The following is a 115,343-nucleotide window of genomic DNA, read 5'->3' on the forward strand; positions in this document are numbered from 1 at the left end:
GGTCAGTGCGTTGATCGGTATCGCCGCCGGTGCGCTGCAAGGCTATTACGGCGGCTGGGTCGACCTGTTGGGTCAACGCTTGCTGGAAGTCTGGTCGGGGCTCCCGGTGCTGTACTTGCTGATCATTCTGTCGGGGTTCGTCGAACCGAATTTCTGGTGGTTGCTGGGGATCATGGCGCTGTTCTCCTGGCTGGCGCTGGTCGACGTGGTGCGCGCCGAGTTCCTGCGCGGGCGCAACCTGGAATACGTCAAGGCCGCCCGGGCACTGGGCCTTTCGGATCGAAAAGTCATCGTCCGGCATATCCTGCCCAACGCCATGAACGCGACATTGAGTTACCTGCCATTCATTCTCACCGGGGCCATCTCCACCCTCACGGCGCTGGACTTCCTCGGCTTCGGCATGCCGGCGGGCAGCGCATCGCTGGGTGAGCTGATCGGCCAGGGCAAGCAGAACCTGCAAGCGCCGTGGCTGGGGCTGACGGCGTTTTTCACCCTGGCGCTGATTCTTTCCTTATTGGTGTTTATTGGCGAGGCGTTACGCGATGCGTTTGATCCTCGATCTTGAAGCGGGACGGCTGACATGAGTACCAACCTGATCGAAATCCGTGACCTCTGCGTGGCCTTCAATGGCCAGACGGTGGTGCGCAACCTGTGCCTGGACATCCGCCCCGGTGAATGCCTGGCGTTGGTCGGTGAATCGGGCTCCGGCAAGTCGGTGACCGCCCACTCGATCCTGCAACTGCTGCCCGAGACCGGCACCCAAACCACTGGCAGCATTCGCTATCGCGGCAAGGAACTGCTCGGCGCTCCGACCAAGGTGTTGCGTGAGTTGCGCGGCAACCGGATCGCGATGATCTTCCAGGAACCGATGACCTCGCTCAATCCGTTGCACAGCATCGAAAAACAGATCGGCGAAACCCTGCTGGTGCATAAAGGCCTGACGGGCAAAGCGGCGCAAGCGCGGATTCTGGAATTGCTGCAACTGGTGGGTATCCAGAAGCCCAAGGAACGGCTCAAGGCCTACCCCCACCAGCTGTCCGGTGGCCAACGGCAACGGGTGATGATCGCCATGGCCCTGGCCTGCGAGCCGCAGTTGCTGATCGCCGACGAACCCACCACGGCGCTGGACGTGACGGTGCAGCGCAAGATTCTGATTCTGCTCAAGTCCCTGCAACAGCGGCTCGGCATGTCGCTGCTGTTGATCAGCCACGACCTCAATCTGGTGCGCAGCATCGCCCAGCGCGTGTGCGTGATGAAGGCCGGGGAAATCGTCGAAGAGGCCACGTGCGAAACGATCTTCACCGAGCCGAAGCACCCCTACAGCTGCGTGCTGTTGAACGCCGAACCGGAAGGCGAAGCCCTGCCCCGGGACGAGCGCGAGAACGTGCTGGAAGTGGACAATCTGCGCGTGCAATTCGCCCTCGGTGGCGGGCTGTTCCAGCGCAAGACGTACCTGAACGCGGTGGACGGCATCAGCCTTAACATTCAACGCGGCAAAACGTTGGGCATCGTCGGCGAGTCCGGCTCGGGCAAGTCGACGCTGGGTCAGGCGATCCTGCGCTTGCTCGATTCCGAAGGCAGCATTCGCTTTCAGGGCGAGGCGCTGGACGGCCTGACGCAAAAGCAGCTGCGGCCATGGCGCAAGAAAATGCAGGTGGTGTTCCAGGACCCCTTCGGCAGTCTCAGCCCGCGCATGTCAGTGGCTCAGATCATCAGCGAAGGGCTTGAAGTGCATAGTCAGCTGACCGCTGAAGAGTGCAAAGCCGAAGTGATTCGTGCGCTGGAAGAAGTCGGCCTCGACCCGCAAAGCCGCAATCGTTATCCCCACGAGTTCTCCGGCGGCCAGCGTCAGCGCATCGCCATTGCCCGGGCGCTGGTGCTGAAACCGGCACTGATCTTGCTCGATGAACCGACGTCGGCGCTGGATCGCACGGTGCAGAAACAAGTGGTCGCCCTGCTCCGCCAGCTTCAGGAAAAACACGGACTGACCTATCTGTTCATCAGCCATGACCTGGCGGTGGTGCGCGCCCTGGCCCACGACATGATCGTGATCAAGGACGGCAAAGTGGTGGAAAGCGGCGCCAGCCATGACGTGTTCGATTCACCGCAGCATCCGTACACCAAAGAGCTGTTGGCGGCGGCGCATCCCCGGTAGGCATAGGACCGCGTCGCCTCAATCGCTAGCAGGCTAGCTCCCACATTGAATCGCGGTCCACTGTGGGAGCTAGCCTGCTAGCGATAGGGCCCGCCAAGACAACACATATTCTGGATCTGACCTCTATGAACACCACCGAAAACCTCAAGGATTACCAGCGCGTTCGCCTGCTGGCGATCCGTTCGCTGTTCGAAATCATCGAGCAATCGAGCGAAGGCACGGTGATTGTCGACCGCGACGCGAACATCGTCTGGATGAACGAGCGTTATGCCCGGCGTTTCGGCCTTGAGTCCGCCGAAGTGGCCATCGGCAAGGCCTGCGAAAGCGTGATCCCCGGCAGCCTGTTGCGCGAAGTCGTGCGCACCGGCCGGCCGATCTTGCTGGACATGCAGGACACGCCGAAAGAACCCCTGGTGGTGATGCGCCTGCCAATCCATGACGACGCCGGTGCGGTGATCGGCGCCATCGGTTTTGCGCTGTTCGACGAGTTGCACAGCCTGTCGCCCATGCTCAAACGCTACCTGAGCATGCAGGAAGAACTGGCCTCCACCCGCTCGTTGCTGCGGTCGCGGCAGACCAAGTACAACTTCGCCCACTTCATCGGCACCAGTGCCGCCAGCCTCGAAGTCAAACGTCGCGCCCGGCGCAGTGCCAGTGCCGAGTCGCCGGTGCTGTTGCTCGGCGAAACCGGCACCGGCAAGGAGTTGCTGGCCCAGGCGATCCACGGCGCTTCGCCGCGCGCGCACAAAGCCTTCGTCAGCATCAACAGCGCGGCGATTCCCGAGTCGTTGCTGGAAGCCGAGTTCTTCGGTACCGCGCCCGGCGCCTTCACCGGCGCCGATCGCAAGGGCCGCGCCGGCAAGTTGCAGATCGCTCAGGGCGGCACGCTGTTTCTTGATGAAATCGGCGACATGCCGCTGCCGCTGCAAAGCAAGTTGCTGCGCGTGTTGCAGGAAAAGGAATTCGAGCCGGTCGGCTCCAATGAAGTGATCCAGAGTGATGTGCGGGTGATCGCGGCGACCTCCACCGATCTGGAAGCAGCGATCAAGCGTGGCGAATTTCGCGCCGATTTGTATTACCGACTCAACGTGCTGCCGATCAACGTGCCGCCCCTGCGCGATCGCCTCGATGACGTGCCGGCGCTCAGCGAAGCGATCCTTGAGGAACTGCGCAGCCAGCATGAACTGAACCGCGAAGCGTTGGATCTGCTGGGGCAGCATGCCTGGCCGGGGAATATTCGCGAACTGCGCAATGTGCTGGAACGCGCGGCGCTGCTCAGTGATGACCTGGTGCTGAATGCGGGGGATATTCGCGCAGCAATCGGGACGTTTACCCTGGTAGAGCGTGTGGCGCCGAGGGTGATGGAGGCAGTTGCGCATGAGACATTCAGTGAGGCGCGGGAGCGGTTTGACCGGCAATTGATTGAAACGGCCCTGGCGCAATGCGGGGGCAAAGTCATAGAAGCGGCTGCGCGGTTGGGGCTGGGGCGGTCTACTTTGTATAAGAAGATGGTGGCGTTGGGGATTGTTGAGTCTCTATAGAGAGACATTGATCTCTATTGGTAGATAGGGCCTCTTCGCGGGCAAGCCCGCTCCCACAGGGTTTGCGCCGAGCCATAAATTCAAAGGCAACCACAAAACCTGTGGGAGCGTGGCTTGCCCGCGAAGACGTCCGTACAGCCCCTACAAATCTCTAAACAGAGACAAACAATTCAAAACCGCCTCACAAATAAATAAATATCCTTATATTTCAATACCTTAAACAAATGGCACGAATCTCGCTATAGCCCTCTCCCACAAAAGATCCACCCACAAAAATAACAATCCAGGAGACACACCATGAGTGTGATCATTGCCTTGGCAGCCCTCACGCTGCTGATGCTCGCGGCCTACCGTGGCTACAGCGTTATTCTCTTCGCCCCGATTGCCGCCCTCGGCGCTGTCTTGCTCACCGACCCGTCCGCCGTCGCTCCTGCCTTCACCGGGGTGTTCATGGAGAAAATGGTCGGCTTCATCAAACTGTATTTCCCGGTGTTCCTGCTCGGCGCGGTGTTCGGCAAGCTGATCGAGCTGTCGGGTTTCTCGCGCTCGATCGTCGCGGCAGCGATTCGCCTGCTCGGCACCCGCCAGGCGATGCTGGTGATCGTGCTGGTCTGCGCACTTCTGACTTACGGCGGCGTGTCGCTGTTTGTGGTGGTGTTCGCGGTCTATCCGTTTGCCGCTGAAATGTTCCGCCAGAGCAACATTCCCAAGCGTCTGATCCCGGCGACCATCGCCCTCGGTGCGTTCTCGTTCACCATGGACGCCCTGCCCGGCACCCCGCAGATCCAGAACATCATCCCCAGCACCTTCTTCAACACCACCGCGTGGGCGGCGCCGTGGCTGGGTGTGATCGGCGCGATCTTCGTGTTCAGCGCCGGCATGCTGTTTCTCCAGCGCCAGCGCAACAAGGCTCAGGCCTCCGGTGAAGGCTATGGCACCGAACTGCGCAACGAGCCTGAAACCGCGCCCGACATCAAACTGCCGAACCCGTGGATCGCCCTCTCGCCGCTGCTGGCCGTGGGCATCATGAACCTGCTGTTTACCCAGTGGATTCCGCAGTGGTACGGCAAGACCCACAGCCTTGCGCTGCCGGGCATGGCCGCGCCGGTGACCACCGAAATCGCCAAGCTCACGGCGATCTGGGCGGTCCAGGCCGCCTTGCTCGTGGGCATCATCATGGTGCTGGTGTTCGGCTTCAAGGCGATTCGCGGCAAGCTGGCCGAAGGCAGTCGCAGCGCTGTCGGCGGTTCGCTGCTGGCGGCGATGAACACCGCATCGGAATACGGCTTTGGTGCGGTGATTGCTTCCTTGCCAGGGTTCCTGGTATTAGCCGATTGGCTCAAGAGCATTCCCAATCCGCTGGTCAACGAAGCGATCACCGTGACCCTTCTTGCCGGCATCACCGGTTCAGCGTCGGGCGGCATGAGCATTGCGCTGGCGGCCATGGCCAATGACTTCATCGCAGCGGCCCACGCGGCCAACATCCCGCTGGAAGTGCTGCACCGGGTGGCCTCGATGGCCAGCGGCGGCATGGACACCCTGCCGCACAACGGCGCGGTGATTACCCTGCTGGCGGTGACCGGCCTGACCCACCGCGAAGCCTACAAAGACATTTTCTGTATTACGCTGATCAAGACCCTGGCGGTCTTTGTGGTGATCGGTACTTTCTACGCCACTGGCATTGTGTGAGGTATTCATGACGACTCTTTCGGGCAAGACTGCACTGGTCACCGGCTCCACCAGCGGCATCGGCCTGGGCATCGCCCTGAGCCTGGCCAAGGCTGGCGCCAATCTGATCCTCAACGGTTTCGGCGATGCTTCCAAAGTGATTGCCGAGGTTGAGCAATTCGGTGGCAAGGTCGGCCATCACCCGGCCGACGTCAGCGATCCGGCGCAGATCGCCGACATGATCGCCTACGCCGAGCGTGAGTTCGGTGGCGTGGATATTCTGGTGAACAATGCCGGGATCCAGCATGTGTCGCCAGTGGAAGACTTTCCCGTGGAGCGCTGGGATTCGATCATTGCAATCAACCTGTCGTCGGTGTTCCACAGCACCCGCTTGAGCCTGCCGGGCATGCGCGCCAAGGGTTGGGGACGGATCATCAACATCGCTTCGGTGCACGGCCAGGTCGGATCGGTGGGTAAGGCTGCATACGTGGCCGCCAAGCATGGTGTGATCGGCTTGACCAAAGTGGTCGGGCTGGAAACGGCAACGACCAATGTGACCTGCAACGCCATTTGCCCGGGTTGGGTATTGACTCCGCTGGTGCAGAAGCAGATTGATGATCGCATTGCCAAAGGCACCGACCCGCAACAGGCGCAGCATGATTTGCTGGCCGAAAAGCAGCCGTCGCTGGAGTTCGTCACGCCGCCGCAACTGGGTGAACTGGTGTTGTTCTTGTGCAGTGAGGCCGGCAGCCAGGTGCGTGGCGCGGCGTGGAATATTGATGGTGGGTGGTTGGCGCAGTAATTAGTCACCCCCCTGTGGCGAGGGAGCTTGCTCCCGCTGGGTGGCGAAGCCGCCCCAAATGGGTTGCACCAGCCTATTTACGTCTGCTGCGCAGCCGAGCGGGAGCAAGCTCCCTCGCCACAGAAGCCTGCTCCACAGTAGCCTGTGTGTACGCATAAGAACAAAGAGGCAAGCCATGTCCGACATCCTCTGGCAACCCAGCGCCGAGCGCATCAACAAAACCCGCATGGACGCCTTCCGGCGCTTCGTCATAAAGCGGCACAACATCCACCTCGACGACTACCCCGCCCTGCACCAATGGTCGATCGATCAGCGGGTCGCATTCTGGCAGGCGATCGTCGACTTCTTCGACATCCGTTTCCACGATCAACCGGACACGGTGCTGCTGGAAGGCCTGCAAATGCCCAGCGCCCAGTGGTTCCCTGGCGCCACGCTTAATTTCGCCGAGCACCTGATGCGCCGTCGCGACGATGCCATCGCGGTGATTGCCATTGGCGAGAACGGCCAACGTGAACACCTGACCTGGGCTGAACTGGCCGAGCATGTCGCCGGTTTTCAAAACAGCCTGAAAGCCGCCGGCGTCGGCCTCGGCGACCGGGTCGCTGCGTGCATGCCCAACACCTGGCAAACCCTGGTGGCCATGCTCGGCACCACCAGCCTGGGGGCAATCTGGTCCTGCTCATCGCCGGACTTCGGCACTCAGGGCGTCATCGACCGCTTCGGTCAGATCGAACCGAAAGTGCTCATCACCTGCGCCGGTTACCGCTACGCGGGCAAGGACATCGACCAGACCACCAAGGCCAATGAAATCCTCGAACGCCTGCCCTCCTTGCAACAGTTGATCGTGGTGCCGTATGCCCGGCCACAGGCACACATCGAGCAGTTCCACACCCGGGCCAACGTAACGCTGTGGGATGATTTCTACGACATCGGCGGCGAGCCGGATTTCGTCCCCGTGCCTTTCGCCCGTCCGCTGTACATCCTTTATTCCAGCGGCACCACCGGCGTGCCGAAATGCATCGTCCACAGCACCGGCGGCGTGCTGCTGCAACACGTCAAGGAACACGGCCTGCATTGTGATCTCGGCCCCGGTGACCGACTGTTCTACTACACCACCTGCGGCTGGATGATGTGGAACTGGCTGGTCTCGGCCCTGGCCGTGGGCAGCGCAGTGGTGCTGTACGACGGCTCGCCGTTTCATCCAGAGCCTCAGCGTTTGATCGACCTGATCGACGATGAACGCATCAGCGTCTTCGGCACCAGCCCCAAGTTCCTCGCGACCCTCGAAACCAACGGCGTCAAACCGCGCGAGAGCCATGACCTGACCAGCCTGAAAACCTTGCTTTGCACCGGATCCGCCCTATCGCCGCAGAGCTACGATTACGTCTACCGCGATTTCAAGAGCGACCTGTGCCTGGCCTCAATGTCCGGCGGTACCGACATCGTTTCCTGCTTTGTGAACAGCAACCCTTTTGAACCGGTGCGCCGTGGCGAAATCCAGGGCAAGAGCCTGGGCATGGCGGTTGAAGTCTGGAACGACGACGGTAAACCTGTGATCGGCGAAAAAGGCGAGCTGGTCTGTACCCGGCACTTCCCTGCAATGCCCATCGGCTTCTGGAATGACCCACAGCAAGAAAAGCTGCACGCTTCATATTTCAGTCAGTTCCACGGCGTCTGGGCCCAAGGCGATTACGCCGAACAACTGCCCCACGGCGCGATGATGATCCACGGGCGCTCGGACGCGGTGCTGAACCCTGGCGGCGTGCGCATCGGCACGGCGGAAATCTACCGTCAGGTGGAAAAAGTTCCGCAGGTGCTGGACAGCGTGGCCATCGGTCAGCAGTGGCAGGATGACGTGCGGGTGGTGCTGTTCGTTAAGTTGCGCGACGGTGTCGAACTCGATGAAGCACTGCAGCAGCAGATTCGCCAGGTCATCCGCGCCAACACCACGCCCCGGCACGTACCGGCGAAGATTGTTGCGGTGACCGATATTCCGCGGACCATCAGCGGCAAAGTCGTCGAATTGGCGGTGAGGAACGTGGTGCATGGGCAGAAGGTGAAAAACACCGATGCGCTGGCCAATCCCGAAGCGCTGGAACAATTCCGCAACCGCCGCGAACTCCAAACCTGAAGAAGATCCACTGTGGGAGCGGGCTTGCTCGCGAAGGCGGAGTATCAGCCAGCATCAACGTAGGCTGACACACCGCTTTCGCGAGCAAGCCCGCTCCCACATTTGATGGATTTCAGTCCATTAATCCCCACTCTCCCGAGGGCGGTTGAGTCGGCGGTGACGCATCGCTATGCAACTTCAGCCGCAAGCGCAAGTTGTTCACCGAATCCGCATGCTTCAACGCTTCCTCCTCATTGATCGCCCCTTCGACAACCAACGCATACAGCGCACCGTCAAACGTCTGCATCCCCAATTCCAGCGATTTCTCCATGATCCCCTTCAGCTCGGCAAACTCATTGCGCCGGATCAGGTCACCGATGGTCTGTGTCCCCAGCATCACCTCCACCGCCGCCCGGCGCTGCCCGTCGCGGGTACGCACCAATCGTTGGGACACGAATGCTTTGAGGTTGTTGCCCAGATCATGCAGCAGCTGCGTATGTCGCTCCTCAGGGAAGAAATTGATGATGCGGTCCAGCGCCTGATTGGCGTTGTGCGCGTGCAAGGTGGAAATCACCAGATGACCGGTATCGGCAAATGCCAGCGCATGCTCCATGGTTTCGCGGTCGCGGATTTCGCCGATCAAGACGACGTCCGGCGCCTGACGCAGGGTGTTTTTCAGGGCAGCATGAAAACTGCGAGTATCGACGCCGACCTCACGCTGGTTAATGATCGACTTCTTGTGCCGGTGAATGTACTCGATCGGGTCTTCGATGGTGACGATATGGCCACTGCTGTGACGGTTGCGGTGATCGATCAGCGCCGCCAGGGAGGTCGACTTGCCGCAATCGGTGGCGCCGACAAACAGCATCAGGCCTTGTTTGAGCATCACGGTTTCGAGCAGCACCGCCGGCAACTTGAGGTCTTCGAAGCGCGGAATGTCGAGCTTGATGTTGCGTGCCACGATTGACACATCGTTGCGTTGCTTGAAGATGTTGACCCGAAAGCGCCCGACACCTGCCAGGGAGATCGCCAGGTTCATCTCCAGTTCGCGATCGAACTCCAGACGTTGTTCGGCGTCCATGATGGACTCGGCAATGGCTGCGACTTCCCCCGGTTTGAACGGTTGATCGGTCAGCGGTTTGAGCACGCCGTCGAACCGTGCACTGGGTGGCGCGCCGGGGGAGAGATAGAGATCGGATCCGTTCCGGTCAGCCAGTATCTGCAACAGTGCATCGATTTCCATGGCAAAAAGCACCCGCGAAGCATTCAATGAAAAAACAATGACCCCAAACAGGTCATCCAGCGTCTACCGCCCTCCAAGGATAGTAGACGCCGCCACACCGACTTAAGCGCAGGACAATTTGATGAACGCATCACCGACGGGCAGCGATGCCCAGGCCTTGATCGCCAGACTGGACTGGACACGCACCCCGCTGGGCGCTGCCAGTACCTGGCCACAGAGCCTGCGCACCGCGGTGGACATCGTGATTCACTCACCGATGCCCATGCTCTTGCTGTGGGGCCCGCAGCTCACGCAGATCTACAACGACGGCTTCGCCCTGCTTGCCGGCAGCAAGCATCCACACGCTTTCGGACAACCGACGCACCAGATCTGGCCTGAACTCCAAGACTTTACCGACCCCATTTACAGCGCCGTCCTACAAGGACAGGTGCGAACCTACAGCGAACAACGCTTTACCTTGCAGCGCGACGAAGGTGATTCCGACTTCTGGCTCGACCTGACCTACAGCCCGATTCGCGATGAAAACGCTCAGGTCGCCGGCATTCTGGTCACCGCCATCGAAACCAATGAACGCCGCCGCATCGCGCTGGAACTGGAACAGCGTTCAGCCGCGAGCCTCAAGGCCCAGCACGAAACCGAAGAGCGCCTCCAACTGGCACTGGCAGCCACCGACGCCGTCGGAACCTGGGACTGGGACATTGGCGAAGACCGCTTCATTGCCGACACCCACTTCGCCGAATTGCACAACATCGACCCGCTGCTCGCCAGTCAGTTGCCCATCAGTGCCTACCTACAGGCCGTGCACCCGGAAGACCGCGCGATGGTCGCCCGCAGCATCAAATATTCCATTACCCACGGCACGGAATACGCCGAGGAATATCGGCTGCTGCGACCCGACGGCCACCTGCGCTGGGTGTTTGCCCGCGGTCGATGCTACAAGGACCACCACGGCCGGCCGATTCGGTTCCTCGGCGCCGCGCTGGACCTGACCGAACGTAAACTCACCGAGCAAGCCCTGCGCCAGAGCCAGACCGAGCTGCAACTGATCATCAACGCCATGCCCATCCTGATCAGCTACGTGGACAGCGAAGAGCGCTTTCGCTTGAACAACGCCGCTTATCTCGACTGGTATGGCCTGACGCCCCAGGAACTCTACGGCCGGACCATTCGTGAAGTGTTGGGCGAAGAAGCCTATGCCTTGCGCGCCGAGCACATCGCCTTGGCACTGACGGGCAAGTCCTGCTGTTTCAGCATCAGCACCCCGCACCGGGACGGCAGCATCCGCCATGCCCTGATGAATTATTTGCCGCGCCACGGTGCCGACGGGGCGGTGAATGGTTTTTACATCTTCGTGATCGACGAAACCGAGCGCAAACAGACCGAAGAAGCCCTGCGCAATCTCAACGAAACCCTTGAGGAACGGGTCGCCGCCCGTACCCAGCAACTGGCCGAAGCCAACCAGCGGCTGCAAAACGAGATGTTCGAACGTGAGCGCGCCGAAGATGCCCTTCGCCATGCGCAGAAGATGGAAGCGGTCGGGCAGCTCACCGGCGGCATCGCCCACGACTTCAACAACATGCTGACCGGGATTATCGGCAGCCTCGACCTGATGCAGCGCTATATCGCTGACGGGCGCGCCGCCGAGATTGGCCGCTTCACCGAAGCCGCCGTGTCTTCTGCCAACCGAGCCGCAGCCCTGACGCATCGCTTGCTGGCGTTCTCCCGGCGCCAGTCGCTGGATCGCAAACCGCTGAATGCCAATGCGCTGGTGCACTCCCTGGAAGATTTGTTCAGCCGAACCAAGGGCGACCACATCGAGCTCAAACTGCTGCTGGCCGACGAGGTGTGGCCGGTGAGCACCGACGTCAGTCAACTGGAAAACGCTCTGCTCAACCTCGTCATCAACGCCCGGGACGCCATGCCCGATGGCGGCGAGTTGTTGATCGAAACCGCCAACGTGTACCTCGACGGCAGCGACATCACCACACTGGAACCGGTCAAGGCCGGGGATTACGTGACGATTGCCGTCAGCGATAACGGCACCGGGATGACACCGTCGGTGCTGGCCAAGGCTTTTGACCCGTTCTTCACCACCAAACCCATCGGCCAGGGTACCGGCCTGGGCTTGTCGATGATTTACGGGTTTGCCCAGCAATCGGGCGGGCATGTCAGCCTGTTCAGTTTGCCGGGCAAGGGCACCAGCGTTCGCCTGTACTTGCCGCGGTTTTATGCCATGGAACCGGAAAACGTGCTGATGCCGTTGACGGGCGAAGCGCCGCCAGCGATTGCCGGTGAGACCGTGGTGTTAGTGGAAGATGACCCGGCAGTGCGCATGCTGGTGCTCGACCTCCTCAACGAGCTGGGCTATCACGCCCACGAAGCCGAGGACGCGAAGACCGCCTTGCCCTTGCTGGAATCCAACCTGCGGGTCGATCTGCTGGTGACCGACGTCGGCTTGCCGGGAATGAACGGTCGACAGCTGGCAGAAATCGCGCGTCAGCACCGCCCCGAACTCAAAGTGTTGTTCATGACCGGTTACGCGGAGAAAGCCGCCGAGCGCCAGGGCTTCCTGGAAGAAGGCATGGACATGGTGGCCAAACCGTTTTCCATCGACCTGCTGGCCAACAAGATTCGCACGATGATCGGCCAACCGTAGTGAGTTGAGGCATAATCGCGCGCCCCCGCCGCCACCAATGTTGCAAGGTACGCCCCATGAAAGCTCAAGCCCGCCATATTCTGGTGAAAACCTCGGAAGAAGCCGAGCAGCTCAAACAACGCATCGCCAAGGGCGAAGCCTTTGATGTGCTGGCCAAGAAATACTCCACCTGTCCGTCCGGCAAACGCGGCGGCGATCTGGGTGAAGTGCGGCCTGGGCAGATGGTCGGGGTGATCGACGCGGTGATCTTCAAAAAACCGCTGCGCGTGGTGCATGGACCGATCAAGAGCAAGTTCGGGTATCACCTGGTGCAGGTGTTTTACCGGGATTGATGGGTTTGGCTTAAAGGCCTCATCGCGGGCAAGCCCGCTCCCACAGGGATTTTTGAGTCGCATGGGATAGCAGCCACACCACAAATCCTGTGGGAGCGGGCTTGCCCGCGATCCGATGGCGCAGCCAGCGGCCATCCACGGATTATCTCGGGATCAGCGCTCCGGGCACCTGAATCACCCGACTCGCCAACCGATGCCCCGCCTCCGCCGCCTCAACCGCACTCCCACCCTTGAGCCGACTGGCCAGATACGCAGCACTGAACGAATCTCCCGCCGCCGTGGTGTCCACCACCCGCTCGACCTTCTGCGCCGGCACCTCGAACGACTCGCCAGCACAGCGAATCAGACACGCCTCGGCACCGCGCTTGAGCACCACTTCCGGTGTGCCAATCTGTTCGTAAGCGGCGAACACCGCCTCGCAATCGGAAAAATGAAACAGCGCTTGCTCGTCATCGACGGTCAACAACGCCAGATCAACATAGGGCAGGACGCTGCGATAAGCTGCCCGCGCCTCTTCGACTGACGCCCACAGGCGCGGCCGGTAGTTGTTGTCGAAGACGATCCGCGCATCCCGCTGCCGGGCCTCGATCAGGGTTTCCAGCAACTTCTCCCGACCTTGCACGCCGAGCACCGCCAAGGTAATGCCGCTGAAATACAGCACGTCGTAATCCGGCAGCGCGGCCAGGATCGGCGCGGCGGCCGGGGTGGTGAAGCAGTCGCGCACGGCCGCTTCGTTGCGCCAATAGAGGAAACGTCGCTCGCCAGCCGCATCGGTCTGGATGCAGTACAAACCGGGCAGTCGCCCGGGCAGGCGCTGGACCATGCCGAGCCCGATGTTTTCATCGGCCCAGGTCTGGCACATGGCATCGCTGAAACTGTCGTCGCCCAGCGCGGTGACGTAATCGACGACGCCGCTCGCGCCCAGTTCCCGGGACAAATAGACCGCGGTGTTGAGGGTATCGCCGCCGAAGCTTTGTTGCAGCGTGCCGTCGGCGCGTTGTTGCAGCTCGATCATGCACTCGCCGATCAGGGCGATGCGCGGGATGTTGGGGCCGAGGGTGTTGATGGTGTTCATTGTTGTGGGGTCTCTGGTATTGCGGTGTTGTCTGGTCGGGCGACTTCGCGAGCAAGCCCGCTCCCACAGGGATCTTGTGAACACTGAAGATCTAATGTGGGAGTGAGCCTGCTCGCGATGGCCGCGCCTCGGTCCGAAGCCTTAGAAACAGGTTTCCATGGTTTCGATGACGTTCAACTGCTCATCCACCAAACACCCCGTGCGCCATTTGTCGAACGTCAGGCACGGGTGCGACGTGCCGAACGAAATGATGTCGCCCACCCGCAACTCAACCCCCGGCGCGACCGTCATGAATGCATGCTGATCCATCACCGCCGTCACTTTGCAGGTGCTGACATCGTCGCCATTCGCCGGCACCACGCCGGCCTTGTAACGCAGCAGCGGCACTGGCAAGCCCGCGTCGTAGGCCACATCGCGCTTACCCAGGGCAATCACCGCAAAACCCGGCTCCGGCAACGACTGCACATGCGCCCAGACTTCCAGCGCCGGGCGCAGGCCTTCGTGCAGATCGCTGCGGCGGTCGAGCACGCAGCATTGCGCTTCTTTATAGATGCCATGGTCGTGAGCCACGTAGCTGCCGGGGCGTAACACGCTGAGGAAACGTCCACCCGCGTTCTGCGCTTCGAAGGACTCCGCGATCAAGTCGTACCAGGCCGAACCCGAGGCGGTGATGATCGGCTTGGGAATCGCAAAGGCGCCGCTGTCTTGCAACTGCACAGCCAAACGCACCAAAGATCCCGCGAATGCGCGGATGCCAGTGACTGCATGATCACCATGGATCACGCCTTCATAGCCTTCGATACCGGTCAACGCCAACGCCGGTTGAGCATTGATGGCTTTGGCCAGAGCGATGACTTCATCTTCAGTGCGGCAACCGCAACGGCCGCCGACCACGCCGTACTCGATCATCACGTTCAGGCGCACACCGCGCGAGGCGAAATACGCGCCGAGGTCAGCGACGTTGTCCGGGTGATCGACCATGCAATGGAAATCGAAGGCCGGATCGGCCAGCAGATCGGCGATCAGTGCCATGTTCGGCGTACCGACCAATTGGTTGGCCATCAACACCCGACGCACGCCATGGGCGTAGGCCGCGCGGGTTTGCGTGGCGCTGGCCAGGGTGATACCCCAGGCGCCGGCGTCCAGTTGGCGGCGAAACAGCGCCGGCGTCATGCTGGTTTTGCCGTGGGGTGCGAGTTCGGCGCCGCTGTTGCTGACAAACGCCTGCATCCAGCGAATGTTGTGCTCCAGCGCTTCGCGGTGCAGCACCAGCGCAGGCAGGCTGACGTCGCATACCAGGTTGGCACCGGTCTGGGCAAAGCCCTTTTCCACGGCGGCAGTATGTTGGGCAGAAGACATGGTCGAACTCCTCACAGTCGCGGCTGCAGCCAGCCGCTGTTATTCGTTGATACGCCGGGCCAGGCTATTGGCGCTGTCGATCAGCACCCGGCGATAGTCCTTGTAATTGTTCTTGGCGTCGTCCCGTGGGGCGACGATGCACAGGGTCGCAATGGCCACGCCGCCGGGGTCTTTGACCGGGGCGGCGAAGCAATGGGTGAAGGTGTCGGCGACGCTATCGAAGGAGAAAAAGCCATCGATATCAGCCTGACGGATTTCCTTGAGAAATTGCTCCAGCGGCAAGCGTTCGCCGTCGGGCAGGATGAAGTCGTCGTGGTCGATCAGGTCGACGATCTCCTGATCGCTCAAGTGCGCCAGCAGCAGGCGCCCGGACGCGGTCCAGGGAATTGGCGCGTTCTCGCCGATGTCCGAGGAAATACGGAAATGCCGTTCGCCCTCTTTCATCAACGCCACGGTGTATTTGCGCCCGTTGAGCAAGCACATCTGCGCGGTTTCATGGGTCTGGCTGACGATTTCCTGCAAGGCGTGATCGGCCTCGCGGGTCAGGTCGAAATGGCGCAAATGCGCCTGCCCGAGGAAGTACAGCTGACGGCCAAGGTAGACGTGACCGTCCTTGCCCACGGGTTCGAGAATGCGCCGTTCCAGCAGGGAAGCAACCAGTTCGTAGATCGTGGATTTCGGGCTGTCGATGCCGCTGGCGATTTCATTCGGGCGCAACGGTTTGCCGACTTCCTTGAGGAAGTCGAGGATATCGAACGCCCGGTCCAGACCGCGAGCCCGGCGCTTGATGGTGTCTTCGGTCATGTCAGTGGTTCCCATTAAAGTGCCGGGAGTTTAACCAGAGTGTGGTGGTGACTGTTAGGGCGCCTTCGCGGGCAAGCCTCGCTCCTACAGGTGAATGCGGTCTCATGTAGGAGCGAGGCTTGCCCGCGAAGAAGTCACCGCAAATCTCAGGCCTTTTTCTTGTATGCGATGCAGTCGATCTCGACCTTGCAGTCGACCATCATGTTCGCCTGCACACAGGCCCGGGCCGGTGCGTGTTCACTTTTGAAGTACTCGGAAAACACCTTGTTGAAACTGGTGAAGTCCCGCGGATCCTCCAGCCACACGCCAGCACGCACCACGTCTTCCAGGCCATAACCGGCCTCTTCGAGAATCGCGATCAGGTTCTTCATGGTCTGGTGGGTCTGCTCGACGATGCCGCCAGTAATGATCTCGCCGTCCACCGCCGGCACCTGCCCGGAAACGTGCAGCCAGCCATCGGCTTCAACGGCTCGGGCGAAAGGACGAGGCTGACCGCCAGCGGCGGTGCTGCCGGTGCCGTAACGAGTAATGCTCATGAGTGTTTCTCCTGATTGAAAATGATGTTTAAAACCGCGTGTTCTTGAGAAATTCTGCCAGGCGCGGTGATTGCGGGCGTTCGAACAGTTCCTTGGGAGGCCCCTGCTCTTCGATCCGCCCCTGGTTCATGAAAACGATTTTGTCCGATACCTCGAAGGCAAAACGCATCTCGTGGGTGACCAGCAACATGGTCATGCCCTCATCGGCGAGGCCCTTGATGACGTTCAGCACTTCGCCGACCAGCTCCGGGTCGAGGGCCGAGGTCACTTCGTCGAACAGCATCAGGCTCGGGTTCATCGCAATCGCCCGGGCAATCGCCACGCGCTGTTGCTGGCCGCCGGACAACTGACCGGGATAGTGATCACGGCGTTCCAGCAAGCCGACCCGCTCCAGCCATTTTTCCGCCAGCGCCACGGCTTCGTCCTTGTGCAGCTTCTTGACCTTGAGCAAGCCGAGGGTGACGTTCTGCAACGCAGTCAGGTGCGGGAACAGGTTGAACTGCTGGAACGCCATGCCGGTCATGGCGCGATGCCGGGCGATGACTTTTTCTGCGTGACGCACGCGTTTGCCGTTGACCTCGTCATACCCGATGGACTCGCCATCGAGCATGATCTGCCCGCCCTGGAATTCTTCGAGCATGTTCACGCAACGCAGCAACGTGGTCTTGCCCGAGCCGCTGGAGCCGATCAGCGTGACCACGTTGCCGCGCTGCATGGTCAGGTCGACGCCCTTGAGCACTTCAAGCTTGCCGTACTGTTTATGCAGGCCGCGAATGTCCAGCAAGGCCTGGTTTTGTGTCGAAACTTGAGGTTGAGTCATGGCAAGGCCACCCGCTTTTCAATGTGCCGGCCGAGTAATTCGATGGCGTAGTTGATGACGAAAAACAGAAATCCGGCGAACAGGTAAAACTCCAGCGTCATGAAGGTACGGGCGATGATCTGCTGCGTGCTGAGCAGCAATTCCGCCACACCGATGACCGACAGCAAGGTCGAAGCCTTGACGATCTCCGTGGACGAGTTGACCCAGGTCGGCAGGATCTGCCGCAACGCCTGGGGCAACAACACGTAGCCGAGCGCTTGATAAAACGTCAGGCCAATCGCCTTGCTCGCTTCCATCTGACCGCTGGGCAACGCTTGCAACGCACCGCGCACAATCTCCGCGACGTGGGAGCCGCAAAACAGCGTCAACCCCAAGGCGCCGGCCTGAAACGCACTGATCTGCCAGCCCAGTGCGGGCGCCATGTAAAAGCAGGCCAGCACCAGCACAAACACCGGCGTACCGCGAATGATGTCCACGTAAAACCGGAACGGCGCGCGCATCCAGAACTTGCCGTAAGTCAGCACCAGGCCGGCGACAATGCCGACCAGCGTGCCCAGCAAAATCGCCAGGGCAGAGACCTGCACACTGGTCAGAAAGCCTTGCCACAACACTTCGCGGGCAACCCATAACTCATGCAACCAACTGGGTGATTCGTACATGGGGCCTCCTATCGGCGGATCGCCAGACGCTGCTCGAGGTAACGCAGCATCATGGCAATGAGGTAACAGGCCGCAACATAGAGCGCTGTGGTCACCATCCAGGTTTCAATCACCCGGTAGCTCTCGACATTGATCTTGCGCGCGTAATAGGTCAGCTCCGGCACCGCAATCGCAGCGGCCAGCGAGGTGTCCTTGAACAGCGAGATGAAGTTGTTCGACAAGGCTGGCAGCACGTTGCGCAGCATCACCGGAACGGTGACGTAGGCCTTGACCTGCCACTCGCCGAGACCGATGGCCAGCCCGGCTTCACGTTGTCCTTTCGGGATGCTCAACAAGCCGCCGCGGAACACTTCAGTCAGGTACGCCCCGGCATACAGCGACAGGGTGATGATGAACGACGGGATCTTGTCCAGACGGATCCCAAGGCTCGGCAAGGCAAAGTAGATCAACAGAATCAACACCAGAATCGGCGTATTACGGATCACCGTCACATACACCGACGCCAGTACCCGTAATGCACGGTGCTTTGACAGCAAAGCAAACGCCATCATCAGGCCGATCACGCAACCGATGGCGATCGACACCAGCGCCAGTTCGAGGCCCAGACCGAGCCCCGCCAGCAAGGTGTCGAAATCGCGCCACACGGCGGCAAAGTTCAACTGATAGTTCATGGTCAGCAGTACCTTTTGAACGGGGCGATGCATCACCGCCCCGCTCTCACGGGATCATTTGAATTCGACAGGGAAACCGATGGCTGGCGACGGCAGATCGACACCGAACCACTGCTTGAAGGACGCCGCGTAAGTCGGGAACTCAACGCCGGTCATGGCTTCATGCAAGGTGGTGTTGACGAAGTTCAGCCAATCCTGATCGCCGCGTTTGACCGCGCAGGCGTAGGTCTGAGGGCTCCAGGCGTAAGTCGGGCTGCGATAGCGGCCAGGGTTCTGCACCATCAGGTATTTCACCGACGACTGATCGGTGGCAGCGGCGTCGGCACGGCCTGAGTTCACGGCCTGATACATCAGGTCCACGCTGTCGTACTGATCGACCTTGGCTTTAGGCAGTGCTTGGTGCACCAGCTCTTCGGCGTACACGTTCTGCAGCACGGCCACGGTGACGCTGTCGTTCGCCGCTTTGAGATCTTCGATTTCCTTGTACTTGCTGTTGGCCGGCAACAGCAGGCCGACGCCTTCGCGGTAGTACGGCAAGGTGAACGCCACCTGCTGGGCGCGGCTGGCAGTCACGGTGATGAACTGGCAACTGATGTCGACCTTGTCGGTCAGCAGGTTGGGAATCCGCGCATCGGAGGACTGCACCACGAATTCAACTTTGGTCGGATCGTTGAACAACCCCTTGGCAATCATTTTCCCGATATCGATATCGAACCCCTGCAACTTGCCATCCGCTCCCTGGAAGTGCCACGGCGCATTGGTACTGCCCGTACCCACAATCAGTTTCCCACGGGACAGCACGCTATCGAGCTTGCTGTCCGCCGCCTGGGCCACGCCCATGGCAGCAGCCGAAGCGGCGACAAAAAAAATACACGCTTTGAACAAAGAAGGTCGGCGATGCATGGCAAGCACTCCAGGGTGATGTTTATTCCGCTATACCGGACTTTGGTATGTAACAACGGAATAGACAGCAGAAAGTGTGCCACAGGATCGGCGCGGAATCCTAGGGGTGAGGTAAAGCTAATGAATTCAACCGGATAGTTAATATTCAAGTTGAACGGCTGCATTGCGCCGTTCGTGGGAAAGCGCTACCCCAAGCAACAAGTTGGGTAACAAGGCCACATTTGGGTGCGTTGTCACCCACTCAGAAGCGAGCGCGAACGAGGAAGAAATACCGATTTTCACGGTGCCGTTCGTCTGGAAGTGCGCTTTACCTGTCAGATCTGACAGTTGTGGTGACGCTGATATCAGCGCTCAATCTCTTCACCGTCGCCCGGGCGTATGCCAAGTGATGGAACACCGAATTGATGTATTGCCACTGACAGGAGTTTTTAAATGTCCCAACAATCCGAAAAAGATAATTCCAATTTACTGCTCAACGGTAATTTCCTAAACGGCGGTACGCACTGGAATCCTAACTCGCAAGCCAAAGTCAGGTTTGAAGAGGGTCACTGTGCCTTGCAGGTCGGCGCCCTGATTACTCAACGCGTCAAAATCAACGCGGAAGGTGATTTCGAGTTTTCCGTGCGAATGAAAACGGACGGCGGTTCCGCGTGTCGAGCAACATTGGAGTTGCTGCCTTCAAATCAAACCGTTCATCTCAACATTGGCGGCGGCACTCCATGGACGAAGCAAGAACAGATTGTCAACGCGCCTGCTGGCACCACCGAGATGATTGTAACGTTGAGCGCAAACGATGGTACCCAAGGCGAGTTTGGGTCCTGTTTTGATTTTGCTTTGCTCATTCCTTTATCAAACTGAGCAGCTCTAACCGGGCTGGCCATCGATTGGTGATCAGCCGAGGTTCACTCCCCCGCTAAAATAGTCCTTGTGCGTTTGTTGAATAAAGAGATTTCAATGCGCTCGATAACTGCCCACAACGCAATGCCCCTGGTCTACCGCAAATCCCTGAAAACCTGGCGTCCAGTGATTTTGTACTTCGGCAGTCAGCACTGTCCGGCCTGCGATTGGGCCGGGCCGATCTTCCGCCAGATCGCCGAGTCTTATCGGCATCACGCGCACATCTACATGCTGGACACGGGTGAATCGCCTCGACACCCGTGCGTCACCGGGACACCGACCGTGCTATTTTACAAGGACGGGAAGCTGCTGAAAAAGCTCAAGGGCATCGGCACTGAACAAACCCTGCAGGAAGACTTCGCCAGGCACATCGGAAACGTGAGACCGGCAACGGTGGCCCGTAAACCGGCTCACGATCTGGCGTGGTTACGCCAGACCCTTCGCAGACTGTGCACTGTTCCTCGGGCGCGAACGTTGATGGGGGTTTGAGAGGATCGTTCCCACACGTGGGAACGATCTAAACAGCGCGCACCAGCAACACCCGCGTCACCCGCCGCTCCTCGACCGACGCCACCGTGAGCCGCCAGCCTTCCCACTCGTGGCTGTCACCGATCATCGGCAGGCGATCCAGCAGGCTGACCACCAGCCCGGCCAGGGTTTGATAGTCATCGGTAGGCTCTGCCGCAAAACCGGTCCGCTGTTGCACCCGCGCCAGGTTCAACGCGCCGCTGACCATGAAACCACCCTGCTCCTCGACCACATCCGGGCCCTCGATTTCGCTGGCGTCCGGCAACTCGCCGGCAATCGATTCGAGAATGTCAGTCATGGTCAAGACACCGACAAAGTCACCGAACTCATTGACCACGAACGCAATGTGAGTCGAGGCTTTGCGCATCTGTTCCAAGGCATTGAGGATCGAGTAACTGTCCAGCAAATTGATGGTCTTGCGAGCCAGATACTCAAGACCTGGCTGGTTACCAGCCAGGTACTCCTTGAGCAACTCCTTCTTGTGCACGAAGCCCAGCGGCTCATCCACCGCACCATCGCGAATCAGCGGCAGGCGTGAATAGGACGAATTCATCAGGCGCGTGCGAATGGCTTCGGCATCATCAGACAGGTCGATGTGATCCACATCAGCGCGCACGGTCATCAAGGTGCGGATCGGTCGCTCGGCGAGTTGCAGCACACCACTGATCATCACCCGCTCGCGACGGTCGAACAGACTTGTGCTCGGTGCTTCACCGTTGTCCAGCATGTCGGCAATCTCCTCGCCAACCTCTTCCACCGCGAGCGTGCGACCACCCAGCAAACGCATCACGGCGTGGGCCGTGCGCTCACGTATCGGTCGCAGGCCCTGCACCGATTTTTTACGGCGAGCCCGGGCAATCTGGTTGAAGATCTCGATCAGGATCGAGAAACCGATGGCCGCGTACAGGTAGCCCTTCGGAATGTGGAACCCCAAGCCTTCAGCAGTCAGCGCGAAGCCGATCATCATCAGAAAGCCCAGACAGAGCATGATCACTGTCGGGTGTTCATTGACGAAACGGGTCAGCGGCTTGCTGGCGACGATCATCAGGCCGATGGAAATAATCACCGCGATCATCATCACGGCCAGTTCATCGACCATGCCCACAGCGGTAATGACCGCATCGAGGGAGAACACCGCATCGAGCACCACGATCTGCGCCACGATCGGCCAGAACATCGCATAAACCGCATTGGAAGCGCGCTGGCCGACATGGCCTTCGAGTCGCTCGTGCAATTCCATGGTGGCCTTGAACAACAAGAACACACCACCGAACAGCATGATCAGGTCACGGCCGGAGAAGCTCTTGTCAAACACCTCAAACAACGGCTGAGTCAGGGTCACCAGCCACGAAATACTCGCCAGCAGGCCCAGGCGCATCAGCAACGCCAGGGACAAACCGATGAGTCGCGCACGGTCACGTTGCTCGGGCGGCAGCTTGTCGGCCAGGATGGCGATAAACACCAGGTTGTCGATGCCCAGCACCAGCTCCAGCACAATCAAGGTCAATAGCCCCAGCCATGCGGTGGGATCAGCTATCCATTCCATAAAAACGTCTCGATCTCTTCAGTAAATTCAGAAAGCCGGGCACGGCAAGGCGCGACGCAGAGGCCGTGGCGGTGAAGTGACAAGGGGATTCGGAAGTCGGAAAACCGGATGTTTCGCGTGCATCAAGACCGCGTGGAAGCGCGAGGAGAAAGGATAACCGGGAGGCTCCAAAAGGGTGTTCATGCAAGTCCTGAAAGGAATATGGCCTTGGATCGTACAGGCGAAAGCGACATTTCCTACAGTTGGAAATCATTACAAAAATTGTAATCAGCGCTTTTTGACTTGCTCGATGTACCTGACCACCGCTGCCGACTTCTCGAACCGCCGATGAATCAACGACAACCACGATGTCGCCTCGCAGCCCTTGATCGCCCGGTACAACACACCCGGCAATCCGACATGCCCGACCACCGACTCCGGCACCACCGCCACGCCCTGCCCCAACGACACCAGCGCAATCACCGCCACCAGCCCGCCCGGCTGCGCACCCAGTTTCGGTGCAAACCCGCCCTCGGCGGCGACTTGCAACGTCCCGCTGATTTGCTCCGGCAGGATGAACGTCTCGCTTTGTAGATGCTCGGGACTGATGTCCGGCAGATGACACAGCCAGGACTCGGTGGACAGCGCCAGCACGAAGCCTTCCGAATTCAGGCGAATGGCCTCCAGGCCGTCAGGCAGAGTCATGGGCGAGCGGACGTAACCAATGTCGAATCGTCCCTCGACCACCATGGTCGGCAATGACGCCATGGGGCTTTCCCGCACGTTCAGGCTGACGTCCGGGCACTCGCGACTGAAGGCCTGCACCTGCCTTTGCAGCACCCCCGAGTACACCGCCGACGCCACGTAACCCAGTTCGATATGACCGATATCGCCGCGTCCGGCGCGCTGGGCATTTTGCTGGGCGTACTCGAATTGCCGCACCGTCGCCTCGGCTTCGATCATTAGTGCGGCACCGGCCTCGGTCAGGCTGACTTCACGGGTCTGGCGCACGAACAGTCGCGTGCCGAGTTCGTTCTCCATGTCCTGGATCTGTCGAGTCAGCGTCGGAGGCGCGATACCGAGTTGTTCGGCGGCGCGAGTAAAGTTGCCTTGCCGGGCAACGGCCAGAAAGTAGCGGAAATGCCGTATGTCCATGGGTGCATTAGCTCAAAGGTAATGAAATCCCGATAACAGGCTAATAAAGCCTGTAATCGATCGCGATAAGCTCAGTGCCAATCACAGTAGAGAGCCAACCTCATGTACGTCAAACCTCTTTTCGCTGCCGCCGTCATCGATCTTGCCCAAAAGGCAATCACACCATGAGCCGGGTCAGTCCACGCCTGACACTGCTGACAGCCTCCGGCGTCTGCTCGCTGATCGTGCTCGACACCAACATCGTCGCCGTCACCCTGCCGACCATCGCACGAGACCTGGGCGCGAACTTTGCCGACATCGAATGGGTGGTCAGTGCCTACATGCTGGCGTTCGCAGCGTTGTTGTTGCCGGCAGGCAGCATCGCCGACCGCTTTGGCCGGCAGAAAACCCTGCTTTGGGGTCTGGGCATCTTCATCCTGGCCTCCATCGGTTGCGGCGCGGCGCCGACGGCGTTGTTCCTCGACATCGCGCGGGCGGTCAAGGGTGTCGGCGCAGCGTTGTTGCTGACGTCGGCCCTGGCCTCCATCGGCCACACCTTTCACGATGAAGTCGAACGGGCCAAGGCCTGGGCGTTCTGGGGTGCGTGCATGGGCGTGGCGATGACCGCTGCGCCGACGGTCGGCGGGCTGATCACCGAATATGTGGGATGGCGCTGGATCTTCTACCTCAACCTGCCGGTGGGCGCGTTCCTGATGTTCATGGTCTGGCGCGCCGTGCCGGAATCCCGGGACACCCAGTCGGCGCGCCTCGATCCTTGGGGCAGCCTGGCGTTCAGTGCAAGTTTGCTGTGCCTGATCTGGGGCTTGATCGAGGCCAACCGCATCGGCTGGAACAACCCGCTCACCTACGCCCGGCTCATCGGTGGCGCCCTGCTGTTGGGATTGTTCGTGCTGATTGAGCGGATGCAGCAGCGGCCGATGGTCGACCTGCAATTGTTCAGGCATCCGCGTTTCATCGGCGCCCTGCTCGGCATGTTTGCCTACGCCGGTTGTGCCCAGGTGATGATGACGTTGTTGCCGTTCTACCTGCAAAACGGCCTGGGCTTCTCGGCTATCGCGTCGGGGCTGGGGATGCTGCCGTTTGCCGTAACCATGTTGATTTGCCCGCGCATCGGCGCTCGCCTTGCCCATCGTTTTGCACCTGCGACGCTGATGGCGGCGGGTTTGACCCTGGTCGGCAGCGGCAACCTGCTGAGCGCCTGGGCCGTCAGTAGCGGCGGCTACCTGCCCTTCGCCCTGGCCATTGCCGTGACGGGCGCCGGTGCCGGCCTGCTCAACGGCGACACGCAAAAAAACATCATGGTCTGCGTGCCCCGCGAGCGCACCGGCATGGCCTCAGGCATGAGCACCACCATGCGTTTCAGCGCGATCGTGCTGGCCATCGGCGTCTTCGGTGCGTTGTTGTCCAGTCATACCGAATTGCTGTTGCGCACCAGCCTGTCTGCGCAAGACGCGCAATGGCTCGGACAGTCCAAGGGCATTGCCTCACGGGTGGTCGCCGGTGACATGACCGCGGCGATGAACCTGCTTCCGGAAACCGCGCGTGCGCTGGTCGAGCCGCTGGCACGCCAGGCGTTCGTCGGTGGCTTCAGCCTGCTGCTTCTGGTCGCCGGTTTGCTGGCCTTGCTGGGGGCGTTGGTGGTTGGCACCTTGATGCGCAATCCGATCCCGGCGCAGAAAAGTTTTTCCCTGGGCCTGGAATAAACCCCGACGGGGCTCGTCGTACTGCCACTGAAATCGTTCAGTAGCCACTACGAGAGCCCCATCATGAAACGCATCCTGTCCGCCCTGTTTCTCATCAGTCTGAGCGGTGTTGCAGCGGCCGCTTCCATCGACAATTCCAGCACGCCGAAAGTCGAGGACTATAAGTATTCGACCCCGCTTCATATCGCCAAAGTGCTCAAAATGACCAGCAGCGATGGGTGCGGTCCCCTGCCTCGGGAGATGACCTACATTGATACTGCAGGCACCACACACGTCCTGCGTTACCAGGCCTTTGGCGAAAACTGCCTCGGTCAGAACTAATGCTTCATCGACGCCAGCACCCGCTCGGCATTCTCACCGCAGGCCATTCCTTCGGGCCGTGCCTGGATGTTATCGATCAACTCCAGCAACTGCGCCTTGCTCTGAGCCAGGTGCAGTTGCATCGCTTCGATCTGTTCGACTTTGCGCCCTAGGCTCGCCACCAGTTCATCGTGCTTGAACTCACCCGTCACCGTGTCCGGCAACAATAACTTCAGCTCTTCAAGGCTGAACCCGGCCTGCTGTGCGCACTGGATGATCTTCAGGGTTTGCAGGACTTGCGGTGGGTAACGCCGGTAGCCGTTGGCCAGGCGTTCCACTTGCCGGATCAGGCCCTGAGCTTCGTAAAACCGAATGCGCGACGCGTTCAACCCGCTCAACTGCGCCAATTCACCAATCTTCATCTCGGCCTCATTTGCCTGCTTGACATTAAAGTTAACTTTAAGCTTAGCCTCTACTCATCACTGATGAGGAGTCAAGCATGTCGCCTTTCCAAACGCTTAATTTGCCCAACGGCCAGACCCTCGGCAATCGCATCGCCAAAGCCGCGATGGAAGAGAACCTCGCGGACACCGGGCAAGCACCGTCCAGCGCGCTGTTTCAGCTGTATCAAGCTTGGGCCGAGGGCGAAACCGGCCTGTTGCTGACCGGCAACGTGATGATCGATCGCCGCGCCATGACCGGCCCTGCGGGCGTGGTGCTGGAAGACGAGCTGCATCTTGAGCAGTTCCGGCAGTGGGCGACCATCGGCCGATCCGGCGGTGCGCACTTTTGGGTGCAGCTTAATCATCCTGGCCGGCAGACCATGGCCAACCTCGGCCAGCAAGCCTGGGCACCGTCGGCCGTGGCGCTGGACCTGGGTTCGTTCTCCAAGATGTTTGCCGAACCCAAACCGATGTCGGAAAGCGATATCGCCGAGGTCATCCAGCGCTTCGCCACCAGTGCTGCACTGGCGGAAAAAGCCGGCTTCACCGGCGTGCAGATTCATGCCGCGCACGGCTACCTGCTCAGCCAGTTTCTCTCGCCATTGACCAATCGCCGCACGGACCGTTGGGGCGGTTCCCTGGAGAATCGCGCCCGTCTGCTGCTGGACGTGGTCAGCGCCGTTCGCCAGGCCGTGTCGCCAGAGTTTTGTGTGGCGGTAAAACTCAACTCGGCGGACTTCCAGCGCGGCGGTTTCGACGCCGACGACGCCCGGCAAGTGATCCTGTGGCTCAACGATCAGAACATCGATTTGCTGGAACTTTCCGGGGGCAGCTACGAAGCGCCGGCCATGCAAGGCGAAGCCCGCGACGGCAGGACCTTGGCGCGGGAGGCGTACTTTCTGGAAATGGCCGGCGAACTGGCCAGCGTCGCGAGTATGCCGGTGATGGTGACCGGTGGGATTCGACGCCTGGCCATCGTCGAACAGGTGCTCGATAGCGGCATCGCCATGGCCGGTATCGGCACGGCGCTGGCCATCGAACCGCAGCTGGTCAGGCGCTGGCGCGAAGGCCAGGACAGCCATCCGCAATTGCCGCCGATCCGCTGGAAGCGCAAACCGCTGGCGGCCCTGGCGAGCATGGCCGTGGTGAAATTCCAGCTGCATCGCCTGAGCCGTGGGCGCAAGACCCGGCCACAGGTTTCGGCGATATGGGCGTTGATCCTCGATCAGTTGTACATCGCCCGGCGCACGCGTCAGTACCGGCAGGCGATGGGCAAGTAATCACACATCCGGGTGAGTCATGGTTGCCACCGTGTTGTCCTCTTTTAATCGCGAGGACAATTCATTCATCAGTGGAGCACCCCATGGCGAAAATCAACCTTGCCCAACAACTGGCAACCACCCTTGAACAGGCCGGCGTCAAACGCATCTGGGGCCTGACCGGCGACAGCCTTAACGGTCTGACCGAGGCCCTGCGCACTATGGACAGCATCGAGTGGATGCACGTGCGCCACGAGGAAGTCGCCGCGTTCGCCGCCGGTGCCGACGCGGCGGTGACCGGACAACTGGCGGTGTGCGCCGGCAGTTGCGGGCCGGGCAATCTGCACTTGATCAACGGGCTGTACGATTGCCACAAAAACCATGTGCCGGTGTTGGCCATCGCCGCGCAGATTCCATCCTCAGAAGTGGGCCTGAACTACTTTCAGGAAACCCACCCGCAGGAACTGTTCAAGGAATGCAGCCACTTCGTCGAACTGGTGAGCAATCCGGCGCAGATGCCTCAGGTGCTGCATCGGGCGATGCGCAGTGCCATCCTCAATCGCGGCGTCGCGGTGGTGGTGATTCCCGGTGACGTGGCGCTGCAGGAAGTCGAAGACAACCTCAAGCCCTGGCCGGCGCTCTCAAAACCGCGCACCCTGCCCGCGCCTCAGGACCTGGATCGGCTGGTCGAATTGCTGAGCCAAAGCAAAGCCGTGACCCTGATGTGTGGCGCTGGCTGCGCGGGCGCCCACGATCAGGTGGTGGCGTTGGCTGACGCCCTCGGCGCGCCGGTGGTGCATGCGCTGCGCGGCAAGGAGCACGTGGAGTGGGACAACCCGTTCGACGTCGGCATGACCGGGCTGATCGGCTTCAGCTCCGGATATCACGCCATGCTCAACTGCGACACGCTGGTGATGCTCGGCACTGACTTTCCCTATCGCCAGTTCTATCCTACCGACGCCACCATCATTCAGATCGACCACGACCCGCAAGCCCTCGGCCGCCGCACTACGCTGGATCTGGGCATCGCCGCCGACGTTAGCGAAACCCTCGCCGCGTTGCTGCCGCACCTGCCTTATCAGGGCGACCGCAGCTTTCTCGAGTCATCCCTCAAACACTACCAAAAGGCGCGTCAGGGCCTGGATGACCTGGCTCAACCGTCGGCGCCGGGTCGGCCGATTCATCCGCAATACCTCACTCGCCTGCTCAGCGAGCTGGCCGATGACGATGCAATCTTCACCGCCGACGTGGGCACGCCGACGGTCTGGGCCGCGCGCTATCTGAAAATGAATGGCCAGCGCCGACTGCTCGGCTCGTTCAACCACGGCTCCATGGCGAACGCGATGCCTCAGGCCATCGGCGCGCAAGCGGCGTTTCCCGGGCGACAGGTGATTTCGCTGTCCGGCGACGGTGGTTTCAGCATGCTGATGGGGGATTTCATCTCGCTGGCGCAACTGAAGCTGCCGGTGAAAATCATCGTCTACGACAATGCCTCGCTCGGCTTCGTGGCGATGGAAATGAAATCCAGCGGACTGCTGGACACCGGCACCGACCTGCACAACCCCGACTTCGCCGCGATGGCCAACGCCATGGGCATTCTGGGGATTCGCGTCGAGGAATCCGAGGCGCTGGAACCGGCCTTGCGCCGGGCGCTGGCCCATGACGGGCCGGTGCTGGTGGACGTAATAACGGCGACCCAGGAACTGGCGATGCCCCCGTCGATCAAGCTGGAACAAGCCAAAGGGTTCAGTTTGTACATGCTCAAAGCGGTGATGAGCGGGCGTGGGGATGAGGTGATTGAGTTGGCGCGCACTAATCTGTTTCGCTGACGCGCTGAAACCGTGTCGCCCCCATCGCTAGCAGGCTAGCTCCCACAAGGATCTTCGTCATAAGGAGATCCAATGTGGGAGCGAGCCTGCTCGCGATGGGGCCAGTGAGGACAACGATTACTGCCCGGAAAAACGCAGTCGCGACAACTGCCGCAAATTCCCCTCAACATAATAATCATCAGTCCAACGGTCATCCGCCGCCAACGGCTTGACCTGCTTGAGCGCCAGTTTTTTCGCGTAATAGCGAAACCGGTAATGCTCATAAAACCGCAGCAATTCCAGACCATAACGGTCCGCCAGGTCAGTATCGCCGCGGATGATCAGGTAGTTTTCGTCATTGCTGTGACTGGCTGCCGCACTGAGGTTATGGCTGCCGCTGATGATCGTCGGCGAATCGCTAGTGAAATCCGTGACGATGGCTTTGGTGTGCACCAGCAGGTTGCCCTTCTGGCCTTCCTTGCTTTCCAGGAGCCAACCTTCCAGGCCGGTATTGAGCAGCGCAACCGTGGTGAACTCGGCGGTGCGGTCGGCGTGAAATCCGGTGATCTTGCTCGCGGAGTTTTGCAGGCCGTAGCGCAAAATGTCGTCGTGGGGTTCGCCGAGTAACGCATTGAGGATGGCGTCGGGCAAGGTGAACGCGGTGACGAACAGCAGGTCTTTTTTCGCCGCATTGATGATGTCGACGAACTCGTGCAAGTCGCCCTGCCCCGAGCGCGGTGAGAATCCGGCGAACAACGGCTGGGTCGGGTCCATCGGGTTGTGTTGGGTGATCCATTGCCGCGTGGCGCCGACATCCGCCGGTGTGTTCCAGACCTGCTCGAACATTTGCAGGTAGCTGGCGCCGACCCGAGAATCGTCCAGCACATGCACCACGTTGGCCTGGCGGTAGATGCCGTTAGGGGTGAAGTTAGTGCTGCCGCAGAGCACCGCTTCAGGCTGACGCAGACCCGCGCCGTCGAGCCGGCTCAGGACCATAAACTTGTTGTGAAAAATACTGTGGGTGACGCGCCCGCGCTTGTTCGCCGCCGGGATCTTTTCCAGGCTCGCCTCGTTCATGGCGGTGGTGTCTTCGTCTGGTTGCGCGTGATAAAGGACGCGAAGGTCCACGCCCCGTTCCTGCGCCGCGTTCACCGCCTCGACAATCACCGGCAACTGGTACTCGTAGATGGCGATATCCAGTGCCCACTGGCCATCGACGGCCCGCTCGATAAACCCCAGCAAACGCCCGAGCAGCCCGTTCTCCAGCCACTGGCGCGGGGCATCGGGCCAGGCTTCGATGGGCAGTCTGTCTTGGCCGCTGAGGAGTGTGTCGAGCTCGGGAAACTTGCGCTGGAATGCCTGGCTGGCAGCCACGGCGCGGTTGAAATTGACGCTTTGGTTGCCGGGATGACCGTCATCGGAAACGACCGTCACCTCCAGGAACTCACCCAGTTGCGGCGCATCGACGCTGCCGTAGGCCAGATAGATTCGGTAATGGATGGTCAGCCCCGGATTGACCGCGTAATCGGCCCAGCGAAATTTCTGCAACGGCGCGATATCGCTCGGGGTGGCGCGATATTGGGGGAAGGTATGGGCCTTGCCCGGGAACGTCAGGCTATTGAACAAAAACAGCCAGGGCTTGCTCCCCTGCTGTTTTTCGATGGCGAAACCCAGCAGGCCTTTGCGACGGGGTTCGGCCACGTCCATGGCCAACAGCACACCATTGGTGCCGGCGTAGGCTTTGACGCGGAAGTCGTTCTGGGGGTTGACGGCCAGTACGCGCATGATTCATTCCTTTGATCGAATGCATTCAGAGCATAGGGGAGCGATGTGGATTCGCCATGAATATCGGAAATCGAGGTGATGCCATTGCGGGCAAGCCCGCTCCCACAGGATTTGTGAGCGCCGCAGATCCCTGTGGGAGCGGGCTTGCCCGCGAAGGGGCCCTTGCAGACAACACATCTTTCAGCCCGAAACCAGCTCATCAATGTGCCGATAATCCGCCTGCAACTCTGCCGCCATCTGTCTGGCCCGCCCTAATCGAATCGGCCCGCGCTCGATATCAATCAATAATCCCGGACAATCCAGAACCGGCAACCCCGGCCATTCCTTCAATCGCCCATCGGTCACCAGCAGCAGCCTTTGCTGTTCCGCCGGAAAGCGTTTTTGTCGCGCCGCAAGCCAGCGCCCCGCTTCGCCCAGCGCAGCCAACATCGGCGTACCGCCGCCCGCACCCAAGCCATCGAGCCAGGCACGCAACCCCGTCGACGCTTTCAAGCCTTGCACCTGCCACTTCGGCGCCTGGCCGCTGGCGGTCAGCAAAGCCAGGCGCGCGCGCTGGCGATACGCGTCGTCGAACACTTGCGCGAGCAACCCCTTGGCATCGCTCAGCGCCTGATGACGGCGAGTCGAGGCCGATGCGTCAACGATCACCAGCCACAGTTCATGAGGGCAACGGGTGCGCAGGTGGAACAGCACATCGCTGCGCTGACGCGGCCGGCCATTGAGCAAGGTGCCGGGCCAGTTGATCGAGCCGCTGCGCGCGGCGTGACGCTTGCCCTGTTTGCCGTTATCCAGCCGTCCTGCGCGGGGTCTGGCATTCGCCCCCGCGTCAGATCGAGGGCGAATGCCTAGGGCTTTTTTGGCCAGCTCGGCACTTCACGGCGGGCGCCGACCGGCAGCGCCTGAGCGGGCATTTCACCCCATTGGCCCTGGCCCTCGCTCGGGCTGGAAGGCTGCGCCGAGGGCGACTGATTGTGTTGCGGCGCCGGAGGCGATGGTTCGCGACGGCGATGACGCAGGGCGAACTCGGCAACGGCGTCGATATCTTCCTCGCTGATCGCACCCGCTCCTCGCCAGGCGGCGTGGGCCCGGGCCGCGCGCAACCAGACCAGATCGGCGCGCAGGCCATCGACACCGGCGGCAAAACAGCGCTCGGTGATCTGCGCCAGTGCTGCATCATCCAGAGGGATGCTTGCCAATGCGCTGCGCGCCTTCTGGCAACGTTCACGCAACGACTGTTGCTGGCTTTCCCACTCGACGCAGAAACCTTGGGGATCGCTGTCGAAATCCAGACGCCGACGGATGATCTGCCCGCGTTCGGCCGGTGCTGTATGACCACTGAGGGCGACGTTCAGGCCAAAACGGTCAAGCAGTTGCGGCCGCAGTTCGCCCTCTTCCGGGTTCATGGTGCCGATCAGGACGAACTTCGCCGAATGCCGATGGGAAATCCCGTCGCGCTCGATCAGGTTGGTGCCGCTGGCGGCCACGTCGAGCAACAGGTCGACGAGGTGGTCGGGCAACAGATTGACTTCATCGACGTACAGCACACCGCCGTCAGCCTTGGCCAATACGCCGGGGGAAAATTGTGCGCGGCCTTCGCTCAGGGCGGCGTCGAGGTCGAGGGTGCCGACCAGCCGTTCTTCAGTGGCGCCCAGAGGCAGCGTGACGAATTGACCGCTGGCGAGTAGATCCGCGAGACCTCGGGCCAGGGTGGATTTGGCCATGCCGCGCGGGCCTTCGATCAGCACGCCGCCGATTTTCGGGTCGATGGCGGTCAGATAGAGGGCGAGTTTCAGATCGTCGGCGCCGACCACGGCGGAGAGTGGGAAATGGGGGGTGTCGGTCATCTTCAATACTCAGTCATGGTCGGTAAAAGCGATCTCAAGAACATACTCCAAACCTGTGGCGAGGGAGCTTGCTCCCGTCTGGCTGCGAAGCAGCCGTAGATGCTGACACTAAGCAATGCCTGAAAAAATGTGCATTCAGGTTTTAGGGCTGCTGCGCAGCCCAGCGGGAGCAAGCTCCCTCGCCACAGATCCATTTCAGCTGTCTTCTTCTATGTCCAGCAACAGGTTTTCCAGTGCCTCGCGATACGCGCCCGGCTCCTGCCACATCCCCCGCTGTTGCGCCTCGAGCATGCGCTCGGTCATGTCGCGCAGCGCGTGGGGATTATGCTCGCGGACAAAATCCCGGGTCGCCGGATCGAGCAAATACGCATCCGCCAGCAACGCGTATTGATGATCGTCGATCAGTTGGGTCGTAGCGTCGAACGCGAACAGATTATCCACCGTCGCTGCCAATTCGAACGCGCCTTTATAGCCGTGACGTTTCACGCCGTCGATCCACTTCGGATTCGCCGCCCGGGAGCGGATCACCCGATTCAGCTCTTCCTTCAAAGTGCGAATCTTCGGCAAGTCTGGCTGACTGTGATCGCCATGGTAACTGGCCGCCGCTTCGCCGCTGAGGCTTTCCACGGCGGCGAGCATGCCACCCTGGAATTGGTAATAGTCGTTGGAATCGAGCAAATCATGCTCGCGGTTGTCCTGGTTTTGCAGCACAGCCTGAACCTGGCTCAGGCGCTGGGCGAATTGTTCGCGAGCGGCGGTGCCTTCATCGGACCCGCCGTAAGCGTAGCCGCCCCAATTCAGGTAAACCTCGGCCAGGTCCTCGCGGCTTTGCCACAAGCGACCGTCGATGGCGCCTTGCACACCTGCGCCATAAGCACCGGGCTTGGCGCCGAAGATGCGCCAGCCGGCCTGGCGCTTGGCCGCTTCTTCATCAAGGCCCGCCTGGATCAACGCTTCACGCTCGGCGCGTACTTTGGCGGCCAACGGGTTGAGGTCGTCCGGTTCGTCCAGCGCAGCGACCGCTTGCACGGCGGCGTCGAACAGGCGGATCAGGTTGGCGAAGGCATCGCGGAAGAACCCGGACACGCGCAAGGTCACGTCCACGCGCGGGCGGTCGAGCAGGCTCAGCGGCAGGATTTCAAAGTCGTCGACCCGTTGACTGCCAGTGGCCCAGACCGGGCGCACGCCCATCAAGGCCATGGCCTGGGCAATGTCGTCGCCGCCGGTGCGCATGGTCGCCGTGCCCCAGACGGACAGGCCGAGCTGGCGCAGGTGATCGCCGTGGTCCTGCAAATGCCGTTCGAGAATCAGGTTCGCCGACTGGAAACCGATGCGCCAGGCGGTGGTGGTTGGCAGGTTGCGCACGTCCACCGAGTAGAAATTGCGCCCGGTGGGCAGCACGTCCAGACGACCGCGACTCGGCGCACCGCTGGGACCGGCCGGGACGAAACGACCGCTGAGGGCATCGAGCAGGCCGCGCATTTCTGCGGGGCCGCAGGCGTCCAGGCGTGGGGCGACGACTTCGCACAGGCTGTCGAGGATGGCGCTCACTTCAGACCAGGGTGCCTCCTGTGGGAGCGGGCTGTTGTGGCGAGGGGATTTATCCCCGTTGGATTGCGTAGCAGTCCCATTTTTTGGGGCCGCTTCGCAGCCCAACGGGGATAAATCCCCTCGCCACAGAAGCTTGTTCTCACGGGGTTCGGCGTCGGTATCCAGAGTATGCGCGATGAGTTGGGCGGCGAACAGTTCGAGACGTTCGCGTGTGTCACCAGTCGTGCGCCACACTTCATCAGTAACGCTCAGAAGTTCAACGGGGCGCGGTCCGGTCCATGGCTCGGCCAACGCGCAATCCAGCGGATCAAACCCCAACTCGAACGCCTTGGCCAACGCCCGCAACAGACTCGATTGCGCCCCACGACCATCGCCACGGGGGATCCGCAACAGCGCCAACAACGTATCAATGCGCAAACGCCCGGTCGGCGACTCGCCAAAGATGTGCAAGCCATCGCGGATCTGCGACTCTTTCAAGTCGCACAGGTACGTGTCCAGCCGAGGCAACCAGATCGCCGCATCGGCGTCGCTGTTGAGCTTTTCGTCCAGTTGCAGTTCACGGTCGATGTGCGTGTCGCGCACCAGTTGCAGGATGTCGCGCTGCAATTCCCGGGCGCGGCGCGGGTCGAGCAACTGCGCTTCGTAATACTCGTCCGCCAGCAACTCAAGGTTGCGCAACGGGCCGTAGGTTTCGGCGCGGGTCAGCGGCGGCATCAGGTGGTCGATGATCACCGCCTGGGTGCGACGCTTGGCCTGGGCGCCCTCGCCCGGATCGTTGACGATGAAGGGATAGATATTCGGCAACGGCCCGAGCAGCGCATCCGGCCAGCAATTTTCGGAGAGCCCGACGCCTTTGCCCGGCAGCCATTCGAGGTTGCCGTGCTTGCCGACGTGAATCACGCCGTCAGCGCCGTAGGTGTTGCGCAACCAGAAGTAGAACGCCAGATAGCCGTGGGGCGGTACCAGATCCGGGTCGTGATACACCGCGCTCGGGTCGACCTGATATCCCCGCGCCGGCTGAATGCCGACGAAAGTCAGGCCAAAGCGCAGCCCGGCGATCATCATGCGTCCGTCGCGGCACATCGGATCGCTGTCAGGCGTGCCCCAGCGCTCCAGCACGGCTTGCTGATTGGCTTCGGGCAAGGCCTTGAACATCGCCCGATAGTCGTCCATCGCCAGGCTTTGCTGACAGGGACGCTGGTCAATCGTGTCGAGGTCGTTGCTGACGCCACCGAGCAATTGCTGGATCAACGCAGTGCCGCTTTCCGGCAACTCGGCGGGCAGCGGATAACCTTCAGTGTGCAGCGCACGCAGGATGTTCATTGCAGCAGCCGGGGTGTCGAGGCCCACGCCGTTGCCGATGCGCCCGTCGCGGGTCGGGTAGTTGGCGAGGATCAGCGCGATGCGTTTTTCGCTGTTCGGCACCCGCGCCAGATCGATCCAGCGCCGCGCCAGTTCGGCGACGAAATCCATGCGTTCCGGTTGCGCCCGATAGCACACCACGTCCGACTGACTGCGCTCACTGCGCCACGCCAGGTCCTTGAAGCTGATCGGTCGGCTGATGATCCGTCCGTCCAGCTCCGGGAGCGCGATGTGCATCGCCAGATCACGCGGGCCGAGACCTTGTTCGCTGGCGAGCCAGCCCGGCTCGTTGTCCTGGGCGCAAATCGCCTGGATCACCGGAATGTTGCGGCGAAACGGCCGCAAATGCGGCGCTTCAGGGCTTGATTGCGCGAAGCCGGTGGTGTTGAGAATCACCCCCGCCTCGACTTCGTCCAGCAGGTCCTCGACCACCGTCAGGCAGCCGGGTTCTTTCAAACTGGCCAGCGCAATCGGCAACGGATTCAAACCCGCCGCCTGCAAACGCTGGCAGAAAACATCGATGAACGCAGTGTTTGCCGCCTGCAAATGCGAGCGATAGAACAGCACCGCCGCCACCGGTTGACCGGCCTGCCAGTCGGCTTGCCAATCGCTCAGTTCAGCGGGGCTTTTTTGTGGATGGTAAATCGCTGTGCGCGGCAGGGTTTGCGGCTCGGCCCAGGCGTAGTCGCGATCCAGCCAGCGATTGGCCAGACAGCGGAAGAAATCCAGGGCATTGGCCATGCCGCCCTGACGCAAAAACTGCCAAAGCCGGTCGCGGTCTTCGGCTATCGCGGTGCTCAGGTCACTGAGCTCCGGGTCCGGACGATCATCGCCGGGCACCAGAATCAGTTGCACACCACGTTGGGACAGCTCCACCAGACGCTCGACACCGTAACGCCAATAGGCGATGCCGCCGTGCAGCGAAATCAGGATCACCTTGGCATGGCGCAGCACTTCGTCGACATACAGGTCGACCGAGGCGTGATTCTGCACCTGCATCGGGTTGGCCAGACGCACGCTGGGGTAATCGTCGGGCAACTGCTGCGCCGCTTCGGCGAGCAACGCCAGGCTGGAATCGCCGCTGCACAGGATCACCAACTCGGCGGGGGTTTGTCCAAGGTCGGCAATGTTGTCATCCGACACGAAACCGCCGGGCTGGGTCCTGAGCAGGTGCATGGCTTAAACGCTGAGCGCGGCGCGCAATTGCGCTTCAAGCAGCGTGGCGTCCAGTTCCTGGCCGATCAGCACCAGGCGCGTGGTACGCGCTTCTTCGGCGCCCCACTGACGGTCGAAATGCTTGTCGAAACGCGTGCCCACGCCCTGGATCAGCAAGCGCATCGGCTTGTTCGGAATCGCGGCGAAACCTTTGACGCGCAGGATGCCGTGCTGGACCACCAGTTGGGTCAGCGCGTCCAGCAGCAGGCTTTCGTCGGCTTGCGGCAGTTCGATGGAGATGGAATCGAAGGCGTCGTGATCATGATCGTCTTCACCTTCATGGTGGTGATCGTGATGGCTGTGACGGCTGTCGATGTGTTCTTCGGAACCGGCACCGAGGCCGATCAACACGTCCAGTGGCACACGTCCGCTGCTGGCTTCGATGACTTTGACGGCGGGCGGCAGCTCTTCGGCGACTTCCAGGCGCACACGGGCGAGATCTTCAGGGCTGATCAGGTCGGCCTTGTTGAGGATCACCAGGTCGGCGCTGGCCAGTTGGTCGGCGAACAACTCGTGCAGCGGCGATTCGTGGTCCAGGTTCGGGTCGAGTTTGCGCTGGGCATCGACCTGATCCGGGAAAGCCGCGAAGGTGCCGGCGGCAACGGCCGGGCTGTCGACCACGGTGATGACTGCGTCAACGGTGCAGGCGCTGCGGATTTCCGGCCACTGGAAGGCTTGAACCAGCGGCTTTGGCAAGGCCAGGCCCGAGGTTTCGATCAGGATGTGATCAAGGTCGCCGCGACGGGCGACGAGTTCGCGCATCACCGGGAAGAATTCTTCCTGGACGGTGCAGCACAGGCAGCCGTTGGCCAGTTCGTAGACGCGGCCGTTGGCTTCTTCTTCGGTGCAGCCAATGGAGCATTGCTTGAGGATTTCGCCGTCGATGCCCAGCTCGCCAAACTCGTTGACGATCACCGCGATGCGGCGGCCCTGCGCGTTGTCGAGCATGTGCCGCAGCAAGGTGGTTTTGCCCGAGCCGAGGAAGCCGGTAACGATGGTGACGGGGAGTTTGGCCAGTGTTTTCATCGGATGCCCTTTGGCAAGGTGGCGGGCATACGGGACGACAATCGCAGCGACGGGCGCGCGCGGAAGAGTTCGCCACCGGATCACCCCGCCCGGTTGTAGTGAGAATCTGTGTCGAGGCAGGTCTCCTGGCTGACGGTGTGCCAAATGCAGATTGGCATTCGCTGCGCCTTCCCGCGAACCCGCTGGACAGGGTTTGCAGTGGCGTGGCAGCGAACATCACCGTTCACAGTTGCGGGGGCAGCCGCGGCATCGACCGCGTTCCCTTCTTAGCTTCGGCAAATGCCGAAGAACCTCGAAAGCGCAAGGCTACGCATCGTGTGGGGGCGGGTCAATGTCCGTCAGTTGATTAGCCCCTTGTGGGAGGAGGCTTACCTGTGGCGAGGGGATTTATCCCCGTTCGGCGGCGAAGCCGTCGCAAGACCTGTTTGCGGGGTATGTCTGAAGAAATGCAGGGGGCCGCTTCGCAGCCCAACGGGGATAAATCCCCTCGCCACAGATAAATCCCATCGCCACAGGAGTCCTCCTCGCCTCAGAGATGAGAACCCATGGCAATTGACGCCAAACCCCCGCCCATGCTCTCCTACACGCCTTGTTACGGGTGCCCTTCACAGGGTGAAACGGGAAACCGGTGAATCATGTGCTTTACTCAAAGCCATGTCAGTCCGGTGCTGCCCCCGCAACGGTAAGCGAGCGAAGCGTCAGATCCACTGTGCCAGCAGTTCGGCATGGGAAGGTGATGCTTGCAGGTTCCGGCGAAAGCCAGCCCCCCTCGTGAGCCCGGAGACCGGCCCGCAACACAAAGTGACCACTACGATCACTGAATAACAAACCCGCGGTGGGCGGGCGCTGTTGAGCCTCTGCGTGCCCGACTCGCAGGGGTCTTCCATGCGCTCTATTCACCCGCTGACAGACCAGAGGGAAGCGCCATGTCGATCATCAGCAGCACCGGCCACAGCACCGCCAGCACCACCACAACCCTGAGCCAACGCCTGACCGCCGCCGTGTGTGCGTCGATCCTCGGCGCGTGTCTCGTCTATTTCGCCGGTTTCTCGCACATCGAAGCGGTGCACAACGCCGCGCACGATACCCGTCACAGCTCCGCCTTCCCGTGCCATTGAGACCTGTCGACATGATCAAGCGTATTGCGCAAACCGCAGGTTTCAGCGGGCTGCTGGCCGCCCTGTTGCTGACCCTACTGCAAAGTTTCTGGGTGTCACCGCTGATTCTGCAGGCCGAAACCTACGAAAAATCCGAGCCGGCCGCGGTTGAAGTCCACGAACACGCCGCCGGTGTCGCCGCTCACACTCACGACGCCGAAGCCTGGGAGCCGGAAGACGGCTGGCAGCGCCTGCTGTCGACCACGGGTGGCAATCTGGTGGTGGCTGTCGGTTTCGCCCTGATGCTCGCCGGTCTCTACACCTTGCGTGCACCGACCAAAACCTCTCAGGGCCTGCTCTGGGGCCTGGCCGGTTACGCGACCTTCGTGCTCGCGCCGACCCTCGGCCTGCCGCCTGAACTGCCGGGCACTGCCGCGGCTGATCTGGCCCAACGGCAACTCTGGTGGATCTGTACGGCCGCTTCCACCGCCGTCGGCATTGCGTTGATTGTGTTCAGCCGCCACTGGCTGATGAAGATCCTCGGCGTGGCGATTCTCGCCGTTCCGCACGTAATCGGCGCGCCACAACCGGAAGTGCACTCGATGCTGGCTCCGGAAGCCTTGGAGACGCAGTTCAAAATCGCTTCGCAGTTGACCAACGTCGCGTTCTGGCTGGCCCTGGGCCTGATCAGCGCCTGGTTGTTCCGCCGCAAAAGCGCTGGCCAATACCACGCATGATTGATACCCGCACAGCGCCGACTTTAGTGGTCGGCCTGGGCTGCCAGCGCGGCTGCCCCGCCAGCACGCTGCGGGCGTTACTCGATCAGGCACTGCAGGCTCATAAAATCGGACTTCACCAGATCAAGGCCCTGGCCAGCATCGACCTGAAGCGTGATGAGCCTGGCCTGGTCGAACTCGCCGAACAACTCGCGTTGCCGCTGATGTATTTCAGCAGTGAGCAATTGAAAGGTTACAAACCGCAACTCAGCCACCATTCGGACATCGCGTTCGAACGCACCGGCTGCTACGGCGTGGCGGAAAGTGCCGCCCTGGCCCTGGCCGAACACCTGGCCAAGGCACCGGCGAAACTGCTGATTTCGCGACAAAAATATGCCCAGGCCACCCTCGCATTGGCCTGCGTTGCGTAAGATCCCCGATAATCCCCGCCTCCGATCATGAGCAATCTTCATATCAGGCGTTGCCCGAGCCCTTTTTCCAACAGACTCTCTATTCAAAGGAACGGACGATGACCGTCTACTTCATTGGCGCAGGTCCCGGCGACCCGGAACTGATCACCGTCAAAGGCCAACGGCTGATTCGCAGTTGCCCGGTGATCATCTATGCCGGCTCTTTGGTGCCTGCCGCGGTGCTCGAAGGCCATTGTGCCGAACAGGTGGTCAACAGCGCCGAGTTGCACCTGGAACAGATCATCGAACTGATCAAAACCGCCCACGCCAACGGTCAGGACGTGGCGCGGGTGCATTCGGGTGATCCGAGTCTTTATGGAGCGATTGGTGAGCAGATTCGCTATCTGCGTGAACTCGGGATTGCGTTTGAAATCGTTCCCGGGGTCACGGCGACGGCGGCGTGTGCGGCGCTCTTGGGGGCGGAACTGACGCTGCCCGACGTCTCACAGAGTGTGATTCTGACCCGCTATGCCGACAAGACCGTGATGCCGGCCGGTGAAGAGCTGGGTAGCCTGGCGCAGCATGGGGCGACCATGGCGATTCATTTGGGCGTGCAGCATCTGGAAAAGATCATCGCCCAATTGCTGCCGCATTACGGCGCAGACTGCCCGATTGCGGTGATTCACCGGGCGAGCTGGCCGGATCAGGATTGGGTCGTCGGGACGATTGAGGACATTGCCGGGAAGGTTGCGGCGAAAGGGTTTCGGCGTACGGCGTTGATTCTGGTGGGCCGGGTGTTGGGGAGTGATCAGTTCAGCGAGTCGTCGCTGTATCGCGCGGGGCATGCGCATCTCTACAGGCCCTGAGCCAAGCACAACGCTGAGATAAGTGGCTCTGTGGTGAGGGGATTTAGCGAAACGTCGCACCGCCCCGTTCGGCGGCGAAGCCGTCGCTAAACCTGATTGCGAGGTGCACCCGGAAGAATGCAGGGGGCCGCTTCGCTGCCCAACGGGGATAAATCCCCTCGCCACAGGTAAGTCCATTCACTCACAGATAATCGATCACCCATAAAAAAACGGCACTCACGGGTGCCGTTTTTTCATTTCGCAGCGAACACCTTAGTAGTAGGCGTTTTCTTTCTGCGTGTGGTCAGTCACATCGCGTACACCCTTGAGCTCGGGAATGCGCTCGAGCAAGGTGCGCTCGATGCCTTCGCGAAGGGTGACGTCTGCCTGGCCACAGCCCTGGCAACCGCCGCCGAACTTCAGCACCGCGATGCCGTCTTCGACCACATCGATCAGGCTGACCTGACCGCCGTGGCTGGCCAGCCCCGGGTTGATCTCGGTTTGCAGGTAGTATTTGATACGCTCGTTGACCGGGCTGTCGGCGTTGACCATCGGCACTTTGGCGTTGGGCGCCTTGATCGTCAGCTGGCCGCCCATGCGGTCGGTGGCATAGTCGACAACCGCGTCGTCCAGAAAAGCTTCGCTGAACGAATCGATGTAAGCGGTGAAGCTTTTCAGCCCCAGCGCGGTGTCTTCAGGTTTCTCTTCGCCCGGCTTGCAGTAGGCAATGCAGGTTTCGGCGTACTGGGTGCCAGGCTGGGTGATAAAGACGCGGATGCCGATACCCGGGGTGTTCTGCTTGGAGAGCAGATCAGCCAGATAATCGTGGGCGGCGTCAGTGATGGTAATAGCGGTCATGGAAACTCCTCGCAGGCTTGGGCGCAGTTTACGCCAATCATCGCGCCGTACAAAGTCCTAGTATTTTTGTCGGGAAAGAGCCGGGACAGCGTTGCTTGCCGATTCGCCGTCAATCCAGCCTTTAAGCCACCGATAGCTGCTTTTTTCCACAAATTCGTAACTTGCCCAGGAGGCCACGCCGATGGTCAGCACGCAAACAGCGAACATCACGTAGGGATTTACCCCATAACGCTGTGCGACAAAACCACCAGCAGACAGCACCAGCACATGCATCAGGTACACCGAGTAAGAACAATCGCCGAGCACCTTGAACAACCGGGTGTTCTCGAAAAAGCGTTCCAGCGCCATACACGCCATCACCAACACCGCACTGGGCACGCCCCAGGCCAGGAAACGCGGCTGCGGCGCCAGGTTATAAATCGCCAGCAAGGCGCCGCCAATCCCCAGCAAGGGCAGCCAGAAACCGGGTTTGATCCAGCCGCGCCGGTAAATCATGCCGATGGCGATCCCCAGCAGAAACTCATAAACAATGTCCGAATGGTAGAACTCGCTGATCCAGCCATATCCGGTCCAGGCCTGACACACCGCAAACAACAGCGCGCCAACAATCAGCAGCCGAACCTGCAAGCGAAACAGCAATGCCCAGGCAAACAGCACGTAGAAGAGCATTTCGTAATTCAGCGTCCAGCCGACATTAAGCGTCGGATAAATCCCGTAGCCGCCGGGGTTTTCCGTGGGAATGAACAACAGCGACAGCAGGAAATGCGACCAGTCGATCGTCTGATCCGGCAATACAGGCTGTGCGAACACGACCACCAGCGCCATCAGCACCGTGTACAGCCAGTACGCCGGAACGATGCGAAACAGTCGATACAGAAGAAAACGCCCGGGCGGCAGCGATTTGCCTTCGGTGGACAGGAAAATCACCAGCCCGCTGATGACAAAGAAGATATCAACGCCCACCGCGCCCTTATCGATGAACATTTGCCCCACCGGACCTCGGGCCTGGAAGTCGAAAAAAATCTGCATGAAGTGGTGGCAGACCACCGTCCAGGCCGCGACGGCGCGCAGTGCCTGTACTGAAATCAACATGGTGGCCCTCCGATCGCTAATCTCCAAACCACCACACATCCCCTGTGGGAGCGAGCCTGCTCGCGATAGCGGAGTGTCAGTCGATATTGATTTGCCTGATACACCGCTATCGCGAGCAGGCTCGCTCCCACAAGGGATTGGCGGTGCCTATGAAATCCGACACCTGCCCACCCTTAAAGGTCGATCAAAGATTCTCGTACCGGTTCATGTCCAGCACGCCCTCTTCCACCGGCTCGGTTTCGTGGATATAGCGACTCAGGTCATGGAAGTAGAACCAGAACTGCGGATGGCTGCGGCGAATGCCCCAGCGCTCGACGATTTTTTCGAAACGGTGCGCGTCCTTGGCGCTTTCCATCGCATCGACGAACGCCGGCACCTGATCGGCCGGAATGTTGAACATGAAATTCGGATAGCTGCTGAGCACGCCCGGAAAAATCGTCACGGTGTCGAGCCCTGGCTGATAACGCCGCGACTCACCGAGCAGGAACGCCACATTGCTATGAGCGCGGTTGCGCAACAGGCTGTAGACCTCACGCTTGCCGCTCGCCGTCTCGATGCGCAGCATGGTCGCCTCCGGCAACTGATCGATGACCTTCAAACCCGCCGCCGGGCGTGACGTCAGGCGACTCAAGGCCTGCTCGGCACTCTGCAATGCCGGGTCGATGTTCGGCCGCGAGCAGTAAGCGCCATCGCAGCGGTTGATCGGATCGGGCCTGGCATTGAGTTCGCCGTAACGGGTCAACAACTGCATCGCGAAGTCGCGTTTGGGATCTTTCTCATCCAGTTTCAGCGCCGTTGGCGTGTCGTTGTCGATGGCTTCGTAATCCAGCCACATCTTGAATTGGCCGCCGGCCTGATACCAATCGTTGAGGTAATCGTCCCGTGAATCGGCCGGCATCAGGCGCAGAAAATTCTGCTCTGCGCCGTTGCGGATCAGGTCGAAATACAGGCGCGTCTGCGCTTGGTGCGACACGTTGCCGAACACGTCGAAGTTGACCGCCAACTGATAATACGTGCGCTCCAACAGCGGGAAGTCAAACAGCCAGAGGGTTTGCGGCACGTCGCCGATCAGGCCCTTGTTCACCGAAGCACTGTCGAAATGCCGAAAGATGCTCAGCAACGCGTTGTCATTGCCCGCCCACAAGGTCGACCAGCTCGGTGCCGGCAATTGCGCGTAATTGTCCCGACGCAGCGCTTCGTACTCGTTGCGTTTGTTGCGGTAGTCATGCCACAGGCTCAGGACGCTGCCCACATCGTCGTTCTGCCCCGGCATCGCCAGCAACGGCGTGGCCTGGCCGCGGTAGTTCGGGTCGGTGATGTAGAGGTCGTGTTCCGGCGCCTGGAACAGTGCCCAGAAGTGATCACGGATCACGTCGGTAGCAATCTGGCCACGGCAGACCGGCCCACGAATGAAGGTGCGCACAAAGTATTCGGCGTTATCGAGCATGAACTGATAACGCGCCTGCGCCGGGATCGCTTCGAAAGTGGTGAACGGATTGGCCCGGCGTTCCGGACCGTACCCCGGCAAGGCGTTGACCTGCCATTGACCGTTGTAAAACAGGCTTTTGATCCGCGCCATCTTCGCTGCGCTCAGCGGATAGGTGATGTGGGTCTTGTGCACGATTACGCCTTGCACCGGCCACAAGCGGTAATACACCTGGGTGCCCGGATCGTCGTTCGGGCGCCGGGTATTGATCAGATCGATCGGCTGGCCAGTCGGGGTTCGCGAACGGACCCACTGGAAGAAGTGCCCCGGCTCGCCGTCCTTGAAATAGAGATGAGCGAGGAACCAATGCTCGAATAACCAGCGGCCGACCAGGCTTTGTCTGGCACCCGGCGAATTGAGCAGATTTTCCCACTGCACCACCTGTAACGCTTCTTTCGCTGAAGGCACCAGGCCTTGCTCATCAATGGGCGCGCCGGAGGCCAGCCAGCGTTGCAGCGTCTGGTATTGCTGGTCGGTCAGGCCGGTGACCGCCAGCGGCATGCCTTCTTTCGGATGGGTGCTGGCGTAGCCGCCGAACTCCGCCGGCATGGCGCACATGTTTTCCCGGTTCAAGCCCAGGACGATGTCTTGCGGCAACTTGGCATTGGGTTGCAGCGGGGTTGTGTGGCCCAGCTCCAGCATTCGCGCCATCAAAGCAGCCTGGCTGCCTTGGGCGTCAAGGACCGAATAGAAGCCCTTCTGCTGCCAGGCGCGTTTACCGAACGCGTCATAAAACAACCGGGTCGGCGCGGCGGCCTGGCTGCGTTCGCCATCGTAGACCGGGGATTTGGTCGCGCCACGCGCCACCCCTTCACCGCTGCCCAGATTGAGCTGACAGGCGGAGTCGTAGCAGGCATGGCAGGCCACGCACTTTTCGGTGAAGATCGGTTGGATATCCTGCGTGTAGGAAATCGCCGGACCTTGCGCAACGGCACCCCAGCTTAAAAGCAGCATAAAAATGCTGGTGATGACGCGATACGACATGTCCCTGGTCCTGATCCTGAAAAAACGCCGCGATTCTACCGGGCCAGCACGCGCCCCAACATGAGCGATATTCATGCAAAACCGGGACATGCTCTAAAACCGCACAGGTTTGCTATTATCCCGGCCCTTCGTCATGGTCTTTTCGAGTAGTCCCAATGTCCGATCGCAGTGTTCGCCTTCAAGCTCTCAAGCACGCCCTCAAAGAGCGCATCCTGATTCTCGATGGCGGCATGGGCACGATGATCCAGAGCTACAAGCTCGAAGAGCAGGATTACCGGGGCAAACGCTTCGCCGACTGGCCGAGCGACGTCAAGGGCAACAACGACCTGCTGGTGCTGACCCGCCCTGACGTGATTGGCGGCATCGAGAAAGCCTACCTGGATGCCGGCGCCGACATTCTGGAAACCAACACCTTTAACGCCACCCGGATTTCCATGGCCGATTACGGCATGGAAGAGCTGGCCTACGAACTGAACGTAGAAGGTGCCCGCCTGGCGCGCAAGGTCGCCGATGCGAAAACCCTGGAGAACCCGGACAAGCCGCGCTTCGTTGCCGGCGTCCTCGGCCCGACCAGCCGCACCTGCTCGCTGTCGCCGGACGTGAACAACCCCGGCTATCGCAACGTGACCTTCGATGAACTGGTGGAAAACTACACCGAGGCCACCAAAGGCCTGATCGAAGGTGGCGCCGACCTGATCCTGATCGAAACCATTTTCGACACACTGAACGCCAAAGCGGCGATCTTCGCGGTGCAAGGGGTGTTCGAAGAGCTGGGCGTCGAACTGCCGATCATGATCTCCGGCACCATCACCGACGCCTCCGGCCGCACCCTGTCCGGCCAGACCACCGAAGCGTTCTGGAACTCGGTGGCCCACGCCAAGCCAATCTCGGTCGGCCTGAACTGCGCCCTCGGTGCCAGTGAGTTGCGTCCGTACCTGGAAGAGCTGTCGAACAAGGCCGGCACCCACGTTTCGGCGCACCCGAATGCCGGTCTGCCGAACGAATTCGGTGAGTACGACGAACTGCCGTCGGAAACCGCCAAGGTCATCGAAGAGTTCGCCCAGAGCGGCTTCCTCAACATCGTCGGCGGCTGCTGCGGCACCACGCCGGGTCACATCGAAGCCATCGCCAACGCCGTGGCCGGTTATGCGCCACGTGTTATTCCGGAAATCCCGAAGGCTTGCCGCCTCTCCGGTCTGGAACCGTTCACCATCGATCGCAGTTCGTTGTTCGTCAACGTCGGCGAGCGCACCAACATCACTGGTTCCGCCAAGTTCGCCCGGCTGATCCGTGAAGACAATTACACCGAAGCGCTGGAAGTCGCCTTGCAACAGGTTGAAGCCGGCGCCCAGATCATCGACATCAACATGGACGAGGGGATGCTCGATTCGAAGAAGGCCATGGTGACCTTCCTCAATCTGATTGCCGGTGAACCGGACATCTCCCGCGTGCCGATCATGATCGACTCCTCGAAGTGGGAAGTGATCGAAGCCGGCCTGAAATGCATCCAGGGCAAGGGCATCGTCAACTCGATCAGCATGAAAGAAGGCGTCGAGCAATTCATTCACCACGCCAAACTGTGCAAGCGCTACGGTGCCGCAGTCGTCGTGATGGCATTCGACGAGGCTGGTCAGGCCGACACCGAAGCGCGCAAGAAAGAAATCTGCAAACGCTCCTACGACATTCTGGTCAACGAAGTCGGCTTCCCGCCGGAAGACATCATCTTCGACCCGAACATCTTTGCCGTGGCCACCGGCATTGAAGAACACAACAACTACGCCGTGGACTTCATCAACGCCTGCGCCTACATCCGCGACGAGCTGCCGTACGCGCTGACCTCGGGCGGCGTTTCCAACGTGTCGTTCTCGTTCCGTGGCAACAACCCGGTGCGCGAGGCGATCCACTCGGTGTTCCTGCTGTACGCGATCCGCAACGGCCTGACCATGGGCATCGTCAACGCCGGCCAGCTGGAGATCTACGACCAGATCCCGGCCGAGCTGCGCGATGCGGTTGAAGACGTAGTACTCAACCGCACTCCGAACGGCACTGACGCCCTCCTCGCCATTGCCGACAAGTACAAGGGCGACGGCAGCGTCAAGGAAGCCGAGACCGAAGAGTGGCGCAACTGGGACGTCAACAAGCGTCTGGAGCATGCGCTGGTCAAGGGCATCACCACGCACATCGTTGAAGACACCGAAGAATCGCGCCAGTCGTTCGCCCGCCCGATCGAAGTGATCGAAGGCCCGCTGATGTCCGGCATGAACATCGTCGGCGACCTGTTCGGTGCCGGCAAAATGTTCCTGCCGCAAGTAGTGAAATCCGCCCGTGTGATGAAGCAAGCCGTAGCCCACTTGATCCCGTTCATCGAGCTGGAAAAAGGTGACAAGCCGCAAGCCAAGGGCAAGATCCTGATGGCTACGGTGAAGGGCGACGTGCACGACATCGGCAAGAACATCGTTGGCGTGGTGCTGGGTTGTAACGGCTACGACATCGTCGACCTCGGCGTGATGGTCCCGGCCGAGAAGATCCTGCAGGTTGCCAAGGAGCAGAAGTGCGACATCATCGGCCTGTCCGGTCTGATCACGCCTTCGCTGGATGAAATGGTCCACGTCGCCCGTGAGATGCAGCGCCAGGACTTCCATTTACCCCTGATGATCGGTGGCGCGACCACTTCCAAGGCGCACACGGCGGTGAAGATCGAGCCGAAGTACAGCAACGATGCGGTGATCTACGTCACCGACGCCTCCCGCGCCGTGGGCGTGGCGACGCAGTTGCTGTCCAAGGAATTGAAACCGGCGTTTGTCGAGAAGACCCGCCTGGAATACATCGACGTTCGCGAGCGCACCGCCAACCGCAGCGCCCGCACCGAACGCCTAAGCTACCCGGCCGCCATCGCCAAGAAGCCGCAGTTCGACTGGAGCGCCTATGAGCCGGTCAAACCGACCTTTACCGGATCGCGTGTGCTGGACAACATTGATCTGAAGGTGCTGGCCGAGTACATCGACTGGACGCCGTTCTTTATCTCCTGGGACCTGGCCGGCAAGTTCCCGCGCATCCTCACGGATGAAGTGGTCGGTGAGGCCGCTACCGCCCTGTACGCCGATGCCCAGGAAATGCTCGCCAAACTGATCGACGAAAAACTCATCAGCGCCCGCGCAGTGTTCGGCTTCTGGCCAGCCAACCAGGTGCGCGACGACGACATCGAAGTCTATGGCGATGACGGCAAGCCATTGGCCAAGCTGCATCACCTGCGTCAGCAAATCATCAAGACCGACGGCAAGCCAAACTTCTCCCTCGCCGACTTCGTCGCGCCGAAGGACAGCGAAATCACCGACTACGTAGGTGGCTTCATCACCACCGCCGGCATCGGTGCAGAAGAAGTGGCCAAGGCCTATCAAGACGCTGGCGACGATTACAACTCAATCATGGTCAAGGCTCTGGCCGACCGTTTGGCCGAGGCCTGCGCCGAATGGCTGCACCAGCAAGTGCGTAAAGACTACTGGGGTTACGCCAAGGATGAGACGCTCGACAACGAGGCGCTGATCAAAGAGCAATACACCGGCATCCGCCCTGCTCCCGGCTATCCGGCCTGCCCGGATCACACCGAGAAAAGCACCCTGTTTGCCTTGCTCGACCCTGAAGCCAGCGAAATGCAGGCTGGCCGCAGCGGTGTGTTCCTCACCGAACACTACGCAATGTTCCCGGCAGCGGCGGTCAGCGGCTGGTACTTCGCTCACCCGCAGGCGCAGTATTTTGCGGTAGGCAAGATCGACAAAGACCAGGTGCAGAGCTACACGTCGCGTAAAGGGCAGGAGTTGAGCGTGACTGAGCGGTGGCTGGCACCGAACCTCGGTTACGACAACTAACCCTTAAGCCAGTGAAGATCTACTGTGGGAGCTAGCCTGCTAGCGAAGGGGTCATAACATTCAACACTTTCGTTGACTGTCACGCCGCCATCGCTAGCAGGCTAGCTCCCACATTTGGTTTGTGCATGCCATGGATTGTCTATGCTTAGCTCTCACACATAAGTGACGAGGGATTTATGGACGATCCAGTCGACAACAAACCACCGAGCTTCTGGCAGATGCTGCACAGCGTCTTGGCGGCCGCGTTCGGGGTGCAGAGCGGGAAGAACCGGGCGCGGGATTTCACCCACGGCAAGCCGAGTCATTTCGTGATTCTGGGGATTCTGTTCACGGCGGTGTTTGCCCTGACGCTGTTTGGCATCGTGCAATTGGTGGTGCATCTGGCGGGACGTTAGTGCATCAGGGTTTTCAGGCTGAACGGATAGCGATAGGACGTCGGCCGCCCCTTGGCCGACAAGCGACGGAAGTTCACCCCATAATTCGGCGATGCGCCCATGGCCAGCAACCGCTTGGCCTGGGCCTTGTCGATCAATTGCAGTAACGGAATCAGCCGGTCGCGCCCGCCGTACTGGTCCAGGTCCACACCCTTTTCATGGTCATGCAACTCCACGAGCGCCCAACCGCCCAACGTGAAGTGTCCGCCCAACAATACGCTCAAGCGCCCGTCAACCATCGCCTGCAACGCGGCGGGCGACGCGTTCACTCCGCTGAACAACGCATCTTTGCCGGGCACTCCACCCGTCTCCGAATACGCCTGCATGGCGCCAAACGCCATTTCGTCATTGGCCGACCACACCAGCGAGACCTTCGGATAACGCCGGAACAGCAATTTGGCTTGTTCATAGGCCCGGCCCTGGGTCCAGCCGCCGTAAACCAGTTGGCGCAAACGCACTTCAGGGTGCTCGGCCAAGGCGCGCATCATGCCTTGCTCGCGCAACTGCGCCGACGGTGTGATCTTCAAGCCGGAAAACGCCAGTAGCTCGATGACCTCGCCGGGCGCTACCGGGGGATGCTGGCGGATCAGATCCTTGAGCATCAGGTAACCGCCCTCCTCGTCGTTCGGCACCAGGCTGCCCAATCGATCGGAGCGTTCGCCCAACAGACTCAGCTGGTTGGCCGTCAGCGCAGCGTTGACCGTGAACAGTTTGACCCCGCTGCCTTGGGCCAGACGCAAAATTTGCGGAGCGACATACTGTTCGTTGACGAACACCAGATAGTCCGGACGATCAGGACCTTGCAGCGCAAGACGGGCTTGCGCCACGGTGAGTTCGGGCATGCGTTGGGAATAGAGAATCCGCAGATCGATGCCCAGATCCGTGGCAGCCGCCTGCATAAATTGCGAATAGCTGACCCAGAAGGTTTCATCCGTCTTCCCGGGATTCAGGAACAACACCGATTCCGCATGCGCAACAGGGCCGTAAGCCGCGCCAAGCATCAGCAAGAAGGTGTAGAAAAACTTCAACATTAACGTCCGAGCCCCCGAAATTTCGCCGCGCATTATAGCCAGCGAAGCCCCGGAAAACGGTGTTTATTCCGGCTTTTGTCCGACAATCGTCGGAACCGGGCCCGGACGGGGTCGGTTATTGATGGCTGACCCAAAATACCGCAGTGCCCACGACCAGGATGATCAGGAACAGAATCGCCCAGGCATCGACCGTGCTGTCAGGCTTTGTCGCTTTGGTAGGGTTGCTCATTGCATCGCCTCTTGTCGGTTTTATCGGTGATTGCATAAAGACTCGACCACAGTAAAGACGACGATTGCCCGCACGACAAATACGGGTTTATCAATAACGGCTCTCGTTAGTCGTTTTGGTTCTTTACATATACTCAAACATCACTTTTGCGCATAACTGCAAACTGGTATCTTGCCCCGGCTCCGTAGGGAGTGCGCGGCCGTGCGCGCAGAATTGCCGAGGCAGTACCGGAGACCTCCAGGCGAAAAAACGCAACGGGATCCGACCGGCCCAAGCCTGAGAACAGGACTTATATGTACGTATATGACGAGTACGATCAGCGGATCATCGAGGACCGCGTCAAGCAGTTCCGTGATCAGACCCGACGCTATCTGGCAGGCGAGCTGAGCGAAGAAGAATTCCGCCCCCTGCGCCTGCAAAACGGGCTTTATATCCAACGCTTCGCGCCGATGTTGCGGGTGGCGGTGCCTTACGGCCAACTGACTTCGCGCCAGACGCGAATGATGGCCAAGATCGCCCGCGACTACGACAAGGGCTATGCCCACATCAGCACCCGGCAGAACGTGCAGTTCAACTGGCCGGCGCTGGAAGACATCCCGGACATTCTCGCTGAGCTAGCCACCGTGCAGATGCACGCGATCCAGACCAGCGGCAACTGCCTGCGCAACGTCACCACCGACCAGTTCGCCGGTGTCGCGGCCGATGAGCTGATCGACCCGCGCCCATGGTGCGAGATCGTTCGCCAGTGGACCACGTTCCACCCTGAATTCGCTTACTTGCCGCGCAAGTTCAAGATCGCCATCAACGGTTCGACCTCCGACCGTGCTGCCATCGAAGTCCATGACATCGGCCTTGAGCCGGTGCACAACGCCGCTGGCGAACTGGGTTTCCGTGTGCTGGTCGGTGGTGGCCTCGGCCGTACGCCGGTGGTGGGCGCGTTCATCAATGAATTCCTGCCGTGGCAAGACCTGTTGAGCTACCTCGACGCCATCCTGCGGGTCTACAACCGCTATGGCCGTCGTGACAACAAGTACAAGGCGCGGATCAAGATTCTGGTGAAGGCCCTGACGCCTGAAGTCTTCGCGCAGAAAGTCGACGCGGAAATGGAACACCTTCGCGGTGGCCAGACCACGCTGACCGAAGCCGAAGTGCATCGCGTCGCCAAACACTTCGTCGATCCGGACTACAAGGCCCTGGACAACCAGGCAGCCGAACTGGCCGAGCTCGACAAACAACATCCGGGCTTCGCCCGCTGGCGCACCCGCAACACCCTGGCCCACAAGAAGCCGGGTTATGTGGCAGTGACCCTGTCCCTGAAGCCGACCGGCGTTGCGCCGGGCGACATCACCGACAAGCAGCTGGACGCCGTCGCCGACCTGGCCGATCGCTACAGCTTCGGTCAACTGCGCACCTCCCACGAACAGAACATCATTCTGGCCGACGTTGAACAGACCCAACTGTTCGCGATGTGGGGCGAGTTGCGCGAGCAAGGTTTCGCCACGCCGAACATCGGCTTGCTGACCGATATCATCTGCTGCCCCGGCGGCGATTTCTGCTCGCTGGCCAACGCCAAGTCGATCCCGATCGCGGAGTCGATCCAGCGTCGTTTCGAAGACCTGGACTACCTGTTCGACATCGGCGAGCTGGACCTGAACATCTCCGGCTGCATGAACGCCTGTGGTCACCACCACGTCGGCCACATCGGTATCCTCGGGGTGGACAAGAAAGGCGAAGAGTTCTATCAGGTATCCCTCGGTGGCAGCGCCAGCCGCGATGCCAGCCTGGGCAAGATCCTCGGCCCGTCCTTCGCCCAGGAAGCCATGCCTGATGTGATCGAGAAGCTGATCAACGTGTACATCGAGCAACGTACCGAAGACGAGCGTTTCATCGACACTTATCAGCGTATTGGCATCGACCTCTTCAAGGAGCGCGTCTATGCAGCGAATCATTAAGAACAACGAAGTCGTCGACGAAACCTGGCACTTGCTGCCCAAGGACTTCAACATCGACGAGATCAGCAACTGCGACGACCTGATCGTCCCGCTGACGCTATGGCGTGAACACAGTCGCATGCTCAAGGCCCGCGATGGCGGCTTGGGCGTGTGGCTGGATGCCGATGAAGAAGCCGAAGAAATCGGTGACGACGTCGATCAGTTCCAGGTGATTGCCCTGAATTTCCCGGCCTTCACCGATGGTCGCAACTACTCCAACGCCCGTCTGCTGCGTGACCGCTACGGCTTCAAAGGCGAACTGCGGGCGATCGGCGATGTGCTGCGCGACCAGTTGTTCTACATGCACCGCTGCGGTTTCGACGCATTTGCCATTCGCGCCGATAAAGACCCGTACGAAGCCCTTGAAGGCCTCAAGGACTTCTCGGTGACCTATCAGGCCGCCACCGACGAACCGCTGCCGCTGTTCCGTCGCCGCTGATCGTCACACCTTGAACCCCATCCGGGGTTCAAGGTTCTCCCTTTACTGCGCGTCTATCGGAAACGGCTGCCCCATGGCCACCCAGTCCCGATAAAGCCGGGCACGGTCTTCAAGTGCCGTGAACAGCGTAAACGGGTTTTGCGGATCGACCTGAGCCGCTTCAATTTCCTGAACCAGTCGTGTCCACAGCGCTTCTGACGCATCGGCGTCGCCGAGAAGTTGCCACACCCTCGCCTGAAGCGACAGATAGTCAACCCGGAAATCCGCCGTCAGGCTCAGTCCATCCACTATTCTCAAGAACCGTTCGCCATGGGGCCGGGCTGCGAGTCTCTGCCACGTCAATACTCGGGCTTCCCGTTGCCCGTTATTGCCTTCGCGCAACCACTCGATGGGGTTGCCGTAATTGGGGCCGGGCTCGCTCAACCACAGGTTGATTCCTGTTCGCCGCCGGTGGCCCATGATACGCAACAGGGTGTCCTCGTCCGTTAACTGATTACCCTGCAGCAGCACGCGATCCCTGGCGATAGCTTGATTCAGCACCGGCTGGGGAACCCGGTTTATCCAGTTATTGCGTAGATCCAGGCTCTCCAGATAAGGCAGGTCCATAATCCCGATCGGGCAAGTACTGATCCGGGTATTTCTCAAGTCGAGCCAACGCAAGTCGTTCATCCCCAACACCAAAGGCGGGACACCCAATGGGTTGTCGCTCAGAACCAGAGTGCGTAAACCGGTCAGATCAGTCAGTTGAGAAGCCGAGTGTTCACTGAAAGTCAGGTTTGTCGACCTGAGATTCAGCGTAGTGAGATGCCGCATCTGATTGATTGCAGGAGGCATGGCGCGTTGCGCGTCCCCGCCCGGGTTGAAGTGACTCAGGTCGACACTTTCCAGATTCAGCCCTTCAAGATTTGGAAAACTCTCTAGAAACCCGTTCAGGCTTTCCTCTTCGGTCAGGTGGAAGCCGCGCATCGATAATTCGAGAACGTTATTGAACCGAACATTCAAATCAGGCAATCGGTGGTAATTCTCGAAGTCGAGATCCAGCTTGACGCCGCGTATCTGATTCCCTGCCGGGAGAACATCCTGCGGCGGTCTGCGCTGTTGCCAAATGTCGACCAACTGCTCCGCCAACTCATTTCGAATGGCACGTTCGTTTTGTATTTCAATCTGTTCCGGCTGAGCGTTATAGGCTTCGATTTGGGCAGCGTTCAGTCCCGCCGCTGCGGGATCATTCGCGTTCAGAAAATCGATATCCATGTCATGGACGTCGTCCTCCACCTGATTTACCCAGGCGGTCAGGTCGGTGTCGAGTTGCTGCAGCTGTTGCTTCAACCACTCAATGTGAGTCTGTGCGTTTACGCCTTCCCGTTGCAGAACAACATCCGCCTGGGCATCGGTGAACTCCGGATAGACCTCTTTGAGTTGCAGCCGCATCATCTGGTGCGTCAGCGCCTCGGACTGGGGCGTTGACGGAAAGCCGCCGCCTCTGAGTCCCTGCGGCTCGAAGGGTAACCGGGCGTCCATTCTCCCGAGGCCGAGTCTGAATTCTGACCGGGGTAATGCCTGATCACTGATTTTCAGCCGCAATTCACTGGCCGGATCAAGCGATACCAAATGCAACGCTGAACGCTCGTCTTCTGACAGCACACCCAGCAGCGCTTGGTAGAAGTCAGTCTGCATGCCGTGATGCAGGTAGTGATCGCTGGTCTTGATCAGGTGTCGGACGTTCGTTGCGTCAAGTGGACCGCTGCGGTCCAGCACTCTTCCGATGGCGGTTTGATCGAGCACATCGATCCGAAGGCTTTTCGGCCAACCGGGCAGATTCTGGAGTGAGTGCAAAGCCAGTGTGTCCGACTCCGGATTAACGACGGAACGAAGATATAGGCTTTCATAGGCTCGATTGAGCCGCACATGCTGCTGGTATTGCCGTGCCTTGCCGTCCAGGCGTGCGAACACTTGCCTGACCTCCGTCACGTTGGGCGCCGCTTGGATATTCACGCCGTAGCGGTCGAGCATTTGTTCAATGGCGTTTTTGGGCAGTCCCGGATATTCGCGTTGAAACAGCCGAACCCACTCATGCTCCGAGTGTTGAAGCGCTGCGTAACGGCTGTTGAACGGCTCGGCTGCGCCGCCCGGACCAAGATCCTGATCGATCTTGAAGCGACTGATGGTGTCAGCCAGCAGAGGCGTCGGTGGATGCCCTGTCTGCATCAGCCGCAACATATCGTCGTCTATCGCGCTGACTTTGCCGATCTGTGCCAGGACGTCATCACTGAAAGACGCCACGGACGGGCCGATGCCGCGGATCAGCTCGACCCGTGTCGGCAGTGCCAGGCTCGTTGGGTGTGGCGCTGAGGCAACGGATATTTCCGTCGCAGGTCTCACACCTTCTTCTGAATGGGCGACCGCAGTTTCACCCTTCAGCGCCACCTCAGCGGCTATCGGCAGCGCATTCAGCAAACCGAACACGGTGCGCGTCACGCCTTCCGACCGTTCGTGCGGTGTTTCACCGTTTACTGCCTGATCAAGACCGTAACCGGCGTCAATAAGCCCGGCCAGCGCCAATACGCCTTCGCCTCCCGGAACGAACAACGCCAAGGGCCCGAACCGGCTGATCCACTGCACCACCGGCTCGACCACCGCACTTAAATTGTCACGATTGACCTGTGCATCGGTACGAATGCTTTTGATACTGGCGCGGGCGGCCTGCTTCATGGTCAGCACCAGTTGCGCAAACGGATCGGTCGCCGATGGGGGATCGTCGTAGCCAATGTAATCGGCGGGGCACCAGTAACCATCGTTATTGAAAAAACCGGCGTTGTTGGTCAACCGGTGTATCGCGGGATATTGCGCCATGCCGTCCAATGCCGTCAGCACGCCCGCATGAAACGTACCGTCCTCGCGATCCTCTTCGGCAAAATGGGCGGCCAACGCCTGCTTTGTCTCGCTGAGGTTGCCCTGCGCGACAACCCATTGGTGCAGTTGAGTGGCATCGGTGAATTCGTGCATCGGTGAAGAGTTACCGGGGATGTACAACAGCACTCGGGTACTGGCAATGTCACGGAACGCCCAGATATCCGTTGCGGTGTAACGGTACAGCTTCAAACGCCCGGCCCTGACGGACAATGGGGTGCACGTCGCTGCTTGCAGTTGTTCGATGGTTGTAGTTTCCCATGCCTGACCGGGCGGCAAGCCAGCCGCTTGCATCGCGAGTTCAAGTCCTTTTTGAGACAGGCATCGTTCCTTGAACTGCAACCAGGCCGTCATTACGAACGCAGCTTTGACCGATGTCCTCAAGGCGTACGGTCTGGACGCCATGAGCAGCTCGTCAGAAGGCCAGGCCTGATCAAGATAGGCCTCGTATACGCGCTTGAAGTCCAGCTCCCAGATCCATTTCTTGAAGTCGGCCGGCCTCAGTTTCAATTGTGAGGCGGGACCGTAAGTCTGCGGAGTTGTTTGCCGATAGATGCCTTCATAGGTTTCGTGATTGCCGCTGCCGTGATCGGCGAACTCGTCGACATGCTCGACAATCCGCACCGTCGGTCCAACGTCTGGCGGTGTGTACAGACCAAAGGCGGTCTCGGCAAAACGCCCGTCTCCAACCGTCTGATAATTTGAAAGCAGCGCTTGCAGCAGCGACAGCGAGCTCGCCACCTGGCCCTGCTGGAAACCGTTCTCCTCTGGGTGGCCCTTGTAGTGATAATCGAGGGTGACCATCAGCGTCGTCTGCGGGTCAATGTCCTGCCCCCATTTTTCCTTGATCAGGCGTTCGCCCCATTGGCCGGGCGTTTGTGGAATGGCGATGTCCAGAGCAGCTTTCAGTTCGTCGCGCATTCGCAGCGACGGGGCCGGATGAGGGTTGGCAACGTGGTGAGGGAGATCATTCATGGCGCAATCCATTGCAGTCAATTCAGGTCTGTCACCCTACCCGACCTGACTCCCCACGAAAGCGCGACCGTTCGACAATGGCATTAGGAAAATTCGTTATTTACGCAAGAAGCATGAACACGTTCTGAAGGCCAAAAAAAACCGTGGGCATTCCACGGTTTTTTTACTGACGGTGATGCCTGGGACGATTACCAGAAACGTTGCTGGGTCAACCGGCTCCACCAGCTCAGCAAGACGCGATCGACCGAACCACTGGCCGCCATGCCGATGCGCTCCTGCAGGCTTTTGCGTTCGGCGTAATGCAAGTGGTACAGCTCGGACTTCTTCGCCCGTTCAGCGAGGTATTCGTCACTGGTCTTGAGCTCGTCCACCAGCTGTTTGTCCAACGCAGCGATGCCGAGCCAGATTTCGCCGGTGGCGACCTCGTCGATGGCCAGTTGCGGGCGATAACGCGAAACGAAGTTCTTGAACAGCTGATGGGTGATGTCCAGGTCTTCCTGAAACTTCTCGCGGCCCTTCTCGGTGTTTTCGCCAAACACGGTCAAGGTGCGCTTGTATTCGCCGGCGGTTAGAACTTCGAAGTCGATATCGTGTTTTTTCAGCAAGCGATTGACGTTGGGCAACTGCGCCACGACGCCGATAGAACCCAGGATTGCGAACGGAGCGCTGATGATCTTCTCGCCGATGCACGCCATCATGTAGCCGCCGCTGGCCGCGACCTTGTCGATGCAAATGGTCAACGGCACACCCGCATCGCGAATGCGCGCCAGTTGCGAAGACGCCAGGCCGTAGCTGTGAACCATGCCGCCGCCGCTTTCCAGACGCAGCACGACTTCATCCTTTGGCGTCGCCAACGTCAACAGCGCGGTGATCTCGTGGCGCAGGCTTTCAGTGGCCGACGCCTTGATGTCGCCGTCGAAATCCAGCACGAACACCCGTGGCTTGGCCTCGGGTTTCTTCTTTTGCTTTTTATCGGTTTTAGCCTGGGATTTGCGCAAGGCCTTGAGCTGGTCCTTGTCGAGCAAGGTTTGCTCCAGGCGTTCACGCAGCTCTTTGTAGAAATCATTCAGTTTACTGACTTGCAACTGCCCGGCCGACTTGCGCCGCCCCTTGCTGCGCAACGCCGCGAAACTGGCCAGGACCACCAGAATGGCGATCACCAGTGTCACGGTCTTGGCCAGGAAACTGGCGTATTCGGACAAAAACTCCACAGTGACTCCTTCAAAAACGATGCGCAGCCTGATAAACGCGCGGGATAACTCAAGCATACCCATGCTCCGCCTCGGCGGCCAGCCGTGAAACCTCTGGCAACAAGCCTGTAACGGGCATTTCAAACAAGCGTATGTTTTTTCATTGACAGCTCACTGCCATACTCATAACCTCGCCAGACCTTCAACGTACCGGGATGACGCGGACGTGGGCAGCATCTACTTGATTCGACATGGCCAGGCCTCCTTTGGTGCAGACGACTATGACGTCCTGTCGCCGACCGGTGTTCGCCAGGCAGAAATCCTCGGCAAGCACCTTGCCGAGCTGGGTGTCAGCTTCGACCGATGCCTTTCGGGCGACCTGCGCCGCCAGCAGCATACGGCCACCAGCGCGCTGGAACAGTTCGCTGCCGTGGGCCTGCCGGTGCCGACCCTGGAAACCGATTCCGCCTTCAACGAATTCGACGCCGACGCGGTGATCCGCGCGCTGCTGCCAGCCATGCTGGAGGATGAACCCGAAGCACTGGAGATCCTGCGCAACGCCGCGCAGAACCGCGCCGAGTTCCAGCGCATCTTTGCCCTGATCATCGAACGCTGGCTTGCCGGCACCTATGACACGCCGGGGCTTGAAAGCTGGCTGGGCTTTGTCGAACGCGTGCAGGCCGGTCTTCACCGCATCCTCGAAAGTGCCGACAACACCCAGAAAATCGCCGTGTTCACCTCCGGCGGCACCATCACTGCCCTGCTCCACCTCATTACGCAAATGCCGGCACGGCAGGCATTTGAACTGAACTGGCAAATCGTCAACACCTCGCTCAACCTGCTGAAGTTTCGTGGTCGCGAGGTGGCACTGTCTTCTTTCAACAGTCATGCGCACTTGCAACTGTTGAAGGCACCGGAACTCATCACGTTTCGCTGAGTCCGGACTATTGTGACCCTGGCTGTAATCACCAGCTGTAATTACCCTGCTCTTATTACCCAAGAAAGGATCGAACCATGACCTCCGTAGCTGATGCCGTACAAGCAATGAAAGCCAAGTTCAACCCAGCCGCCGCTGCCGGTCTGGACCTGGTATTCGGTTTCCGCATCGACGACACCAAGAACTTCTCGCTGATCGTCAAAGACAGCACCTGCGAGCTGCAAGAAGGCGAAAACCCTGACGCCCAGGTCACTCTGGTGATGGACGGCGAAACCCTGCAAGGCATCGTCGACGGTTCGACCGACGGCATGCAAGCGTTCATGGGCGGCAAACTGCGCGCTGAAGGCGACATGATGCTGGCCATGAAACTGTCCGAGCTGTTCCCGGCCTAAGCGCGCCGCTCCCGGTCTTCGGGAACACGTCTGGCTGCAAACGAATCCCGCCCCTCGAGGCGGGATTCGTCGTTTTCTGCCCTCGGAAAACGGCTACCTACGGATTTGCCGTCTATATTCCTTCTGGCCGTATGCGTCAGACATCGGCTGCTTGCCTCCCAAATGAATTGCGTGGAGCACTGCCATGAGCCCACCTGACGACCACGACGGTTTCAATCGCCGACGTGTACTGCAAGGCCTTTCGGCAGGTGCCGTCGGTGCCTGGATCAGCCCGCTATTCGCAGGGAGTAAAACCATGCCCGATGCCCCCGCCGACCTCATTCTGTACAACGGACGCCTGCACACTGTCGATCGCAAGAAACCCCAGGCCAGCGCCGTCGCGATCAAGGACGGACGCTTCGTGGTGGTCGGCAGCGACGCCCAGGCCATGGCGCTGCAGGGCCCCGGCACGCAGATCATCGACTTGCATGGCCGCACGGTGATCCCCGGCCTCAACGACTCGCACCTGCACCTGATCCGCGGTGGCCTGAACTACAACCTCGAACTGCGCTGGGAAGGCGTGCCGTCACTGGTCGATGCCTTACGCCTGCTCAAGGACCAGGCCGACCGCACGCCGACGCCACAATGGGTGCGAGTAGTCGGTGGCTGGAACGAATTCCAGTTCGCCGAAAAACGCCTGCCGACGATTGATGAGCTGAACAAGGCTGCGCCGGATACCCCGGTGTTTGTTCTGCACTTGTACGACCGAGCCCTGCTCAACCGCGCTGCGCTGAAAGTGGTCGGTTACACCCGTGACACGCCAAACCCGCCGGGCGGAGAAATTCAGCGGGACGCCAACGGCGATCCCACTGGCATGCTGATCGCCCGCCCGAACGCGATGATTCTTTACTCGACCCTCGCCAAGGGACCGAAATTGCCACTGGAGTATCAGGTCAATTCGACCCGCCAGTTTATGCGCGAACTCAATCGCCTCGGCGTGACCAGCGCCATCGATGCCGGCGGCGGTTATCAGAATTACCCGGACGACTATCAGGTCATCCAGCAACTGGCCAAAGACCAGCAGCTCACGGTGCGCATCGCCTACAACCTGTTCACGCAGAAGCCCAAGGAAGAGCTGACCGATTTCAAAAACTGGACCAGCACTTCCCATTACGGCCAGGGCGACGACTTCCTGCGGCACAACGGTGCCGGGGAAATGCTGGTGTTCTCGGCCGCGGACTTCGAGGATTTCCTCGAACCGCGCCCGGACCTGCCGCAAACCATGGAACAGGAACTGGAACCGGTGGTGCGCCATCTGGTGGAGCAACGCTGGCCGTTCCGCCTGCATGCCACCTACAACGAATCCATCAGCCGCATGCTCGACGTGTTCGAGAAGGTCAATCGCGACATTCCGTTCGACGGTTTGCCGTGGTTCTTCGATCATGCGGAAACCATCACACCGCAGAACATCGAGCGGGTGAAAGCCTTGGGCGGCGGCATCGCCATCCAGGATCGCATGGCCTTTCAGGGCGAATATTTCGTCGACCGTTATGGTGCCAAAGCCGCCGAAAACACGCCACCGATCGCGCGCATGCTCGCCGAAGGCCTTCCGGTCGGCGCCGGCACCGACGCCACGCGGGTGTCCAGCTACAACCCGTGGACTTCGATGTACTGGCTGGTCAGCGGCCGCACCGTCGGCGGACTGGAGCTGTACCCGCAAGGCTTGAGCCGCGATACGGCGCTGGAACTGTTCACCCACGGCAGCGCCTGGTTTTCCTCCGAACAAGGCAAGAAAGGCCAGATCAAAGTCGGGCAACTGGCGGATCTGATTGCACTGTCGGCGGACTACTTTCACATCGACGATGAAGCGATCAAATGGATCGAGTCGGTGTTGACCATCGTCGACGGCAAGATCGTCTATGGCGCCGTCGAGTTCGAAAAACTCGGGCCGCCGCCCGTGCCGGTGGTGCCGGAATGGTCGCCCGTGGCCAAGGTGCCAGGCCATTGGAAGCCCATGGCGCCGCTGACGGCGCAGATGCATCAATGCGTCGGCGCGTGCGCGGTGCATGCGCACAGTCATGAGCGGGCACGGTTGTCGTCAGCCCCTGTCAGTGATTTCCAGGGATTCTGGGGGGCGTTTGGCTGTTCCTGTTTCGCGTTTTGAACAAAGACCTCACCAACACCGACTATCCCCTGTGGGAGCGGGCTTGCTCGCGAACGCGTCTTGTCAGCCGACATCAATGCTGAATGACAGGATGCCTTCGCGAGCAAGCCCGCTCCCACAGGGGTACTGCATCGACTTCTCAAACTGTATAAGCCGTCGCGAACCCATCCATCCCCTTCGTTCGCTACCGCCGCCATCACAAACTCGTCTAAAAAACTGTTAGTTCTTACAGGTGCCAGTACGAGTGCGTCCGCTCTACTCTTTCAACTGACAAGCAAGCCGGAATGGTTTGACCCAAATCAACTTCCAGCGCCTGTAATTCCCGCACGATAACTTGCATCGAAGGCCAATGAAGGCCCAGTCGAGGCCGATGACCGGCCATTCTCAAGGAAGAGTCAAACATGCGACCACTCAACATTATTCTGTTGTCATCGGCATTCAATGGCCTGAGCCAAAGGGCCTGGCTGGAGTTGCGCCAGTTGGGGCATAGCCCGAGCGTGGTGCTGTTTACCGACGAAGACACCGTCTGCGAGCAGATCGAACAGTCTGGCGCCGACCTGGTGATCTGCCCGTTCCTGAAGGACCGGGTGCCGCAACAACTGTGGCGCAACTGTGAACGCCCGGTGGTGATTATTCATCCAGGCATTGTCGGTGACCGCGGCGCCAGCGCACTCGACTGGGCCATCACCCATAAGCTGACCCGTTGGGGTGTCACTGCGCTGCAAGCCGTGGAAGAAATGGATGCCGGGCCGGTCTGGTCCACCTGCGAGTTCAACCTGCCCCAAGGTCTGCGCAAATCCGAGCTGTACAACGGCCCGGTCAGCGATGCGGCGGTCCGCTGTATTCTTGATGTCGTGGACAAATTCATCGACGGTTATGTGCCGGTACCGGTGGATTATGACCATCCCCGGGTGTTGGGCCGCTTGCAACCGAACATGAAGCAGGATGATCGGACCTTCAGTTGGCATGACTGCTCACGCTTTATCAAACGCTGCATCGACGCCGCCGACGGACAACCCGGCGTTCTGGCGAGCCTGGCGGGTGGTCAGTATTACGTGTACGACGCCCACCGGGACTCACGCAGCGGCACCCCTGGAGAGATTCTGGCGGTGCGCGACGACGCGGTACTGGTCGCCACCGGCGATCGCAGTGTGTGGATCGGTTCGTTGCGCCGCAAACCCCGGCCCGGCGAAGAAACCTTCAAACGTCCGGCCCGGCACGTACTGGCTGCACAGCTGAAGGACGTGCCCATCCTCCACGGATCGATCGCCTCAACCCCTGACACCGAAACCTATCAACCGATCCGCTACCGTGAATCAGGGCCTGTCGGTGAGCTGACCTTCGAGTTTTACAACGGCGCCATGAGCACCGAGCAATGCCTGCGACTGGTCACCGCTCTGCGCTGGGCCAAATCCCGAGACACCCAGGTGCTGCTGATCAAGGGCGGGCGCGGCAGTTTCTCCAACGGCGTGCACCTCAACGTGATCCAGGCCGCCGAGGCGCCAGGACTGGAGGCCTGGGCCAATATCCAGGCGATCGACGACGTCTGCGAGGAATTGCTCAGTGCCCGGCAATTGGTGGTCAGCGGTCTGACGGGCAGTGCCGGGGCCGGGGGCGTGATGCTCGCGCTGGCCGCCGATTTTGTCTTCGCCCGAGCGGATATCGTGCTCAACCCGCACTACAAAACCATGGGGCTGTATGGCTCCGAATACCGGACCTACAGCCTGCCCCGCGCCGTCGGCCCACAGATGGCGGAAAAACTCTGCGAGGAGTGCCTGCCGGTCAGCGCGACCCAGGCGATGCAACTGGGCATGGTTCAGGAGATCGGCCCACGCTGCCCGGAGGCGTTTGGCGTATGGTTGTTGCAACGGGCGGGCAATGCGCTGACCGATCCGGCCTATGCCGCTGTGCGCGAGCGCAAGAACCGGCTCGACACTCAACTTCTGCAGCATTGCAGAAATGCCGAGCTGGAGGAGATGGAACTGGACATGGTGCACAACCGCAGTCAATTTGCCGAGAAGTGCCGTCACTTTGTGTTCAAGCGCAAGGCGTGTGGTACCCCGGTGCGACTGGTAGCGCAGTGGGCACGCCAGCGCAGTCGGACGCAGGCATTGGCCGCGGCGACCTGAGCCGGCCCACGCATATCCGTTTACAATGCTGGCACTTCCCGCACCGGCCTGCCCATGGACATCGATCTCGCTCGCACCTTTCTGGAAATTGTCCGTCACGGCAGCTTGGCTGCCGCGGCTGAAAAACTCCACGTCACCCAGACCGCAATCACGGCGCGCGTGCAAAAACTCGAGAGCCAATTGGGCAGCACGCTGTTCGTGCGCAACCGCGCCGGGGCGCGGCTGACGCCCAATGGCGAGGCGTTTGTGGTGTACGCCAATCAACTGGTCGAAACCTGGGAAGCTGCGCGTCGGGACTTGCCGCTGCCCGAGGGTTACCACGACGTACTGCACATCGGCGGCGAAGTCAGTCTGTGCAACCCGCTGATGCTCAGTTGGGCCGGCGAATTGCGCGAGAAGATTCCCAGCCACGCCCTGCGCATGGAAATCCGCGACGGCGAGACGCTGTTGCGGCAACTGGAACTGGGAGTGCTGGACGCAGCGCTGGTCTATCAGCCGGAATACTGGCCGCGCCTGCAAGTCGAGCAGATCCTCGAAGAAAAACTCATCCTCGTACGCCTCGCCGGGCGATCCGATCCTTACGTGTATATCGACTGGGGTCCGGATTTCCGCCGCCAACACGATGCCGCCCTGCCGGAAAAAGCCAAGGCTGCCTTGAGCTTCAACCTCGGTCCGCTGGCCCTGCAATACATCCTGGAAAACGGCGGCAGCGGTTACTTCCGCACCCGCGTGGTCCAGAGCTACCTGGAAAGCGGCGTGCTGGAGCCCGTGCCCAAAGCTCCGGAATTCAGCTACCCGACCTACCTGGTTTACTCCCGCGATCGCGACTCGGCGACCTTGCAACAGGCCTTCGATCTGTTGCGTGAAGTGATCAAGACCGACGACGACTGGTCCCAACGCTGGAACCCGCTGACCTGATACACCGGATCATGGCGCTTGTGTCATCCAGGTTTGCCCGAGGCTGCGCGGGCAGATCAGCTAATCTGCTGGTGATAACAATAACCAGAGGTGACCGCAGTGAGGCAGACCACCCAGGCATTTCGCGACCGCTATCGCGCTGACATTCATCCGCTCTACAACCCCTGGCTGCACGGCGCCTTTGTGCTGCTGTTCGGCGTGCTGGCCATCGGCGGGTTCTGGAGCACCGTGCATCAGGTCCAGCCGCTGGAATGGTTGGCGGTGCCGTTGACGCTGCTGTTCTTCAATTTCGGCGTGTACATGGTGCATCGGCATCTGGGGCATCACAAAAAGAGCTTCGCGCGGATGTTCTACGCCCGCCATGCCGGCGACCATCACAGCTTTTTCGCCCCTGGGCACATGACCTACGACAGCGCTCGGGACTGGCGGGTGATTCTGTTTCCGGCCTGGTTGATCGTGTTGCACACCGTGGTCATCACCCTGCCCCTCTGGTGGCTGCTCCAGCAGGTCGATGCCAATATCGCGGGACTGTTTGGCGGCTGCCTGGTCCTTGGGTACCTGATGTACGAGGTGTTTCATGCCTGCGAGCATTTGCCCCCGGGCAACCCCGTCACACGTCTGCCATGGATCCGCCAGATGCGTCGCCTGCATGAACTGCATCACCGCCGCGAGCTGATGCAGGAACGCAATTTCAATATCGTCTTTCCGCTGATGGATTACCTGTTCGGCACCCTGTACTGGGAACCGGAGCCTGCCCCCTTGCCCTTGACGAGAACGGCCATGACCCGCATGCAGCACCAGATCGCTATCGCTGGAAATCCGATAGATGTGCTCGCCTATGCCAGCACCGTCACCCGGTGGCCGGAGTGGCATCCGTCGTCCCTCAAGGTCGAGGGGCAAGGTGGCCCGCTGCATGCCGGCCAGCGGTTCGAGGAGGACATTCGTGCCGGCGGGCGTACGGGGCACTTGAGCTGGGAGGTCAACGAATACTTGCCAGGCCGCCGCTGGAGTGCCAGGGCGCGCGGTGATCATGGGTTGTCGCTGGTCGTGACCTACGAATGCGAGGCGCAAGGCGAAGGCACGCGTTTTGTGCGGACGCTGGAGTATCAGTTTTCGGGCCTGGCGATGCGTATCACCAATCGATTGCTGCTCAAGCGGCGTATCGAGCATGAGTCCGCAGCATCGATGCTGGCGCTGCGCGAAATGGCGCAGAAAAACCTCACCCCTGCGGGAGTCAGCGTGTGAGAAGAGCCTTCAGGTTTCGCCATCTGCTGTGGCTGCTGATCATCGTCCTCGGCGCTTTTCTGTTGTTTTTCCCGACCAAGGTTCGGCCGGTGGCCTGGACACCGTCGCCGGCGCCTTCCCTCACCAGCGGTGTATATGCCGACAATCAGCGTCTGAAAGGGGTGGAGCGCGTCGGCCCGGCCGGCATCGAAGGGCCGGAGGCGCTGTTGCTGGAAGACAACGCGCTCATCACCGGGCTGCACGATGGCCGGTTGATCCGCACCAGCCTCGACGGCAAGGACACCAAGGTGCTGGCCGATACCGGTGGCCGGCCTCTGGGCCTGGCGCGGCACCCGAGCGGGTTGCTGGTGATCGCTGACAGCGTCAAAGGTTTGCTGTCCCTGGATGCCCAAGGCCGGCTGATCCCGCTGGCCACCGCGGCCGACGACGTGCCTTTCGGTTTCACCGATGACGTGGTCATCGACAAGTCCGGGCACTACGCCTATTTCAGCGATGCCTCCAGCCGCTGGGGTTATGGCAAAGATGGCGAGGCGATCATCGAGCACGGTGGCGATGGACGTTTGTTGCGCTATGACTTCCAGACGGGCAAGACCTTGGTGTTGCTGGACAAGCTTGAGTTTGCCAATGGCGTGACGCTGGGGCCGGATGACAGCTATGTACTGGTCAACGAAACGGGCGCTTACCGCATCACCCGCTTTTGGTTGAGCGGGCCGAAAGCCGGAACCCACGACGTGTTTATCGACAATCTGCCGGGCCTGCCGGACAACCTCGCGTTCAATGGCCGCGACCGTTTCTGGGTAGCGCTCTACGCACCGCGCAATGCGCTGCTCGACGCCACGGCGCCGCACCCGTTCGTGCGCAAGATGATCGTGCGGGCGATGACGGTCTTGCCCAAACCGGTGGAAAAGCGCGCGTTTGCGCTGGGTCTGGACCTTGAGGGCAAGGTGATTGCCAACCTGCAGGATGCGGGCAATGGCAATTACTCGCCGATTACCACCGTGCGCGAGTATGGGGACTGGTTGTATTTGGGTTCGCTGAAGGCCATGAACATGGCGCGCCTACCCCTGACCACGGCCCTCCAGAAGTAAGACACAAACCCCGTGAGAGCGGGCTTGCTCGCGAAGGCGTCGTGTCAGTCGATATCTGCTTTGGCTGATACATCGCTTTAGCGAGCAAGCCCGCTCCCACAGGAGATGTGTGGTGGATTAGGTTAGCGGGGATCGATCTCGTGATCGCGCACGGCGTTGTCTGTTTCTTCGCGCACCCGTTCCGGGTCCATCGCGGTGGAATCGTCCTCATCCAGCGGGCGCACACCTTCATTGTTCGGCAATTCGTCGATGCCCGGCTCGTCTTCGGGGTTGATCGTCGTGCGGCCGGGGCTTAGCGGCTCAGGATGAGTCGGGATCGGGTCGAACCCGCCCTGCTCTTCACTAGGAAATTTCGGGTCGGTCATAAGGCACCTCGCAGGGAGTCGAAAGGGTCGGACTCTTATCTTTCGAGGTGCCGGTTTTGATCACCGTTCCAATTTTTCAGTCACCGGTTGTCGGTGAGTGGGCAAGGCGCGTCAGGATGGCGATTGGAGCCTATCAACGATCTTTTGCTTAACCTGCACACGCGCCTCCTTGAGCTTCTTCAGTGCGTCATCGCTCGGCGCATCCGATTTTGCGGTTTCAGCCTTGACTACCTCGGCGTCCGCTTGCGAATACTTGTTGATCAGTGAATCAAGTAACGGATCCTTGGAGCGTTTTTGCTGGATATCTTCCTTTGAAAGTTTCAGGTCCTGATAAAGGTCGTGTGGCACCGGCATGGAACACCTCCGTTTGTTGATCGGCAGCAAACGCGATCAATTGCGTTCGCCAACTATCAGAATGGCCTCGGTTGACGGGTTCTGTCGACCGCCTATCAGACCAGCGGTGTCCGTTCGTCGTCCGGCCGCAAACCCGATAAAACCTTTGCGTGAGCGCCTGCCTCCATTGAATAACGATCACCTCGATCGCTTACCCAAACCTGTGTGGAGAATGACCAATGGACGGATTCACCCTGCGCCACCTCGCTCTGGCCGTAGCCTTGAGCACCAGCATGGGCACAGCTTTTGCCGCCACTTCCAATGACTTTGTCGACAACGCGGCCGCGGGCGGTATTGCGGAAATCGAAACCAGCCGTCTGGCGCTGGAAAAAAGCTCATCGGCCGACATCAAGGAATTCGCCACCATGATGATCACCGATCATTCCAAGGCCAACGATGAACTGGCGGCCTTGGCGAAAAAGAATGACATCGAAGTGCCGGACGAGACGACGCTGGTCAAACAAGCCAAGGAAAAAATCCTCGACATGCGTGATGAGTCCTTCGACGCGGCCTATGCCAATAATCAGGTGAAGGCCCACGAAGACACCATCAAGCTGTTTGAAAAACAAGCCAACACAGTGACGGATGACAAGGTAAAAGGCGCCACCGAGCTGAAAGGCTTCGCGCAAAAAATGTTGCCGGCACTGGAAAAACACCTGGAGATGGCGAAAAAACTCCAGGCGGCGCACCCAAGCAAATAACGCACAAAAATAAGGCCGCATCGATGGATGCGGCCTTTTTGCATGCTGCCGGAACTAGCCGCCATCGGTATCGATGTCGGCATCCGTGTCTTCGCCGGGTTTCGGCCGGTCGGGTGTCGGTTTGAAACCAGGGCTGAACTCATTGTCGTTGTCATCGTGATGATTCTTCTGATCCACCGCCTCATCGGCGCTCTGCGAGTCGGTGGATTGGCTCTGACGCTGCCCCTCTGGCGCGGCTTCACCCGGAGTTTGCGGGTCTATGGCCGGGTCATTGCGGTCGACCGGCGTTCCCGATTGATCCTGTTGTTGTGTCGATTCGTCTTTCATACGTACCTCGCTTGTGACGGCCAGCCCGATTGAAACAGCCGGGGCCTTGAAAGTTCGAAGCCATCCCGGCACAGGGGTTCAATCCAATGGTCCGGCACCCGACAGGATCAAAGTCAAAAAATCGCCGTTGGCGGCAGTGCCGACTAGAGTTACCGGGCAAGTGCTGGCCAGGACGAAAAAAACCTGCGCACAGCAAACAACTATTTCAGACGGCAAATGTCACTGATTCGGGTCGATTGTATTTTGGGGAATCGGCCCGTCATATTTCAGGAGCACAAGGACATGGCAGCAATGCAAATCAGCACACTCGACGCGATGAAAAACAACCACACGCAGTTGCTTGGGGAATGGATCACCAGCCTGGAAGCCAGTGGTGCCAACCGTAATCTCAAGGACCAGGATCTAAAGCAGCAGACCACGGACTTCCTGCAACTGGTGGTCGCGGGCCTGGAAAACGGCAACAGTCAGAACATCGCCGCGCCGGGCTGGGATGAGGCTCGACAATTCCTCGAAAAACTCTCCCACAGCCGCGCCCTGCTCGGCCAGGATTCGCACCAGACTGCCAGCTTCATTTTCTCGCTGAAAGGCCCGCTGTTTTCCTTGCTGCAAGCTCACTACAAAGACAATCCGGGCGTATTGGCCGAACAGCTCTGGGAAGTGTCTGAGCTGCTCGATGCACTGGGCATGCACACCATCCGCACCTTCCAGAAATCCCGTGAAGCGGTGATCAAACGTCAGCAGGAAGAACTGCTGGAGCTCTCGACCCCGGTGGTCAAGCTCTGGGACGGCGTGCTCGCCCTGCCGATGATCGGCACCCTGGATTCGCAACGCACCCAGGTGGTGATGGAATCGCTGCTGCAACGGATCGTTGATACCGGTTCGGAAATCGCCATCATCGACATCACTGGCGTGCCGACCGTCGATACCCTGGTGGCGCAGCACTTGCTCAAGACCGTGACCGCGATCCGCCTGATGGGCGCCGATTGCATCATCAGCGGCGTGCGTCCGCAAATCGCTCAGACCATCGTTCACCTGGGCCTGGACCTGCAAGGCGTAGTCACCAAGGCCAACCTGGCCGACGCCCTCAAACTGGCTCTGACCCGCCTGGGAATCACCGTCAGCAAGGCAGTCTAAGCCGATGGATAGAATTCCAATTCTGCAGATGGGTAACCTTCTGCTGGTGACCATCCAGGTCGACATGCACGACCAGCTCGCCCTGACGCTTCAGGACGATCTCTCAGAGCGCATCAGCAAGACCACGGCGCGCGGGGTTCTGATCGATATCTCCGCCCTGGACATGGTCGACTCATTCATTGGCCGCATGATCGGGACGATTTCCGGGCTGTCGAAAATCATGGACGCCGAAACCGTGCTGGTGGGCATGCAGCCTGCGGTCGCCATCACCCTGGTTGAGCTGGGCCTGACCTTGCCCGGCGTCAGCACCGCGCTGAACGTCGAGCGCGGGATGAAACTGCTTCAGGATCGAGTACGCGAGCAATGACTCTGCGCAGCAGCGGCACTCAGCCGATTCAGATCGAGCAGGACGTGGTCCTGGCCCGGCAGACTGCGCGCAAGCTGGCCACTGAATGCGGCATGCGCCTGATCGACCTGACCAAACTGGTGACCGCCGTCAGCGAGCTGGCGCGCAACACCATGGTGTATGGCGGTGGCGGCGACATGGATTGGCAGATCCTCGACGAAAACTCGAGGGTCGGTTTGCGCCTGACCTTTCGCGATGAAGGCCCGGGCATCCCGGACATCAAACTGGCCATGACCGACGGCTGGACCTCCGGCAGCGGCCTGGGCCTTGGCCTGACCGGCGCCAAGCGGCTGGTGGATGAGTTCGAACTCGACACCGCGCCCGGCCAGGGCACTCGCATAACGATCACCCGATGGACATGAATATCGGGGGGTCGCTGACCCAAGTGCTGTTGATCGAGGACAGCAGCCAGATCGGCTTTGCCCGGCGCACCGCGCAGAAGCTCGCCGAAGACAATGGTTTCGACATGACCGATGCCGGTCGCGTGGCGCTGGTGGCCACGGAATTGGCCAGCAACGTGCTCAAGCATGCAGCCCAGGGCGAATTGCACCTGCGAATCCTGCCCGGTAAAAGCGCCAACGGCATCGAAATGCTCGCGGTGGACCGTGCCCAGGGCTTTGACCTGCAAGCGTGCATGACTGACGGGTTTTCCACGGGAGGCACGCAGGGCATCGGCCTGGGCGCGGTGTCGCGTCAGACCGAGGTCTTCGATGTTCACACCGACTCGCGCGGCACCGTACTGCTGGCCCGTTTGTACCCGCGCGCCAGCAAGGACGCGGACTTGCGCATCGGCATCAGTCAGCACTCGCTGCACAACGACCCTGCCTGCGGTGATGTCTGGCACCTGGCGTTCGACGGGGCAAACCTCAGCGTTTTGGTGATCGACGGCCTGGGCCATGGCGAAGAAGCCGAACACGCTGCACGCGCCGGGGAAAAAGCCTTCGCCCTGGCACCGTTCGCCTCGCCGGTGTTCCTGCTCGAAGACATTCACCACGCGATGATCGGCACCCGCGGCGGCGCCCTGGCGATTGCCCAATTCGACGGCCACCGTGGCACGCTGAAATTCACCGGCATCGGCAACATCGGCGGCAGCCTGATCAGCCCGGACAAGTCCCGTGGCCTGGCGTCCCACCCGGGGATCGTCGGCGGGCAATACCGCAAAGCCCAGCCTTTTGACTATGCACACGTGGACGGACATCTATTGATCATGTACAGCGATGGCCTGCAGTCCCGCTGGAACCTGCACGACTACCCTGGCCTGGTGCACCGTCATCCCGCCGTGATCGCAGCGGTCCTGCATCGCGATTTCTGTCGCGGCCGGGACGATGTCACGGTCCTGGTCGTTGCCTTGGAGGCCGCCCATGGCTGAGTCGCCCCTGCCGTCTATCGACGAACAATCGGCGCTGATTGCGCACTTGCAGAGTGAATCTGCAGCACTGCGCGAAGAGCTCGACGAAACCAATCAGGGCGTGCTCGCGCTGTACGCCGAGCTCGACAACCAGGCTGAAGAACTGCGCCAGGCGTCGGACCTCAAAAGTCGCTTCCTGTCCTACATGAGCCACGAGTTTCGCACGCCGCTCGGCTCGATCCTGAGCATTGCCAGCCTGCTGACCGATGAAATCGACGGTCCGCTGAGCCCCGAGCAACACAAGCAGGTCGCGTTCGTCAGCACCGCCGCGCGGGAGCTGAGCGACATGGTCGACGACTTGCTCGACCTTGCGAAAATCGAAGCCGGGCGCATCACTATCTCACCCGCCTGGTTCGACATGTTCGACTTGTTTGCCGCCCTGCGTGGCATGTTTCGGCCTATCGTCGACGCTACGGCGGTGGATTTGATCTTCGAAGAACCGGTGGGATTGCCGCGCCTGTACACGGATGACAAGAAGCTGGCGCAGATCCTGCGCAACTTCATTTCCAACTCGCTGAAGTTCACCACCCGCGGTGAAGTGCGGGTCTCGGCCTCGCTCGAAGGTTCCAGCCAGGTACGCTTCGCCGTCACCGATACAGGAATAGGTATCGCTGCAGAGCTACATGGCGCATTGTTCGAGGACTTTTCCCAAGTCGATTCGCCGCTGCAAAAACGCCTGCGCGGTACGGGCCTGGGCTTGTCGTTGTGCAAACGCTTCGCCGCATTGCTGGGTGGCGAGGTCGGGGTCGAGAGTACGCCCGGGGTCGGTTCGACCTTTTTCGTGATCATCCCGCTGGCCATCGCCATGGAGCCTGCCGATGAAACGTGACATTCGCCTGTTGATCGTCGATGACAACGCCGCCACGCGCTACGCTCTGCGTCGACGCCTGGAGCCGCACGGCTACATCGTGCTGGAGGCCGGAACTGGTGGCGACGGTCTGGCGCTGATCGACAACGAATGCGTCGACGCGCTGATTCTGGACGTCAACCTGCCCGACATGAGCGGCTTCGATATTGTCCGCAAACTGCGTGCGGAAGCGGTTACAGCGTTGTTGCCGGTGATTCACGTGTCGGCGGCATCGATCCAGACCGGTGACATCATCACCGGTCTGGACGCCGGGGCCGATGCCTACCTGATCCATCCCGTGGACCCGGACGTGTTGCTCGCGACCCTGCGCACCCTGTTGCGGGTGCGTGAGACGGAAAACGCCCTGCGTGATAGCGAGGCGCGGTTTCGCGAGATTTTCGTCAACGTCTCGGCGCCCATCGCGGTGCTGGACGCCCAGTTCAAAGTCCATGAATGTAATCATGCCTTCTCCCGACTGATACAGGACAACCGCGACCCGGACTCCTTGCGCGAGTGCTTCGCCGACCAGCAGCAGGCGATCCTCGATGAACTGCGCCTGCGCCTGACCGCCGGGGAACGCTGGAAAGGCACGCTGAACATGCGCATCGAGGGCGAGCTGCGGGAAACCGAGTGGCAGATTTCCCCCTACCGCACCCCTGAACTGAGCCTGGTGTTCGTCGAGGATGTCACCGAACATCGTCACCGCGAACGCTCGCACCTGGCCCGTCTCGACGATGCCACGTCGCAACTGGAACACGAGATCGCCGCGCGCGTGCGCACCGAGAGCCAGTTGTTGCAAGTGCAGAAAATGGACGCACTGGGCAAGCTCACCGGCGGCATCGCCCATGACTTCAACAACCTGCTGACCGGCATCATCACCAGCCTGGAATTGATCCAGAAACGGGTGGCCGATTCGCGTACCGACAAGGTCCAGTTCTACGCCGAAGCCGCGCTGAACTCGGCCATGAGTGCCGCTTCCCTGACCCATCGCTTGCTGGCCTTTGCCCGTCAGCAGCCGCTCAACACGCGGCCGGTGGACATCAACGAACACATCCGCTCCCTCGAAGAATTGCTGGTGCGCACCATCGGCGAACACATTGCGCTGAAACTCGAACTGACCTCCAAAGCCGCGATAGCCCTGGTCGATCCGATCCAGCTGGAAAGCGCCGTGCTCAACCTGGTGATCAACGCGCGCGATGCCTTGCCGCAAGGCGGGAATATCTGGGTCAGCACTTACGCGGCGTATTCCCACGGAGACCTGAAACTGGCGGACGGGGCGTATGTTGCGCTGTCCGTGCGCGATGACGGAACGGGCATCGAGCACAATGTGATCGACAAGGTCTTCGACCCGTTTTTCACCACCAAGCCACTGGGCCAGGGCACCGGGCTGGGGTTGTCGAGTATTTACGGGTTCGCCCGCCAATCCGGTGGCGACGCGCACATCCGTAGCGTGGCCAGCCGCGGCACCGAAGTGACCATCATGCTGCCCGCCAGCGCCGACCCGAGCACCACGCAAGCAGAACCTGCGAGCGTCGATCAACAGGGCTCGGGTGAGCATGTATTGATTGTCGAAGACATGCCGTCGGTACGCATGTTTGTCACCGAAGTGTTGGTGGACGCCGGATATCGCTGCACCCAGGTGGGCGATATCGAAGACGCCCTTGAACGCCTGAAAAACGACCCCTCGATTGATCTGATGCTCACCGACGTGGGGCTGCCGCGCATGAACGGCCGGGAACTGGCGGATGTCGCCCGAGGCTGGCGTGAAGGGTTGCCGATCCTGTTCATGACTGGTTACGCAGAAAATGCGATCAACCGTCAGGTGTTCCTCGGTGAGGGAATGGAGATGCTGATCAAGCCGTTTCAGATCAATGAACTGCTGGACAAGGTCCGGCGCACGCTCGACTGCGCCTGACAGGCCGCCTTCGCGAGCAAGCCCGCTCCCACAGTGGATCGGTGTGACTCCCATATCCTGAGTCCACAGAGATCAAATGTGGGAGCGGGCTTGCTCGCGAAGAAGCCAGCAAAACCACCAGACCTCTCAAGCTACGCCTAAGGTCCTGGCCAGGAACGGGGCCGTTCGGCTCTTCTTGCTCTTGGCCACTTTCTGCGGCGTGCCGGCAACGACGATCTTCCCGCCCTGATCCCCCGCCCCCGGCCCGATATCGATCACCCAGTCACTCTGCGCAACCACACGCATTTCATGCTCGACGACAATCACCGTGTGCCCCGCCACCACCAGCGTATTCAACTGTTCAAGCAGCCGGTCAACGTCCCGGGGATGCAAACCGGTGGTCGGTTCATCGAGCACATACAAGGTCGCGCCACGCTGGTTACGTTGCAACTCGGTTGCCAGTTTGATGCGCTGGGCTTCGCCCCCCGAGAGTTCCGTGGCCGGCTGACCGAGGCGCAGATAACCCAGGCCGATGTCGCGCAGCACTTCCAATGAACGACGAATGCCCGGTTGCTCGGCGAAAACCTCAACCGCTTCGTCCACCGTCAACTGCAACACTTGGGCAATGGTCAAACCTTGCCAGGTGATCGCCAGCGTCTCGGGGTTGTAGCGAGCGCCATGGCAGGTCGGGCACGGCGCATAGACGCTGGGCATGAACAGCAACTCAACGCTGACAAACCCCTCGCCTTCGCAGGTCGGGCAACGGCCCTTGGCGACGTTGAAAGAGAACTGGCCGGCGTCGTAACCCTCGGCTTGTGCCTGGGGTGTGGCGGCGTACAACTTGCGCACGTTATCGAACAGCCCCGTGTAAGTCGCGAGGTTCGAGCGCGGCGTGCGGCCGATGGGTTTCTGATCGACCTGCACCAGGCGCTTGATCGATTCCAGCCCTGCCGTCACCTGACCGCCGCTGACTTGCGGTGCATCGTCCTCAAGGCTCAGCTCTTCAGGCTCGCTGGCATCGGTGCCGCGCCCCAGATGCGCACCGACCAATTCCAGCAACGCCTGGCTGACCAGGCTTGATTTGCCGGAACCGGAAACACCGGTCACCGAGGTAAAACACCCCAAGGGAAACTCGACGCTGAGGTCGTTCAGGTTATTGCGCGTGATGCCTTCCAGGCGCAGCCAATCGGTCGGCTTGCGGCTGGTTCTGACATCGGTGACCTGCTTGGCGAACAAGTAGGCGCGGGTCTGGGAGTCCTTGATTTCCGCCAGTCCCTGGGGCGGTCCGCTGTAGAGGATCCGTCCACCATGCTCACCCGCCGCCGGGCCGACATCGATCAACCAGTCCGCGCGACGCATGGTTTCCAGATCGTGCTCGACCACAAATAGCGTGTTGCCCGCCGCCTTCAAGCGTTGCAGCGCTTCGAACAGCGCTTCGCCATCCGCCGGGTGCAGACCCGCCGATGGCTCATCCAGCACGTAGATCACGCCGAACAACTGCGAACCCAATTGAGTGGCCAGTCGCAGCCGCTGCAATTCGCCGGATGACAGCGTTGGCGTGCTGCGCTCCAGGGCCAGATAACCGAGGCCCAGGTCGGTCAAAGTGCTGACCCGCTCCAGTAAATCCTGAGCGATCCGTTGCGCGGCCAGCCGCTTTTCAACCGACAGGTTTGGCGTATGCCGCACATCCGGCGCGTTGGCATGCCCCCTGGCGCCGTGGGCTACACGCTGTTCACGGGCCTCGCGGGTCTGGCTGTGAGTCAACACTTCGCCCGCCTCGTCAACCTGTTCCAGGTAACTGTGCGCCGCCACCGGTTTCAACACCTCGGCCACTTGCAGCAACGGCATTTGCGACAGCTCGCCGATGTCATAACCGGCAAAGGTCACCGACAACGCCTCGCGCTTGAGCCGTTTGCCGTCGCACAACGGGCACGGGCTGCCGAGCATGAATTGCGCGACGCGTTTCTTCATCAGCGCACTTTGCGAGTGGCTGAAGGTGTGCAGGATGTAACGTCGGGCGCCGGTGAAGGTGCCCTGATAGCTGGGCTCCATTTTGCGTTTGAGCGCGACTCTGGTTTCTTCCGGGGTGAGCCCGGCATACACCGGGACGGTCGGCGTTTCCTCGGTGAAGAGGATCCAGTCACGCTGCTTTTTCGGCAGCTCGCGCCAGGGTTTATCGACGTCGTAGCCCATCGTCACGAGGATGTCGCGCAGGTTCTGTCCTTGCCACGCCGTGGGCCAGGAAGCCACCGCACGCTGGCGGATGGTCAGGCTCGGGTCGGGGACCATCAGGGCTTCGGTGACTTCATAGACCCGACCCAGACCATGACATTCGGCGCAGGCGCCTTGAGGCGTATTGGGCGAGAAGTCCTCGGCATACAGCATCGGCTGGCCCGGCGGATAGCTGCCCGCCCGGGAGTACAGCATGCGGATCAGGCTCGACAGCGTTGTCACGCTGCCCACCGAAGAGCGCGTACTCGGTGTGCCGCGCTGCTGTTGCAGGGCCACGGCCGGTGGCAGGCCTTCGATGGAATCGACGTCCGGCACGCCGACCTGGTCAATCAGCCGCCGCGCATACGGCGCCACGGATTCGAAATAGCGACGTTGTGCTTCGGCATACAGGGTCGAGAACGCCAGTGATGACTTGCCCGAACCCGAGACGCCGGTGAACACCACCAGGGCGTCCCGTGGAATGTCGACGTCAATGTTCTTGAGGTTGTGTTCCCGGGCACCGCGTACCCGGACCATGCCGGAAGGAGGGTTGGAGGTGCGCTTTGACGTCATCGGGAGCCCTTGATAAATAACTGAAAAAATATAAAACCCATGTGGGAGCGAGCCCTGTGGCGAGGGGATTTATCCCCGTTGGACTGCGCAGCGGTCCGATTTTCAGGGGCCGCTTCGCGACCCAACGGGGATAAATCCCCTCGCCACAGGGCTCGCTTGTATATTTAGACTTGAAGGTGGTCAGCCGCTGAGGACGGTACGGATCATGTGCATCAGCGCTTCGGGCCCATAGGGTTTGCTCAGCAGATGGGTATCCGGGCTAAGTTGGTGATTGCGCGAAATGATGTCCCGGGTGTGGCCGGAGGTAAAGAGCACCGCCACCGGAGGATTTTGCACCTTGGCCCAGGCCGCCAGGTCCGAGCTTTTGATCAGGCCGGGCATGACCACGTCGGTGAAAATCAGGTTTACCGATACGCCCTCCAGCAACATCTGCATCGCCTGGTCGCCGTTGGCCGCGGTCAGGACCTGATAGCCCTCTTCGCGCAGCAGCTCCACCGCCGAGCTGCGCACCGCTTCGTTGTCCTCGACCACCAGAATGGTTTCGTGCCCGCCCCGTTGGGGTAAATATCGCAGCGTCGTTTCAGTCGGCAACGCGTGCAAGCTGCGCGGAAAGTAGAGCTGTACCCGAGTGCCCTGCCCGACCTCGCTGGAGATGTCGATGTGCCCGCCGCTCTGTTTGACGAAGCCGAACACCATGCTCAATCCCAACCCCGTGCCCTGGCCGTCACCCTTGGTGGTGAAGAACGGCTCGAACGCCTGCCCGAGCACTTCGGGCGACATGCCGGCGCCGGTGTCAGCCACTGCGACGCGCACATAGTCGCCCGCCACGATGCCCTTGCCGACACAGAATTTACGGTCGAGCGCGACATTCTCGGCGCTCAACTCAATGGTCCCTTCGCCCTGCATCGCATCACGGGCATTGATCGCCAGGTTGAGAATGGCGTTTTCCAACTGGTTGCGATCGACGTTGATGTGCCAGGGCTCTTGCGGCACCTGCACATTGATCTGGATGGTTTCCCCCAGCGCCCGCTGCAACAACTCGCCCAGGCCTTCGAAGATCTGCTGTGGATCGCACACCGCCGGCGACAACGGTTGGCGCCGGGCAAACGCGAGCAGTTGCGACGACAGTTTGGCGCCCCGTTCGACGGCCGCAATCGAAGCGCTGACCCGGCGCTGCACATTGGCGTTATCCGGCTCATGCCGCGCCAGCAAGTGCAGGTTGCCGGCGATCACCTGCAGCAAATTATTGAAATCGTGGGCCACGCCGCCGGTGAGGCCGCCGATGGCTTCGAGTTTCTGTGATTGGCGCAATTGTTCTTCAGCCGCCAGCCGCGCGTCGACTTCATCAGCCACGCGCTGTTCCAGGTTGCGGGTGAATTTGAGCAAGGATTCTTCAGCAATCTTGCGTTCGTGAATGTCGATCAACACGCCGGGGAAGCGGAACGGCTCGCCCTGCTCGTTGAACTCGCAGCAGCCGCTCGCCTGCACCCACAGATAGCTGCCGTCGGGTCGCAGAACCCGGTACTCGGCATTAAAGGGCTCGCCGGTGGCCACCGATTGATTGACTTGTTCCTGGACCCAACTGCGGTCGTCAGCGTGAATCTTGGCTTCAGCGATGTCGGTAGGAAGGTCGGCGAGGTTCTGCTCGGAGGGGTAGGAAAAAGTCCGGGCGAAGCGCTCGTCGCCGGACAGTACATTTCCCTTGATGTCCCAGACGAACGAGCCGAGTAACGCCCCGGCATTGAGCGCCAGGCGCACCCGTTCGTTGTCGGCGCGATAGGCGTCTTCGGCTTCCTGGCGTCGGCGTTCGGAAATCACATGTTCAGTGGTTTCAACGACCATCGCCATGACCCCGCCCGGGCAACCTTCATCATTGGCGACCGGGCTGTAATAGAGGTCGAGCCAAACGTCTTCGGGGACCCCGTTGCGCAGCAACTCCAGCTCTTTATTGCGATAGGACAAGGTGCCGCCCGCCAGACAGGTATCGACCACATGACGATTGAACTCAGCCACTTCCGGCCAGCCCAGCTCCACCGGAGCACCCAGCAGATAAGGATGGCGGCCACCGGCAAATTGCGAGTAGGCGTCGTTATAGATCATGTAACCCGCCCGCCCCCAGAGCATCACCATCGGCAGTGGCGACGCGAGCATCAGCTGCACTGTGCTGCACAGGCTGGCGGGCCAGGCGTCGATGTTTCCAAGCTCGGTCTGGCTCCAGTCGAACGCGCGGATGCGCCCGGCCATTTCACCGTTCCAGCCGGCACACCCGTGGCTATCAGATAGAAACTGCATCGACTGGCTTTATGTCCCTTTGATTGGCTGGCTTGCGGAATCGCAACGACGAGAGGACGACGCGGGCCCGTTTGTTTCGAGCACTACCGACGCCAATGGTTTCATAGAGATTAGCCGATTCTTGATCTGCAGATTTGTTGTGTACTTGCCGGACAAAGAACCCTGCAGTTGCGTTGTGGCGAGGGGATTTATCCCCGTTCGGCTGCGAAGCAGTCGTGAAGTCGGAGTATGCGGTGTGTCATACAAAATGTGTTTATCGATTTTGGGGCTGCTTCGCTCCCAGCTTCGATGAGTTGACGACTGCGGGGCTGACGGCGATTGCCGGGGCCACGGTCAAACTGCCCACGGATCGGCGAGGCGCCGGTGGCGTTGGAGTGTCGGCGGATGCACCGGAGGGGAATGGTTTGGCCTGTCACCAAGTAGACGAAACTCGCCACAGGAAGCAGCCCCACACAGGGAGCCGTTCACAGGAAGCACCTCACTACAGGAGCTTCCTTAAACAGACCGGGTTCAGTCAGTACCGTATTTCGGCGAACGCGGTCCATACAGCAAGCCCGCCGGTTGCCCCGCCGACAGCAGCCGCGCACTGGTCACACCGGCAATCGGGTGGCCGGCGTCGGTGGAGCTGTTGATCACTTGCTTGACCGCGGCGGTAATCAGCATGCCAACCAGACCACCGCCACCGTTGTTGCCGCCCTCTTCGCTCGACGCCCGGGCCGAGCCGGTCCACAGGGTGGTGCCGCTCTTGAGGTCCACCAGTTTCGCGGTGGCGGTCACCACGGTTTCGCTGCTGATGATCAGGTAGCGCGTGCCGTAGTCGGTCACGGTGATGTACAGCGCCGCGTCGGCACCGAAGATTTCCTGCAGCTTGTTGGCCGGTGCCTGATGAATGTCCGCCGGTGTGGTCAGGCCATTCTGGCGGAATGTCTCATCGACCAGGGTGATCGGCAGCACGTAGTAGCCGGCTTCCGCCAACGGGTACGTGACCTGCGACAACATGCTGTAGGACGCCTTGACGTCCGGCGAGTTGTTCAGCGGCGGCAGCACCAGAATGGTTTTCGGACGGGCTTGCTTGTACGCCGAATAGTCCACGGTCTTGGGGCTGACGCAGCCGCCGAGCACGGCCAGCGCCAGCAACCCGACCAGCAGTTTCAATGCGCGCGCGATCATTGGGTGTCTCCGGTCTTGGCGTTTTTAAGCAGAAAATCCATGTACGGCGTCGACTCGGGAAACAGGGTTTTCTCGGTCCTGAACTGCTGCACCATCTGATCGTCCTTGCCCATGCTCAGGTACAACAGACCCAGGTGAGCGTGGTAGCCGGGCGGTGGCGTCTTGCCGGTCGACCGGATCTTCTGCAGGTCGCGTTCCAGCGCTTCGGCCTGGGCTTCCTTGGGTTCTTCACCCTTGAAGTACTCGTAGACTTCCGGCTGGTAGCTTTCCCACTGATAAAGGGTTTTCGGGCCGGCGCAACCGCCCAACAGGCCACTGACCAGCAATGTCGACGCCATCAGCGCCCACGATACATACGTCTTGAACATGCTTTTACCGCTCCTTGTCATCAACCTTGATCAGTTACCTGGTTTCCATGCCCCGGCGTTCATGCCGTCCACCAGGCGGTTGATCGCCTCGCGCATGGCCAGGTCGAGCACTTTGCCGTTGAGGGTCGAATCGTAGGCAGCGGTGCCACCGAAGCCGATGATTTCACGGTTGGACAAGGCGTACTCGCCCGCGCCCTGAGTCGAATAAACCACTTCGGAAGTGCTGATGTTGACAATGTTTAGGTTGACCTTGGCGTAGGCAACTTGGGTCTTGCCGCGACCAAGAATGCCGAACAGCTGGTGATCGCCGGTTTCTTTGCGCCCGAACTCGGTGACATCACCGGTGACCACAAAGTCTGCACCCTTGAGGCGCTGGGACTGGCCCTTGATTGCGGCTTCCTGCTGGATCTCGCCCATGTTGTCGCGGTCCAGCACGCTGAAGCGGTTGGTTTGCTGCAAGTGAGTGATCAGGATGGTCTTGGCCTGACCGCCGAGGCGATCCACGCCGTCGGAGAAGATGCCGCGCATGTAGCTCGAACGGTTGTCGAACTTGCCGACTGCCATCGGTACGCGAACACCGGCATAGGCCACGCTGGCGCTTTCGACTTTGGCGACCGGCAAGGCGCGCGAGCTTTCGGTGGCGCACCCGGCCATGCTGCCCAAAAGGGCAATCGCTGCCGCCGACACCAACATCCGAGAGATCATTCTCACTGTGCATTCCTTCTGAAAAAACGGTTTATCCCGGCACGGCAATAGCCAGCCGCTGCGGGGGGCAGCGGCGAAAAAAGCGAGGGGGAGTCGAATCGATAATCGACGTGCTGGACGTCGACGGCCGGCATTATGCCAAAGTGCCATCATCGTGGACAGTGTTTAATTTTTTATTGGCGCCAGTTGCTTGACCTGTGATCAGCGGGTTCTTTGGCATGTGGATTCTTTGGCAAACAGGGCTTTTGTGGCGAGGGGGCTTGCCCCCGTTCGGCGGCGCAGCCGTCGTGAAACCGGTTTATGCGGTGAGTCATAAGAAATGCGTTGCCAGCTTTGGGGCCGCTTAGCAACCCAACGGGGGCAAGCCCCCTCGCCACAGAAACCCTGTTTGCCATGGAGGTCCGTTTGACACAGAAGCTGCCTTGCCACCCGTCAGTGGAAATCCCGGCTGCGTACGCTGATGCCATCCAGCAAAGGACTCAGGTCGCTCAGGCGTCCGGCAATCAGGTGTCGCACCTCGCCTTCCTTTTCCCAGCGGCCATCGACCTTGAGCAATTGCGAGCCGACGAGGACTTTTCGCTGCCGGTCGGCGAGGTCGCGCCAGACGATGACGTTGATGTTGCCGAACTCGTCTTCCAGGGTGACAAAGGTCACGCCACTGGCCGTGCCCGGCCGTTGCCGACCTGTGACCATCCCGGCGACGCTGACCGGGCGCCCGTGTTCGACTTCCATCAGCTCTTTCGAACTGCGGCAACGCCGGGCTTTCAATTCACCGCGCAGCAACGCCAGCGGATGCGGGCCGAGGGTGGTGCCGACACTGTTGTAGTCGGCCAGCAGGTCCTCGCCCACCGTGGGTTTGGGCAGATAGATCGCAGGTTCTTCCTGGCTCGGCAGGCCGGCAAACAAACCGAGCTGCTTCTGCACCCCCGCCACTTCCCAGCGCGCCCGATGACGGTCACCCGCCAGGCCCCGCAGCGCGCCGGCATCGGCCAGTTGTTCCTGAGCGCGGGCATCAAGTCGCGCGCGCTCTCCCAGGTCGGCGATGTCGACAAAGCCCCCCTTCGCCCTCGCCGCTTCGATGCGCCGGGCATCGTCCTCGCGAAAGCCTTTGATCATCCGCAGCCCCATGCGAATCGCCGGTTGCGCGCCGGTAATCGGTTCGAGACTGCAATCCCAGTCACTCGCGCGCACGTCCACCGGGCGAATCTGCAAATGGTGCCGGCGCGCGTCCTGCAGAATTTGGTCCGGGCTATAGAAACCCATGGGCCAGCTATTAATCAGCGCACAGGCGAAAGCTGCCGGCTCGTGGCATTTCAACCAGCAACTGGCGTAGGTCAGCAAGGCGAAACTGGCGGCGTGGGACTCGGGAAAACCGTAGCTGCCGAAGCCTTTGATCTGTTCGAAGATCTGCGCGGCGAACTCGGCCGTGTAGCCGTTTTTCTTCATCCCGGCGGCCAGGCGATCCTTGTGCGGTTCCAGTCCGCCGTGGCGTTTCCAGGCGGCCATGGAGCGGCGCAACTGATCGGCCTCGCCGGGGCTGTAGTCGGCGGCGACAATCGCAATCTGCATCACCTGCTCCTGAAACAGCGGCACGCCCAAGGTGCGCTTGAGCACGACTTCCAGTGCCGGGGACGGGTAAACCTCCGGTTCTTCCTTGTTACGCCGGCGCAGGTACGGGTGCACCATCCCGCCCTGAATCGGTCCCGGACGGACGATCGCCACCTCGATCACCAGGTCATAAAACTCGCGGGGCTTGAGCCTCGGCAGCATCGACATCTGCGCCCGAGACTCGATCTGGAACACGCCGATGGTGTCGGCACGGCCGATCATGTCGTAGGTTGGCGAGTCTTCGGCCGGGATCGTCGCCAGGCTCAAGTCCAGATGGCGATGACGGCGCAGCAAATCAAAACAGCGGCGGATCGCGCTGAGCATGCCCAAGGCCAGAATATCCACTTTGAGCAGCCCCACCGCGTCGAGATCGTCCTTGTCCCACTGGATGATGGTGCGCTCGGCCATGGCGGCGTTTTCCACTGGCACCAGAGTGTCCAGCGGCTGCTCGGAAATCACGAAACCGCCGGGGTGCTGGGACAGATGCCGGGGAAAACCGATCAGTTGCCCGGTCAAACTCAGCACCCGGCGCAGCACCGGGCTCTCGGGATCGAAACCGCCTTCAAGCAGGCGCTCCACGGGAGGCGTTGTATCGCTCCAGTGGCCGCAGCAATCGGCCAAAGCGTTGATCTGATCCGGCGGCAGGCCCAAGGCCTTGGCCACGTCGCGCACCGCGCCGGCCGCGTGATAGGTGCTGACCACCGCCGTGAGCGCCGCGCGGGTCCGGCCATAACGCTGGAACACGTACTGCAAGACTTCTTCGCGCCGTTCGTGTTCGAAATCGACGTCGATGTCCGGCGGTTCATTGCGCTCTTTGGAGAGAAAACGTTCGAACAACAGCGTGGTGCGATCCGGGTCGATTTCAGTGATGCCCAAGGCAAAACATACCGCCGAATTCGCGGCAGAACCCCGGCCCTGACAGAGGATTTTCTGCTCACGGGCAAACCGCACAATGTCATGCACCGTCAGGAAGTAGCTTTCATAGCCCAGCTCGGCGATCAGCTCCAGCTCCTTGTCGATCTGCACCAGCACCTTGGCTTGCGGACCGTTTGGCCAGCGCCACGCAATCCCCTCGTCGGTCAGATGCCGCAACCAGGATGTGGCCGTCTGGCCTTCCGGCACCAGCTCGCGAGGATACTGGTAACGCAACTGGCCGAGGTCGAAGGTGCAGCGCCGGGCAATGGTCAGCGTTTCATCGAGCAGCGCTTGCGGGTAGATCGATTGCAGGGCATCGAGGCTGCGCACATGCCGCTCGCCGTTCGGATGCAGGCGCAACCCGGCCTCGGCCACCGGCAGGTGATGACGGATCGCGGTCATGGTGTCCTGCAAGGCGCGCCGTCCACGGCTGTGCATGTGCACATCGCCGCTGGCCACCGCTGGAATCCGCAGTTCCCGCGCCAGTGTCAGCAGTGCGTCCAGTCGTCGGGTGTCGTCCTGTCCGCGATGCAACTGCACGGCCAGCCACAGGCCATCGGTGAACGTCTGTTTCAGCCAGTGACCGCTGGCAAAATCATCGACCGCGTCCGGCACCCACAACGCCAGCAGCCCCGGCATCGGCTCGCTGAAGTCCTCACGCAGCACCTGATATTGACCTTTCTGCGTACGGCGCCGCGCCCGGGTGATCAACCGGCACAGGCTCTGATAACCCTCAAGATTCTCCACCAGCAGCACCAGTTTCGGGCCGTCCTCGATGCGCATTTCGCTGCCGATGATCAGCGGCAACTCCACCGACCTGGCCGCTTGCCAGGCGCGGACGATGCCCGCCAGGGTGCATTCATCGGTGATCGCCAGCGCTTGATAGCCGTGCTTTTTCGCCCGCTGAAACAGCTCAAGGGCACTGGACGCACCGCGCTGGAAACTGAAGTTCGACAGGCAGTGCAGCTCCGCATACTCGACGCTCATGCGAACCAGCCTTGCAGCCACAGGGGACCGCCCTCACCCACTGCACGGTAGGCCCAGCCCTGCTGGCCGGAACGGGTTTCGATCAGGTAGTAATCGCGGCGCACATCATCGCCATCCCACCAGCCGGACTCGATGCGCTCCGGCCCCATGAGGATCCGCGTCGAGCCTTCGTGTACGGCTTGCGGCTCGGTCAGCAACCAGCCCGGACGCTGCACCCCCGCCAATCCCGCACACAGTTGATTGTCGGCCCGTGCCTGCCACGCGCACTCTGGCCGGTGATCGGCGTGGAAGCGCAAGCCATGCACCGCGTCATCGCCGAGCCGTGCGCGCAAGCGTTCGCGCAGTTGCTCCCAGGGCAAGGACTGCTGCGGACGGTCGTCAAACAGTTCCTGACGTTGCGGGACGAAGCTCGGCAGGTCTTCGGCGCGCAACCGAAAACCGCGCACCGGGGCCTCGACCTGGACCTGTTCCAGCCGCCCCCGGGCCAGTTCGAAGAGCATCGCCGGATCGCGCTCGGCGCTGAGCAGGCCGACCTTGATCACCGTGTCCGGCAAGCCGGCGTGCTCCAGGTGCAGGTCGAAACGCTGCACGCCACTGTCGCGGCCGCAGAGGAAGGCCGACAGATCGCCGGTCAAACGACGTAAGGGAAACAGCAGCGCCTGATGCGATTGCACATCGAAGTTGAGCTCGATGCGCACATCAAACCGGTCCGGCGGCAGGTAGAACGCCAGCGCCAACCGCCGCTCGCCGAACAGCGCATCCAGATGCTTGAGCACCTGCGCCTCGAACCGTCGCGCCAGGCTATTGCGCGGCAACGCCTGCACCTGATTCAAGGTGCGCAACCCCATGCGCGACAACGCCGTGGCCACCGCCGGTTCCAGGGCAACCCGGTCGACAGGCAACTGCCCCAGGTGATAGCGCAAGGCTTGATCGTCCGGCACCACCAGTCCGTCATACACGTTGGCCAACACCCGCGCGGCCACCGGGTTGGGCGCGGCGACGATGCGGTGACGGAAGCCAAGCTCGCCGAGCTCGGTACGCAACCGCGCCTCGAACTGCGGCCAGGACCCGAACAATCCCAGGCTGGATTCAATTTCAAACACCACGGCGCGCGGGTAATGCACGCTGACCTGGGAGCTGAAGCGATAGGCCCACGCCGCCAGGAACTGCTGCCAGTGTTCGATCTCGGCGACGTCGTATTCAGCCGTGACAAAACCTTTGCTCAAGGCCTGGGCGGCGGTCATCGACTGCCCCGGACGCAAGCCCAGTGCCCGCGCCGGAGCGTTGACCGCTTGCAGCACCCGGCGCTGTGCCGGACCGGTCAGCAGCGCCAACGGTTCATCGGGATCGGGGCGCTGACGCAGTACCGCGTCCAGCGCCAATTGCGGGAAGAGAATGCAGACCCAGCGCATGGCAACCTCAATGCCCCACAGGGAAGGCAATCGGCGCCGAACGGGCCAACCCGCCCCGGCACTTGAGCACGCGCAACTGTGCAGGCCGGGCATCGATGGCGATGCGCAGGGCCGCGGGCGAAGGGTTGATGGCTTCGTTGATCGAGCGATAGGCGAACGCCAGGGTCGAGCCGGTTTCCGCCGCCACCTGCAAGCGTCGCAACGCGCGGTCATCGGCCTTGTGCGGCCAGCACAGCACCGCACCGCAACTGCCCGAGCGCAGGCATTGTTCCGCCGCCCACAGCGCATCGCGCTCGCTGGCCTGGATGATCGACAACTGGCGCAGATCGACCCCGGCGTTCTGCCAGGCCTGGGGATACGGCACGTAAGGCGGCGCCACCAGCACAATGCGTTCGCCCGCCGCCGACAGCCGCGCCAGCGCCGGCCACACCAGCTGCAACTCGCCAACGCCCTGCCCGGCCAGGAGGATTTCCGTCAGGGCCGCTTCCGGCCAACCGCCGGTGGGCAACGCCGCGTCCAGCGCGGCATGCCCGGTGGGTTGCGGGCTGACCGCCGGTGGCGCAGGCCGGCCCTTCCAGACCTGGCCGCCATTGAACAGCGTATCCAACGCAACGACGGCGCCCATCACCCTTGCCTCACCAGACCGCAGAACACCCCTTCGATGGCCAGGTCTTGAGTGGCCTCGACAATGATCGGCTGATAGGCCGGGTTGCGTGGCAGCAACCGGACAACGTCGCCGACCCGTTCGAAACGCTTGATGGTCACTTCGCCGTCGAGCCGCGCCACCACGATCTGGCCGTTGAGCGCCTCGGGATTGCGGTGCACGCCCACCAGGTCGCCGTCGAGAATGCCGTCCTCGATCATCGAATCACCCTGGACCCGCAGCATGTAGTCCGGCACCCGCGAGAAGATCGACGGATCGAGCAGCAAACGGCTGTGCACCTCGGCATCGGCACCGATCGGCGCACCCGCCGCGACCCGGCCGAGCACCGGGATGTCCAGCAACTCGGGCCGCGCCGGTTGCCCGAGCAAACGGATGCCCCGGGCCTGATGCGGGTTGACCTCGATGAATCCGGCTTCGGTCAGCGCCAGCACGTGCTTGCGCGCCACGCTGCGGGAGGCAAAACCAAACGCCTCGCTGATTTCAGCGAGGCTCGGGGACTGACCGTGCTCCGCGATTCGATCGCGGATAAAGGTCAGGATGGCAGTACGGCGGGGGGTTAAAGTCGTCATAGAGTACACTTGTACTCTTTCGGCTTTTTTCTGGCAAGGACCGCCAGTCAGCTCAAGCCACGAGACGCCAGGAACCCTGCGATGTAATCGATGAACGCCAGCACTTTCGCGGTTGCCCGCCGATGACTGGGGTACACCGCCAGGATGTACGAGCCGAAGCTGTCGGGATCGATGGCGTAATCGGCCATCACCCGCACCAGCCGCCCGTCGGCGATGTACGGCGCAGCGCTCCACAGCGGCGTGTGCAGCAAGCCGCGCCCGGCCAGTGCGTTGGCCAGCAGCAAGTCGTAATTGTCGCTGCGCAACCGCGGTGACTGCGGTTGCGCCAGGCTCAAACGTTGCCCGTCGCGTTCGGCCCACCAGAATTCGCGGCTGAGCAACGGATGGCGGTAGAGCAGCCATTCGTGGTCATCGAGGGTGTCCGGCGTGACCGGCAACCCCTTGCGCGCCAGATAATCAGGGCTGGCGCACAACGCCAGCCGATTGCTGCCGACGACGCGGGCAATCAGCCCCGGCAAATCGTCATGCCCCTCGCGCAACGCCAGGTCGTAGCCGCTTTCCAGCAGGTTGACGAACTCATCGCACAAATCCACTTGCAGGTTGATCTGCGGATATTGCTCCAGAAAACCGCCGCACACCTGATCCAGAAATGCCTGCCCATACGCCAGCGGCGCGGTGATTTTCAGGTTACCGCGCAGACCATGCTGCAACTGCTCGATTTCCTCGCCGGCCTCGTCCAGCCGCTGTAAGACCTGGCGCGCGGTTTCCAGATACAGACGACCGGATTCGGTCAGCAAAATCCGCCGGGTGCTGCGCTCGAACAACCGGGCGCCGAGCTCCGCCTCCAGATGATTGACCGCTTTGGTCAGGGCCGACGGGGTCTTGCCCAGTTGCTCGGCGGCGCGGCTGAAACTGCCCAGTTGCGCGGTGACCACAAACATTTTTAATGCACCCAACTTGTCCATTCTTTTTCCATTCAGGCAAAAACGTTTTTCATGAGCGAGGCGTTCTGCTGGCCGTGACAAGCCACTAATCTGGCCATCAGACGCAATAACAAGGAAACATTCAATGAAAAGATTCATTCCGAATCTATTGGTGGCCGCCGTCAGTTTTGCCTCGATGGAAGCCATGGCCGCCGCCGATCTGGTGCTGATCAATGGCAAGATTTTCACCGCCGACCGCGCCCAACCGAAGGTGCAGGCGTTGGCGGTACAGGACGGCAAAGTGCTGCAAGTCGGCAGCGATGCGCAGATCAAGGCCCTGATCGCGTCGGACACCCAAGTCGTCGACCTCGGCGGAAAGGCCCTGATGCCCGGCCTGATCGACAGCCATTCCCACGCGGTTTTCGGCGGCCTGGAAATGGTCTCGGCCAACATGGCAGACGAGGTGGTCGCCCTCGACGAACTGGAAAAACGCCTGAAAGCCTGGCGCGATGACGGCAAGGCCCGGCATGGCGATGTGTTGAGCGTGGCCGGCATGAGTTCGACTTATTGGGCCCAGGCCGAAGCCCTTGGCAAGAAATTCAACAGTGGCGAATGGGCCAAGGTGCCCGTGGTGTTCACCGGCAGCGATCACCACACCGCGTGGGCCAACAACGTGATGCTCGAACGCGCCGGGATTGATGCGGCGCTGCTCAAGTCATTGCCGGACGCCGAGAAAGACACCATCGGCAAACTCGCCGATGGCAGCCCCAACGGTTTCCTGGTGGACGCCGGCTGGGATCGCGTCGCCTCGAAGATGCCGGTGCCGAGCCCCGCCGACATGTTGAAAGCCGCGCAATCCGCCGTTCGCTACAACAACAGCCTGGGCATCACCGCGTGGATGGACCCCGCCGCTAACGCCGCGCCCGGCGAGCCGGTGTTCGCGCTCAAACCCACGGAGAAAACCGTCGGCGTGCTGCCGGTGTACAAAGCCTTGGCCGAAAGCGGCGGCATGAGCGCCCACGTCGCCGCGCTGTTGGTGGCCAACCCGAAAAGCGTGCCGGCCGATCTCGACACCCTGGACAAGGTCCGCCAGCAGTTCCAGGGCATCCCGAACCTGACCTTGCCCGGGATCAAAATCTTCGCCGACGGCGTGATCGAATACCCGGCGCAGAGCGCGGCGATGATCGATCCGTACAGCAACTCGCACAAACAGGGCGAACTGTTGATCGATCCTAAGCGCTTCGGTGAACTGGTCAGCGCCATCGATCAGCGTGGCTGGCTGGTGCACATCCACGCCATCGGCGACCGCGCGGTACGTGAATCGTTGAACGGCATCGCCCAGGCGCGCAAGGATCGCCAGAGCGGTGTGACCCACTCGATCACTCACCTGCAAATGGTCAACCCGACAGAGTTCGCGCGGTTCAAACCGCTCAACGTCATCGCCTCGATGCAACTGCTGTGGGCCAGCGCCGACGAGTACACCCTGGACATGATCAAGCCGTATGTCAGCGCGCAGGCTTTCCGTTATCAGTACCCGGCGCACTCGTTGCTTAAACAGGGTGCGACCATCGCCGGTGCGAGTGACTGGGCGGTGTCTTCTCCCAATCCATGGAACGCCATGGCCCAGGCCATCACCCGGGAAGGTCCGCTGGGCGTGTTGAATGCCAATGAGCGTATTGACCGCGAAACGATGTTCTACGCCTACACCCTGAACGCTGCCCGGACCATCGGGCTGGAGAAGCAAATCGGTTCGTTGAGCCCTGGCAAGCAAGCGGATTTCATCGTGCTGGACCGCGACGTGTTCAGCGTCGACAACAAAGCCCTGCACGACACCCAGGTGCTGCAAACCTGGTTCGCCGGTCGCGAAGTCTACGCACCGACGCTCTAAGAAAAATCAGCTTCACCCGCTGCCCTGCCCCGCGTTTGTCGCCGGGGTTCGGCGCAGCCTTGCCGCAAAAAATCTGCCCATAACAATCACAATAACGGGACGCACCCCATGAAAGCTTTCACCCTGTTCGCCCTCGGTTCCTTGAGCCTTCTTCCCTTGAGCAGCCAGGCCCTGCCCTTGAATGACGACTTCGCCCTGCTGGTCGATCTGACCCTGGCCAGCGACTACCGCACCCGTGGCATTTCGCAAACCCAGAATGACCCTGCGGTGCAGGCCGGTTTGACTCTGGTGCACAGCAGCGGCCTGTACCTCGGCGCGTGGAGTTCGAACGTCGATTTCGGGGGCGGTTTGAAGACCCGACAAGAAGTCGATTACTACGCCGGCTGGCTCTGGCAAGCGACCGATGCGGTGAGCCTGGACCTTGGCTATCTCAAGTACACTTATCCAAAGGAAAGCCAGTTCAACCAGGGCGAGACCTACGCAATCCTCAGCGCTTATGGCGTGAAGCTGGCGGCCTATTACTCCGCGGATGCGCCGGGGATCGACAGCAAACAGAGCTCGCTCTACAGCTACGTTGGTTATGAAACCGAGTTGCCTTACGACACGGGCTTGAAACTGCGATACGGAAACATGGATTTCAAGGACCCGCACCTGTACACGATGTCGGGCGATGTCGAAGACTCGTACCGCGAATGGGAAGTCAAACTGTCCCACGAACTGGCCGGTGTGATGCTGGGTTTGAGTTACATAGACACTGACCTGTCGAAAAGCCAGTGCGCCGGCAACTGGGGCTTCGACGATGTGTGCAGCGCCACGGTGGTGGCAAGCATCAGCAAATCCTTCTGACCCACAGGGAATTCGGCCGTTCCCAGGAGTGAGGCGTGTCATGTAAGGCCACGGGTAAACCGCCACGGTGGGTCATGCCTGATTCCCTTTTTGCCGGTCGATCCGCAAGCGGTACTGGAAGGCATCGCCACGGTAGTAAAGGTGTTCGAAGTGCACGGGAAGGCCTGCGGCATCGTGGGTCAGGCGCTCGATGCGCATGATCGGCGAACCGGCCTCGACGTTCAGCGCCTGGGTCAGGTCGCTGTCGGCCAGCACCGCGTCGATGGCCAGGTCGGCGTGATCAAGCGCCAGGCCGCAGTCGTTTTCGAGGATCAGGAACTGGACGCAGGCTTGCCTGCGGTTAGCCGATTACGTCGTTGATGAGAACGGGAAAAGCCGTTGCACCACCCGATCGGCCAGTGCCAGGCAACTGGTGAGCCCCGGGGATTCAATGCCGAACAGGTTCACCAGCCCCGGCACGCCATGCTCGGCCGGGCCGCTGATGATGAAGTCGGCGGCGGGTTCAGTCGGGGCGGTGATTTTCGGGCGGATGCCGCTGTAGGCCGGTTGCAGGCTGCCATCGGGCAATGCCGGCCAATAGCGCCGGATCGCCTGATAGAACCCGTCGGCCCGGCGCGGGTCGACGCGGTAATCGATATGGTCGACCCATTCCACGTCGGGCCCGAAGCGCGCCTGGCCGCCGAGATCGAGTGTCATGTGCACGCCCAGCCCGGCGCTTTCCGGTGCCGGATACACTAGGTGCCGAAACGGCGCCCGGCCGCTGAAGCTGAAATAACTGCCCTTGCACCAGCGTGCCTCGGGAACGTACTGCGACGGCAAGCCTTGAATCTGGCTCGCCACCTCAGGCGCGGACAACCCGGCGCAATTGATCAGCTCGCGACAGGTCAAGGTCATCGGCTGTGCGCCGCCCATGTGCAATTCGAAACCCTGTTCGATGCAACGGGCGGACACCAACGGTGTGTGGAAGGCAATTGAAGTGCCCGAGGCTTCAGCGTCTGCCTGAAGCGCCAGCATCAACGCATGGGAATCGACGATCCCGGTGGACGGCGACCAGAGCGCGGCGACGCAGGACAGCGCCGGTTCAAGTGACTGCGCCTGCCCGGCGTCCAGCCATTGCAAGTCATCGACGCCATTGCGCCGGCCCTGCTCCAACAATGTCTGCAAGGCCGCGCACTGGCTTTCATCCGTGGCCACAATCAGCTTGCCCAGGCGCTGGTAATCGACACCGCGCTCATCGCAAAAGGCGTACAGGCGCTGCTTGCCTTCCACGCACAATTGCGCTTTCAGGCTGCCGCTCGGGTAATAGATGCCGGCGTGGATCACTTCTGAATTGCGCGAACTGATGCCCACGCCAATCCCCTCGCCGGCTTCGATCAGGACCACTTCACGCCCGCTTTGGGCCAGCGCCCTGGCCACCGCCAGGCCCACCACGCCGGCCCCGATCACCACGCATTCGATATCGACGCTCACCTGCCCTCCGCTCATGTCAAGCCAGCCCCCGCTCCCGATAATCGATCAGGCTGGAGAATATCGCCAGCAGCATGGCCATGACCACGAAGAAGATCAGCACCAGGAAATACGACCCGGTGAACTGCACAATCAGCCCGATCAGGATCGGCACGATCACCCCGGCCATGTTGCCGCAGAAGTTCATGGTGCCCGCCAGCACGCCGGTTTTCGAGGTGCCGCCGAGAATCGACGGAATGCACCAGTACATGCCGCACCAACGAATGAAAAACATCGCCACGCAGAGCAGGCCGATCGCCTTGCCGGCCTCATTGGTATAGGCCACCGCCAGCATGCACAGCGCCGCAACCAGCGCTGAGCCGCTGAACATGCTGCGCATCACCAGATTGGGCGAGGCGCCGCTGGTTTTCCATTTATCGCCCAGATACCCGCCCACCAGTTCGCCGACGAAACCGCACATAAAGATGAGGAAGGTCGCGCCGCCCATGCTGGAAATGTTCAGGCCGTGGGTCTGGTGCAGGTAGCTCGGCATCCAGGTCAGCAAACCGTAGAACACGCTGAGAATGCAGCAGTAACCGGCGAACATGGCCAGCACCGAACGGTCCTTCAGCAGTTCTTTGAGAGGGATGCTGGTCACCGCACCGGGTTGGCTGACTTTGATATTGCCCTCGGTGATGTGCGCCAGTTCCGCCGCGTTGACACCGGGGTGTTCGCTGGGATGGTTGCGGATGTATTTCCAGGCCAGCACACCGGCAAGCATGGTGCCGATACCGGCGATGACGAAGGCGATACGCCAGGAATCGAACCAGCCGATCAGCCCGGCAATGATGATTGCGCCGAAGGCACTGCCCAACGGCGCGCCGCCATCGACCAGCACCGCGCCGCGTCCGCGTTCGTTGGGGGTCAGCCAGGCGCCGTTGAGCTTGGCCCCGGCCGGCATGATTGGCGACTCGGCGATACCCAGGCCCATGCGCGTGATCATCAGCGTGATCCAGTTGTGCGCACCGGCGGCCAAGGCCTGGAAGGCGCCCCAGGCAACGGTCGCGATGACAATGACGCGGCGGGTCTGAAAGCGGTCCAGCAGCATGCCGCCGGGAATCTGCATCAACGCGTAGGACCAGAAAAATGCGCTGAGCATCAAGCCTTCCAGCGCGGGCGGGATCTGGAATTCACTGGAAATCAGCGGCAAGGCCACCGACAGCGAAGCGCGGTCGATGTAGTTGATGGCGGTCAGCAGCAACATGATGAGGAAGATCCGCCAGCGCACGCTGGTGGGACGTTCGGTGGCAGACGCGGCGGACAGCCGCAGGGTTTCGGCACTCGGATTGTTCATGAGGGGCGCTCTTGTTGTTGTGGGTGCAAGCGGCCCAATACCTGTCAGTCATGGTTCTGAATACTGCATTCCCCTGTGGGAGCGACCTGTGGTGAGGGGATTTATCCCCGTTGGGTCGCGAAGCGGCCCTGAAAATTTTGGCTGCAACATAGATTTTTACGACTGCTTCGCAGCCGAACGGGGATAAATCCCCTCACCACAGAGGTCCGCGCCCACAGGTTTTGCGTTTTGACTGATCAAGTATTGGGCAAGCGGTCCCACTCTAATCACGCGCCGTCGGGGTGAATAATGATGGGATCTGATTGGGGGATCACCAAACGTCATCCCCCGAAAAGATCAGAACGTCCCGGGGTAACTGCCGCCGTCCAGCAACAGGTTCTGCCCGGTGAGGAATCCGGCGTTGGCGCTGCAGATGAACGCACAGTAGGCGCCGAACTCATCGGGTTGGCCGAAGCGCTGGGCCGGCACGTGCTTGCGCCGCTGCTCGCTGATGCTTTCGACGCTGGTGCCATTGGCCTCGGCGGCAGCGCTCAGGGTCTTGTGCAAACGCTCGGTCTCGAACGGCCCCGGCAGCAGATTGTTGATCGTCACGTTGTGCCCGGCCAGCCGCGACTGGCGTGCAAGCCCGGCGATGAAACCGGTCAGGCCGCTGCGTGCGCCATTGGACAGGCCCAGCACATCGATCGGCGCCTTCACCGCGCCGGAGGTAATGTTGACGATGCGCCCGAAACCCCGCTCGGCCATGCCATCGACGCAGGCCTTGATCAGCTCGATGGGTGTGAGCATGTTGGCATCCAGCGCCTTCAGCCAGTCTTCGCGCTGCCAGTCTCGGAAGTCGCCCGGTGGCGGGCCGCCGGCGTTGTTGATCAGGATGTCTACCTGCGGACATGCCGCCAGAACCTGCTCGCGCACTGCGGTCGTGCTGATGTCCCCGGCCACCGTGCGCACTTCGATGCCCGGCGCCAGGCTGCGCAATTCTGAAGCCGCAGCTTGCAACGTTTCGTCGCCCCGGGCGTTGATCACCAGGTTGACGCCCTCCTTCGCCAAGGCCCGTGCACACGCCAATCCCAAGCCCTTGCTGGCGGCGCAGACGATGGCCCAGCGACCCGAAATACCCAAATCCATGACGGTGCTCCTGACAGTTGGAAAACCTCACGTTACCACCGCGAACCGCCTCGCTGGGGGATGACAAAGGGTGATCGGCGGATCAGACCTTTTCATTATCGGCCGTCTCCCTCGCTTATTACTGTCTGCGGACCAATAAGAACCGGAGAAACCCATGAACCCGTTCCAGTTTTATTTCCCCACCACCTTGAAGAGCGGCAATGGCCTGGTGCGTCAGGCCGGTGCATTGCTCAAGCCCCATGTTCGAAAAAAACTGCTGGTGGTCACCGATGCAGGGTTGATGGCGTCGGGCGTGATGGAAGGTTTTTTTGCCTCGCTGGCCGAAAGCGACATCGGCTATGAAGTGTTTTCCGGCGTCGAACCCAACCCCACCACCGACGTGCTGGAACGCGCCGTGGCCTTCCTGAAAAACCACGACTGCGACTCGGTGATCGGCGTCGGTGGCGGCAGCAGCATCGACACTGCCAAGGGTGTGGCGGCCATGGCCACCAACCCCGGCAACATCCTCGACTACGAGGGCTACGACAAACTGCTGCACCCGCCCCTGCCGATCTTCGCGATCCCGACCACCTCCGGCACCGGCAGCGAATGCACCGCCTCCACTGTGTTCACCAACACCAAGACCCTGTTCAAAACCGTGATCATCAGCCCGGCGCTGTTTCCGAAACTGGCGATTCTCGACGCCGAGCTGACGCTCAAACTGCCGCCGTCGATCACCGCCGCCACGGGCATGGACGCCTTGACCCACGCCATCGAATCCTACGTCTCGAAGCAGGCCAACCCGGTCAGCCAGGCCCTGGCGTTGCAAGCGATCAAGATGATCTGCACCCACCTGCCAAAAGCCTTTTTCACAGGTTCCGACCTGCACGCACGTGAACAGATGCTCCTCGGTTCTTTCCTCGCCGGGGTCGCGTTCGCCCAATCGAAACTGGGCAACGTGCATGCGATCTCCCACACCTTCGGCGGCGTCTTCAACATTCCCCATGGCATCGCCAACGCCACGCTGCTGCCCTACGTCATCGAATACAACCTGGCCGCCTGCCCGGAACTGTTTCGCGAAATCGCCATTGCCATGGGCGAAGACGTCGACGGCCTGAGCCCTGCCTGCGCCGGACACAAAGTGGTGGAGCACGTGGTGGCGCTGAACAAGGCCATCGGCATTCCCGACACCATCAAGGACCTGGGCGTGGACCTGGAATACATGCCGCAAATGGTCAGCGACTCGATGCGCAGCGGCAACGTGCTGGTCAACCCACGCCTGACCACCGCCACCGACATCGAACGAATCATCAGCAACGCCTGGCACGGCATTCACTCCTGAGAGACGACTCCCATGTTCTACGAAATGCGCACCTACACGATTCAAATCGGAAAAATGCAGACCTACCTCAAGCACTTCGAAGAGGCCGGGCTGCCGGTGATCTCCCGCTACACCACGCTGGTGGGCTGGTGGTACACCGAAATCGGCGAGCTGAATCAGGTGATCCACATCTGGGCCTACGAGAGCCTCGATGACCGGATCAACAAACGCGCGGCGTTGTATCAGGATCCGGACTGGCTTGAAGGTTTTGTGCCGAAGGCGTTCCCGATGCTGGAAAAGATGGAATCGAAACTGCTGATCGCCGCTGATTTCTCACCCATCAAATAACCCCCTGCACGGACCCGACAGGCAACACAAAAAACCTGTGGGAGCGGGCTTGCCCGCGATAGCGGTATGTCAGACGCAACAATGTCGACTGACACTCCCTCATCGCGGGCAAGCCCGCTCCCACAGGGACTGTGTCGGCCTGCCGAATCTGCTCAAACCAAGGACAACCTCATGTGCGACCACAACACCAACAACACCGCCGCCGACCGTTCTCCCGACATCAAGGCCTTGCTCGAAGGCCTGCCCACCAACTGGGGCAAATGGGGCCCGGACGATGAAGTCGGTGCCCTGAATTACCTGCAAAGCGCTGAAATCCTGCGCGGTATCGCCTCGGTCCGCCAAGGCAAGACCTTCACCCTGCAAGTGCAGATCGGCCATCCCAAGGGCGAGCCGTTGTGGCCCGGCCGACGTCCTTCGATGCGCGTCAATGTGCTGGACAAAGGCCACTTCCTCGCTGGCAAGACCCACTTCGACGGCCACGTGGAATACGCCGACGACGTGATCTTCATGCACCTGCAAGGCTCGACCCAATACGATGCGCTGGGCCACGTCTGGCACGACAACAAGCTGTGGAACGGCTACGACGCCATGAGCACCATCGGCAGCATGGACAAGGCCAGCATCCTGCCGATTGCCGAGCGCGGGATTGTCGGGCGGGCGGTGCTGATCGACATGGCGCGCCATCGCGGCAAGTCCGTGCTGGACAAGGGCGAGACCTTCAACCACCTCGACCTGCTGGCCGCTGCAACGGCGCAAGGCATCGAGATCCAGAAGCGCGACATCCTGATCATCCGCACCGGCTGGATCGGTTCGTTCTACGAGCGTGAGCCTGAGGAGTTCTACAAGGACTTCGCCGAGCCGGGCCTGACCTTCAGCCGTGAGTTGGTGGAGTGGTTTCACCAGATGGAAATCCCCAACCTGGTCACCGACACCATGGCCAACGAAGTGGCGGTCGACCCGACCACAGGCGTGCTGATCCCGCTGCACAACGCCTTGATGCGCAATCTTGGCGTGACCTTCACCGAAGTGGCGTTGCTCGACGACCTGGCCAGCGATTGCGCCGAAGACGGCCAGTGGCAGTTCCTCTACACCGCCGCGCCGCTGAAGATCGTGGGCGGGACTGGTGCGCCGGTGAACCCGATCGTGATCAAGTAATCAAGTCCTGCTTCAGTTCGTTGATCAGCAGGGTCGCCGCCGGAGACAAGTCGGCGCCGGCCCGGCTGATCACGCCATAAGGCTCAATCAACGCGCGCATGGACACCGGCAATTTCACCAGCAAATCGTGTTGCTCGCAGAATTGCGCGACTTCCACCGGGATCACTGCCAACAAGGTCGGATCCTGCTGCACCAGCAGAATGGTGGCGAAGGTCGATGAGGTTTCCAGCGGATAACGCGGAATCTCCAGCCCCGCCTCATTCAACTCACGCTCCAGCGCCTGGCGCATCGGCATGTCCTTGGGGTAAACCACCCAGCGGTAATCGCTCAACTGCGACAGCTGCAACGACTCGGCACGGGCCAGCGGATGGTCCTTGCTGGCGACCACCGCCAAGGGCTCTTCGCTGAGTTCGATGCAGTCGTAGGCGTCCGAACGCTGGCCGACGCTGGTGCGACAGATCGCCAGGTCCAGCCGCCCCTGGTCCAGCAACCCGAGCAACGTGGCGCTGGTGTTTTCCACCAGTTCCACGGACAACTCCGGCTGTTTGAGGCGCAACTCAGTCAGGGCCCGGGTCAGCAACGGCACCGCGCCCATAATCACGCCGACCGACAGCCGCCCGCCCTGGCCCTGCATGATGCTGAGCATCTCTTCGCGCAGGTGCTCGACATCGCTGTAGATCAACCGCGCATAACGAATCATGCAACGGCCCATTTCATTGGCGACCAGGCCTTTGGGCTGGCGTTCGAACAGCGGCATGCCGAGCAACGACTCGACCTCGTGCAACGCCTTGGTGGCGCCGGACTGGGAAATCGAGATCTGCTCGGCGGCCTTGTGCAACGAGCCTCGATCGTCCAGCGCGATCAGCAACCGCAGTTGTTTGAGTCGAAGGCGAGAAGCGATGCTGCCAAGGGAAGGAACCATGTCGGTGTGTGCTCGATTCAATGGACAATTCCGTCAAGGCCCACGCCAGCATCTGCCGACGTGGGCAGATGCTCAGCTCAGGGGCGCCCTGCTCCACTGGCCGTCGACCAGTCGATTGAGGCCCAGCGGATTAGCGTTTTGCAGCGCCTGGGGCAGGTACTCATCAGGATAGTTCTGGTAGCAGACCGGCCGCAGGAAGCGATCAATGGCCAAGGTGCCGACCGAGGTGCCGCGCGCATCCGAAGTGGCTGGATACGGTCCGCCATGCACCATCGCATCACTGACTTCGACGCCGGTCGGGTAGCCGTTGAGCAGCAGGCGTCCGACCTTGTCTTCGAGCAATGGCAACAGCTCACTGAAGCGATCCAGGTCCGCCGGTTCGGCAATCAACGTGGCCGTCAGTTGACCGTGCAAACTGTCGAGTACGGCACGCAGTTGGTGCGGGTCGGCGACTTCCACCACGACCGTGGCCGGGCCGAAGATTTCTTCCTGCAATAACGGATCGCCGTCGAGCAACAAGTGCACATCGGCCTTGAACAGTTGCGGTTGTGCCTTGGATTCGCCCTGTGGCTGACCGCCCAGGTGCTCGACCCGCTCGTGGGCCGCTATGTGTTGAAGGCCTGCACGATAGCTTTCCAGCGCACCGGCGTTGAGCATGGTCTGGGCCGGTTGGCTGCCCATGTTCTGCGCGAAGCCTTTCAGGAACTCGCTGAACTGCGGCGAGCGCAGGCCGATGATCAGGCCGGGGCTGGTGCAGAACTGGCCGCAGCCGAGGTTGATCGACGCGGTTAGTTCTTCGGCGATTTTAATACCACGGGTGTTCAGCGCTTCAGGCAGCAGGATCACCGGGTTGATGCTCGACATCTCGGCGAACACCGGGATCGGTTGCGGCCGTGCGGCGGCCAGATCGGACAAGGCTCGACCGCCCTTCAATGAACCGGTGAAACCGACGGCTTTGATGCCCTCGGCCTTGACCAAAGCCTGGCCGACACCCGCACCGTAAATCATGTTGAACACGCCCGAAGGCATGCCGGTACGCTGTGCTGCGCGCACGATGGCGCTGGCTACGCGGTCCGCCGTCGCCATGTGCCCGCTGTGGGCCTTGAACACCACCGGGCAACCGGCAGCGAGCGCCGAGGCGGTATCGCCACCGGCGGTGGAAAACGCCAAGGGGAAATTGCTCGCACCAAACACGGCGACCGGGCCGACGCCGATGCGGTACTGACGGATGTCCTGTCGCGGCAACGGCGTGCGCTCAGGCAATGCCTGATCGATCCGCGCACCGAGAAAATCACCGCGCCTCAGCACTTGGGCAAACATGCGTAACTGGCCTGTGGTGCGACCGCGCTCACCGCGAATGCGTCCCTCGGGCAACGCGGTTTCCTGGCACACCAAGGCGATGAAATCGTCGCCCAGGGCATCGATTTCATCAGCGATGGCGGTTAGAAATTCGCCACGTCGTAGCGGCGACAACTGACGAAACGGTACAAAGGCTCGCGTGGCGGCCGCCACTGCCAGCGCGACTTCCTGATCATTGGCCTGATGAAAAACGTAAGGCAGTGGCTGCCCGGTGCTGGCGTCGAAACTTTGCAGCGTCTCGCGGCCCAGGGCGCTGCGCTGCCCGTCGATAAACTGCTGGCCCAAAATAGCGGACATCAAAAACTCCCTCGCCCGCATTCGGCAGGCGATCACTCGAATTGAAGGGGTACGCCCAAGGCGCACGCTTCACTTTATTGGCCGGGGTGATGGGCAACAAATGACAACAACGGGCCGGGGGATGAGTGTTTGTCATCCCCCGGTCGGTGATGGGTGAATAATCGGTGTCAGTGAATCGCGACCGGGTTGATGTTGACCTGGGTCGAGCCCTTGTACAGCGGCTGCCCCAGCACAAACATGAACTCCCAGGCCTTGTCCTTCACCAGCGCGCGGCTGTCGATCAGCTCAAGGTTGTAGATGCCGTTCTTGGCCAGCATGAACTGGTTGACCGGGAATTCCTGGCCGTCTTTCGCCGGGTAGATTTCCGAAGCCCAAGTGTCGCCACCGAACGCGACGATCTGTTTGTCCGCCAGCCACTTGGCCGCTGCCATGCCGATGCCCGGTTCCACCGCGAGGAACTTCTCGTTGTCCTTGCCCAGCAGTTCCAGCCAACCAGTGTTGAACAGCACCACGTCGCCCTTCCGAATACTGATGCCTTGCAGGTCCAAGGCCTTCTGAATGTCGGCAACGCTGAACTCGGTTTTCTCCGGCACGATGGCGCTGCCGTAAACGGCGGTCATGTCCAGCACCACGCCACGGGTGACGATGGGCGGGACTTTCTCGATGCCGAGTTTCTTCACGCCTTCGACGGTGACGAAGTCCGCGGCACGGTTGCCGTTGTAGTAGACGTTGTCGATGCCGATATGGCCGATGCCGTTGAGTTGGGTGCCGACACCAGTCCAGCCGACCACCAGTTCATCGTTGAAGGTGAATTTGTTCGGCCCCATGGTGGTGCCGCCCGCCTCGCCCGGCTGGATGTTGGTCAGGTGAAAGCTGCGGTGACGGAAGGCCGGCAGGGTTTTGTCGATGGGCACGGCCAGCGGGTAGGTTTTACCGGTCTTGATCAGTTTGGAGGCGTTGATCACCGACTCGGCGTTCAGCAGATTCAGCGCGCCGATTTCGTCGTTGGCGCCGTATTTCGAGGGATACCATTTTTCAGCATTGGCAGCGTGGGCGGCATTGACGGTGAACAACAGGGCAAACGGCAGTACCAATCGGGTCAGCATGAGCGGGTCCTTGTGAGGTTGCAGTGGACCCAAGGTACGCAGCCCGTGTGTGGGGAAACAGACAGGGATGGGCAATACAATTGTTCTGGATTGTCACGAGTGACATCTGTCGGAGGGGCCTGTGTGGCGAGGGGATTTATCCCCGTTGGGCTGCGGAGCGGCCCTGAGCCAGTGATTACGGTGTTTCAGAAAACCGAATACACCGGTTTTACGTCTGCTTCGCAGCCGAACGGGGATAAATCCCCTCGCCACACAGGCTCACTCCAACAGGGGATATGTAAGCCGGGGGCCATTTAGAGGGCTGGCAGCCATTTCGTCGTTTGAAGGTTGATCTCTGCCGGCCGCAATGACATAAACCCCGCAAATCCGGCCGTTTGAATCGGCGTCGCTGACAGCCAAGACCATGAACGAAATCACCCGGACACCTCATCCCGATCAGCCGCGCTCTATCGTGTTCGTCGCGTTCCCGCAGATGGGCCTGCTGGACCTGACCGGGGCGCAAACTGTATTTTGGGCCGCCTCCAAAGCCCTGGCCGAGCGCAGTTTTCCGGGTTACATCCGGCACACCGCAAGCCTCACGGGTGGGCTGATTCAGACAGCGGAAGGCCTGTCGGTAGAAACCTTGCGACTGAGCGAGTTAGACGAACACTCGATCGATACCCTGATCGTCCCCGGCGCGCCGGATATTCGTCACGCGATGGACAATTCCCAGGCGTTGGTCGCCTGGCTGAAATCGGCAGCGGTCAACGTCAATCGCACCGCTTCCGTGTGCAGCGGCGCTTTCCTGCTGGCGCAAGCCGGTTTGCTCGACGGCCGCCGCGCGGCGACCCACTGGGCCATGTGCGACATGCTCAAGCGGGGTTTCCCGCTGATTGAAGTCGACAGCGATGCAATTTTCATTCAGCAAGGTTCGGTGTGGACGTCGGCGGGTGTCAGGGCCGGTATCGACCTGGCGCTGGCACTGGTGGAGGCCGACTGCGGCCGTGAGGTGGCGCTGGAGGTTGCCCGGGAACTGGTGGTGTTTCTCAAGCGCCCCGGCGGCCAGGCCCAGTACAGCCAATTGCTGCAATCGCAAACCGAGGACGGTGCTGCCTTCGACGATTTGCACCTGTGGATCGCGCAGAACCTGAGCAGCGAAAAGCTGACCGTTGAAGCGCTCGCCGACAAGGTGCAAATGAGCCCGCGCAACTTTGCCCGGGTCTACAAACTCAAGACCGGCCGCACCCCGGCCAAATCGGTGGAAGTGTTGCGCCTGGAAGCAGCGCGACGCCTTCTGGAAGAGTCCGAGCGCAACATCGATCAAATCGCCCGGCAATGCGGGTTTGGTGATGAAGAACGCATGCGCTTCACCTTCCAGCGCAACCTTGGCATTTCGCCGAGGGATTATCGCAATCGTTTCTCCCGTTAATCACTGAGATAGTACTAACTGTCATTTAGCTGAACCAATTCCAACTTCAATATAAAGAGTCGATGTTTTTCCATTCAACTCCGCATTTAGCGGCTATTGAAGGTTGACTTCACCGACCTCCCTGAGTAAATTGCCCGGGCCTTCAACGAAGGCCTTTTTTCAACTTACAAAAGAATCCAATGGACACAGTATCTAGTCGCTGTCGGGTCACTGCGAATTTGCGGAACCTGGCACATAACCCAGTAAATGACGGGACTCGACTTTTCGGTCGGATAAGCTGCGCTAGAGCATGATGCTCCACCGTAACTTGCCTCACCGGTGTCCGTCCGGTCCAGAGGCATGTTATGAACTTCAAAACCACCATAATGCCGGGCGTACGCGCCTTCGCATCGACCATGCGGGTCAAGCTGTGCCGTGAGCGTCTGCTGACGACTCGGGTCAGCGCCCCGTTTTCCACCCTTTCTTCCCCGGCCAAGGCACACCCTCGTGCCAACTGGCGCGTCTGCCCGATGACGGGTCGGCTTCAGCAACGCTGGAGCTTCGACGACAGTCAGGAACCACCGAGTCGGCGCATCGCGCGCCTGTTCGGACTGACCCTCAGGGCTCGCACTTTCTGTTGATCTGAAGGCACTTCAAAGTCCTTCCCTCAACGTTTTCCTTAATAGGGAATTCGACAACTTCTTATTGCCTGTTAAAACATAAAATAATTGGAGTTAGTTATGGACGAAGCCAGTAGACGGTTCGCTGCGCATCAACTTTCCATTGATACGCAGCGAACGTTAAAACACAAGAACACAACACTTCCGAATCGATCGCCTGTTTGCGACTCGACATACATTCGCTCGCCTATGAATAGATGAGTGGACAGTGTGTCGTGCCGCAAGACGGCGGCAGGAGCACACACCATGACGACTGTAAAAACGCCGGATATTCGCGCCAAAGGCGCCAGCAACGACAACGCCAAACTGTCGATGCGCGCCGCCCGGGAAGCACAAAACGGCCTGGCCGTGACCCTCGCCAACCTTAACGCCACCCCTGACGGTTTGACCGAACTCGAGGCCGAAGGCCGGCTGGCCCGTGCAGGCTTCAACGAAGTCGCCCACGACAAGCCGCCACACGCCCTCGTCCAACTGCTCAAAGCCCTGAACAATCCCTTCATCTATGTCCTGCTGACCCTGGCCGGCATCAGTTTCTTCACCGATTACTGGCTGCCGATCAGCCAGGGTGAAGGCGACGAGGCGGACCTGACCAAGGTCATCATTATCATGACCATGGTCACCCTGAGCAGCCTGCTGCGGTTCTGGCAGGAATACCGCTCGGCCAAATCCGCCGAAGCGTTGAAAGCGATGGTGCGCACCACGGCGACTGTGCTGCGGCGCGGACAAAACGGCAACCGCCCGGTACTGCGCGAAGTGCCGATGCGCGAACTGGTGGCTGGCGACATCGTCCAGCTCAGTGCCGGCGACATGATCCCGGCGGACATCCGCCTGATCGAATCCCGTGACCTGTTCATCAGCCAGGCGGTGCTGACCGGCGAAGCCTTGCCCGTCGAGAAATACGACACCCTGGGCGACGTCGCGCAGAAATCGGCGAGCCGCGCCGCTGCCGATCAATCCAACCTGTTGGACCTGCCAAACATCTGCTTCATGGGCACCAACGTGGTCAGCGGCACCGCCAAAGCGGTGGTGGTTGCGACCGGCCCGCGCACCTACTTCGGCTCGCTGGCCAAAGCCATTGTCGGCTCGCGAGTGCAAACGGCCTTCGACCGTGGGGTGAACAGCGTCAGCTGGTTGTTGATCCGCTTCATGCTGGTCATGGTGCCGATCGTGTTCCTGCTCAACGGTTTCTCCAAAGGCGACTGGAGCGACGCGTTCCTGTTTGCCCTGGCGGTCGCGGTCGGCTTGACCCCGGAAATGCTGCCGATGATTGTCAGCGCCAACCTGGCCAAAGGCGCGATGGCCATGGCCAAGCGCAAAGTGGTGGTCAAGCGTCTCAACGCGATCCAGAACTTCGGCTCGATGGACGTGCTGTGCACCGACAAGACCGGCACCCTGACCCAAGACAAGATCATTCTTGAGCACCACGTCGACAGCAATGGCCGGCGCGACGACCAGATCCTCGAACTGGCGTGGCTCAACAGCCATCACCAGAGCGGTCTGAAAAACCTGATGGACCAGGCGGTCGTGCAGTTCGCCAATGGCAACCCAAAGTTCCGGGTTCCGTTTGCCTACAGTAAGGTCGATGAGTTGCCGTTCGACTTCGTTCGCCGGCGCCTGTCGATCATCGTCAAGGACAGCCGCGACGATCATCTGATGGTGTGCAAAGGCGCGGTCGAGGAAATGCTGACCATCGCCAGCCACATCCATGAAAACGGCACGGTCGTAGCACTTGACGAACAGCGTCGCAAAGACCTGCTGGCCTTGGCGAACGAGTACAACGAGGACGGTTTCCGGGTGCTGGTGGTCGCCACCCGTGAGATTCCGAAAGCGCAGAGCAAAAACCAGTACACCACCGCCGATGAACGTGAGCTGGTGATTCGTGGCTTCCTGACTTTCCTCGATCCACCGAAGGAAACTGCGGGCCCGGCGATTGCCGCGCTGCGCGACATGGGCGTGACCGTCAAGGTGCTGACCGGCGACAACGCCGTGGTGACCTGCAAGATCTGCCGCGAAGTCGGGCTGGAGCCCGGCACGCCGCTGCTCGGGCCGGACATCGAGAACATGGACGACACCACCCTCAAGCTGCGGGTCGAGGAGCGCACGGTGTTCGCCAAGTTGACGCCGCTGCAAAAATCCCGGGTGCTCAAGGCGTTGCAGGCCAACGGTCATACCGTGGGTTTCCTCGGCGACGGCATCAACGACGCCCCTGCCCTGCGCGATGCCGATGTCGGCATTTCGGTGGACAGCGGCACCGACATCGCCAAGGAATCGGCCGACATCATACTGTTGGAGAAGAGTCTGATGGTGCTGGAGGAAGGCGTGCTCAAGGGCCGCGAGACCTTCGGCAATATCATGAAGTACCTGAACATGACCGCCAGCTCCAACTTTGGCAACGTGTTCTCGGTGCTGGTGGCCAGTGCGTTCATTCCGTTCCTGCCGATGCTGTCGATCCACCTGCTGTTGCAAAACCTCATGTACGACATCTCTCAGCTGTCGCTGCCGTGGGACAAGATGGACAAGGAGTTCCTGCGCAAACCACGCAAGTGGGACGCGAAGAACATTGGCCGTTTCATGCTGTGGATCGGGCCGACCTCGTCAGTCTTCGACATCACCACCTTCGCCCTGATGTGGTACGTGTTCGCCGCCAACAGCGTGGAAATGCAGAGCCTGTTCCAGTCCGGCTGGTTCATCGAAGGGCTGCTGTCGCAGACGCTGGTGGTGCACATGCTGCGCACGCAGAAGATTCCGTTCTTCCAGAGCACGGCGGCGTTGCCGGTGATCCTGATGACCGGGTTGGTGATGGCGCTGGGTATCTACATTCCGTTCTCGCCACTGGGCACGCTGGTCGGCCTGCAACCGTTGCCGTGGGCGTATTTCCCGTGGCTGGTGGGCACCCTGCTGAGCTACTGCGTATTCGCGCAGATCATGAAGACGATCTACATCCGTCGCTTCAAGCAGTGGTTCTGAGGGCCTGACAAACCCAAATCACCTGAACACCACAATCCCATTGTGGGAGCGAGCCTGCTCGCGATAGCTGACTGACATTCAAAAGAGATGTCGACTGATCCACCGCTATCGCGAGCAGGCTCGCTCCCACAGGGGAATGTGCTTAACCCTATCGAAAAAGGGAGAGTCCTGATGTCGGGAACTACTCTACTGATCAACCTCGCAGGCGCCATTGCACTCTTGCTGTGGGGCACTCACATGATTTCTTCGGCGTTGTTGCGCGGCTTCGGCACGCCGCTGCGCCAGTGGCTGGGCCACAACCTGAACAACCGCTGGATGGCGCTGCTTTCGGGCATCGGCATCACCGGCATCTTGCAAAGCAGCACCGCCGTCAGCCTGATGGCGACGTCGTTCACGGCCGCCGGCACCCTGGGGCTGGCGCCCGCGCTGGCGGTGATGCTCGGCGCCAATATCGGCTCGACCCTGGTGGTGCAACTGCTCAGCGTCGACGTTTCAATCCTCACGCCCATCGTGTTGCTCGCGGGTTTGATGGTGTTCCGGCTGCGCGATGACTCACGCTACGAAAGCGTTGGCTGTGCGCTGATCGGTCTGGGGCTGATGTTGCTGGCCCTGCGCATGCTCGGCTCGACACTGGCGGAAGTCGAAGGCGCGCCGGTCTTCCAGTTGATCATGCAGAGCCTGGACGGCGATTTGCTGATTGCGCTGCTGGTGGCGCTGATCCTCACGTGGCTGTGTCATTCCAGCGTCGCCGTGGTGTTGCTGATCGTCTCGCTGGCCGCCACCGGCCTGTTGTCGGCGAACACCATCGTCGCGCTGGTCCTGGGTGTGAACATTGGCGGTGCGCTGCCTTCGGTGATCAATGCCGGTTCCAGCGTCGGCCGACGTTTGCCGCTGGGCAATCTACTGGTGCGGGCGGTCGGCGCCCTGGTGGTGCTGCCATTTGCCGGACTTCTGGCCGAGCTGAAGCTGGAGCCGTCGGTGCTGGTGGTGTCACTGCACACGGGTTTCAATCTGCTGCTGGCGCTGGTATTCATCGGCTTGACCGATGTGCTCGCCAAATGGCTGACCCATGTGTTGCCGGCGCCGGAGCGGGATGTCGATCCGGGCATGCCGCACTACCTCGACGAAGCGGGTCTGGAAGTCGCCAACATCGGCCTGTCAAACGCCGCCCGCGAAGCCCTGCGCATGGCTGACATGCTCTCGGCGATGCTCGGCCGGTTGGTGCAGCTGTTCCACACCTCGGCGCCGGCCTGTGCCGATGACGTGCGACGCATCGATCAATCCCTGGACCTGCTGGGCGCGGCCATTCGCGCTTATCTGGCAGACATCGGCAAGGAAGGCATCAGTGACAGCGATGCCGATCGCTCCCAGGAAATCCTGCTGTTCGTGATCAACCTGGAACATGCCGCGGACATTCTTTCCAGCAGCCTGACGCAGTTGGCCATGCGCCGCTTGCGCCGTGGCGAACAATTCTCGGCCTTCGAGCTGGGCAACATTGCGCCGCTGCACGACGCGTTGCTGGAAAGCCTGAGCCTGGCGATCACCGTATTCCTGCGCGAAGACATTCCAACCGCGCACCACTTGATCCATCGCAAGGAGACCGTCAGAAGGCTCGAAGCGCACGCCAGCCGCGAGCATTTTCGCAAGTTGCAGGAAGACAAAAACACCTGGGCCGAGTCCGGCGACATCTTCCAGCGAGTCCTGCGTGACTACCGCCGCGTGCATCACCACATCGCCGCCCTGGGCTATCCACTGCTGGAGCGTGCCGGTGAACAACCGGTCGAGAACACCGACCTGACCAAGGAAAACCCGTCATGCGCCTCTTGATCTGCGCGGGTCGCCATTACACCGACAGCCGTCTGTGTCGGCGCGTGCTCGACGCCTTTCAGCGCATGCACCCGGTGCGCGTGCTGATCCATGGCGGCAATCAATACCTGGGTGGCGACATCGAAGAATGGGCGCGGGAACACGGCGCCGACATCGTGCGCTACCCACCCAACTGGCAGCGCCACGGCAAGTCGGCCGAACGCCTGCGCAATCGCTTCATGTTGCTCGACAGCCGACCGGACGTGGTGATCGCCCTGCCCGGCGGCGAAGACACCGAAGAACTGGTCGCCCAGGCCCGGGCGGCCGGTTTGCAAACCTTATCGGTAGAGGATCTCAGCCACAACACGGTCCTGTAGCAGCTGCCGAGCAGCGCGAGGCTGCGTTCGGCTGCGAAGCAGTCGTAAGTCCGGCTGACGCGTTCTTCCTGAAGTACCGCAATCTCAGGTTTTACGACTGCTGCGCAGCCGAACGCAGCCTCGCGCTGCTCGGCAGCTGCTACAGGACCGCGGTACGGCTGGGGCCATCAAAAAACTTCGAGGTAACACTCATGCAAAAACCCACTCGTCTATTCGCGTCCTTCGTGCGCAGTCTGCCAGCCGCTCAAGGCCGGCGCCTGCGGCGAAATCTGATGTTCGTCAGCCTCACCCTGGGCCTGATTGCGTTGCTCAGCATCATCTCCAGCGCCAACGCTGCCGGCGGTGCGTATGCAGTGGATGACGCCGGAATCAATGCGCCCGGCGAATGCAACATCGACGCTTGGTACCAAAACGGTCGGCACAGTTCAGCCAGCAACAGCGTGGTGTCACAGGACTGCACGTTCAAGGGTCTGCCCAACGTGCAACTCGGCGCCGCCGTGCAACACAGCCGCGATGACGGGGACTCGGAAACGCAGTTGAGCCCGCAATTCAAGACACAAATATTCGCTCGGGATGACCTTGGCCTTGAGCTGGCACTGGCGGGTTCAGCGCACTTTGCCTTCAATCGGGGCCATGCTTTCGATGGCGCCGACCTGAACCTGCCTTTCACCTACCAGCCGCTCGAAAACCTGCGCCTGAACCTCAATGCCGGCTGGTCCCACGCCTATGACGACGGCGAGCAAAACCATCGCTGGACCTGGGGCACCGGCGTCGAATACGACCTGGCCCGTTCCCTGACGCTGATCGCTGAACGCTATGGCCAACAAGGCGGCGAACAGGCGTGGCAGGCCGGGCCGAGGTTGCATATCGGTAAGCGTATCGATGTCGATCTGGTGGTGGGACGCAACCTGACGGGGGAACGTGATCAGTGGCTGACCACCGGGGCAACGCTGCGATTTTGAACGGTATCGGGCGCGGATAACGCACCCACAGGGAACTCCTGACGTGCGCCAAGCATCCTAAATGTGAGGTACTCCCTTTTTGCTTCACGCTTCAGAGGACATTGCTATGCGCCGTCTGATTATCATTTCTTCATTCATGTTGTGTTTGCCCTTCGGTTCGGCCTTCGCCAAAGTGGACGCAGGCGATGTCGCCACCTCTGCGGGGGTTTCCGCATCGCTGTACTCGACGTTCAAGGACCACAAACTGGCGATTCCCGCCCGCGATGACGCCTCCAGCTTCGTTGCCAGTGGCGGTACGATTCGCGGTGTGTACCTGGAGTCGGTGTTGAATCAGATTCGCCAGGAAAATCCCGGACTCAAAGCCAGCGACGAAGAACTGGCTAGAGCCATCCTGATCCGGGAAGGCGTTGCTGCCGGCCAATGAAGGTTTAAAAATTAACGGTGGGGCTCGCGACAGCCGGAGAGTGTGCAGCCCTGCCTTGCTTCACCCCGCGGGCAAGCGCGCCCACCCGGCCACCAGCTGCGCGCTGATGCTGACCCCGCCACACACCACAATCACCACGTCATGGGCTGCGGCGATCGCCGGATGGTCCAGGTACGCCACTGCCAATGAAACACCGCACGCCGGTTCGACCAACTGGCGCAGGTCGTTTGCGTAACGCACAACACCCATGATCGCCTCGTCATCACTAAGCACCACACATTCGTAAGGAAAATCGAGGAGGTGCTGCACCGGCCATGCCGCCACTTTTGCAGCGCCCAGCGATGTCGCGACGGTGTCGATGCGCGCCAACCTGACGGGATGTCCAGCCTCGATAGCCGCAGCGAAGGACGCCGCGCCTTGGGTTTCGCACGTAATGATCCGGCAATCCATGCGGTTGTGTCGGATCAATCCAGTCAGCAGGCCCGCCAGCAATCCTCCGCCGCCCACCGACGTCACCATTGCATCGACCTGGGGACAATCCTCAAGGACTTCATCAATCAGGGTGCTGTGCCCTTCCCACAACACGGGATGATCGAAGGCTGGCACGTATTCGGTATCCGCATCCTGTGAAAGCTCTTTGGCCCGTTGATTGGCCTCGTCCCAGACTTTGCCGTGAACGATCACCTCAGCGCCGGTTTTCCTGATCCTGGCGCGGGTGGTTTCCGGGGTGGTGTGCGGCACGATAATGCAGGCTTTGAGCCCGAGGGCAGCGGCGGCCATGGCGGTGGCAAAACCGGCGTTGCCACCGGAAGGACAGACGACTTTGCGCTTGCCCTGGGCCTTTGCCTGACTGCACAAAAGGCCCATGCCACGCAGTTTGAACGAGCCGCTGGGTTGCAGGTTTTCCAGCTTGAGCCAGATACGCCGGGTCGGCGTTGACAGGCCTGGGTGCAGAATCAAGGGCGTTCTGATGTGAAGCATTGTGTGCTCCCTTGGGCAGCACCGGCTTGTCGAGGTTTCGCCAAGCCGGTGGTGAACAGTCCTTATCCAAGCTTAGTTCACCCTGCCCCCTGGGGTAATGGACTTACCGGTAGCGCGGGGCCGCCGATGAGTGACCAAACGAGCCGGACAGCACTTGGCGCTGAGCCTCGTAAGCGTCCCATTTTTCGACCTCGTGCAGCCCCGGGATGGTCACCACTTCCCCTTGCGCCAACCCGACCAGCGCGGCATCGACCATGTCCTCGGCGGACATCACGATCTCTTGCGGCAGGTTCTCCACCGGGTTGCCCGCCTCGCTCCAGAAGTCGGTGGCGGTGGCGCCGGGCAACACCGCCTGGATGCGAATGCCTTTGTCGGCCAGTTCGTGATGCATCGATTGGCTCAGGCTCAGCACAAACGCCTTGCTCCCGCCATAAACGCCATTGAGGATTTCCGGAGCGATGGCGACGATGGAGGAAATGTTGATCAAGGTGCCGGCGCCCCGTGCAACGAAGCCAGGCACCACGGCATAAGAAAGACGCATCAGCGCAGTGACGTTGAGGGTGATCATGTCCTCCATGGCGTCCACCGGGCTTCCAAGCAACGGCATCACACCGCCAACACCGGCATTGTTGACCAGCAAGGTGATGCTCGCATCGTTGCGCAGAATGCTTTCCACCCGCAGCAGGTCGGCCTTGTCTTTGAGGTCGGCGCCGACCACTTCCACGGCGCGGCCGGTTTCGTTGCTCAAGTGGTTGGCCAGGGCGTTGAGTTTGCCGTGGCTGCGGGCGACCAGAATCAGGTCGAAACCCTGCCGCGCGAGACGGTCGGCATAGACCGCGCCGATGCCCGAAGAAGCGCCAGTGATCAATGCGGTGCCTTTGGATGAGAGAGCCATGTTCAATTTCCTTCACAGTGAGGCGATAAGGTCGCCGGGTGTGAACCGTTATAAATTGACTCCCGCTCGTCTCAAATGACGTTTAAAGTACGTTTTTCGGACACTGGCTTTTCGAGGGCTTCATCATGACTTCCGTGGCGTTTGTGGTTTTCGAGGGGTTCCAGTCCATGGCGCTGGCGGCCATGCCGGTGTTCGAGTACGCCAACTTCAGCGCCGGTGAAGCGCTTTATGAGGTCAGCGTGATCTCCGAAGATGGCCGTTCCCTGCGGGCTTCCGGCGGTTTGAGCGTCGGTACCCAGGCGTTTGATGAGCAGGTGTTCGACACCGTAATCGTGGTCGGCGGCGATTCGATTCTCGAGCAGGCGCCCGAGGGTGTGTTGGCGTACTTGCGCGACAGCGTAAAAACCGCACGGCGCACGGCGTCGATCTGTTCGGGGGCGTTCGTGCTGGCCCAGGCCGGTCTGCTCGACGGACGGCGCGCCACCACGCATTGGGCGTATGCGCGGGATCTGCAAGCGCGCTTTCCATCGATCAAGGTGGAAGAGGACCGAATCTACGTGATCGACGGTTCCATCTGGACCTCCGCCGGCATGACCGCCGGCATCGACCTGGCGCTGGCCATGGTCGAAAAGGACCATGGCGCTGAACTGGCCCGGTCCGTTGCACAGAAACTGGTGATGTACCATCGCCGCGCTGGCGGCCAGTCGCAGCATTCGGCCTTGCTGGAACTGGAGCCCAAATCCGACCGTATCCAGACCGTCCTCGGCTATGCCCGGGAACACCTGACATCCGCGTTGTCGGTGGAGCAACTGGCGGAAGTGGCACGCCTCAGTCCAAGGCAGTTCAGTCGGACCTTTCGCGCCGAGACCGGGCAGTCCCCGGCCAAGGCCATTGAAAACCTGCGTCTGGAAGCGGCGCGGCAGATGCTCGAACGCGGGCGCCTGACCCTTGACCAGATCGCCGCTGAGGCCGGTTTCACCGACCGGCGCCGCATGCGCGAAGCCTTCCTTCGGGCGTTCGGCCAGCCGCCGCAGGTGATTCGACGCAATGCCAGGTCGCAGATGACGGCGTGAGTATTAGCGTGCGGGAAGCGCTGCCTGCAGGTCGACCGCTTGATACAGCGGCATCAGCCGTAGGGCCACGCCATCGGCCAAAGCCAGTGGCATCAGCCTTTGCATCGCCACCTCGAAGGGGTCCATCCACGCAGGTTGGGCGCTGGCGTTTCGCTCGGGGGTCGGGTTGTTGCTGGCGGCGCTGACGGTGATCCCGCTGATTGCGCGGATTCACTCGGAAGAGGCGCTATTGAAGGCGCAGTTCGGGAGTAAATATGAGGCTTATTGCGCCCGGAGTTGGCGGTTGATCCCCGGGTTGTACTGAATAAACACAATCCAAATGTGGGAGCGAGCCTGCTCGCGATAGCGTCGGCACATCCAGCAATTATTTGACTGAAAGACCGCTATCGCGAGCAGGCTCACTCCCACATTAGAGTGGGTGCAGGCGGATATGGTTGTCGGTATCTACTTGCGCCGCGACCATGTCATAGCCGGCCAGCGTCGCATGCTCCGTCTGAATCGGATGGTCGTGGGTCGAAGTGATGATCACAAGGTCCGCCCCTGCCGCTTCCGCAGCAAGAATCCCCACCGTGGCATCTTCAAAGATCAGGCAATCGGTCACCTCGACACCTAACCGTTTAGCCGCCAGTCGATAGCCCGCAGGATCCGGTTTGCCAGCGCTGACCTCTTCGGCCGTGACCATGACATCGGGTTCGGGAATCCCCGCTGCCGCCATCCGCCGCAACGCCAGCGCCTTCGGTGCAGAGGTCACGATCGCCCATTGCTTGGCTGGCAAAGACTTGAGGAAATCCGCCGCACCGGCCACCTCGACAATCCCCTCCACGTCTTCGATTTCCGCTTCGGTAATCCAGTTGGCCTCGGCCTCGGCATCCACCCCGGGCAACGCCAGACGGTTAATGGTGTCGATGGCGCGGGCGCCGTGAATGGTTGGCAGGAAGGATTCGACATCCACCCCGTGGCGCACGGCCCAGGTGGTCCAGATCCGCTCGGCAGCGGCGATGGAATTGAGGACGGTGCCGTCCATGTCAAACAGGAACGCGCGATACGGCGTATTAAAAACGGAGTCGTTGGCGGACAAGGATTAACTTCCTTCGAGTGTCAGGCAGGTCCGTCAATGTACACGACCTACGCGGACCGTCGCGACCTGAAGGCCTCTTCGACACTATCCAGCAGTTGTCCCAACGCCCAGGGTTTCTTGATGAACGACACTTCATGCCGCACCCCGGAGCTTTCGGGAGTTTCATATCCGGACATGATCATGATCGGCTTGTCCGGCCAGCGATCGCCGAACTGGTTGGCAAGGTCCGCGCCATTGAGTTTGCCGGGCATGGTGATGTCCGTGAGCAACAGTCCCACCTCATTCGCGTGCAACTCCAGATACTGCGACGCGGCGTCGGCGCTGACGTGCGGTTCAACCTTGAAGCCTTCCTCCTGAAGAATTTCGCAGAGAAATTCAAGAATCAGCGGGTCATCTTCAACCACCAGAATCAACCCGTCAGGAAGATGCTCGCCCGCGGTCGTTTTTGGAAACATGACTTTGCCACTCCCTGATTGCCTAAATGATTTCGCGGGCTCAAATCCGCTGCCTACAGGTAGGAGCAGCGGACTCGGCGGAAATTCATTTTTGATACGC

The 115,343-nt window shown here is 60.8% G+C and carries 95 protein-coding genes, 3 pseudogenes and 2 riboswitches (1 of these 100 cut by a window edge); of the genes and pseudogenes, 51 read left to right on the forward strand and 47 right to left on the reverse strand.

Translation table 11 applies throughout. The annotated features are described in order from the left end of the window. The 6 genes from ACA060_RS15455 to ACA060_RS15480 all read left to right on the forward strand — a co-directional run. Positions 1–565, forward strand: the 3' portion of a protein-coding gene (locus tag ACA060_RS15455; protein ID WP_109632029.1) for an ABC transporter permease. Its footprint begins 458 nt before the window's first position; the window shows 565 of its 1,023 coding nt (coding positions 459–1,023); its start codon lies off the left edge, out of view; its stop codon occupies positions 563–565. Between the two features lie 15 nt (positions 566–580). Continuing rightward, complete coding sequence (locus tag ACA060_RS15460; RefSeq protein ID WP_497311671.1) at positions 581–2,155, forward strand: ABC transporter ATP-binding protein; 1,575 nt, start codon at positions 581–583, stop codon at positions 2,153–2,155. Between the two features lie 125 nt (positions 2,156–2,280). Beyond that, on the forward strand, positions 2,281–3,696 hold the full coding sequence (locus tag ACA060_RS15465; protein ID WP_497311672.1) for a sigma-54 interaction domain-containing protein: 1,416 nt from the start codon (positions 2,281–2,283) through the stop codon (positions 3,694–3,696). Positions 3,697–3,993: 297 nt separating this feature from the next. Then, positions 3,994–5,385, forward strand: coding sequence for a GntP family permease (locus tag ACA060_RS15470; protein WP_109632035.1), 1,392 nt, complete (start codon positions 3,994–3,996; stop codon positions 5,383–5,385). 7 nt (positions 5,386–5,392) lie between these two features. Beyond that, positions 5,393–6,166, forward strand: coding sequence for a 3-hydroxybutyrate dehydrogenase (hbdH, locus tag ACA060_RS15475; protein ID WP_109632037.1), 774 nt, complete (start codon positions 5,393–5,395; stop codon positions 6,164–6,166). A gap of 175 nt (positions 6,167–6,341) precedes the next feature. Further along, entirely contained in the window at positions 6,342–8,297 is a 1,956-nt protein-coding gene (locus ACA060_RS15480) for an acetoacetate--CoA ligase (protein WP_497311673.1), read from the forward strand. A 112-nt stretch (positions 8,298–8,409) separates the two neighbouring features. Here ACA060_RS15480 and ACA060_RS15485 read toward each other — a convergent pair whose 3' ends face one another. Beyond that, positions 8,410–9,519: a PilT/PilU family type 4a pilus ATPase gene (locus ACA060_RS15485; protein ID WP_497311674.1), complete on the reverse strand. Its 1,110-nt coding sequence runs from the start codon at positions 9,517–9,519 to the stop codon at positions 8,410–8,412. Positions 9,520–9,640: 121 nt separating this feature from the next. Here ACA060_RS15485 and ACA060_RS15490 point away from each other — a divergent pair, with 121 nt between their 5' ends. Both ACA060_RS15490 and ACA060_RS15495 read left to right on the forward strand, forming a co-directional pair. Next, the gene (locus ACA060_RS15490; RefSeq protein WP_497311675.1) at positions 9,641–12,175 is read left to right on the forward strand and encodes a hybrid sensor histidine kinase/response regulator; all 2,535 of its coding nucleotides are present in this window, start codon (positions 9,641–9,643) and stop codon (positions 12,173–12,175) included. 56 nt (positions 12,176–12,231) lie between these two features. After that, positions 12,232–12,507: a peptidylprolyl isomerase gene (locus tag ACA060_RS15495; protein ID WP_007898282.1), complete on the forward strand. Its 276-nt coding sequence runs from the start codon at positions 12,232–12,234 to the stop codon at positions 12,505–12,507. 142 nt (positions 12,508–12,649) lie between these two features. Here ACA060_RS15495 and ACA060_RS15500 read toward each other — a convergent pair whose 3' ends face one another. From ACA060_RS15500 to ACA060_RS15535, 8 genes are all read right to left on the reverse strand, one after another. Further along, positions 12,650–13,582, reverse strand: a complete 933-nt coding sequence (locus ACA060_RS15500; protein WP_497311676.1) for a sugar kinase — start codon at positions 13,580–13,582, stop codon at positions 12,650–12,652. A 141-nt stretch (positions 13,583–13,723) separates the two neighbouring features. Further along, on the reverse strand, positions 13,724–14,941 hold the full coding sequence (locus tag ACA060_RS15505) for an amino acid deaminase (RefSeq protein ID WP_497311677.1): 1,218 nt from the start codon (positions 14,939–14,941) through the stop codon (positions 13,724–13,726). Positions 14,942–14,980: 39 nt separating this feature from the next. Next, a complete protein-coding gene (locus ACA060_RS15510; protein ID WP_497311678.1) occupies positions 14,981–15,745 on the reverse strand; it encodes an IclR family transcriptional regulator in 765 nt (254 codons plus the stop codon). 146 nt (positions 15,746–15,891) lie between these two features. Then, complete coding sequence (locus ACA060_RS15515) at positions 15,892–16,281, reverse strand: RidA family protein (RefSeq protein ID WP_497293752.1); 390 nt, start codon at positions 16,279–16,281, stop codon at positions 15,892–15,894. Positions 16,282–16,309: 28 nt separating this feature from the next. Beyond that, the gene (locus ACA060_RS15520; protein WP_497311679.1) at positions 16,310–17,101 is read right to left on the reverse strand and encodes an amino acid ABC transporter ATP-binding protein; all 792 of its coding nucleotides are present in this window, start codon (positions 17,099–17,101) and stop codon (positions 16,310–16,312) included. Further along, the gene (locus ACA060_RS15525) at positions 17,098–17,760 is read right to left on the reverse strand and encodes an amino acid ABC transporter permease (RefSeq protein ID WP_109632052.1); all 663 of its coding nucleotides are present in this window, start codon (positions 17,758–17,760) and stop codon (positions 17,098–17,100) included. The genes ACA060_RS15520 and ACA060_RS15525 overlap by 4 nt, the downstream gene beginning before the upstream one ends. An 8-nt stretch (positions 17,761–17,768) precedes the next feature. Next, entirely contained in the window at positions 17,769–18,431 is a 663-nt protein-coding gene (locus ACA060_RS15530) for an amino acid ABC transporter permease (RefSeq protein WP_109636084.1), read from the reverse strand. A 54-nt stretch (positions 18,432–18,485) separates the two neighbouring features. After that, positions 18,486–19,334 (reverse strand): transporter substrate-binding protein, encoded by an 849-nt coding sequence (locus ACA060_RS15535; RefSeq protein ID WP_497311680.1) that lies wholly within the window; start codon positions 19,332–19,334, stop codon positions 18,486–18,488. 432 nt (positions 19,335–19,766) lie between these two features. Here ACA060_RS15535 and ACA060_RS15540 point away from each other — a divergent pair, with 432 nt between their 5' ends. Both ACA060_RS15540 and ACA060_RS15545 read left to right on the forward strand, forming a co-directional pair. After that, positions 19,767–20,192: a hypothetical protein gene (locus tag ACA060_RS15540; protein ID WP_497311681.1), complete on the forward strand. Its 426-nt coding sequence runs from the start codon at positions 19,767–19,769 to the stop codon at positions 20,190–20,192. A 96-nt stretch (positions 20,193–20,288) separates the two neighbouring features. After that, positions 20,289–20,720 (forward strand): thioredoxin family protein, encoded by a 432-nt coding sequence (locus tag ACA060_RS15545; RefSeq protein ID WP_497311682.1) that lies wholly within the window; start codon positions 20,289–20,291, stop codon positions 20,718–20,720. A 28-nt stretch (positions 20,721–20,748) separates the two neighbouring features. On the opposite strand, the gene ACA060_RS15550 is transcribed toward ACA060_RS15545, so the two are convergent. Together ACA060_RS15550 and ACA060_RS15555 are read right to left on the reverse strand one after the other, a co-directional pair. Beyond that, entirely contained in the window at positions 20,749–22,305 is a 1,557-nt protein-coding gene (locus ACA060_RS15550) for a TerC family protein (RefSeq protein WP_497311683.1), read from the reverse strand. A 267-nt stretch (positions 22,306–22,572) separates the two neighbouring features. Continuing rightward, positions 22,573–23,439 (reverse strand): LysR family transcriptional regulator, encoded by an 867-nt coding sequence (locus ACA060_RS15555; RefSeq protein ID WP_109632061.1) that lies wholly within the window; start codon positions 23,437–23,439, stop codon positions 22,573–22,575. A 164-nt stretch (positions 23,440–23,603) separates the two neighbouring features. Between ACA060_RS15555 and ACA060_RS15560 the strand changes: the two genes are divergently transcribed. Together ACA060_RS15560 and ACA060_RS15565 are read left to right on the forward strand one after the other, a co-directional pair. Then, positions 23,604–25,142 carry an MFS transporter gene (locus ACA060_RS15560; RefSeq protein WP_497311684.1) on the forward strand — a complete coding sequence of 513 codons (1,539 nt, stop codon included), beginning with the start codon at positions 23,604–23,606 and terminating at the stop codon, positions 25,140–25,142. Positions 25,143–25,205: 63 nt separating this feature from the next. Next, positions 25,206–25,463 (forward strand): DUF2790 domain-containing protein, encoded by a 258-nt coding sequence (locus ACA060_RS15565; protein ID WP_497311685.1) that lies wholly within the window; start codon positions 25,206–25,208, stop codon positions 25,461–25,463. On the opposite strand, the gene ACA060_RS15570 is transcribed toward ACA060_RS15565, so the two are convergent. Next, entirely contained in the window at positions 25,460–25,864 is a 405-nt protein-coding gene (locus ACA060_RS15570) for a MerR family transcriptional regulator (protein WP_497311686.1), read from the reverse strand. The two genes, ACA060_RS15565 and ACA060_RS15570, sit on opposite strands and share 4 nt — an antisense overlap. A 77-nt stretch (positions 25,865–25,941) precedes the next feature. Here ACA060_RS15570 and ACA060_RS15575 point away from each other — a divergent pair, with 77 nt between their 5' ends. Both ACA060_RS15575 and poxB read left to right on the forward strand, forming a co-directional pair. Continuing rightward, complete coding sequence (locus tag ACA060_RS15575; RefSeq protein WP_497311687.1) at positions 25,942–27,165, forward strand: NADH:flavin oxidoreductase/NADH oxidase family protein; 1,224 nt, start codon at positions 25,942–25,944, stop codon at positions 27,163–27,165. Between the two features lie 83 nt (positions 27,166–27,248). Next, a complete protein-coding gene (gene poxB / locus ACA060_RS15580; RefSeq protein WP_497311688.1) occupies positions 27,249–28,973 on the forward strand; it encodes a ubiquinone-dependent pyruvate dehydrogenase in 1,725 nt (574 codons plus the stop codon). Between the two features lie 117 nt (positions 28,974–29,090). On the opposite strand, the gene ACA060_RS15585 is transcribed toward poxB, so the two are convergent. The 5 genes from ACA060_RS15585 to cobW all read right to left on the reverse strand — a co-directional run bounded on the left by ACA060_RS15585 (position 29,091) and on the right by cobW (position 37,735). Further along, positions 29,091–30,737: a phospholipase D-like domain-containing protein gene (locus tag ACA060_RS15585; RefSeq protein WP_497311689.1), complete on the reverse strand. Its 1,647-nt coding sequence runs from the start codon at positions 30,735–30,737 to the stop codon at positions 29,091–29,093. Between the two features lie 180 nt (positions 30,738–30,917). Beyond that, the gene (locus ACA060_RS15590; RefSeq protein ID WP_497318258.1) at positions 30,918–31,529 is read right to left on the reverse strand and encodes a vWA domain-containing protein; all 612 of its coding nucleotides are present in this window, start codon (positions 31,527–31,529) and stop codon (positions 30,918–30,920) included. Between the two features lie 53 nt (positions 31,530–31,582). Further along, a complete protein-coding gene (locus tag ACA060_RS15595; RefSeq protein ID WP_497311690.1) occupies positions 31,583–32,581 on the reverse strand; it encodes a magnesium chelatase ATPase subunit I in 999 nt (332 codons plus the stop codon). Between the two features lie 195 nt (positions 32,582–32,776). Then, a complete protein-coding gene (gene cobN / locus ACA060_RS15600) occupies positions 32,777–36,670 on the reverse strand; it encodes a cobaltochelatase subunit CobN (RefSeq protein ID WP_497311691.1) in 3,894 nt (1,297 codons plus the stop codon). A gap of 3 nt (positions 36,671–36,673) precedes the next feature. Beyond that, positions 36,674–37,735 carry a cobalamin biosynthesis protein CobW gene (gene cobW / locus ACA060_RS15605; RefSeq protein ID WP_497311692.1) on the reverse strand — a complete coding sequence of 354 codons (1,062 nt, stop codon included), beginning with the start codon at positions 37,733–37,735 and terminating at the stop codon, positions 36,674–36,676. A 98-nt stretch (positions 37,736–37,833) separates the two neighbouring features. Continuing rightward, a riboswitch (cobalamin riboswitch) is annotated at positions 37,834–38,045 on the reverse strand. Between the two features lie 269 nt (positions 38,046–38,314). After that, positions 38,315–38,542: riboswitch (cobalamin riboswitch) on the forward strand. 119 nt (positions 38,543–38,661) lie between these two features. Here cobW and ACA060_RS15610 point away from each other — a divergent pair. The 4 genes from ACA060_RS15610 to cobM all read left to right on the forward strand — a co-directional run bounded on the left by ACA060_RS15610 (position 38,662) and on the right by cobM (position 40,824). Further along, entirely contained in the window at positions 38,662–38,853 is a 192-nt protein-coding gene (locus tag ACA060_RS15610; RefSeq protein ID WP_084322810.1) for a CbtB domain-containing protein, read from the forward strand. Between the two features lie 11 nt (positions 38,854–38,864). Continuing rightward, entirely contained in the window at positions 38,865–39,569 is a 705-nt protein-coding gene (locus ACA060_RS15615; protein ID WP_497311693.1) for a CbtA family protein, read from the forward strand. Next, positions 39,566–39,979, forward strand: coding sequence for a cobalamin biosynthesis protein (locus ACA060_RS15620; protein WP_497311694.1), 414 nt, complete (start codon positions 39,566–39,568; stop codon positions 39,977–39,979). The genes ACA060_RS15615 and ACA060_RS15620 overlap by 4 nt, the downstream gene beginning before the upstream one ends. 98 nt (positions 39,980–40,077) lie before the next feature. Next, on the forward strand, positions 40,078–40,824 hold the full coding sequence (cobM, locus tag ACA060_RS15625; RefSeq protein WP_109632086.1) for a precorrin-4 C(11)-methyltransferase: 747 nt from the start codon (positions 40,078–40,080) through the stop codon (positions 40,822–40,824). Between the two features lie 252 nt (positions 40,825–41,076). On the opposite strand, the gene nfuA is transcribed toward cobM, so the two are convergent. The 3 genes from nfuA to ACA060_RS15640 all read right to left on the reverse strand — a co-directional run bounded on the left by nfuA (position 41,077) and on the right by ACA060_RS15640 (position 45,223). Continuing rightward, positions 41,077–41,661: a Fe-S biogenesis protein NfuA gene (nfuA, locus tag ACA060_RS15630; RefSeq protein WP_497311695.1), complete on the reverse strand. Its 585-nt coding sequence runs from the start codon at positions 41,659–41,661 to the stop codon at positions 41,077–41,079. A gap of 57 nt (positions 41,662–41,718) precedes the next feature. Further along, positions 41,719–42,753 carry an acyltransferase family protein gene (locus ACA060_RS15635; protein WP_497311696.1) on the reverse strand — a complete coding sequence of 345 codons (1,035 nt, stop codon included), beginning with the start codon at positions 42,751–42,753 and terminating at the stop codon, positions 41,719–41,721. Positions 42,754–42,937: 184 nt separating this feature from the next. After that, positions 42,938–45,223 carry a fatty acid cis/trans isomerase gene (locus ACA060_RS15640; RefSeq protein ID WP_497311697.1) on the reverse strand — a complete coding sequence of 762 codons (2,286 nt, stop codon included), beginning with the start codon at positions 45,221–45,223 and terminating at the stop codon, positions 42,938–42,940. Between the two features lie 155 nt (positions 45,224–45,378). Between ACA060_RS15640 and metH the strand changes: the two genes are divergently transcribed. After that, positions 45,379–49,089 carry a methionine synthase gene (metH, locus tag ACA060_RS15645; RefSeq protein ID WP_497311698.1) on the forward strand — a complete coding sequence of 1,237 codons (3,711 nt, stop codon included), beginning with the start codon at positions 45,379–45,381 and terminating at the stop codon, positions 49,087–49,089. Positions 49,090–49,265: 176 nt separating this feature from the next. Next, positions 49,266–49,484, forward strand: a complete 219-nt coding sequence (locus ACA060_RS15650) for a DUF2970 domain-containing protein (RefSeq protein ID WP_497311699.1) — start codon at positions 49,266–49,268, stop codon at positions 49,482–49,484. On the opposite strand, the gene ACA060_RS15655 is transcribed toward ACA060_RS15650, so the two are convergent. Beyond that, positions 49,481–50,554: an ABC transporter substrate-binding protein gene (locus ACA060_RS15655; protein WP_497311700.1), complete on the reverse strand. Its 1,074-nt coding sequence runs from the start codon at positions 50,552–50,554 to the stop codon at positions 49,481–49,483. The genes ACA060_RS15650 and ACA060_RS15655 overlap by 4 nt on opposite strands. Positions 50,555–51,076: 522 nt before the next feature. Between ACA060_RS15655 and ACA060_RS15660 the strand changes: the two genes are divergently transcribed. Then, positions 51,077–52,735 carry a nitrite/sulfite reductase gene (locus ACA060_RS15660; protein ID WP_497311701.1) on the forward strand — a complete coding sequence of 553 codons (1,659 nt, stop codon included), beginning with the start codon at positions 51,077–51,079 and terminating at the stop codon, positions 52,733–52,735. Beyond that, on the forward strand, positions 52,719–53,213 hold the full coding sequence (locus tag ACA060_RS15665; protein ID WP_497311702.1) for a DUF934 domain-containing protein: 495 nt from the start codon (positions 52,719–52,721) through the stop codon (positions 53,211–53,213). The genes ACA060_RS15660 and ACA060_RS15665 overlap by 17 nt, the downstream gene beginning before the upstream one ends. A gap of 42 nt (positions 53,214–53,255) precedes the next feature. Here ACA060_RS15665 and ACA060_RS15670 read toward each other — a convergent pair whose 3' ends face one another. Next, the gene (locus ACA060_RS15670; RefSeq protein ID WP_497311703.1) at positions 53,256–57,098 is read right to left on the reverse strand and encodes a dermonecrotic toxin domain-containing protein; all 3,843 of its coding nucleotides are present in this window, start codon (positions 57,096–57,098) and stop codon (positions 53,256–53,258) included. Between the two features lie 188 nt (positions 57,099–57,286). Then, positions 57,287–58,309: a protease SohB gene (gene sohB, locus ACA060_RS15675; protein WP_010460936.1), complete on the reverse strand. Its 1,023-nt coding sequence runs from the start codon at positions 58,307–58,309 to the stop codon at positions 57,287–57,289. A gap of 205 nt (positions 58,310–58,514) precedes the next feature. Here sohB and ACA060_RS15680 point away from each other — a divergent pair, with 205 nt between their 5' ends. From ACA060_RS15680 to ACA060_RS15710, 7 genes are all read left to right on the forward strand, one after another. Beyond that, the gene (locus ACA060_RS15680; RefSeq protein WP_497311704.1) at positions 58,515–59,225 is read left to right on the forward strand and encodes a histidine phosphatase family protein; all 711 of its coding nucleotides are present in this window, start codon (positions 58,515–58,517) and stop codon (positions 59,223–59,225) included. Between the two features lie 77 nt (positions 59,226–59,302). Beyond that, positions 59,303–59,617 (forward strand): SCP2 sterol-binding domain-containing protein, encoded by a 315-nt coding sequence (locus ACA060_RS15685; protein WP_426205832.1) that lies wholly within the window; start codon positions 59,303–59,305, stop codon positions 59,615–59,617. 295 nt (positions 59,618–59,912) lie between these two features. Next, positions 59,913–61,760 (forward strand): amidohydrolase, encoded by a 1,848-nt coding sequence (locus tag ACA060_RS15690; RefSeq protein WP_497318260.1) that lies wholly within the window; start codon positions 59,913–59,915, stop codon positions 61,758–61,760. Positions 61,761–62,161: 401 nt separating this feature from the next. Beyond that, positions 62,162–63,889 carry a hydrogenase maturation protein gene (locus tag ACA060_RS15695; RefSeq protein ID WP_497311705.1) on the forward strand — a complete coding sequence of 576 codons (1,728 nt, stop codon included), beginning with the start codon at positions 62,162–62,164 and terminating at the stop codon, positions 63,887–63,889. A gap of 54 nt (positions 63,890–63,943) precedes the next feature. After that, a complete protein-coding gene (locus ACA060_RS15700; protein ID WP_497311706.1) occupies positions 63,944–64,807 on the forward strand; it encodes a LysR family transcriptional regulator in 864 nt (287 codons plus the stop codon). Positions 64,808–64,906: 99 nt separating this feature from the next. Further along, positions 64,907–66,052, forward strand: a complete 1,146-nt coding sequence (locus ACA060_RS15705) for a sterol desaturase/SRPBCC family protein (protein ID WP_497311707.1) — start codon at positions 64,907–64,909, stop codon at positions 66,050–66,052. Continuing rightward, positions 66,049–67,140 (forward strand): SMP-30/gluconolactonase/LRE family protein, encoded by a 1,092-nt coding sequence (locus ACA060_RS15710; RefSeq protein ID WP_497311708.1) that lies wholly within the window; start codon positions 66,049–66,051, stop codon positions 67,138–67,140. Before ACA060_RS15705 ends, ACA060_RS15710 begins: the two co-directional genes overlap by 4 nt. Before the next feature lie 122 nt (positions 67,141–67,262). Here the strand turns inward: ACA060_RS15710 and ACA060_RS15715 are convergent, their stop codons facing one another. Further along, positions 67,263–67,505, reverse strand: a complete 243-nt coding sequence (locus tag ACA060_RS15715) for a hypothetical protein (RefSeq protein ID WP_497311709.1) — start codon at positions 67,503–67,505, stop codon at positions 67,263–67,265. A gap of 111 nt (positions 67,506–67,616) precedes the next feature. Then, positions 67,617–67,859, reverse strand: a complete 243-nt coding sequence (locus tag ACA060_RS15720) for a hypothetical protein (RefSeq protein WP_497311710.1) — start codon at positions 67,857–67,859, stop codon at positions 67,617–67,619. A 218-nt stretch (positions 67,860–68,077) separates the two neighbouring features. On the opposite strand from ACA060_RS15720, the gene ACA060_RS15725 reads away from it, so the two are divergent. Then, positions 68,078–68,599, forward strand: a complete 522-nt coding sequence (locus ACA060_RS15725; protein ID WP_109632116.1) for a DUF4142 domain-containing protein — start codon at positions 68,078–68,080, stop codon at positions 68,597–68,599. Between the two features lie 54 nt (positions 68,600–68,653). On the opposite strand, the gene ACA060_RS15730 is transcribed toward ACA060_RS15725, so the two are convergent. Then, complete coding sequence (locus ACA060_RS15730) at positions 68,654–68,926, reverse strand: hypothetical protein (RefSeq protein ID WP_497311711.1); 273 nt, start codon at positions 68,924–68,926, stop codon at positions 68,654–68,656. 282 nt (positions 68,927–69,208) lie between these two features. On the opposite strand from ACA060_RS15730, the gene ACA060_RS15735 reads away from it, so the two are divergent. Genes ACA060_RS15735 through ACA060_RS15760 form a run of 6 tightly spaced genes read left to right on the forward strand, consistent with a single transcriptional unit; the run spans position 69,209 to position 74,636 of the window. Then, positions 69,209–70,060 carry an STAS domain-containing protein gene (locus tag ACA060_RS15735; protein ID WP_109632119.1) on the forward strand — a complete coding sequence of 284 codons (852 nt, stop codon included), beginning with the start codon at positions 69,209–69,211 and terminating at the stop codon, positions 70,058–70,060. A gap of 4 nt (positions 70,061–70,064) precedes the next feature. Beyond that, the gene (locus tag ACA060_RS15740) at positions 70,065–70,427 is read left to right on the forward strand and encodes an STAS domain-containing protein (protein ID WP_497311712.1); all 363 of its coding nucleotides are present in this window, start codon (positions 70,065–70,067) and stop codon (positions 70,425–70,427) included. Further along, positions 70,424–70,828 carry an anti-sigma regulatory factor gene (locus ACA060_RS15745; RefSeq protein WP_109632122.1) on the forward strand — a complete coding sequence of 135 codons (405 nt, stop codon included), beginning with the start codon at positions 70,424–70,426 and terminating at the stop codon, positions 70,826–70,828. The genes ACA060_RS15740 and ACA060_RS15745 overlap by 4 nt, the downstream gene beginning before the upstream one ends. Then, complete coding sequence (locus ACA060_RS15750) at positions 70,825–71,835, forward strand: ATP-binding protein (RefSeq protein ID WP_497318262.1); 1,011 nt, start codon at positions 70,825–70,827, stop codon at positions 71,833–71,835. Before ACA060_RS15745 ends, ACA060_RS15750 begins: the two co-directional genes overlap by 4 nt. After that, positions 71,828–72,703 (forward strand): sensor histidine kinase, encoded by an 876-nt coding sequence (locus ACA060_RS15755; protein ID WP_109632124.1) that lies wholly within the window; start codon positions 71,828–71,830, stop codon positions 72,701–72,703. The genes ACA060_RS15750 and ACA060_RS15755 overlap by 8 nt, the downstream gene beginning before the upstream one ends. Continuing rightward, positions 72,693–74,636, forward strand: coding sequence for a PAS domain-containing hybrid sensor histidine kinase/response regulator (locus ACA060_RS15760; protein ID WP_497311713.1), 1,944 nt, complete (start codon positions 72,693–72,695; stop codon positions 74,634–74,636). Before ACA060_RS15755 ends, ACA060_RS15760 begins: the two co-directional genes overlap by 11 nt. A gap of 126 nt (positions 74,637–74,762) precedes the next feature. Here the strand turns inward: ACA060_RS15760 and uvrA are convergent, their stop codons facing one another. Further along, complete coding sequence (gene uvrA, locus ACA060_RS15765; protein WP_497311714.1) at positions 74,763–77,399, reverse strand: excinuclease ABC subunit UvrA; 2,637 nt, start codon at positions 77,397–77,399, stop codon at positions 74,763–74,765. A gap of 180 nt (positions 77,400–77,579) precedes the next feature. Continuing rightward, entirely contained in the window at positions 77,580–79,691 is a 2,112-nt protein-coding gene (locus ACA060_RS15770; protein WP_109632129.1) for a hybrid sensor histidine kinase/response regulator, read from the reverse strand. 272 nt (positions 79,692–79,963) lie between these two features. On the opposite strand from ACA060_RS15770, the pseudogene ACA060_RS15775 reads away from it, so the two are divergent. Beyond that, positions 79,964–80,078, forward strand: a pseudogene (locus tag ACA060_RS15775) (flavin reductase family protein); the annotation flags it as partial. A 123-nt stretch (positions 80,079–80,201) separates the two neighbouring features. Here the strand turns inward: ACA060_RS15775 and ACA060_RS15780 are convergent. The 8 genes from ACA060_RS15780 to ACA060_RS15815 all read right to left on the reverse strand — a co-directional run bounded on the left by ACA060_RS15780 (position 80,202) and on the right by ACA060_RS15815 (position 89,054). After that, positions 80,202–80,861, reverse strand: a complete 660-nt coding sequence (locus ACA060_RS15780; RefSeq protein WP_109632130.1) for a DUF799 domain-containing protein — start codon at positions 80,859–80,861, stop codon at positions 80,202–80,204. Continuing rightward, positions 80,858–81,199 (reverse strand): DUF4810 domain-containing protein, encoded by a 342-nt coding sequence (locus ACA060_RS15785; protein ID WP_497318264.1) that lies wholly within the window; start codon positions 81,197–81,199, stop codon positions 80,858–80,860. Before ACA060_RS15785 ends, ACA060_RS15780 begins: the two co-directional genes overlap by 4 nt. 60 nt (positions 81,200–81,259) lie before the next feature. Further along, positions 81,260–81,934, reverse strand: a complete 675-nt coding sequence (locus tag ACA060_RS15790) for a CsgG/HfaB family protein (protein ID WP_497318266.1) — start codon at positions 81,932–81,934, stop codon at positions 81,260–81,262. 432 nt (positions 81,935–82,366) lie between these two features. Beyond that, positions 82,367–85,444 carry an error-prone DNA polymerase gene (locus ACA060_RS15795; protein ID WP_497311715.1) on the reverse strand — a complete coding sequence of 1,026 codons (3,078 nt, stop codon included), beginning with the start codon at positions 85,442–85,444 and terminating at the stop codon, positions 82,367–82,369. Continuing rightward, positions 85,441–86,856, reverse strand: coding sequence for a Y-family DNA polymerase (locus ACA060_RS15800; RefSeq protein ID WP_497311716.1), 1,416 nt, complete (start codon positions 86,854–86,856; stop codon positions 85,441–85,443). The genes ACA060_RS15795 and ACA060_RS15800 overlap by 4 nt, the downstream gene beginning before the upstream one ends. Positions 86,857–86,863: 7 nt before the next feature. Further along, positions 86,864–87,481 carry a translesion DNA synthesis-associated protein ImuA gene (gene imuA / locus ACA060_RS15805; protein WP_033061610.1) on the reverse strand — a complete coding sequence of 206 codons (618 nt, stop codon included), beginning with the start codon at positions 87,479–87,481 and terminating at the stop codon, positions 86,864–86,866. Further along, positions 87,481–88,098 carry a transcriptional repressor LexA gene (lexA, locus tag ACA060_RS15810; protein WP_497311717.1) on the reverse strand — a complete coding sequence of 206 codons (618 nt, stop codon included), beginning with the start codon at positions 88,096–88,098 and terminating at the stop codon, positions 87,481–87,483. Before lexA ends, imuA begins: the two co-directional genes overlap by 1 nt. Positions 88,099–88,136: 38 nt before the next feature. Beyond that, positions 88,137–89,054, reverse strand: a complete 918-nt coding sequence (locus tag ACA060_RS15815) for a LysR family transcriptional regulator (RefSeq protein WP_497311718.1) — start codon at positions 89,052–89,054, stop codon at positions 88,137–88,139. Between the two features lie 103 nt (positions 89,055–89,157). On the opposite strand from ACA060_RS15815, the gene ACA060_RS15820 reads away from it, so the two are divergent. After that, positions 89,158–90,900 carry an amidohydrolase gene (locus tag ACA060_RS15820; RefSeq protein WP_497311719.1) on the forward strand — a complete coding sequence of 581 codons (1,743 nt, stop codon included), beginning with the start codon at positions 89,158–89,160 and terminating at the stop codon, positions 90,898–90,900. 108 nt (positions 90,901–91,008) lie between these two features. After that, entirely contained in the window at positions 91,009–91,746 is a 738-nt protein-coding gene (locus ACA060_RS15825) for a TorF family putative porin (RefSeq protein ID WP_497311720.1), read from the forward strand. Between the two features lie 72 nt (positions 91,747–91,818). Here the strand turns inward: ACA060_RS15825 and ACA060_RS15830 are convergent. From ACA060_RS15830 to ACA060_RS15845, 4 genes and pseudogenes are all read right to left on the reverse strand, one after another. Further along, positions 91,819–92,064 (reverse strand): annotated as a pseudogene (locus ACA060_RS15830) (UTRA domain-containing protein); the annotation flags it as partial. A gap of 30 nt (positions 92,065–92,094) precedes the next feature. Then, positions 92,095–93,216, reverse strand: a complete 1,122-nt coding sequence (locus tag ACA060_RS15835) for an NAD(P)/FAD-dependent oxidoreductase (protein WP_497311721.1) — start codon at positions 93,214–93,216, stop codon at positions 92,095–92,097. Between the two features lie 16 nt (positions 93,217–93,232). Then, a complete protein-coding gene (locus ACA060_RS15840; protein WP_497311722.1) occupies positions 93,233–94,546 on the reverse strand; it encodes an MFS transporter in 1,314 nt (437 codons plus the stop codon). Between the two features lie 336 nt (positions 94,547–94,882). Next, a complete protein-coding gene (locus ACA060_RS15845; RefSeq protein WP_497311723.1) occupies positions 94,883–95,671 on the reverse strand; it encodes an SDR family oxidoreductase in 789 nt (262 codons plus the stop codon). Between the two features lie 154 nt (positions 95,672–95,825). On the opposite strand from ACA060_RS15845, the gene ACA060_RS15850 reads away from it, so the two are divergent. From ACA060_RS15850 to ACA060_RS15860, 3 genes are all read left to right on the forward strand, one after another. Further along, the gene (locus tag ACA060_RS15850) at positions 95,826–96,992 is read left to right on the forward strand and encodes an iron-containing alcohol dehydrogenase (protein ID WP_497311724.1); all 1,167 of its coding nucleotides are present in this window, start codon (positions 95,826–95,828) and stop codon (positions 96,990–96,992) included. A gap of 12 nt (positions 96,993–97,004) precedes the next feature. Further along, positions 97,005–97,319 carry an NIPSNAP family protein gene (locus tag ACA060_RS15855; RefSeq protein ID WP_083376488.1) on the forward strand — a complete coding sequence of 105 codons (315 nt, stop codon included), beginning with the start codon at positions 97,005–97,007 and terminating at the stop codon, positions 97,317–97,319. Positions 97,320–97,490: 171 nt separating this feature from the next. Then, the gene (locus tag ACA060_RS15860) at positions 97,491–98,474 is read left to right on the forward strand and encodes a cyclase family protein (RefSeq protein WP_497311725.1); all 984 of its coding nucleotides are present in this window, start codon (positions 97,491–97,493) and stop codon (positions 98,472–98,474) included. On the opposite strand, the gene ACA060_RS15865 is transcribed toward ACA060_RS15860, so the two are convergent. From ACA060_RS15865 to ACA060_RS15875, 3 genes are all read right to left on the reverse strand, one after another. Continuing rightward, positions 98,467–99,396, reverse strand: coding sequence for a LysR family transcriptional regulator (locus ACA060_RS15865; protein WP_109632155.1), 930 nt, complete (start codon positions 99,394–99,396; stop codon positions 98,467–98,469). The two genes, ACA060_RS15860 and ACA060_RS15865, sit on opposite strands and share 8 nt — an antisense overlap. A 72-nt stretch (positions 99,397–99,468) precedes the next feature. Continuing rightward, positions 99,469–101,052: an aldehyde dehydrogenase (NADP(+)) gene (locus ACA060_RS15870; protein ID WP_497311726.1), complete on the reverse strand. Its 1,584-nt coding sequence runs from the start codon at positions 101,050–101,052 to the stop codon at positions 99,469–99,471. Positions 101,053–101,219: 167 nt separating this feature from the next. Continuing rightward, positions 101,220–102,158: a cyclase family protein gene (locus ACA060_RS15875; protein ID WP_497311727.1), complete on the reverse strand. Its 939-nt coding sequence runs from the start codon at positions 102,156–102,158 to the stop codon at positions 101,220–101,222. A 403-nt stretch (positions 102,159–102,561) separates the two neighbouring features. Here ACA060_RS15875 and ACA060_RS15880 point away from each other — a divergent pair, with 403 nt between their 5' ends. The 7 genes from ACA060_RS15880 to ACA060_RS15910 all read left to right on the forward strand — a co-directional run bounded on the left by ACA060_RS15880 (position 102,562) and on the right by ACA060_RS15910 (position 110,761). Beyond that, positions 102,562–103,566, forward strand: coding sequence for a GlxA family transcriptional regulator (locus ACA060_RS15880; RefSeq protein ID WP_497311728.1), 1,005 nt, complete (start codon positions 102,562–102,564; stop codon positions 103,564–103,566). A 344-nt stretch (positions 103,567–103,910) separates the two neighbouring features. Further along, positions 103,911–104,186: a hypothetical protein gene (locus tag ACA060_RS15885; RefSeq protein WP_109632163.1), complete on the forward strand. Its 276-nt coding sequence runs from the start codon at positions 103,911–103,913 to the stop codon at positions 104,184–104,186. A 285-nt stretch (positions 104,187–104,471) separates the two neighbouring features. Then, positions 104,472–107,192, forward strand: a complete 2,721-nt coding sequence (gene mgtA, locus ACA060_RS15890; protein ID WP_497311729.1) for a magnesium-translocating P-type ATPase — start codon at positions 104,472–104,474, stop codon at positions 107,190–107,192. Between the two features lie 171 nt (positions 107,193–107,363). Continuing rightward, positions 107,364–109,019 (forward strand): Na/Pi cotransporter family protein, encoded by a 1,656-nt coding sequence (locus ACA060_RS15895; RefSeq protein WP_497311730.1) that lies wholly within the window; start codon positions 107,364–107,366, stop codon positions 109,017–109,019. Further along, positions 109,007–109,375, forward strand: a complete 369-nt coding sequence (locus ACA060_RS15900) for a DUF2493 domain-containing protein (RefSeq protein WP_497311731.1) — start codon at positions 109,007–109,009, stop codon at positions 109,373–109,375. The genes ACA060_RS15895 and ACA060_RS15900 overlap by 13 nt, the downstream gene beginning before the upstream one ends. A gap of 191 nt (positions 109,376–109,566) precedes the next feature. Then, positions 109,567–110,337 carry a PA4824 family protein gene (locus ACA060_RS15905; RefSeq protein WP_497311732.1) on the forward strand — a complete coding sequence of 257 codons (771 nt, stop codon included), beginning with the start codon at positions 109,567–109,569 and terminating at the stop codon, positions 110,335–110,337. A 106-nt stretch (positions 110,338–110,443) separates the two neighbouring features. Next, positions 110,444–110,761: a DUF2388 domain-containing protein gene (locus tag ACA060_RS15910; protein ID WP_109632186.1), complete on the forward strand. Its 318-nt coding sequence runs from the start codon at positions 110,444–110,446 to the stop codon at positions 110,759–110,761. Between the two features lie 60 nt (positions 110,762–110,821). Here the strand turns inward: ACA060_RS15910 and ACA060_RS15915 are convergent, their stop codons facing one another. Together ACA060_RS15915 and ACA060_RS15920 are read right to left on the reverse strand one after the other, a co-directional pair. Then, the gene (locus tag ACA060_RS15915) at positions 110,822–111,742 is read right to left on the reverse strand and encodes a pyridoxal-phosphate dependent enzyme (RefSeq protein ID WP_497311733.1); all 921 of its coding nucleotides are present in this window, start codon (positions 111,740–111,742) and stop codon (positions 110,822–110,824) included. 103 nt (positions 111,743–111,845) lie between these two features. After that, positions 111,846–112,637, reverse strand: coding sequence for an SDR family NAD(P)-dependent oxidoreductase (locus ACA060_RS15920; RefSeq protein ID WP_497311734.1), 792 nt, complete (start codon positions 112,635–112,637; stop codon positions 111,846–111,848). Positions 112,638–112,762: 125 nt separating this feature from the next. Here ACA060_RS15920 and ACA060_RS15925 point away from each other — a divergent pair, with 125 nt between their 5' ends. Both ACA060_RS15925 and ACA060_RS15930 read left to right on the forward strand, forming a co-directional pair. Further along, a complete protein-coding gene (locus ACA060_RS15925; protein WP_497311735.1) occupies positions 112,763–113,710 on the forward strand; it encodes a GlxA family transcriptional regulator in 948 nt (315 codons plus the stop codon). 133 nt (positions 113,711–113,843) lie between these two features. Beyond that, a pseudogene (locus ACA060_RS15930) lies at positions 113,844–114,014 on the forward strand (methyltransferase family protein); the annotation flags it as partial. Between the two features lie 105 nt (positions 114,015–114,119). Here ACA060_RS15930 and ACA060_RS15935 read toward each other — a convergent pair. Both ACA060_RS15935 and ACA060_RS15940 read right to left on the reverse strand, forming a co-directional pair. Further along, the gene (locus ACA060_RS15935) at positions 114,120–114,788 is read right to left on the reverse strand and encodes an HAD-IA family hydrolase (RefSeq protein ID WP_497311736.1); all 669 of its coding nucleotides are present in this window, start codon (positions 114,786–114,788) and stop codon (positions 114,120–114,122) included. Positions 114,789–114,835: 47 nt separating this feature from the next. Next, positions 114,836–115,243: a response regulator gene (locus ACA060_RS15940; RefSeq protein ID WP_497311737.1), complete on the reverse strand. Its 408-nt coding sequence runs from the start codon at positions 115,241–115,243 to the stop codon at positions 114,836–114,838. Positions 115,244–115,343: the final 100 nt, after the last annotated feature.

This window comes from Pseudomonas sp. LBUM1671 (assembly GCF_059695685.1).

What these genes read in the sequence shown, in the direction of transcription:
- ACA060_RS15460 (WP_497311671.1), top strand. Translation starts at nt 581, where the DNA reads ATGAGTACCAACCTGATCGAAATCCGTGACCTCTGCGTGGCCTTCAAT.
- ACA060_RS15465 (WP_497311672.1), top strand. Translation starts at nt 2,281, where the DNA reads ATGAACACCACCGAAAACCTCAAGGATTACCAGCGCGTTCGCCTGCTG.
- ACA060_RS15470 (WP_109632035.1), top strand. Translation starts at nt 3,994, where the DNA reads ATGAGTGTGATCATTGCCTTGGCAGCCCTCACGCTGCTGATGCTCGCG.
- hbdH (WP_109632037.1), top strand. Translation starts at nt 5,393, where the DNA reads ATGACGACTCTTTCGGGCAAGACTGCACTGGTCACCGGCTCCACCAGC.
- ACA060_RS15480 (WP_497311673.1), top strand. Translation starts at nt 6,342, where the DNA reads ATGTCCGACATCCTCTGGCAACCCAGCGCCGAGCGCATCAACAAAACC.
- ACA060_RS15485 (WP_497311674.1), bottom strand. Translation starts at nt 9,519, where the DNA reads ATGGAAATCGATGCACTGTTGCAGATACTGGCTGACCGGAACGGATCC.
- ACA060_RS15490 (WP_497311675.1), top strand. Translation starts at nt 9,641, where the DNA reads ATGAACGCATCACCGACGGGCAGCGATGCCCAGGCCTTGATCGCCAGA.
- ACA060_RS15495 (WP_007898282.1), top strand. Translation starts at nt 12,232, where the DNA reads ATGAAAGCTCAAGCCCGCCATATTCTGGTGAAAACCTCGGAAGAAGCC.
- ACA060_RS15500 (WP_497311676.1), bottom strand. Translation starts at nt 13,582, where the DNA reads ATGAACACCATCAACACCCTCGGCCCCAACATCCCGCGCATCGCCCTG.
- ACA060_RS15505 (WP_497311677.1), bottom strand. Translation starts at nt 14,941, where the DNA reads ATGTCTTCTGCCCAACATACTGCCGCCGTGGAAAAGGGCTTTGCCCAG.
- ACA060_RS15510 (WP_497311678.1), bottom strand. Translation starts at nt 15,745, where the DNA reads ATGACCGAAGACACCATCAAGCGCCGGGCTCGCGGTCTGGACCGGGCG.
- ACA060_RS15515 (WP_497293752.1), bottom strand. Translation starts at nt 16,281, where the DNA reads ATGAGCATTACTCGTTACGGCACCGGCAGCACCGCCGCTGGCGGTCAG.
- ACA060_RS15520 (WP_497311679.1), bottom strand. Translation starts at nt 17,101, where the DNA reads ATGACTCAACCTCAAGTTTCGACACAAAACCAGGCCTTGCTGGACATT.
- ACA060_RS15525 (WP_109632052.1), bottom strand. Translation starts at nt 17,760, where the DNA reads ATGTACGAATCACCCAGTTGGTTGCATGAGTTATGGGTTGCCCGCGAA.
- ACA060_RS15530 (WP_109636084.1), bottom strand. Translation starts at nt 18,431, where the DNA reads ATGAACTATCAGTTGAACTTTGCCGCCGTGTGGCGCGATTTCGACACC.
- ACA060_RS15535 (WP_497311680.1), bottom strand. Translation starts at nt 19,334, where the DNA reads ATGCATCGCCGACCTTCTTTGTTCAAAGCGTGTATTTTTTTTGTCGCC.
- ACA060_RS15540 (WP_497311681.1), top strand. Translation starts at nt 19,767, where the DNA reads ATGTCCCAACAATCCGAAAAAGATAATTCCAATTTACTGCTCAACGGT.
- ACA060_RS15545 (WP_497311682.1), top strand. Translation starts at nt 20,289, where the DNA reads ATGCGCTCGATAACTGCCCACAACGCAATGCCCCTGGTCTACCGCAAA.
- ACA060_RS15550 (WP_497311683.1), bottom strand. Translation starts at nt 22,305, where the DNA reads ATGGAATGGATAGCTGATCCCACCGCATGGCTGGGGCTATTGACCTTG.
- ACA060_RS15555 (WP_109632061.1), bottom strand. Translation starts at nt 23,439, where the DNA reads ATGGACATACGGCATTTCCGCTACTTTCTGGCCGTTGCCCGGCAAGGC.
- ACA060_RS15560 (WP_497311684.1), top strand. Translation starts at nt 23,604, where the DNA reads ATGAGCCGGGTCAGTCCACGCCTGACACTGCTGACAGCCTCCGGCGTC.
- ACA060_RS15565 (WP_497311685.1), top strand. Translation starts at nt 25,206, where the DNA reads ATGAAACGCATCCTGTCCGCCCTGTTTCTCATCAGTCTGAGCGGTGTT.
- ACA060_RS15570 (WP_497311686.1), bottom strand. Translation starts at nt 25,864, where the DNA reads ATGAAGATTGGTGAATTGGCGCAGTTGAGCGGGTTGAACGCGTCGCGC.
- ACA060_RS15575 (WP_497311687.1), top strand. Translation starts at nt 25,942, where the DNA reads ATGTCGCCTTTCCAAACGCTTAATTTGCCCAACGGCCAGACCCTCGGC.
- poxB (WP_497311688.1), top strand. Translation starts at nt 27,249, where the DNA reads ATGGCGAAAATCAACCTTGCCCAACAACTGGCAACCACCCTTGAACAG.
- ACA060_RS15585 (WP_497311689.1), bottom strand. Translation starts at nt 30,737, where the DNA reads ATGCGCGTACTGGCCGTCAACCCCCAGAACGACTTCCGCGTCAAAGCC.
- ACA060_RS15595 (WP_497311690.1), bottom strand. Translation starts at nt 32,581, where the DNA reads ATGACCGACACCCCCCATTTCCCACTCTCCGCCGTGGTCGGCGCCGAC.
- cobN (WP_497311691.1), bottom strand. Translation starts at nt 36,670, where the DNA reads ATGCACCTGCTCAGGACCCAGCCCGGCGGTTTCGTGTCGGATGACAAC.
- cobW (WP_497311692.1), bottom strand. Translation starts at nt 37,735, where the DNA reads ATGAAAACACTGGCCAAACTCCCCGTCACCATCGTTACCGGCTTCCTC.
- ACA060_RS15610 (WP_084322810.1), top strand. Translation starts at nt 38,662, where the DNA reads ATGTCGATCATCAGCAGCACCGGCCACAGCACCGCCAGCACCACCACA.
- ACA060_RS15615 (WP_497311693.1), top strand. Translation starts at nt 38,865, where the DNA reads ATGATCAAGCGTATTGCGCAAACCGCAGGTTTCAGCGGGCTGCTGGCC.
- ACA060_RS15620 (WP_497311694.1), top strand. Translation starts at nt 39,566, where the DNA reads ATGATTGATACCCGCACAGCGCCGACTTTAGTGGTCGGCCTGGGCTGC.
- cobM (WP_109632086.1), top strand. Translation starts at nt 40,078, where the DNA reads ATGACCGTCTACTTCATTGGCGCAGGTCCCGGCGACCCGGAACTGATC.
- nfuA (WP_497311695.1), bottom strand. Translation starts at nt 41,661, where the DNA reads ATGACCGCTATTACCATCACTGACGCCGCCCACGATTATCTGGCTGAT.
- ACA060_RS15635 (WP_497311696.1), bottom strand. Translation starts at nt 42,753, where the DNA reads ATGTTGATTTCAGTACAGGCACTGCGCGCCGTCGCGGCCTGGACGGTG.
- ACA060_RS15640 (WP_497311697.1), bottom strand. Translation starts at nt 45,223, where the DNA reads ATGTCGTATCGCGTCATCACCAGCATTTTTATGCTGCTTTTAAGCTGG.
- metH (WP_497311698.1), top strand. Translation starts at nt 45,379, where the DNA reads ATGTCCGATCGCAGTGTTCGCCTTCAAGCTCTCAAGCACGCCCTCAAA.
- ACA060_RS15650 (WP_497311699.1), top strand. Translation starts at nt 49,266, where the DNA reads ATGGACGATCCAGTCGACAACAAACCACCGAGCTTCTGGCAGATGCTG.
- ACA060_RS15655 (WP_497311700.1), bottom strand. Translation starts at nt 50,554, where the DNA reads ATGTTGAAGTTTTTCTACACCTTCTTGCTGATGCTTGGCGCGGCTTAC.
- ACA060_RS15660 (WP_497311701.1), top strand. Translation starts at nt 51,077, where the DNA reads ATGTACGTATATGACGAGTACGATCAGCGGATCATCGAGGACCGCGTC.
- ACA060_RS15665 (WP_497311702.1), top strand. Translation starts at nt 52,719, where the DNA reads ATGCAGCGAATCATTAAGAACAACGAAGTCGTCGACGAAACCTGGCAC.
- ACA060_RS15670 (WP_497311703.1), bottom strand. Translation starts at nt 57,098, where the DNA reads ATGAATGATCTCCCTCACCACGTTGCCAACCCTCATCCGGCCCCGTCG.
- ACA060_RS15685 (WP_426205832.1), top strand. Translation starts at nt 59,303, where the DNA reads ATGACCTCCGTAGCTGATGCCGTACAAGCAATGAAAGCCAAGTTCAAC.
- ACA060_RS15690 (WP_497318260.1), top strand. Translation starts at nt 59,913, where the DNA reads ATGCCCGATGCCCCCGCCGACCTCATTCTGTACAACGGACGCCTGCAC.
- ACA060_RS15695 (WP_497311705.1), top strand. Translation starts at nt 62,162, where the DNA reads ATGCGACCACTCAACATTATTCTGTTGTCATCGGCATTCAATGGCCTG.
- ACA060_RS15700 (WP_497311706.1), top strand. Translation starts at nt 63,944, where the DNA reads ATGGACATCGATCTCGCTCGCACCTTTCTGGAAATTGTCCGTCACGGC.
- ACA060_RS15715 (WP_497311709.1), bottom strand. Translation starts at nt 67,505, where the DNA reads ATGACCGACCCGAAATTTCCTAGTGAAGAGCAGGGCGGGTTCGACCCG.
- ACA060_RS15720 (WP_497311710.1), bottom strand. Translation starts at nt 67,859, where the DNA reads ATGCCGGTGCCACACGACCTTTATCAGGACCTGAAACTTTCAAAGGAA.
- ACA060_RS15725 (WP_109632116.1), top strand. Translation starts at nt 68,078, where the DNA reads ATGGACGGATTCACCCTGCGCCACCTCGCTCTGGCCGTAGCCTTGAGC.
- ACA060_RS15730 (WP_497311711.1), bottom strand. Translation starts at nt 68,926, where the DNA reads ATGAAAGACGAATCGACACAACAACAGGATCAATCGGGAACGCCGGTC.
- ACA060_RS15735 (WP_109632119.1), top strand. Translation starts at nt 69,209, where the DNA reads ATGGCAGCAATGCAAATCAGCACACTCGACGCGATGAAAAACAACCAC.
- ACA060_RS15740 (WP_497311712.1), top strand. Translation starts at nt 70,065, where the DNA reads ATGGATAGAATTCCAATTCTGCAGATGGGTAACCTTCTGCTGGTGACC.
- ACA060_RS15745 (WP_109632122.1), top strand. Translation starts at nt 70,424, where the DNA reads ATGACTCTGCGCAGCAGCGGCACTCAGCCGATTCAGATCGAGCAGGAC.
- ACA060_RS15750 (WP_497318262.1), top strand. Translation starts at nt 70,825, where the DNA reads ATGAATATCGGGGGGTCGCTGACCCAAGTGCTGTTGATCGAGGACAGC.
- ACA060_RS15755 (WP_109632124.1), top strand. Translation starts at nt 71,828, where the DNA reads ATGGCTGAGTCGCCCCTGCCGTCTATCGACGAACAATCGGCGCTGATT.
- ACA060_RS15760 (WP_497311713.1), top strand. Translation starts at nt 72,693, where the DNA reads ATGAAACGTGACATTCGCCTGTTGATCGTCGATGACAACGCCGCCACG.
- uvrA (WP_497311714.1), bottom strand. Translation starts at nt 77,399, where the DNA reads ATGACGTCAAAGCGCACCTCCAACCCTCCTTCCGGCATGGTCCGGGTA.
- ACA060_RS15770 (WP_109632129.1), bottom strand. Translation starts at nt 79,691, where the DNA reads ATGCAGTTTCTATCTGATAGCCACGGGTGTGCCGGCTGGAACGGTGAA.
- ACA060_RS15780 (WP_109632130.1), bottom strand. Translation starts at nt 80,861, where the DNA reads ATGATCGCGCGCGCATTGAAACTGCTGGTCGGGTTGCTGGCGCTGGCC.
- ACA060_RS15785 (WP_497318264.1), bottom strand. Translation starts at nt 81,199, where the DNA reads ATGGCGTCGACATTGCTGGTCAGTGGCCTGTTGGGCGGTTGCGCCGGC.
- ACA060_RS15790 (WP_497318266.1), bottom strand. Translation starts at nt 81,934, where the DNA reads ATGATCTCTCGGATGTTGGTGTCGGCGGCAGCGATTGCCCTTTTGGGC.
- ACA060_RS15795 (WP_497311715.1), bottom strand. Translation starts at nt 85,444, where the DNA reads ATGAGCGTCGAGTATGCGGAGCTGCACTGCCTGTCGAACTTCAGTTTC.
- ACA060_RS15800 (WP_497311716.1), bottom strand. Translation starts at nt 86,856, where the DNA reads ATGCGCTGGGTCTGCATTCTCTTCCCGCAATTGGCGCTGGACGCGGTA.
- imuA (WP_033061610.1), bottom strand. Translation starts at nt 87,481, where the DNA reads ATGGGCGCCGTCGTTGCGTTGGATACGCTGTTCAATGGCGGCCAGGTC.
- ACA060_RS15815 (WP_497311718.1), bottom strand. Translation starts at nt 89,054, where the DNA reads ATGGACAAGTTGGGTGCATTAAAAATGTTTGTGGTCACCGCGCAACTG.
- ACA060_RS15820 (WP_497311719.1), top strand. Translation starts at nt 89,158, where the DNA reads ATGAAAAGATTCATTCCGAATCTATTGGTGGCCGCCGTCAGTTTTGCC.
- ACA060_RS15825 (WP_497311720.1), top strand. Translation starts at nt 91,009, where the DNA reads ATGAAAGCTTTCACCCTGTTCGCCCTCGGTTCCTTGAGCCTTCTTCCC.
- ACA060_RS15840 (WP_497311722.1), bottom strand. Translation starts at nt 94,546, where the DNA reads ATGAACAATCCGAGTGCCGAAACCCTGCGGCTGTCCGCCGCGTCTGCC.
- ACA060_RS15845 (WP_497311723.1), bottom strand. Translation starts at nt 95,671, where the DNA reads ATGGATTTGGGTATTTCGGGTCGCTGGGCCATCGTCTGCGCCGCCAGC.
- ACA060_RS15850 (WP_497311724.1), top strand. Translation starts at nt 95,826, where the DNA reads ATGAACCCGTTCCAGTTTTATTTCCCCACCACCTTGAAGAGCGGCAAT.
- ACA060_RS15855 (WP_083376488.1), top strand. Translation starts at nt 97,005, where the DNA reads ATGTTCTACGAAATGCGCACCTACACGATTCAAATCGGAAAAATGCAG.
- ACA060_RS15860 (WP_497311725.1), top strand. Translation starts at nt 97,491, where the DNA reads ATGTGCGACCACAACACCAACAACACCGCCGCCGACCGTTCTCCCGAC.
- ACA060_RS15865 (WP_109632155.1), bottom strand. Translation starts at nt 99,396, where the DNA reads ATGGTTCCTTCCCTTGGCAGCATCGCTTCTCGCCTTCGACTCAAACAA.
- ACA060_RS15870 (WP_497311726.1), bottom strand. Translation starts at nt 101,052, where the DNA reads ATGTCCGCTATTTTGGGCCAGCAGTTTATCGACGGGCAGCGCAGCGCC.
- ACA060_RS15875 (WP_497311727.1), bottom strand. Translation starts at nt 102,158, where the DNA reads ATGCTGACCCGATTGGTACTGCCGTTTGCCCTGTTGTTCACCGTCAAT.
- ACA060_RS15880 (WP_497311728.1), top strand. Translation starts at nt 102,562, where the DNA reads ATGAACGAAATCACCCGGACACCTCATCCCGATCAGCCGCGCTCTATC.
- ACA060_RS15885 (WP_109632163.1), top strand. Translation starts at nt 103,911, where the DNA reads ATGAACTTCAAAACCACCATAATGCCGGGCGTACGCGCCTTCGCATCG.
- mgtA (WP_497311729.1), top strand. Translation starts at nt 104,472, where the DNA reads ATGACGACTGTAAAAACGCCGGATATTCGCGCCAAAGGCGCCAGCAAC.
- ACA060_RS15895 (WP_497311730.1), top strand. Translation starts at nt 107,364, where the DNA reads ATGTCGGGAACTACTCTACTGATCAACCTCGCAGGCGCCATTGCACTC.
- ACA060_RS15900 (WP_497311731.1), top strand. Translation starts at nt 109,007, where the DNA reads ATGCGCCTCTTGATCTGCGCGGGTCGCCATTACACCGACAGCCGTCTG.
- ACA060_RS15905 (WP_497311732.1), top strand. Translation starts at nt 109,567, where the DNA reads ATGCAAAAACCCACTCGTCTATTCGCGTCCTTCGTGCGCAGTCTGCCA.
- ACA060_RS15910 (WP_109632186.1), top strand. Translation starts at nt 110,444, where the DNA reads ATGCGCCGTCTGATTATCATTTCTTCATTCATGTTGTGTTTGCCCTTC.
- ACA060_RS15915 (WP_497311733.1), bottom strand. Translation starts at nt 111,742, where the DNA reads ATGCTTCACATCAGAACGCCCTTGATTCTGCACCCAGGCCTGTCAACG.
- ACA060_RS15920 (WP_497311734.1), bottom strand. Translation starts at nt 112,637, where the DNA reads ATGGCTCTCTCATCCAAAGGCACCGCATTGATCACTGGCGCTTCTTCG.
- ACA060_RS15925 (WP_497311735.1), top strand. Translation starts at nt 112,763, where the DNA reads ATGACTTCCGTGGCGTTTGTGGTTTTCGAGGGGTTCCAGTCCATGGCG.
- ACA060_RS15940 (WP_497311737.1), bottom strand. Translation starts at nt 115,243, where the DNA reads ATGTTTCCAAAAACGACCGCGGGCGAGCATCTTCCTGACGGGTTGATT.